Consider the following 115343-nt stretch of genomic DNA (forward strand, 5'->3'; position numbering starts at 1 on the left):
TCAACCCGCGGGTCACTGGCCGCCGCGCGCAACAGTTGCGCGTGTTGCGGCGTCCAGGCGCTGGTCACGCTGCGCTGATCCTCGCTGCGCACAGAGACAGAGCTGAGGTTCTCGCGCTCGCTGCGCGACAGGTTCAACCGACCCGGCGGCAGCATCCAGATATCCGCGTCCAGCCCGATCTGGTGGCTGGCGTGGCCCGAGGTGTTCGGCCCGCCGCGAGGCTGCCCGATATCGCCGATATACAGGCCCGCCCAGCCAATCCGCGCCGCTTCCCGGCTCAGATCCTGCAAATAGTCGATCATCTCGGGGTGGCCCCAGTTGCGATTGCGGCTCAGGCGCATGGCTTGCCAGGTCGGCCCGGTTTCCGGCAATTCCACCAACCCATCGGCGCAACCCCGCGCATAGGTGCCATAGGATTGCGCGGCTTCGGTCGTCGCCGCGCGGAATGCGCCGAACCTCTCGGCGGCGTTTTCCTGGCTGACGGCCGGATCAATCGCGCTGACACAGGCCACCAAAACCGCCGCACCAAACACCAAAACAGAAAAATTGCGCATCATCCTCATGCCCGTCTCCGCCCTTCCGGGCTCACAAATGCCAACAAAACGAGTCCGATCATGAACAGGACGGCGACCGGCAAGATGCCCCATTGCTGGCTGCCGGTCAGGCCCGTGACAACCCCGATCGACAGCGGAGCCACGAACGCCGTGGCCTTGCCCGACAGGGCATAGAGGCCAAAGCCCTCGGTCATTTTTTCTTGATCGCCTTGGCGCACCATCATCGTGCGGCTCGCGGCCTGCAGCGACCCGCCGCCCGCGCCGACCAAAGCCCCCAGCACATAAAAGGTGATGTCGGGCAGGCTGCTGGACGCATCCACCGCGATCCCGAACACGGCCTCACGCGACACAAAGACAATCGCCAGTGATACAAGGGCCAGCACCACAACGTTGAACAGGATCACCGGCTTGGGGCCAAATCGGCTGTCGGCCTTGCCGCCCAGAAAGGCGAAAATCGCCCCGGTAAAGGCAGCCAGAATGCCGAACACGCCCACGTTGATCACCGTCCAGCCCAAGACCCCCGCCGCATAGATGCCGCCAAAGGTATACACCCCGTTCAACGCATCACGGTAGAACATCGACGAGCCAAGGAACGCAAACAGGCTTTTGTCCGACGGCAGGGCCTTCAGGGTTGTGCGCAATTCCGGCCACGCGCCACGCATGGCTTCACTGATGCTGACCGCGCCGGGTTTTCTGGGTTCACGCACCCACAAAAAGAACGGCACCATGAACACCACATACCAGATCGCGGTGAACGGCCCGACAAAACGCGTGCCCTCGCGCGTCTCGGCATCGAGGCCGAACAGCGGCGATATGCCGATCAGGGTCTTGCCGGTTGAGCCTTCGGCAAACAGGGTCAGCATGATGATCAGACCAATCAAGCCGCCGACATAGCCCCACGCCCAGCCCGAGCCTGACACCTTGCCGATATCCTCGATCGGCGCGAGGTCGGGCAGCATGGCGTTGGTGAAGATCGTGGCGAATTCCATGCCGATCAGGCCGACGCAAAAGAACAGCATCACGGTCCAGATGTTGAACCCGTCCGGCGCCGACCACCACAGCCCCGCCGCACCGATCACATAAAGCGCCGAGAAGAACCACACGAACACCATGCGCTTGCCGGATTTGTCGGCGACCGCCCCCAGCAAGGGCGCGAGCACCGCCAGCAATATTCCCGCCAGGCCGATGCCATAGCCCCAGATGGTCTGCGCGCGCGACCCATCGCCCACAATCGACACCACATAGGGACCAAAGATGAAGGTAATCAACAACGTGTTATAGGGTTGGCTGGCCCAATCGAACCACCACCAGCCCCAGATACGGCGCTTCGCACTCTTGTCAGGCATAGATCCCCGATCCCCCGTGATGCGCCAATCAAGCAGCATTGCGGGGGGTCAGGGCAAGTCACTTATCCCGATGAATCCCGACCTGTGGCCGATTCATCCCGGAATCAGCGTTTCTTCATGGCATCGAGCAGGGCGGCACCGAATCCACCGGGCCCTGACGCGGATTTTGCCGGGCTGGCCGAGGTTTTTTGCGGCGTTTTGCGCCCCGGACCGCGCGAATTCGGTCTGGCCCCGCCGGTCTGGCTGCGAATCGGTGTTGTTGTCCTTGCGCATCGTCAGGCCGATGCGTTTGCGCGCCACATCGACCTCGACCACGCGCACCGTCACCACATCGCCCGCCTTGACCACCTCATGCGGGTCTTTGACGAATTTATCCGCCAATTGGCTGACATGCACCAACCCGTCCTGATGCACCCCCACATCGACGAACGCACCAAACGCCGCGACGTTGGTGACGGTACCTTCCAATTGCATGCCCGGTTTCAGGTCGCGGATCTCGTTGACGCCCTCGGCAAAACTCGCGGTCTTGAACTCGGGCCGCGGATCACGGCCCGGCTTCTCCAGCTCGGCCAAAATGTCGCGCACGGTCGGCAGACCAAACGCGCCACCGACAAACGCCTCCGGCTCCAACCGCCGCACCGCCGCCGGGTCTTTCATCAGGCTCGCCACATCCTGCCCGGTCGCCTTCACAATGCGTCGCGCCAGATCATAGGCTTCGGGGTGAACCGAGGAGGCATCCAGCGGCTCCTTGCCGCCCTGAATGCGCAGGAAGCCAGCCGCCTGCTCATAGGCTTTCGGCCCCAGCCGCGCGACCTTCAGCAACTCCTTGCGGCTGGAAAACCGCCCGTTCGCATCGCGGTAGGCCACCACCGCCTCGGCCAACCCGGTGCTCAGGCCCGAAATCCGCGTCAGCAGCGGGGCCGAGGCCGTGTTCAGATCCACCCCGACCGCGTTCACCGCATCCTCGACCACACCATCCAGGGCCTTGCCCAAGGCGCTTTGGTTCACGTCATGCTGATACTGCCCGACGCCAATCGCCTTGGGCTCGATCTTGACCAGTTCCGCCAGCGGATCCTGCAAGCGCCGCGCGATACTGACGGCACCGCGGATCGACACGTCCAGATCGGGAAACTCCCGCGCCGCCAATTCGCTCGCCGAATAGACCGAGGCCCCCGCCTCGCTCACCACCACCTTCACCGGTCGCGGGCTGGGCAATTTCGCCAGCATCTGCGCCACCAGCGCATCGGTTTCCCGGCTCGCCGTGCCGTTGCCAATCGCGATCAGGCCCACACCATGCTTGCGCACCAGATGCTCCATCTGCGCCAGCGATCCCTGAATATCCAGACGCGGCTGGAACGGATAGATCGTCGCATGGTCCAACACCTTGCCGGTGGCATCCACAACCGCCACCTTCACACCCGTGCGAATGCCCGGATCCAACCCCATCGTCGCCTTCGCCCCGGCCGGCGCCGCCAGCAACAAGTCCTTGAGATTGCGGGCAAACACCCGGATCGCCTCGGCCTCGGCCCGCTCGCGGAGATCGGTCATCAGGTCAATGGTCAGCGCCAGCTTCAACTTGATCCGCCAGACCCAGGCGCCCACCTGCCCCAGCCACGCGTCGCCCTTGCCCGCGCGGCCCACATCCAGCGCCCGCATCACCATGCGCTCGGCCAGGCTCTCGCCGCGCGCGGCTTCCGGCTCCACCGCCAGATCCAGCGCCAAAATCCCCTCATTGCGCCCGCGCATCATCGCCAGGGCGCGGTGACTGGGCACGCCCGACCACAACTCGGAATGCACGAAATAATCCGAGAATTTCGCGCCCTCGGCCTCCTTGCCCGCCAGCACCTGCGCCTCCAACCGCGCCACCGACTGCATATGCGCGCGCAACTGCGCCTTCAGCCCCGCGTTCTCGACCAGCCGTTCGGCAATGATTTCGCGCGCCCCCTCCAGCGCCGCCTTCACATCCGCGACGCCCTCGGTGATAAACGCCGCCGCCAGACCCTCGGGGTCCGCCGCCCGATCCGCCAGAATCGCCTCGACCAAAGGCTCCAACCCATGCTCGCGGGCGATCATCGCCTTGGTGCGCCGCTTGGGCTTGTAAGGCAGATACAGATCCTCCAGCACCGCCTTGGTCTCGGCCGCCAGAATCGCCTTCTCCAGCGCCTCGGTCAGCTTGTCCTGCGATTTGATCTCGGCCAGGATCACTCCGCGCCGCGCTTCCATCTCGCGCAGATACGACAGCCGCTCGGCCAGCGTGCGCAACTGCGTATCGTCCAGCCCGCCCGTAACCTCCTTGCGGTAGCGCGCGACAAACGGCACCGTTGCGCCCTCATCCAGCAGCGCCACAGCGGCGGCCACCTGCTCGGGTTTTGCGCTGATTTCAGCGGCAATCTGACGGGCAATTCGCGGATCATGGGAAGGGGTCACTCAGGGGCCTCACAAATCTGGACGGGCCTTCTACCTACCCCCGCACGCCCCCCAATCCAAGCCCACATCATCTTGCCTTAAATACTCACTCAACGCCGCCACTGGCGTTCCCGCCTCCCGTTGCGCTAGACCTTACACCATGATCATCCGCACCCACACCAAGGGCGACGCGCCCTCCACCGCGCACTACTCGCCTTGCGAGTCCTATCGCTACGCCCTGACCCGCACCTGGGACCAGCAAGGCCGCAAGGTCCTTTTCGTCATGCTCAACCCCTCCACCGCGACCGAGGTGCAAAACGATCCCACCGTCGAGCGCTGCGAGCGCCGCGCCCGCGCGCTGGGGTACGGCAGTTTCCGCGTGTGCAATATCTTCGCCTACCGCGCCACCGACCCAAAGGACATGCGCGCCCAAGCCGACCCCAACGGCCCCGGCAACGACGCCGCGATCCTTGAAGGGGCTGCCTGGGCCGATACCGTGGTTTGCGCCTGGGGTACGCATGGCGCGCATCATCAGCGCGGCCCGCTGGTAGAAACCCTGCTGCGCGCCACCGGCAAACCGCTGTTTCATCTCGGCCTCAGCAAAGCGGGGCACCCAAAGCACCCGCTTTATATCGCCTACGCGCATCAACCCGTACCGTGGGGCTGACATGACCACCGTGACCGCCCAGCGCCAAGGCCCCGTGCTGATCCTGACCCTCAACGGCCCCGCGATCCGCAACGCCATCGGGCCCGAGGTCTACACCGCCATCACTGCCGCGCTGACCAACCCGGACCCCGCCCTCCGCGCCGTGGTCCTCACCGGCGCGGGCGGCTATTTCTGCGCCGGCGGCAATATCCAGTCGCTCAAGGCCAGCGCGCAGGGCACCATGGCACAGGCCACCGCCCGCACCGACCTGTTGAACACCATGATCCGCGCGATCACCGACTGCCCGCTGCCGGTCATCGCCGCCATCGAGGGGGGTGCTGCGGGTGTCGGCCTTGCCCTCGCTCTGGCCTGCGACCTGATGGTCAGCGCCGACACGGCCAAATTCACCCTGTCCTACGTCAAGATCGGCCTCAGCCCCGATGGCGGCGTCACCCATTTCCTGCGCGCCGCCCTGCCCCGGCAGATGGTCATGGACATGGCCCTGCGCGCGCAACCTGTGACCGCCGAAACCTTCCACCGCTTTGGCCTGATCGCCCAACTGACCGCGCCGGATATGGCCCTGCCCGTCGCCCTCCAAATCGCCCAAACCCTCGCCGCAGGCCCCCGCACCGCGCAGGCCCGCATCAAGCATCAGGTCAACAGCGCCGGGCAAAACGACCTTGCCACGCAGCAAGCGCTTGAAGCCCACGACATGAACACCGCCCGCTTCGGCCCCGAAGCCGCCGAGGGCCTCTGCGCCTTCCTCGACAAACGCGCCCCCGATTTCACCAAGCCCTGAAGGATCACACCCATGCACACCCGCATCACCCAGCTTTTCGGCATCCAGCACCCGATCATTCAGGGCGGCATGCATTTCGTGGGCCTCGCCGAACTCGCCGCCGCCGTGTCGAACGCGGGCGGCCTCGGCACCATCACCGGCCTGACGCAACGCACGCCCAAAGACCTCGCCCATGAAATCGCCCGCTGCCGCGACATGACCGACAAACCCTTTGCCGTGAACCTGACCTTTCTGCCCACCGTCACCTCACCCGACTATCCCGGCTATGTGAAGGCGATCATTCAGGGCGGCGTCACCGTCGTTGAAACCGCCGGCCGCAACCCGCAGCAGGTGCTGCCGTACCTCAAGGACGCGGGCATCAAGGTGATCCACAAATGCACCTCGGTGCGCCACGCGCTCAAGGCGCAGGAGATCGGCTGCGACGCGGTGTCGGTGGATGGGTTCGAATGCGGCGGCCACCCCGGCGAGGATGACATTCCCAACATGATCCTCCTGCCCCGCGCCGCCGATGAGCTGGAAATCCCCTTCGTCTCCTCAGGCGGCCAAGCCGACGCACGATCCCTCGTGGCCTCACTGGCGATGGGCGCCGAGGGCATGAACATGGGCACCCGCTTCATGGCCACCGTCGAGGCTCCGATCCACCAGAACGTCAAGGACGCCATCGTTGCCGCCTCGGAACTCGACACCCGCCTCATCATGCGCCCGCTGCGCAACACCGAGCGCGTGCTCAACAACGCCGCCGTCGAGCGCGTGCTGGCGCTCGAAGCCGCCAAGGGCGCGGACATCTCGTTCGAGGATATCGCCGCCGATGTCGCGGGCGTTTACCCCAAGGTGATGATCGACGGCGACATGGAGATCGGCGCCTGGTCCTGCGGCATGGTCGCCGGGCTGATCCACGACATCCCCACCTGCCAGCAACTCATCGACCGTATCATGGCAGAGGCCGACCAGATCATCCGCGGACGTCTGGCCGGAATGCTCTGACCATACCCAAAAGGAATGCCCGCCATGAAACTCGCCCTCGCCACCCTCGCCGCACTGGCCCTCGCCACCCCCGCCGCCGCCGATCTGGATTGCACCAACACCGCCGGACACTGGACCGGAACGATGGAAGGCGCACTCAACGGCGCGACCGCGATGGACATCACCGCCCAATGTCGCGTGACCTGGACATTGCCCGACGGACGGATCAACGACTGCCGCTATACCAATCGCGGGCAAAACATCGAGTACTCCTGCAGCCTCGGCTCCCGCGGCAGCGTGGCGTTTGATCGCGGCAACATCATCATGGAAAACATCTACACCGCCGCTCGGCACGGGGCGTATGTGGTGAATGTTTCGCGGGTTAGCCGCTGAGGGCATCAGGATCAAGCCCGACACAGGGCAGCGCCCGACCGCGGGCGGGCGCTGCCCCGTCAGATCACCGCAGTTTATCCCTCACCCCCGCCGAACGCCTGATCGCCGTGAAAACATCCACAAAGCGCCCGCCCATCGGGGCGGTCGGGCGCTGCCCGGCGGCGCAAAGCGCCTTTGTTCCGGGAGGGTTAGTCAACTGGCTGCTAGCTGTTTGACGATAGTTCACTTACCCTCTCTGCAATCAGTCAGCTTTATGGAACATGACATGCGCCTCTATCCCCCGGACCCAGAAGTGAAGCTCTACGAGACCTTCTTCGGCGAAGATGATCCGTTCAATAGGATCGCAACCAGCAAAGCACTTTCTGATCTTGTCGAGCGCATTGAGGATCCGCTTGTAATTGCACTTGATGGTCAATGGGGCTCCGGCAAAACATATTTCCTTAAGCGTTGGGTAGGCTCTCACACTTTTGAAAACAAGGGAACGGCGACCACGGTCTACTTTGACGCTTTCGCACACGACTTCTTGGACGATCCACTTGTTGCGATGACTGGCGCTATTGGTGAACGGATTGCACCAACAGATAATAAACTCGCGTGGAAGAAGGTCAGGGGTGCGGTTGCAAAACTCGCAAAGCCACTTGGTCGTGTTGGTTTGGCTGTTGCAACCTCGGGCATTTCAGAGGTCGCGGCCCCTATGGTGGATGCGGCCCTCAAGGCCGGTAGCGAAGAACTCGAAAGAGCGGCTGATGATTTCTGGCGCAAAGAAGATGGGAAACGCGCGGCAATGCAACAGTTGCGCGAGTCACTTATTTCCTTGACGCACCCAACGGAAGGGGAAGGGGCGCAAGCAAAGCCGCTTGTCGTTGTTATTGATGAGCTTGATCGCTGCCGCCCCGATTATGCGCTATCGCTGCTAGAGACGATCAAGCACTTCTTTTCTATTCCAAATATCCATTTTGTCCTGGGCGTTAACCTTGATGCCTTGGAACACAGCGTGCGCGCTCGATATGGTGCTAGCTTTGATGCAGAACGGTACTTGCGGCGCTTCATATCGTTACCGATGACACTTCCCACCCTTGAAGAAGGTCATCGCCCAAAGCCTCTGGCCCTAGTTTATTTGCAAAAAACCGGCCGAAAAATGGGATTGCCAAACAAGTCACTCGAATTACTTGATCAGCAAATGGCGCTAGTGGCGACTGCAAACTCTTTCACCATGCGCGATATGAACGGCCTATTGAGCGGTTTGGCACTGATGAGCGTGTCTGATTTTGAAAATAAGCTGTTTGGATGGCAGTTCATTACTATCTCCATGCTTATATTCAAACATTTACGCCCTGATTTAACCAGAAAGGTTCTCGACGGGTCATACCGCCTCGACGACATATTGGAGTTTTATGGAATTGAACCGGAAATGACCAATCAAGACGAGCGTGAAAAATACAAGCATGAAGCGATGCTAGTATCTTTGTTGTGGGAATTTATTCTCTCAAACGGCGCTCGCCCTGAAGACGACGGGCAAATTGCAAAGCTGTTTGACCGCTGGGGGGATCGAGAGGGGACGTCATGGATTCCCCGCAAAGTTCACGACGAGGTTCTCAATCGCTTTTCGTTCCCAACATCTCCCCCCTAAAACTCCACCCCCGCCTGTGCTTTGATCCCCGCCCGGAACGGATGTTTCACCACTGCCATCTCGGTCACCAGATCGGCCAGTTCGATCAGCGGTTCCTTGGCGTTCCGCCCGGTCAGCACCACATGCGTCATCGGCGGTTTCTCGTCGCGCAGGAAGGCCACGACCTCGTCGATATCCAGATACTCATAGCGCAGCGCGATGTTGATCTCGTCGAGCAGCACCATGCGGATGCTCTCGTCGCGGATCAGCTCTTTGGCCTTTCCCCAGCCCGCCCGCGCCGCCGCGATGTCGCGCGCCTTGTCCTGCGTTTCCCAGGTGAACCCCTCGCCCATCGCATAGAACTGGCACAACTCGCTGAAATTCTCGGTCAGCAAGCGCCGCTCGCCGGTGTCCCACGCGCCCTTGATGAATTGCACCACCGCACAGGGCATCCCGTGCGCGATGCAGCGCAGGATCATGCCGAATCCGGAACTGGATTTCCCCTTCCCCGGCCCGGTATGCACGATCACCAGCCCCTTTTCGCCCTGCCGCGTCTCCATCATCTTGTCGCGCGCGGCCTTGATTTTCTGCATCTTCGCTTTGTGGCGGTCGTCCTCGGTGCTCATCGGGTCGCTTCCTTGCTTGACTAAATCGCCCTCGCGGCGCATGTCCTCGGGGCTGGTGCCTGTTATGTGACAGGTGAAAAGGGAATGCGACAGGGGACAATTTCAACCCCCAAAGCGCAGCCGCCCCCGCGACCGTGACCGGAGAGGTCGCCCAACGCCACTGACCTGATGGGTCGGGAAGGCCGGGCAACCGCAGAGGACCCCCTTGGGGGCGACCTTGAAATCCGCAAGCCGGGAGACCTGCCAGCCGAGACACGATCGACCGGACGGGGTGTTCTGGTGACGGGTTTGGGCCTTGCCCGCCCCGCGCTTGCCCCGTTCCAAGCCAGAGGACGCGCATGAGCGAGACACTTGAACTGCTGATCTGCGTGACCTGCCGCCTGCTCGATGCACCGGCCGATCCCGACCGGCCGCGCCCGGGCCGCGTGTTGGCCGACGCGCTGCAAGGCCAGATGCCCGCGGGCGTCACCCTGATTGAAACCGAGTGCCTGTCGAACTGCAAACGCGGCTGCACCATCGCCCTGCGCGGCCCCGGCCGCTGGACCTATGTCTACGGCGACATCGACCCCGCGCAGGCCCCGATCATTGCCGAGGGCGCACAGAAATTTCGCGACGCGCCACAGGGCCTCGTGCCCTGGCGCGACCGCCCCGAACACTTCCGCAAACATTGCATAGCCAGAATCCCACCGCTTGTTCCGCCGCTGGAGGCCCCATGACCACGCTCAACAAAACCCCCGTCACCGTCATCACCGGCTTTCTCGGCTCTGGCAAGACCACGTTGATTTCCCACCTGATCCGCAACGCCGGTGGCCGCCGGCTTGCCGTGGTGGTCAATGAATTTGGCACTTTGGGCGTCGATGGCGAGATCCTGAAATCCTGCGCGATCCCCGATTGCCCGGCGGAAAACATCGTCGAGCTGGCCAATGGCTGCATTTGCTGCACCGTCGCCGATGACTTTGTGCCCACCGTCGAGGCGCTTCTGGCCATGCAACCGCCGCCCGATCATATCCTGATCGAGACCTCGGGCCTTGCGCTGCCGAAACCCTTGCTCAAGGCGTTCGATTGGCCCGCGATCCGCAGCCGCATCACCGTGGACGGCGTGATCGCGCTCGCCGATGCCGAGGCCGTCGCCGCGGGTCGTTTCGCCCCCGATCTGGCCGCCGTCGAGGCCCAGCGTGCCGCCGATGACAGCATCGACCACGAAACGCCCCTGTCAGAGGTGTTTGAAGATCAGATTTCCTGCGCCGATGTCATCCTCCTCACCAAATGCGACCTCGCCGGAGCCGAGGGCATCGCCAAAGCCCGCGCGGTGATCGCCGCCGAATCCCCGCGCCCGATTCCGGTCGTCGAGATCACCGAGGGCGTGATCGACGCCGCCGTGATCCTCGGCCTCAATGCCGCCGCCGAAGACGACCTTGCCGCGCGCCCCTCGCACCACGACGGGCATGACGACCACGAGCACGACGATTTCGACACGATCATCGTGCAACTGCCCGAAATCGACGACCTCGCCGCCTTGACCGCCAAAATCGAGCAAATGGCGCGCGATCTCGATATCCTGCGCGTCAAAGGTTACGTTGCGGTAAAGGGAAAACCGATGCGCGCCCTTGTGCAAGCCGTCGGCGCCCGCGTGCGGCACCAGTTTGACCGCCCGTGGAACGCCGCCGAACCACGCGTCACCCGCCTCGTGGTGATCGCCGAGCACGACCGTATCGACGCCGCCAAGATCCACGCCGCCTTGGGGGTCTGACCCCCAACAGGGAACCCGCGCCATGCATGTCATCTTCCGCGAAAGCCACGGGCTTGAGGAAACGGCAACGCCGACCGATCTGGGGCAGACGCCCGCCGATCTGGTGGTGCTGTCCTTCTCCGATTCCGATCTGGGCGCTTTCGCGGCGGGCTGGAAACGCAGCGCCGGCACCCTGCCGACCCTGCGCCTCGCCAATCTGGCGGCGCTGAAACATCCGCTTTCGGTTGATACCTACGTTGAAAACACGCTGGCGGGCGCAAAGGGCATCCTGATTCGCCTGATCGGCGGCGTGCCTTATTGGTCGTATGGCTTGCAACAGGTGCAGGCCCTCGCCCAGCGCCACGGCATTGCCTTGGCCGTTCTGCCCGCCGATGGCCGCCCCGATACGCGCCTCGATGACCTTTCAACCTTGCCGGTCTCCACCCTGCGCCGCCTCCAGCATCTGTGCGACCAAGGCGGCGCGGTGGCCGCCCAGGCCGCCCTGCAGCAAATGGCGCTGGCGGCGGGGCTTTATGCCGCCCCGGTGCGCGGCGTGCGCGCCTTGCCCGAGGTTGGCGGCTGGACCCCGCAGGGCATCACCTGCCCCGCCGCGCTGTCATTCGGCACCCGCCCGCGCATCGTTTTAACCTTCTACCGCGCCTATCTGACCGCCGCCGATACCCAGCCACTAGACGCCATATCGCAGGCGTTTGACGCGGCAGGTTATGACGTGGTCGGCCTGTTCGCGCCGTCCCTCAAGGCCCCCAACGCACGCGGCTGGTTGCGCCGCTGGGTCAAGGCGCTGGCCCCGGTCGCCGTGGTCAACGCCACCGCTTTTTCCGCGCAGGGCGAGGGCGGCACGCCACTGGACGCGGGCGGCGTGCCGGTGTTTCAGGTGGCGCTGGCCACCAATGACCGCAAATCCTGGGCCGAGGCCGAGCGCGGCCTCTCGCCCGCCGATCTTGCGATGCATGTCGTGCTGCCCGAGGTGGACGGTCGCTTGTTCGGCGGAGTCGTCAGTTTCAAGGACACTGGCGCGCGCGACCCTGACCTGCAATTCACCCGGCTTGAGCACCGCGCCGACCCCGCGCAAATCGCCGCTTTGGTCGATCAGGTTCTCGGTTGGGTGCGGCTGGCCACAACGCCGGTGGCCGTCCGTCGGCCTGCATTGGTGTTGTCCACCTACCCCGGAAAAACATGGCAAATGGCGCATGCCGTGGGGCTGGATGCTCTGGCCTCGGCCCGCGCGATTCTGGCCGATCTGGCGGCGCAGGGCTATGATGTCGAGGGCGTCGATCCGCGTGATCTGGAACATGCGAGCATCGCGTTTCCGGTTAATGATTACCTAACGCTGCAAGCCAAGCTCCCGGAATCCTTACGTTCTGTTTTGTCCCACGGTGGGACAGACTGCGGGACAGACTGCGGGACAGACTGCGGGACAGACCCCGATTTCCATGACGGGGCCTTTCATTTCAAGGCGCTGCGCGCCGGAAAAATCCTGATCGCCCTGCAACCCGAACGGGGCAATTTCAGCACCCGGGACGACGACTATCACGACCTCTCCCGCGCCCCCCGGCCCGCTTACGTCGCCTTCTATCTCTGGCTCGCCTCGCAAGCCGATTCACTGGTTCATATCGGCGCGCATGGAACGCTGGAATGGCTGCCCGGAAAATCCGTCGCCCTCTCGCCCGACTGCTGGCCCGCCGCCCTGACCCGCGGGTTGCCGGTGATCTACCCGTTCATCGTCAACGACCCCGGCGAGGCCGCGCAAGCCAAGCGCCGGATCGGAGCCGTCACGCTGGGCCACGTCCCGCCGCCGATGACCGTGGCCGACACCGGCGCGGGCATGGCAAGACTGGAAACCCTGCTCGATGAGTTCTCGAACGCCGACGGCCTCGACCCCGCCCGCCGCGACCGCCTGCAGGCCGGCATCCGCGAGGAAGCGCAATCGCTGGGCCTCGAGGACGAGCTGGGTCTGAACGCCGCGACATCCCTGGCCGAGGCGATCACCCGCATCGACCGCTTTGTCTGCGACGTCAAGGAAAGCCAGTTCGGCGACGGCTTGCATATCTTCGGCACTGGCGAGCATGGGGCGGCCGAATTGTCCGGCCTGCGCGCCGCCCTGTCCGGCCACTGGGTCGCCCCCGGCCCGTCCGGCTCGCCGTGGCGGGGCCGCCGCGATGTGCTGCCGACGGGCCGCAACCTGTTCACCACCGACCCCCGCGCCGTCCCCACCCGCGCCGCCTATGCCCAGGGCGTCGTGTTGGCCGAAGAACTCGTGCGCCGCCATTTGCAGGACCATGGCGACTACCCGCGCGGGCTGGTCGTCGATCTGTGGGGCAGCGCCACGATGCGCACGGCGGGCGAGGAATTCGCCATGGCGCTGCATCTGCTCGGCGCGCGGCCCCGATGGGATGACGGCTCGGGCCGGGTCGCGGGTGTTGAAATCCTGCCGATTGCCGAACTCAACCGCCCCCGGCTGGACGTGACCCTGCGCGTCTCCGGCCTGTTCCGCGATGTGTTCCCTGACCTCGCCGCGCTGTTCGGCACCGCCGTGCAGGCGCTGGCCGCCCGCGACGAGGCCCCGGATTGGAACCCCTACGCCGGCCGATCAGACCTTGCGCGCGTCTATGGCCCGACGCCCGGACAATACGGCATGGGCATGAACGACACCCCCGACACCTATACCGAGGACGCCCGCAAGCTGGCGGGCGAAGCGTGGCTCAAGGCCAGCAGTCACGCGCTGGACACGGATGTCAGCGACCCCCAAGGACTGGCCGCGCGGATGCAGAACGCGGATGCCTTTGTCCACCTGCAAGACCTGCCCGAAACCGATCTGCTGCTGGCCGCCGACTATGCCACGCACGAGGCCGGGTTCGCCGCAGCGCAAGCGATCACCGGCGGCAAGGCGGCGCTCTATCATCTGGATGCGCGCGATCCCCAAAACCCTCACGCCCGCACCCTGACCGAGGAAATCGCCCGTGTCGTGCGCGCCCGTGCCGCCAATCCGCGCTGGATCGACGGCATGATGCGCCACGGGTTCCGGGGTGGTGCGGAAATTGCCGCGACGCTGGATCATCTGGGGGCCTTTGCCCATCTCGCCGCGGCTGTGCCGCCGCAACTGATCGACCTCTATCATCAGGCCACGTTGGGCCGCGAGGACGTGCGCGAGTTTCTGAGCCGCGAGAACCCGCAGGCGCTTGCCGCGATGGAGGCCCGCTTTGCCGCGCTGCATGCCGCCGGGCTTTGGGTGACACGGCGGAACTCGATTCTGGCGAGCCTGACCCATGAGCTTTGAGGTCAAAGGCTGGTGCCCCGGCGCGCATCGTCCGATGATGTCGGGCGACGGCTATGTGGTGCGGGTGCGCCCCCGGTTGGGGCGGTTGACCGCCCGGCAAGCAATGGGTCTGTGCGCGGCGGCCTTGCGGCATGGCGCGGGCCTGATCGACGTGACGAACCGGGCGAATATCCAGATCCGGGGGGTGGCAGAGGGGGCCTGGCCCGCGTTGATGCGTGATCTGGGGGCACTTGATCTGCTGGACGAGGACGCCGACACCGAGACCCGCCGCAATATCATGGTCACCCCGGATTGGGCGCTGGGCGACGACACGCACCGCCTCGCCACGGAACTGCTGGCGCGGTTGGCCGAATTGCCGCCCCTGCCGCCCAAGATGGGCTTTGCGATTGACGCGGGCGCGGGGCCGGTTCTGGGCGAGATCTCGGCGGATTTTCGCATCGAACGTGGCACCGGGGGCGGGCTGATCCTGCGGGCGGATGGTCGAGAGCTTGGGATGCCGCTGGCACCGGGGGCCGAGATCGACGCGCTGATCGGCTTGGCGGCGTGGTTTGTTGCCTCGCGCGGGGTCGAGGCGGGGCGGATGGCGCGCCACGACGCTCCGCTGCCCGGTTGGGCGCAAGGAACAGAGCGCCCGGCCAACCCCGGCACGCCGCTGCACGTCGGACCGCATGCCTTGGGGGCGGCGCATGGCCTCGCATTCGGCCAGATCCGGGCGACGGATTTGGCGAACACCCTGCACGACAGCAACGCCGTGGCCCTGCGCGTGACTCCGTGGCGGATGCTGATCCTCGAAGGCGGCGAACCGGGACCACGCGACGGCCTGATCTGGACGCAAGACAGCCCGTTGATGCGCACCGATGCCTGCCCCGGCGCGCCCTTTTGCCCGCAGGCCAGCGTGGAAACCCGCGCCTTGGCGGCACGTCTTGCGCCTGTTGCAAAAGGCCGTCTGCATGTGTCGGGCTGCGCAAAAGGCTGCGCGCGCAAGACCGCCGCAGAGACGGTGGTGATCGGTAACGCCGGACGTTTCGACATCGCTTTTACCGCCCGCGCGGGCGATACACCTGCGCTGCGGGGCCTGACCCTGACTCAAATCCTTGACCATTTCGGAGCCGCCTGAATGCCTTATACCTATGAAACCGACGGCGCCGCGATCTATCGCCAGTCTTTCGCCACGATCCGCGCCGAGGCTGATCTGGCGCGCTTTGACGCCGACGAGGAACAGGTCGCCGTGCGCATGATCCACGCCGCCGGCATGGTCGGGCTGGAGGAGTTCGTGCAGTTCTCGCCCGGTTTCATGGCCGCCGCGCGCGGCGCTCTGGAGGCGGGTGCGCCGATCCTGTGCGACGCCTATATGGTGTCCGAAGGCGTCACGCGGCCACGTCTGCCCGCGAACAATGAGGTGATCTGCACCCTGCGCGACCCGGTGGTTCCGGCTATGGCCAAGGAGATGGGCAACACGCGGTCAGCGGCGGCGCTGGAGCTGTGGCGGCCGCATCTGGCGGGGGCGCTGGTGGCAATTGGCAATGCGCCGACGGCTTTGTTTCACCTGCTGAATATGCTTGAGGACCCCGATTGCCCGCGCCCGGCGGCGATCATTGGTTGCCCGGTGGGCTTTGTCGGCGCAATGGAGAGCAAGGATGCGCTCTGGGAGGCGCAGCCGGTGCCAAGCGTGATCGTCAAAGGCCGTCTGGGCGGCAGCGCGATCACCGTCGCGGCAATCAACGCCATCGCGAGCCGCAAGGAATGAGCGGCACGGTTCATGGCGTGGGTCTGGGGCCGGGGGCGGCGGATCTGATGAGCGTGCGCGCGGATCGTCTGGTGCGCGGCGCGCGGCATGTGGCGTATTTCCGCAAGGGCGGGCGGCAGGGTCAGGCGCGGCGGATTGTCGAGGGAATGCTGCGCGCGGATGCCGTGGAGTTTCCGATGGAATACCCGGTAACGACCGAGATCCCGCTGGAAGATCCGCGCTATGCGGTTGCTCTGGCCGGGTTCTATGCCAAATGCGCCGCGCATCTGCGCGGGCTGGCCGAGGGCGGCGCGGATGTTGTGGTGCTGTGCGAAGGGGATCCGTTTTTCTATGGCTCGTTCATGCATTTGTTCACGCGGCTCAAGGATGACGTGCCGGTGCAGGTGGTGCCAGCGATCACCGGCATGTCGGCGGCCTGGACGGCGACGGGCGCGCCGATCACCTGGGGCGATGACGTGTTGACAGTGGCCCCGGCCACCTTGAGCGAGGCGGAACTGACCCGCCGGATCGCCGAGACCGACGCGCTGGTGGTGATGAAAATCGGCCAGAACCTGCCCAAATTGAAACGCGCGATTGCGGCGGCGGGGCGGATGGAGGCGGCGTGGCTGGTGGAATATGCGGCGATGCCGGAACAGCGGGTGATGCCTTTGGCTGAGGCTGAAACCGCGCCGTATTTCTCGATTGCGATTCTTCATGGAGAGGGGCGCAGACCATGACCGGCTGGGTGGTGATCGCCGGGCTGGGGCCGGGCAGCGACGCGATGGTGACGCCTGAAGTGCGCGGCGCCTTGGCGCAAGCCACGGATATCGTGGGGTATATTCCCTATGTCGCCCGAGTGGCACCGCGTGAGGGCCTGACGCTGCACGCCAGCGACAACCGCGTGGAGATCGACCGTTCACGGCATGCCTTGGCGATGGCGGCGGCAGGGAAACGGGTGGTTGTGGTGTCCTCGGGCGATCCGGGGGTGTTTGCCATGGCTTCGGCGGTGTTCGAGGCGCTGGAGGCCGGGCCAGAGCATTGGCGTGCGCTGGAAATCCGCGTGTTGCCGGGAATCACGGCGATGCTGGCGGCGGCGGCAGCGGCGGGTGCGCCACTGGGCCATGACTTTTGCACCATCAATCTGAGCGACAATCTGAAACCCTGGGCGCTGATCGAGAAACGCCTGCGTTTGGCGGCAGAGGCCGATTTCGCGATGGCGTTCTACAACCCGCGCTCGAAATCCCGGCCAGAAGGCTTTGCGCGTGCGCTGGAGGTGCTGCGCGAGGCGTGTGGCGATGCGCGGCCGGTCCTGTTTGCGCGGGCGGTTTCGACACCGGACCAGGCGTTGCGGATCGTGCCGCTGACCGAGGCCACGCCCGAGATGGCGGATATGCGGACCATGGTGATCGTGGGATCCTCGACGACGCGGATCATCGACACACCGCGCGGGCCGATCCTGTATACGCCGAGGTCGGTGTGAGCGTCGCAAGGGGGCGTTGCCCCCCTCGCCGCTGCGCGGCTCACCCCCCAGAGTATTTTGGGCAAGATGATGTCAGGGTGTCACGCGGTCACAAACGCCAGCACATCGGCCAGAGTGTGGGTCTCTTGGCGCGGCGGCAGGAGAGGGCGCTCGATCATCAGGACCGGCAGGCCGAGGACGCGCGCGGCCTGAAGTTTCGAGAGAGAGCCGGTGCCGCCGGCGTTCTTGCTGACCACGAGGGCGATCTGGTGGGTCTGCATCAAGGCGCGGTCGGCCTCGGCGCTGAACGGGCCGCGATCGATGATCACGGTGTGATGCGGCAAGGGCGGGACCTCGGTCGGGGCATCGACGAGGCGCAGAAGGTAGTTGTGCTGGGGTTGCGCGGCGAACTGCGCCAAGTGCATCCGGCCAATCGCCAGCATGATGTTTTGCGGCGGGCCGGACAGGGCAGCCACGGCGGCGGCCATGTCGGGGACTTGGTGCCACCTGTCGCCGGGTCCGGGTTCCCATTTTGGGCGGGTCAGGGCAATGAGCGGCACGCCGGTTTCCTGCGTCGCGGCCACGGCGTTGGTGCTCATTTGCGCGGCGAACGGGTGTGTGGCATCCACCAGATGCGTGATCTGCTGGTCGCGCAGGTATTGGATCAGGCCGGGCACGCCGCCAAAGCCGCCGATGCGCACCGGGATGGGCTGCGGTTTGGGGCGCTCGACGCGGCCCATGTAGGACAGGGTCGCGGGAATGTTTGCCTCGGCGAGAGCGCGGCACAGGGCGCTGGCTTCGGTGGTGCCGCCAAGGACAAGGATGTTTGGCATGGGTGAGGCTCCGCGCGTGTTACCGTGGCTGGTGATTGTTGGCCTGGGCGAAGATGGACTGGATGGGCTGCCGCCTGCAAGCCAAGATGCGCTGGCCGCGGCGGACGTGGTGATGGGCGCGGCGCGGCATCTGGCGCTGCTGCCGGGGTTGACGGCGGAGCGGGTCGAGTGGCCGGTGCCCTTTGCCGAGGGCGTGCCACGCCTGCTGGCCCTGCGCGGGCGACGGGTGGTGATGCTGGCCAGTGGCGATCCGTTCTGGTTCGGGGCGGGCACGGTTCTGGCGCGGCATCTGGAGCCGGGCGAGTGGGTCGCCTATCCGGGGGCGTCGGTGTTTTCGCTGGCGGCGGCGCGGTTGGGCTGGGGGCTGGAAGGCGTGGCGTGCCTTGGCCTGCACGCGGCCCCTTTGGCACGGCTGCGGCGGATCTGGCACCGGGGTTTCGGGCGATTGTGACGCTGCGCGATGGGGCAGCGGTGGCGGATCTGGCGGGCTATCTGGTGGCCGAAGGGTTCGGCGAGACGGCGCTGACTGTGCTGGAGACTTTGGGCGGCCCGCGTGAACGGGTGCGGCGGGTGACGGCGGCGGAGTATGCGTTGGGCGATGTGCAGCATCCGGTTGCCTGTGCGCTTGAGGTTCAGGGCGCGGGGGCGGTGATGGGCCGGGCCTCGGGGCTGGCGGATGACTGGTTCGCGCATGACGGGCAGATCACCAAGCGCCCGGTGCGGGCGTTGGCGCTGTCGGCCTTGGCGCCGCATGCGGGTGAAATGTTGTGGGACATCGGCGCGGGCTCTGGGTCGATCAGCGTTGAATGGTTGTTGCGCGCGGCCAGCACGCAGGCGATCGGCTTTGAGGCGGACCCGGTGCGGGCGGCGCGCGGGCGCGAGAATGCGGCACGGCTGGGGGTCGAGCGGTTGCAGATCGTCGAGGCCCGCGCGCCCGAGGGGCTGGCGGGGCAACCTCTGCCCGATGCGGTATTCATCGGCGGGGGGCTGTCGCAGGGCTTGCTGGAGGTGTTGTTCGCGATGCTCCCCAAAGGCACGCGCTTGGTGGCCCATGCCGTGACCCTGGAATCCGAGGCCGTTCTGGCGCAATGGCACGCGGACAGGGGCGGCAGTCTGTTGCGCATCGAATTGGCCGAGGCGCAGGCTCTGGGCACGCGGCGCGGCTGGAAATCGGCCTATCCGGTGGTGCAATGGAGCGTCACGCTGTGATCGTCGCGGGGTTCGGGTTTTCCACGCGTGCTACCACCGAGTCGCTGCGCGATGCCTTGGCGATCACCGGGGTTTGCGTGGATGCGCTGGCCACTCTGGCGGATAAATCCGAAGCGCTGAAACCCTTGGCCGCAGAATTGGGCGTGCCGGTCATTGCGGTTGACGGCCCCCTGCCCGACACGCCGACGCAATCCCCCCGCAGCCTGAGCGCGCGCGGCATCGGCAGCGTCGCCGAGGCTTGCGCGCTTGCCGCCGTGGGCGCGGGCGGGTATCTGCGCGGCACCCGAGTCACCTCAGGCGACCATCTGGCCACCTGTGCCATCGCGCAAGGAGCACAAGAATGACCGTTCATTTCGTCGGTGCCGGCCCCGGCGCTCCCGATCTTCTGACCCTGCGCGGGCGCGATATCATCGCGTCCTGTCCGGTGTGCCTTTATGCCGGGTCGCTGGTGCCCGAGGCGATCCTGGGCCATTGCCCCGCGGGGGCGCGGATCGTGAACACCGCGCCTTTGTCGCTGGATCAGATCATGGAAGAGATCAGCGCGGCCCATGCCACGGGGCACGATGTGGTGCGGTTGCACTCGGGCGATCTGTCGGTGTGGTCGGCAATGGGTGAGCAATTGCGCAGGCTTCGCGCGCTGGGAATCCCCTATACCGTGACGCCGGGGGTTCCGTCTTTTGCCGCGGCGGCGGCGGCCTTGGGGACCGAGCTGACCTTGCCGGGCCTCGCGCAATCGGTGGTGCTGACCCGCACGCCGGGCCGCGCAAGTGCCATGCCCGAGGGCGAAACGCTGGCGAATTTCGCGGCGACGGGGGCAACGCTGGCGATTCATCTGTCGATCCACAATCTGGCGCGGACCGTGGCCGATCTGACCCCGGCTTACGGCGCGGAGTGCCCCGTGGCGGTGGTTTGGCGCGCGTCATGGCCCGAACAGCGCATTGTGCGCGGGACGCTGGCCAGCATCGAGGCGCTGATCGACGGCAGCATGGAACGCACGGCGTTGATCCTTGTCGGGCGGGCGCTGGGCGCTGAGGGGTTCGAGGAAAGCTGCCTCTATGCCACGGAATACGACCGAAGGTTCCGCCCACAATCGGCGGATTCGGTCTATGCGGAGAGCAAGGAATGAGCATGCCACAGACCATTCCCGGCCTGATGATATCCGCCCCCGCCAGCGGCACTGGCAAGACCACGGTGATGCTGGGCCTGTTGCGCGCGCTGTCCGAGGATGGTCTGGACGTGCAGCCGTTCAAGAGCGGGCCGGATTACATCGACCCGGCGTTTCATCGTGCGGCCTGCGGGCGGGCGTCGTTCAATCTGGATAGCTGGGCGATGGGTCCGGCTCTGCTGGACAGTATCGCCGCGCAGGCCGAGGGCGCGGATATTTGCGTCGCCGAGGGGTCGATGGGGCTGTATGACGGGGTGGCTTTTGCCGGGGCCTTGGGCCACGGCAGCAGTGCGGAAACCGCACGGCGCATGGGCTGGCCGGTGGTGCTGGTGGTTGATGTCTCGGGGCAGGCGCAATCGGCGGCGGCCACGGCGCTGGGCTTTGCGCGCTATATGCCCGATTTGCCGTTTGCCGGTGTGATCCTGAACCGTGTCGCCAGCCCCCGGCATGAACGCCTGACCCGGCTGGGCATGGAGGCGGCGGGGATCACGGTTCTGGGGTCTTTGCCCCGGCGCGGCGACTTGAAACTGCCGGAACGTCATCTGGGTTTGGTGCAGGCCGTCGAGCACCCCGATCTGGACAAAGCCATCGCCGATTACGCGACTTTCTTGCGCGAAAACGTCGACCTGGCTGCGATCAAGGCCGCCGCGCGGGGTGTGGCCTTGCCGCAGCACGGCGCTTTGCCAAACCCCCCGGCGCAGCGCATTGCCTTGGCGCAGGATGCCGCGTTTTCCTTTGTCTATCCGCATCAGGTGGCGGGTTGGCGGCGGGCGGGGGCAGAGATCCTGCCGTTTTCACCGCTGGCCGATGAAGCGCCCGATGCCAGCGCCGATCTGGTCTGGCTACCGGGCGGATACCCCGAATTGCACGCCGGAAAACTGGCCGCTGCGGCGAATTTCCGCGCGGGCTTGCGCCGCCACGCCGCATCCAAACCCATCCACGGCGAATGCGGCGGGTATATGGCGCTGGGTGAGGCGCTGATCGACAAAGAGGGTGTGCGGCACCAGATGGCGGGGCTGCTGGGTCTGGTGACCAGCTATGAGAAACGCAAGATGCATCTTGGGTATCGGCGGGCGGAATTGGTGGCGGCGATGCCGGGTTACGGCGCCGGGGCGGCGTTGCGCGGGCACGAGTTCCACTATTCGACGATTCTGGACCAACCCGACGCCCCCTTGGCGCGGGTCACGGATGCCGAGGGCGCAGCGGTCGTCGAAACCGGATCGTGGCGCGGCAACGTCACGGGGACGTTCTTTCACATGATTGCCGAGGATCTATGAGCGGGTTTGTCTCTTTTGTCGGCTCTGGCCCCGGCGACCCGGAGTTGCTGACGGTCAAGGCCGTCAACCGGCTGAAAACGGCGGATGCAGTGTTGTTCGATGACCTGTCAGCCGGGCCAATTCTGGACCATGCGCGCAGCGGGGCCGATCTGGTGGCGGTGGGCAAACGCGCGGGCCGCCCCTCGCCCAAGCAGGACCACGTCAGCCGGTTGCTGGTCGATTACGCGATGACCGGCGCGCGGGTGGTGCGGCTGAAATCGGGCGATCCGGGCGTTTTTGGACGGCTGGAAGAAGAGGTCACCGCCCTGCGCGCGGCGGGCATCGCCTTCGAGATCATCCCCGGCGTGACCTCGGCGGCGGCGGCGGCGGCGGCGGCGGGCATCCCTCTGACCCGGCGGCTAGAGGCGCGGCGCGTGCAATTTGTCACCGGCCATGACGTGACCGGCGGGTTGCCCGAGGATATGAACCTGCCCGCGCTGGCCGACCGGCACGCAACAACCGTGGTGTTCATGCCCAAACGCACATTTGCCAGCTTCGCGGCGCTGATCATCGGCGCAGGCCTGCCCGCCGACACGCCCGCGTTGCTGGCGGAAAACGTCAGCCACCCGGATCAACGACTGACCCGAACCACCGTGGCCGGTTTGGCGCAAGCCCTTGGCGCGCAAGACAGCCGCGCGCCCGCGTTGATCCTGTATGGTCCGTTGGCGGAGGGGGCATGATCGTCACCATCTGCCACAGTTGCCAGCTTGGTCGCGCAGGGTTCGCCGCAGTGCTGGAAAAGGCGCTGGGTGACGCGGGCCTGACGGCGCGGGTGCAAACCGTTGACTGCATGTCCGGCTGCACGCGCCCCTCGACGGTGGCGTTTCGCGAGACCGGAAAAACCGCTTATCTGTTTGGCGACCTGACCGACGCCGATCTGCCGGATTTGCTGACGTTTTGTGCCGCCTATGCCGCCTCGCCCGATGGGCGGTTCGCCGATGCGCGGCCGTTGGGTGGACTCAGGTTCAAGGCCATCGCCCGCATTCCCGGCTAAACCCGGACGCGACAGGCCCGCGTCGCAATCCGCCCCGTCGATGCCGCTATCAGCCTTGACCCTGTTCGGCGTTCCTGCGAGGGTAATCTTGTCAGGTGCCCCCGCTTTGGGGCTGAAACGGGAATGAGGTAAGGCACGCGCCGAAACCTCAGCCGCCCCCGCGACTGTAAGCGGTGAGTTGGTTGCCAAAGTGCCACTGTCCGGCGACGGATGGGAAGGTGGCAACCCGCAACGACCCGCGAGCCAGGAGACCGGCCTGACATCGGGACGACAACATACGCCGTCGGTGGGACGGCAAGGAGAGACGACATGAAGACGATGAATACCGCAAACACCCAGTCGATGCTGGCACCGGTTCTGGCGATGGCCGTGATCGGTCTGGCGGTGATGTTCTTTGCAGGCCACGCGCAATCCACGACGCTGCATGACGCGGCTCACGATGCGCGCCACGCAACCGGCTTCCCCTGCCACTGATCGGCGAGGGTCGCTAACACACATGTTTCAGAAATTGATGACCGGCGCGTTGATCGCCGGTGGAGCTGCTGGCGTGCTGGCAGCCTTTCTCCATTTCGCCTTTGTGCAGAATTATATCCTGCTGGGCGAGCGGTATGAATTTGGCGACGTGGTGCATTTTCAAACCACCCCCGCCGAAACCCATGCCCATGAAGCGCCTGGCGCCACGGCCCCCGTGGCCGAGGCTGGCGCCCATGATCACAGCCGCACCGCCCCCAGCGCCGAAAGCGATCTGTCGCGCGACGCGTTGACGGTGGCGTTCACGGTGGTTCTTTATGCGGCCTATGCCATGCTGTTGTTCGCCGCATTTGGCCTCGCCTCGCAATTCGGCGTCACCATTGGCACGACGCAAGGCGCGCTTTGGGGGCTTGCCGGGTTCGCCGCGTTCCAACTGGCCCCCGCGATGGGTCTGCCGCCGGAACTGCCGGGCACGGTCGCCGCTGATTTGAGCGCAAGACAGGTGTGGTGGTGGGGTACGGTATTTGCCACCGGGTTGGGCATCGCCATGATTGCCTATGGGCAATCGCTGGTGCTGGCGCTGGTTGGGGCCGCGGTGTTGGCCGCGCCGCATGTCATTGGCGCGCCGCATCTGGACGAATACTTCAGCTATGCCCCCGCTGAGGTCGGCGCGGCATTCTCGGCCCGCGTTCTGGGCGTCGGGCTGCTGGTCTGGGTGTTCATGGGGGCAGTGGCCGGGCGGCACTGGTCGCGCAGCCTCGCATCCTGAGCGGCACAATGATCGACATCGGCCTTATCGGGATCGGCACGGGCAACCCGGATCATGTGACGCTTGCCGCGATCAAGGCGATGCAAGCGGCTGACTTGGTCCTGCTACCCCGCAAAGGCGAGGACAAGGCCGAGTTGATCGACCTGCGGCGCGAGATTTGCGCCGCACATCTACCAGACCTGTCGCGGGTCGTCGAATTCGACCTGCCGGTTCGAGATGGGCGCGCCGAGTATCTCGATGGCGTGAATGACTGGCATGACGCGATCGCGGGCACATGGCTGCGCGAAATCCAGACCCATCTGCCGGGCGGCGGGCGCGTTGTGTTGCTGGTCTGGGGCGATCCGTCGCTCTATGATTCGACGCTGCGCATCACCGAGCGGCTGGCTCTTGGCGGGATGGCGGTCACAACGCGCGTGGTGCCCGGCGTGACCAGCCTGTCGGTGCTGACCGCCGCGCACGCCATCCCGCTGAACACGCTGGGCGCGCCCGTCCTGATCACCACCGGGCGGCGCTTGCGCGAAAACGGCTGGCCTGTGGATGCAGATGCGGTGGCGGTCATGCTGGATGCGGGCGGCGCGTTCAGCACGCTTGATCCATCGGGGCTTCATATCTGGTGGGGTGCCTATGTTGGAATGCCGCAAGAATCGCTGATCTCGGGGCCTTTGGCCGAGGTCGCGCAAACCATCCTGGATCGGCGTGCGGCCCTTCGTGCACAGCACGGCTGGATCATGGACATCTATCTGCTGCACCGCGCCCCACGCCAAGGCTGATCTTTTCCCGAACCCTTACCAGATTTCCCGCTGACGACGGCGATACAGCCGAACCGTCGATGTGGGACTCGATGGATTCCGAGTCGTTGAGTGGCGGGAATCGGGTCCAATCCTGACACGAACTCCTGATTCGGTCGGCGACTCATCTGCCGCTATCCGGGCAACGGCGGGTTTTCAGACGCGTCTCGCCTGACTTTGCCGCCTCATAGCCCTGCAATTCGATAACCAACGCGGCCAGAGCGGGCTTTGGGCCTGATTCACGCCCGGTTTGGTTTGCCAGACCAAACAAAACCTGTGCGACACCGCCCGGAACCGGCGGCGCGCCGAAAGTTGGCGAAAAGACAATTCATCGCTGTTTTTCAAGGTATTAACGCCGCAAATCCCCGCTTGTTATCGCATAACCAAGCCCCGGTTATCGCACTGCAAGGCGGTGTTTTTGTCTGACTGGGCGATGTTGGGCAGATTGAACTCATCGGAAGCGCAATCGCCACAACACAGACAGACACACCACGGTAAGCGCCCCCCGACACACCAAGACGACCCCTTTCAAACGGCGCTCACGCCACAACACATACGGAGAGACCCATGTTCCTCGCAAAAACCTTTAAAGCCGCCTCGATCGTCCTGATGATCACCGCAACCGCTGCCCCGGCCTTGGCTGGTGGAAGCCAGATCTGGATCGAGCAATACGGTGCAAACAACCAGATCGGTGGCGGTCAGTCGGGCTTTCGTCAGCGTCTGACGGTCATTCAGGACGGTCACGCCAACATCTCGATCAACACCCAGGACGGACGCCGCAATGAAGCCGCCGTTGGCCAGGTCGGCAGCCACAACATGGTGGACACCGACCAGCAGGGTCGCCGCAACAGCGTTGGCGTGGCGCAGTTTGGCTCTCACCACGATGCCACGGTTCGTCAGAATGGTCGCCGCAACGCCGCCGCGATTGTGCAGAACGGCTGGAACAACTCGTCCAGCGTGTCGCAGAACGGCTCGAACAACACCGTCGCCATCGTTCAAAACTGATCCCGCGATGGGTCACGGGGCCTCCCCCCCTCCCTGCCCCGTGACCCGCCTTTTCAGACCCACCCACCCCAGGAGATTATCATGCGAGCTCTTTCTTCCCGCCGCACCCCCGCCCTGATCGTGGGCTTGACCCTGGCCGGATTCACGGCCGCCGCTTGCGGCATTCCGGCCAGCAACGCCCAGACCTCGAACACCGATGCCGATGCCCCGGTGCGCTGCGAAATCTCGCTTGAAGCGCTGAGCGGCGGCACCATGATCGAAGGGCGCGTGTCCTCTCGAACCGCCGTCACGGGCACCTATGCCATGGCGATCACCAGCCGGAGTTCCGGCGGCACCTCGACCATTCGCCAATCCGGTGATTTCGAGGCCGCCCCCGGCGAAACCGCCACGCTCAGCGAAACCCGTCTGATGGGCTCCCCCGCCAGCCACAGCGTTGATCTGGAGGTCCGCGTCAACGGTCGCCGCCTGAGCTGCGATCAGACCAACCTCTGAGCCCGGTCGCGGCAGGGCAAACCCCTTGCCGCCGCCACCCTTCACAAAATCGTCTTTCACGATCCGTCGTTTTTCAAACTCAACCCTCTGCCAAGGAATTTAGCCATGAAAACCCTCGCTCTCGCCGCCGCTTTCGCCTCTGCCATCGCTTTGCCCATGGCGCCTGCTGTTGCCGGGTCCGGCGGTCAGGTCGCGATCAACGTCGCCCCCCGCAATGCCCAAGAGGCACAGGCCCTGCGCGTCGGTCTGGCGCTGTTTGCCCTGCATCAGGACATCGAGACCAACGGTCATGTCACGCAGCACGGTGTCAATAACGCGGCTGGCATTTATCAGGGCGGCCCGAACAACCGGGCGATCATTCACCAAGAGGGCCGCGGCCATGACGGGTCGATCAGCCAGACGGGTGGCAACAATGCCTACGGTCTGTTCCAGTTCGGCCAGAACACCTCGGGCCATGTTCAGCAAACCGGTGGTCAGTCGGGTCTGACCGTGCTTTTCGGCTGGTAAGCAAAACTCCTTTTTCACAAACGGGCGGGCCGCAGGGCTCGCCCATTTTCATGTGTTCAGGCGGTGATCAGAATGGCGCGAAAGTCGTTCACATTGGTCAGGGTTGGCCCGGTGATGATCTGGCCGTCGATTTGCGCAAAGAACCGATGCGCGTCGTTGATCGCCAGGGCCTGCGCCGGATCAATCCCTTTGGCGCGCGCCTGGGCCAGGGTTTCGGGGGAGATCACCGCGCCCGCCACCTCGGCCGCGCCGTCGACGCCGTCGGTATCGCAGGCCAGCGCATGAATGCCGGGCGCGCCGTTCAGGGCCAGGGCCAAGGCCAGGCAGTATTCGGCATTCGGCCCGCCAATCCCATTGCCGCGCCGCGTCACGGTGACTTCGCCGCCGGACAACAAGACAATCGGTGGATCGCCGGGCTTCATTGCCGCGCGGGCCGTCAGGGCGCGTTCCGCGTGGGACTTGGCCAGATCACGCGCTTCGCCCTCCAGCGCATCGCCGAGGATTTGCGGTGTGACGCCCGCCTCTTGCGCCAGCAGAGCCGCCGCATCGAGCGATTGCGAGGGTGCCGCGATGATCCGGTTTTCAACCCGGGACAGGCGCGGATCACCGGGCGCGATAACGCCGGTCGGGCGCTGCAAGGCGGCGGGAACACGGGCGGGCACGTCGATTTTCCAACGCTCCAGCACCGCACGCGCGTCGGCCACGGTCGCCGCGTCGCCCACTGTCGGGCCAGAGCCGATATCGGCCGGATCATCGCCCGGCACGTCAGAAATCATCAACGTCAGTATCCGCGCGGGATAGGCCGCCGCCGCCAGTTGCCCTCCCTTGACCCGGCTCAGGTGTTTGCGCACTGCGTTCATGCGGTCGATCGGCGCGCCCGAGGCCAGAAGCGCCGCGTTCACCGCTTGTTTTTCGGCCAGGGTCACGCCCTCGACCGGCGCGACCAACAAGGCCGACGCCCCGCCTGAGATCAGCGCGAGGACAAAATCGCGCTCGGACAATCCGTTCAACAAGGCCAGCATCCGCGCGGTGGCGGCAAAGCCCGCGGCGTCGGGCACCGGATGCGCCGCTTCGACGATCTCGATTCCCTGGCACGGGCGCGCATAGCCATAACGCGTGATCACCAGCCCCTCGCAAGGGCCCCAGACCTGCTCGACGGCTTCGGCCATCCGCGCGCTGGCCTTGCCCGCGCCGATCACCACCACCCGACCCGACGGTTTTGGCGGCAGGTGCTGCGCCAGCGCGCGCATCGGGTCCGCAACCGCAACCGCGCGATCAAACAGCGACCGCAGGAAATTGGGGGCGTCGGTCATGGTGATCCCTCGGGCAAGCTGACATGGGGTCGAGCGGCGCAATCATGGGCGTGCCCCTGTGTATCGACAACCCCAAAGCGAAGCGGTCTTCGCATCATGCATAAAATTGCATCAAGCGAAGTAATTTCTTGCGCCGACACCGATTTGTTGCATTATATAGCACATGCGGATGCAGCCTCGCTGCAAACGGCCGGGGGAGAGCGGCCGGAACCGCAACGGGAGGGAGACCGGGATGAACCAAAACGCAGCACTGTATTTCGTGGACCGCCACATTGCCGAAGGACGTGGGGCCAAAACCGCGTTTCGCGAGGCCGACGGCGACAAACGCAGTCTGACCTATGCGGAACTGGCCGAACAAAGCGCGCGATTCGCGGGGGCGCTGTATCGGCACGGTGTGCGCCGCGAGGAACGCATCGCGCTGATCGTGCGCGATCAGCTGGAGTTTCCGGTGGCCTTTTGGGGCGCGATCAAAGCGGGCGCAATTCCGGTGCCTCTGAACACGCTGCTTTCCGCGTCGGTTTACGAATCGATCCTGAATGACAGCCGCGCCACGATTCTGGTCGTCTCGTCGCAGCTTTGGGACACGGTGAAACCGGCGATCGAAGGCAACCGGTTCCTGCGCAGGGTTGTGGTGATCGGCGACTCCCCCGAAGGCACCGACAGCTTTGACGATTACATGCGGGGTGCCGACGCCGTGGAAACCGTCGATGCACAAGACGATGAACTGGCGTTCTGGCTGTATTCCTCGGGCTCGACCGGGGTGCCCAAGGGCGTGCGCCATATTCATTCCAGCCTCAAATCCACCGCGGATACCTTCGGCGCACAGGTCATGGGAATCTGCCCGGAGGATACCATCTATTCCGTGGCCAAGATGTTCTTTGCCTATGGGTTGGGCAACGCCATGTCCTTTCCGATGGCGGTCGGGGCGACAACGGTGCTGTTTGGCGGGCGACCGACGCCAGACGCGGTGTTGCAGATCATGGCGCAGGAAAAACCGACGATCTTTTGTGGGGTGCCGACCCTCTATGCCGCGCTTGTGGCCGAGCAAGAGAAAAAGGCCACCAAGCCCGAGCATTGCATCCGGCTTTGTGCGTCGGCGGGCGAGGCCCTGCCGCGTGACATCGGCCTGCGGTGGGAGGCCCTGTGGGGTGCGGAAATCGTCGATGGGGTTGGCTCTACGGAAATGCTGCACATCTTCCTGTCCAACCGCCCCGGCGATATTCAATATGGCACATCGGGCGTCGCGGTGCCGGGCTATGAGGTGCGCCTTGTGGACGAGCACGACGAAGATGTCGCCCCGGACGAGGTGGGCGAATTGCTGGTGCGCGGGCCGTCCAGCGCCGATGGATACTGGAACCGCCGTGACAAATCACTCTCGACGTTCCAGGGCCATTGGACACGGACCGGCGACAAGTATGAGCGCACCAAGGACGGGCGCTATGTCTATTGCGGGCGCACGGATGACATGTTCAAGGTCTCGGGCATCTGGGTCTCACCATTCGAGGTGGAGCAAGCCTTGATCGCTTTTCCCGGCATTCTGGAGGCCGCCGTTGTCGCCCGCGCCGATGATCAGGACCTCATCAAACCCGCCGCCTTCGTTGTGCTGAAAGAGGGCGCAAGCGTTGATACCGAGGCCCTGAAGGAGCACATCAAGTCCAAGATCGGCATGTGGAAATACCCGCGCTGGGTGTCAACGGTCGAGGAACTGCCGAAAACCGCGACGGGGAAAATCCAGCGCTACAAATTGCGAGATGTGAAATGAGCCTGGATTGGACCAAACACAGCGGCCAGATCGAGGCCGACGGCGTGCACCTGGAATGGGCGCGCTGGGGTGAGCTTGACGGCTCCAAGCCTGTCATCGTCATGCTGCATGAGGGGTTGGGCTGCGTCGCCCTGTGGCGCGAGACGCCCGCGCAAATCGCCACGGCAACGGGTTGCCCGGTTTTTGCCTATTCCCGCGCGGGGTATGGTCAGTCCGGCCCGGCCACCCTGCCCCGGCCGATTGACTATATGACCCACGAGGCGGTCAACGTATTGCCGGTGATCCTGGACGCGATCGGGGCCGAGCATTTCCTACTTCTGGGCCACAGCGACGGCGCGACCATTGCGGCGGAATATGCCGGGCGTGTCTCGGATGCGCGGGTTCGGGGGGTGATCCTGATGGCACCGCATTTCTTCACCGAACCGATGGGCCTTGCCGAAATCGAAAAGGCCCGCGCGGCGTTTGACGCGGGCGATATGGCCGCGCGGATGGGGAAATATCACCGCGACCCGGTGGCGACATTTCGCGGCTGGAATGACGCGTGGTTGAACCCGGAGTTCACAGCGTGGAACGTCGCCGATGTCATCGGCTATATTCGCGTGCCAGCGCTGGTCATTCAGGGGCTGCAAGATCAATACGGCACCCGCGCGCAGGTTGATGCCATCGCCGACGAGTCCTATGCGCCGGTTGAGGTGGAATTGCTCGACGACTGCCGCCATTCGCCGCATTTTGATCAGCCCGAGCGCGTGGTGGCGGCGATTGCCGAATTCACCACACGCTTGCGGCGAATCGAGGCGGCCGAACCCGAGTCCGCCGCCCATCCGGCATGGAGCTAGCCGCCGGACTTGTCACCCTGACCACCGCGCCGCATGTGCCGGGCCGTACGCCGCGCCCGGATGACGCCGTGTTTGCGCCGCTCAAGGCCTCGATTCCGGCGGCGGCTTCGGTCGCGGATCTGGCATCAGGTATCGCTTTCGCCGCCGGGTTCGAGGCCTTGGAAGCCGGGTATTACTGGGAAGCCCATGAAATATGGGAGCCGGTCTGGATGCGCCTGCCGCCCGCCAGCCGCGAGCGACATTTGCTGCAAGGCTTGATCCAATTGGCGAACGCCGCCCTGAAGCATCGCATGGGCAAAACGATTGCTTTTCGTCGCATCCTGGGGTTGGCTGATCACGAACTTGCAGAGGCGTTTCGGGCGCATGACGGTCTGCTGATGGGGAAAGACCGGGATTATATTGCGTCTTTGCGGCAGGCCATCGCACGGCAATAGTGCAATATAATGCAATATCCACCAAGCCAGCCATCGAATTTCAGCACTTTATGGCGCCGTACATCAAAATTAGATATTTACGCAACGCATGATTTGCACTATTGTGCAACTAGCTGCATCGTTGCTTTCCATACTCAAAGGGGTGTCCCGTGACCAAAAGAATCGAATTCCAGACAGACCCTTCTCGCTACAAGCACTGGCGGGTAGAGTATGACGGCGACGTCGCCAACCTGTTCATGGACGTCAACGAGGACGCGGGCCTGTTCGACGGCTACCAGCTCAAGCTGAACTCCTATGACCTGGGCGTTGATATCGAGCTTGCGGACATCGTGCAGCGGATGCGATTCGAGCACCCCGAGGTCAAAGTCGTGGTGATGCAGTCGGGCAAGGAAAAAGTGTTCTGCGCGGGTGCCAATATTCGCATGCTGGGCGGTGCGAGCCATGCGCACAAGGTGAATTTCTGCAAATTCACCAACGAGACCCGCAATACCTTTGAAGCCGCCGAGGCTGACAGCGGCCAGAAATACATCGCGGCCGTCAAGGGCGCATGCGCGGGCGGCGGCTATGAACTGGCGCTGGCGTGCAATCACATCATGCTGACCGACGACAGCTCCTCGGCGGTCTCGCTGCCCGAAGTGCCGTTGCTGGCGGTTCTGCCCGGCACCGGCGGCCTGACCCGCGTCACCGACAAGCGCAAGATGCGCCGCGACCTGGCGGATGTGTTCTGCTCGCTCGAAGAGGGCGTCAAAGGCAAGCGCGCGGTGCAGTGGCGCTTGGTCGACGAGGTGATCGCAAACTCGAAATTCGACGCCACGGTGGTGGAGCGCGCCAAGGAATTCGCCGCTGCGTCCAACAAAGCCACCGGCAAGGGGATCAGCCTGACGCCACTCAAGCGCACGATCAACGACGACGGGTCAATGCAGTATTCGTTGGTCGAGGTCGAGATCGACCGCAAGGCGCGCCGCGCGACGATCACCCTGTCTGGCCCTGACGGCGACGTGCCCGCCTCGCTGGATGCGCTGCACACGCAGGGCGACCAAGGCTATATGCTGCGTCTCGCACGGGAATTGGACGACGCGATCCTGCAACTGCGCCTCAATGAGATGGAGGTGGGTCTGCTGGTGTTCCGCACGCAGGGCGACCCCGAGGCGCTGCTGGCACATGAGGCGTTTCTGCTGGAGAACAAGGCAGACTGGCTGGCGAACGAGATTCTGGCCTACTGGAAGCGCCTGCTCAAGCGGATCGACGTCACCTCGCGCAGCATGATTGCGCTGGTCGAACATGGATCATGTTTTGCGGGCGTCCTGGCGGAATTGCTGTGGTCGGTGGACCGGACCTATATGATGGAAGACGAGTTCGAAGGCGACAACCGGCCGCTGGCAACCATCACGCTGAGCGCGACGAATTTTGGCGAATTCCCGATGGGCAACGCCCTGACCCGGCTTGAAACCCGGTTTCTGGGGGAACCAGAGGCAGTTGACGTGTTGAAGGGCAAAATCGGCGAACCGCTGGATGCCGAGGCGGCAAACGAGGCCGGGCTTGTCACCTATATCTTCGATGACATCGACTGGGAGGATGAGATTCGCATCTTCATGGAAGAGCGCGCCAGCTTCTCGCCGGATGCGATGACCGGCATGGAGGCCAATCTGCGCTTTGCCGGCCCTGAAACCATGGAAACCCGGATTTTTGGCCGCCTGACCGCGTGGCAAAACTGGATCTTCATCCGCCCCAACGCCACCGGGCCCGATGGCGCGTTGCAGCGCTACGGCACCGGCGTGCGCGGCGAATACGACATGAACCGCGTGTAACACCAGGCACGGTGCGTGCAAGCACGCACCCTACACATCAACGCCCGTAGGGTGTGTGCTTGCACGCACCTTCCCTCAGGAGAACCACCATGCTCGATCTTATCAACGTCAGCTATGACACGCAAATCCCCAACAACGTCGGCCTGTCGTCGGACAAACGAGTCCTGAAGGCGCTGGAAAAATGGCACCCCGGCTATATCAACTGGTGGTCCGACCTGATCCCACAGAATTTCCAGCAATCGCTGGTCTATCTGCGCACCGCCGTGTCGGTTGACCCCAAGGGTTGGGCCAAGTTCGACTATGTGAAGATGCCGGAATATCGCTGGGGTATCCTGCTGGCCCCACAGGTTGAAGATCGGCGCATCCCCTGCGGCGAGCATTACGGCGAACCTGCCTGGCAGGAAGTGCCCGGCGAATACCGCAACATGCTCAAGCGCCTGATCGTCATTCAGGGCGACACCGAGCCTGCATCGGTGGAACAGCAGCGTTTCCTCGCACTCTCCGCCCCGTCACTCTATGACATGCGCAACCTGTTCCAGGTCAACGTCGAGGAAGGCCGCCACCTGTGGGCAATGGTCTACCTGCTGCAAAAATACTTTGGCGCGGATGGCCGCGAAGAGGCCGACGATCTGCTGCGTCGCTCGTCAGGCTCCGAGGAAGCGCCCCGCATGTTGGGCGCGTTCAACGAGGAAACGCCCGACTGGCTGTCGTTCTTCATGTTCACCTATTTCACCGACCGCGACGGCAAGATGCAGCTGGAATCACTGGCTCAATCGGGCTTTGACCCGCTGTCACGCACCTGCCGCTTCATGCTGACCGAAGAAGCGCACCACATGTTTGTCGGCGAAACCGGCGTCGGCCGCACCATCGAGCGCACCTGTCAGGTGATGGCCGAGAACGGCCTTGATGACCCCTACGATATCGACAAGGTCCGCGCCCTGGGCGTGATCGACCTGCCGACGATCCAGAAAAAGCTGAACCTGCATTACACGTTGTCGCTGGACCTGTTCGGCCAGGAAATCTCGACCAACGCGGCCAATGCGTTCAACTACGGCATCAAGGGCCGCTACATGGAGCATCGTCAGACCGACGACCACAAGCTGCAGAATGATACCTATCCCGTTTGGGATTTCGTCGATGGTGCACTGGTGCGCCGCGAAGCCCCGGCTCTGACCGCGCTCAACATGCGTCTGCGCGACGATTATACGCGCGACGCGGCGGGGGGTGTTGGTCGCTGGAACAAGATCATCGAAAAGCTGGGCATCAAGTTCGAGATGATGCTGCCCCACGAGTCGTTCCACCGCCAGATCGGTGTCTTTGCAGGCAAGCCGTTCGATCCGAATGGCACGTTGTTGTCGCAAGCCGAGTATGACGCCAAAGCTCATGAGTGGCTGCCGACGCGCGCCGATGGCGACTTTATCCAGTCGCTGATGAAACCGGTGACCGAGCCGGGCAAATACGCAAGCTGGATCAGCCCGCCCAAAGTCGGGATCGACAACAAGCCCGGCGATTATGAGTATGTAAAGCTCTACATGGCGTAAGCGAAACGCAAGCTCACACACCCTGCGCCTTGTAGGGTGTGTGCTTGCACGCACCTTCCCTCAAGCCCCAATAGGCCACGCATGAACAAGCCCCTCAAGCAGCACCTCATCGACCCGGAAATCTGCATCCGCTGTTACACCTGCGAGATGACCTGCCCGCTTGAGGCCATTGTCCATGACGACAACAACGTCGTGGTCGACGCCGACAAATGCAACTTTTGCATGGATTGCATTCCGGTCTGCCCGACGGGCTCCATCGACGAATGGCGCATCGTCAACACCGCCTATTCCCTAGAGGAACAATTCAGCTGGGAAGATCTGCCGGCCCAGGAAGAAATCGCCGACAGCCCCGGTGGCATCGAGGCGCTTGATGATGCCGTGGCGGCCCTGCTGGCCGAAGCCCATAAAGGCGCGGGTGGCCGCTCCAAGGCGCCGGCATCGGCGGCAAAACCCAGCATCAACCTGTATAATCTGGGCAAACCCGCGACCGCCAAGATCCAGGGCAGCTATCGCCTGACCAAGCCCGATTCCGGGGCGGATGTGCGCCATATCATCCTCGATTTCGGCGGCCAGCCCTTTCCGGTGCTCGAGGGGCAATCCATCGGCATCACGCCGCCGGGCACGGATGCCAACGGCAAACCCCATCTGCCGCGCCTCTACTCGGTCAGCAGCCCACGCAACGGCGAGCGCCCGCATTACAACAACGTCTCCTTGACTGTGAAACGCGAAGAGGGTGGCGTGTGCTCGAACTATATCTGCGACCTGAAGCTGGGCGACGAGGTCAAGATCACCGGCCCCTTTGGTGCGACGTTCCTGATGCCCGATGACCCCGACGCACGGTTGCTGATGATCTGCACCGGCACGGGCTCGGCCCCGTTTCGTGCCTTCACCATGCGCCGGCAGCGCACCGTTCAGCGCGGCAAGGGTGATATGCTGATGTATTTTGGCGCGCGCACCCCCGACAGCCTGCCGTATTTCGGCCCGCTCAATAAAGTGCCCGAACAGATCTTGAAAAAGCAACTGGTGTTCAGCCGGATGCCGGATGCGCCCAAGGAATATGTGCAAGATCGCATGATGACCGATCCTGAGCTGATCGCCGATTTCCTGGCCGATCCCAAAACCCATATCTACATCTGCGGATTGCGCGGGATGGAACAGGGCGTCGAGGAAAGCTTCAAGAGCATCGCCGAAAGCACCGGATTGCAATGGGAATCAACGCGCGATGTCATGCGGGACGAAGGTCGCTACCACGTCGAGACCTATTGAATGCCCTATGCGCATGAAATCCGGGTGACCTGGGGCGATTGCGACCCGGCAAAGATCGTCTACACGGGCCGGATCCCCGGATTTGCGCTGGATGCAATCAATGCATGGTGGGAGCATCACCTGGGCAGTGGCTGGTTCCAGATGGAACTGGACCACAATCTGGGCACGCCTTTTGTCCATATGAGCCTCGATTTTCGCGCGCCGATCACACCGCGTCATCGCCTGATCTGCCAGGTCGCACCGGTACGGCTGGGCGATAGCGCGATCACCTTTCGCGTGCAGGGGCTGCAAAACGGCGTCCTGTGCTTCGAGGGCACGTTCGTGTGTGTGTTCGTTGTTGCCGACAGGTTCACCAAGCAATCCGCGCCGGCGAGATCCGCGCATTGATCACGCCGCTTCTGGAACCGGCGGCATGATATTGCAAGCACAACGGCTTTGCCCCCGCGAGACCCTTGTCCGACTGCAATTCATCGCCTAGTCTTGTGCACTATTGTTCCTATGTGGGCGCGGCCATGTCCGAAATCACCAATTTTCGCGGCGAAGCGGTCCCGGCGACTGCCGAAACGCAGGGCGAGGCTGCGGTTGCCGCGCTGATTTCGCGTGTCGGCGAGCGGGTCCGCAAAGCCCGTGAACTCAAGGGCATTCCCCGCCGCGTGTTGTCCGAGGTGTCCGGCGTCTCGCCGCGTTATCTGGCGCTGCTGGAGGCGGGCGAGGGCAATATCTCCATCGGGTTGTTGCAGCGCGTCGCCGAAGCTTTGGATCACCGGATCGAATGGTTGCTGGGCGAGGATGACCCTTGGACCTCGGACGCCTTGCGCGTCACCGAGATGTTTCGCGCGGCCACCGCCGAAACCCGCGCCAAGGTTCTTGAAGTCCTGGCACCGCATCCCGAAACCTCGACCCGGCAGCAACGGATCGCGTTGATCGGTTTGCGCGGTGCTGGCAAATCCACCTTGGGCGCGCTGGTGGGGGCGGAGCTGGGCCTGCCGTTTGTCGAACTCAACCGCGAAATCGAAGAGCAATCGGGGATGCCGGTGACCGAGGTGATGGCCTTCTACGGCCACGAAGGCTACCGCCGCCTCGAAGCACAGGCTTTGTCGCGGATCGTCGCCACGCATGACAGCATGATCCTGGCGGTTGCCGGCGGCATCGTGACGGACCCGGATGTGTTCAAGGCCCTGCTGACCCATTTTCACACCATCTGGATCAAGGCCAGCCCCGCCGACCATATGGCCCGCGTGCGCGCGCAGGGCGATATGCGCCCGATGGCGAACAATCCCGAGGCGATGGAGCAACTCAAGCACATTCTGACCAGCCGCGAGACCCTTTATGATCAGGCGCAAGCCAAGTTGGAGACCACCGGGCGCACGGTCTCGCAATCGGTCGAGGACCTCGTGGCGCTGATCGCCGAACGCGGGTTCCTCGATTGAGGCACGCGGTGCCTGACCCAGCCGCCGCCGCTGCCTATCTCGATGCGGCCCGCACATCGCGGCGGCTGGGGTCAACATGGTTGCCAAAGGCCGCGGCCGTCGCGGGCGGCAGCCCTCAGGCGCTGGGTTTTGCCGTCGCCTTGGCACAGGCGGGCGTGGCGGTAACCTTGATCGAGGATGACCAGCATGACGCGCAGCGCGTGCGCGATACGCTGGCGCGGACCAAGGACGCACCCGGCATCGCTGTCGCCGTCGGCACACAGCACCAAACCACGGTCGCGTTGCTCGTCGAGGCCTCGGGCGCCAACTTTGAACAACGCTTGCAGATGCTTGCGGATCACCGGCCGATGCTTGCGCCGGGCGGTTTGGCATTGAGCCTTGGGCATGATGTGATGCAGACACGCCGGGCGTTTGAGGGCCCGCGCATCGGGCCATTGATTCTGATCGACACCGCCGCACCGCCGCCGCAGATCGGCTTGATCGAAATCCTTGAAACGCCGACCGCGCCGCCCACGCAGCTTGCCCGCGCCGAGGGGTTGGCCCGCGCCTTGGGCGCCGTGCCGCTGCGCACACCGACCTTCCTTGCCGCGCCGCTCATCGCCCGGCTTGAGGATTGCGCGGAGCATCTGATCTACCACGGCGCGACCCCGTGGGAGGTTGACGCTGCATTGGAGGCGTTCGGGTTCGACCTTGGCCCCTGCGCGGCGCAGGATTTGCGCGGCCTTGATCTGACCACGGCACGCCACCGGGCCGAGGACGCACTGGGCACACGGCATGTGCCAACCCCGGTGCTGGATCGCATGGTGACCGAGGGTCGCCTTGGCCGCAAGGGCAGCGTGGGCTGGTATCGCTATCCCGGCGGCGGCGGTCGCGTGATCGACCCGCTGATCGAGGATCTGGCGCGCGAGGAGGCCCATTTCGCCGGTGTCACACCGCAGCCAATCGCGGACTCTGCGCTGCGGCAACGGCTCTTGGCGGCACTGATCGCCGAGGCCACGCGACTTCTGGCATCCGGCGTACCCGCCGCGATGATCGACCTGGTGGCCACACAGGCAACGGGATTTCCCGCGGCCTTGGGTGGGCCGCTGTTTTATGCGTCTCACATCAAGATCGCGCGCGAAAAGAGGACCACACCATGAGACCACACGGACGCGGGCCGCTGGAGTCGCTGTATTTCACTTATCCCCGGTTTTCGGCCCCCACGCCGCGCCCCGCACACGCCGGCCCTGTGCCCGTGGTGATCGTCGGCGCTGGCCCGGTTGGCATGGTCGCGGCGCTGGAACTGGCGCGGCACGGGCAGCGCAGCCTCTTGATTGACGCCAAGGACACCTTCAACGACGGCAGCCGCGCGATCTGCGTGGCGCGGGCCTCGTATCACATCCTCGACCGGGTGAAGGCCTTGCAGCCGTTCTTGCAAAAATCCCTGCCCTGGACCACCGGGCGCACGTTCTATCGCGGGCAGCAGATCCTGGAATTCGAGATGCCCGACAGCGCCGACGACAGGTTCCGGCCGATGTACAACCTGCAACAGCAATACATCGAGGCCTATCTGTGCGACGCGATTGCCGCCCAGCCGCTGATCGAAACCCGCTGGCAAACGGCGCTGGAGACGATCACCACCCAAGGCGACTCTGCCACGCTGACGCTGCGCGATCCGGCGGGGTCCTATACGATGCAAGCGCGTTACGTCCTGGCCGCCGACGGCGCGCGCAGTGCCTGCCGCAAGGCTCTGGGCCTGCGGCTGAAGGGCGAGAACTTTGAGGGTCACTACGTCATTGCCGATGTGCGCATGGACCACGATTACCCGACCATCCGCCGCGCCCTGTTCGACCCGGCCTGCCGACCCGGCGGCACGATCCTGATCCACAAGCAACCTGATGACATCTGGCGCATCGACTATCAGTTGCGCGATGGCGAGGACGCCGCCTGCGCCACCACCGAAGCCAATGTCCGCGCCTCGGTGGCTGGGGTTCTGGCGGAAATCGGCCATACCGGCGACTGGGATCTGGAATGGTGGAGCATCTACACGGCCAACACCCTGGCCCTGGACGATTACCGCCACGGCCCGGTGTTCTTCATCGGTGACAGCGCGCATATCGTGCCGATCTTTGGCGTGCGCGGGCTCAACAACGGGTTGGCCGATGCGCAGAATATCGGCTGGAAGCTGGCGCTTGTGCTGCGCGGCGATGCGGGGGCGGGGCTCTTGGACAGCTACACGCCCGAACGGCGCGGGGCCACGCTGGATGTCTTTGCCAACGCCTCGAAAAGCGCGCGTTTCATGACGCCGCCGACCAAAGGCTGGGCCTTGATGCGCGATGCGGCCCTGTCGCTGGCGCTGCGGCACGACTGGGCGGGGCGTCTGGCCAATCCGCGCCAGATGACGCCGTATATCTATGACCAAAGCCCGATCACCTGCGCTAACGACCGCGTCTTGGGCGGCCCGCCCCCGGGCGCGTTGCTGAGTGATGTGGCGCTGGACGGCGGCTTTCTGTCCGAGCGGATGGGCCCGCTGTTCACGCTGATCTGGGTCGGGCCGGCCCCCGCGTTCAACCACCCGCTTGTGACGCTGGTCTCGGTGCCCGCCGACGGCCCGGTGGCAAAGGCGTGGTCCGCCGAACCGGGCAGCGCGTGGCTGGTGCGCCCAGACCTGCATATCGCCGGGCACTGGACAGAGGCCAACGCCGAGGCGATCATTGCAACGCTGAATACCCTGCTGGAGCGCCCACAATGAGCACCCTTGTCGAAGACATTTACGCCGCATTGGCCCTGCATCTGGACGCCGTCGGCCCGCAAAACGCCGAGATTTATCTGGCCAAAGTCGCGCTGGCGATGGCGCAGGCGCTGGGTGATACCGGGGCGGCCTTGGCGATCCTGCAGGAGTGCACCCATGATCTGAGGATAGACGCCCGTGACCCTGAGCAACTCTGACATCATTGAATTGACCGCCTTTCGCCGCGACCTGCATCGACGGCCCGAGGTTTCAGGACACGAGGTGGAAACGGCACGCGCCGTCGCCACGGCTTTGGCGGAGTCCGCGCCGGATCGCGTTTTGACCGGGCTGGGCGGGCATGGCGTGGCGGCGATCTATGACAGCGGTGCGCCGGGGCCGGTGGTGATGATCCGCTCGGAACTCGATGCGCTGCCGATACTGGAACTGGGCGACCTGCCCCACGCCAGCGAGATCCCCGGCAAGGGGCATCTGTGCGGGCATGACGGGCATTCGACGATCCTGCTGGGCCTCGCGCGGCTGCTGTCGCGCCAACGCCCGGCCAAAGGGCGCGTGGTGTTGCTGTTCCAACCCGCCGAGGAGGATGGGTCCGGCGCGGCCGCGGTCATTGCCGACCCTCGCTTCGGGCAGATCGCGGCCGACTGGGCGCTGTCCTTGCACAACATGCCCGGCGTTGCGTTGGGCCGTGCCTGGCTGGCGGATGGCCCGGCCAATTGCGCGTCGCTGGGGTTGAAGATCGCGCTGCACGGTGCAACCGCCCATGCCTCGTTGCCCGAAACCGGGCGCGCGCCAACCGTGGCGCTGGCACGTCTGATCGACGGGTTGCGCGACATGGGACCGGGTGGCGCGATGCAGCCGGGGTTTCGGTTGGCCACCATCACGCATCTAAACATGGGCGAGCCCGCGTTCGGTATCGCACCCGGCGAGGCTGAACTCTGGGTGACCCTGCGCGGCTTGTCCGACGACGATCTGACCGCGCTGCTGGCACACGCGCAAACCCTTGCGCGCGACGTGGCCGCGCACTCGGGCCTGACCGTCGATTTCACGATCCACGATCACTTTCAGGCGTGCACCAATGACCCACAGGCCACCGCCATTCTGGGCCGCGCGCTGGACGCCACCGGCATCGGCCATGATCGCGGTGACATGCCAATGCGCGGGTCCGAAGATTTCGGGCGCTTCGGTGGTGCGGGGGCCAAGGCGGCGATGGTGTTCCTTGGGTCTGGCCTTGATCACCCGGCGCTGCACACCCAGACCTATGATTTCCCCGATGACCTGATCCCGCAGGGCGTTGCGATTTTCCACCATGCAATCCACGAGCTTCTGGGCTAAGGCCATCAGGGCAACGCTTGAGGGGGCAGTGATGGCATCTAGGGTGATGATCCAGGGCGCGGGCTCGAATGTCGGCAAATCCATGCTGGTGGCCGGGTTCGCGCGGGTATTCCTGCGCCGGGGCCTGAGCGTGCGCCCGTTCAAGCCGCAGAACATGTCGAACAATGCCGCCGTGACGCCTGACGGGTATGAGATTGGCCGCGCGCAGGCCTTGCAGGCGATGGCCTGCGGCGTGGCGCCCGGCGTGCATATGAACCCGATCCTGCTGAAGCCGGAATCCGAGACCGGCGCGCAGGTGATCGTGCAGGGCAAGCGCCTGACGACCGCCAAGGCGCGCGATTATGCGGCGCTGAAACCGCAGTTGATGGCCTCGGTGCTGGACAGTTTCGCGCGCCTGTCCACCGAGGCCGATCTGGTGATCATCGAGGGCGCGGGCAGCCCCGCCGAGGTCAATCTACGCGCCAATGACATCGCCAATATGGGCTTTGCGCAAGCGGCGCGTGTGCCGGTGGTCCTGACCGGCGATATCGACCGGGGCGGGGTGATTGCGCAGATGGTGGGAACAAAGGCGGTGCTGGATCCGGCCGACGAGGCGTTGATCAAGGGCTTTTTGATCAACAAATTCCGCGGCGACCCGCGCCTGTTCGACGATGGCTATCAGATGATCATCGACCGCACGGGCTGGGCCGGTTTGGGCGTGATCCCGTGGTTCAAGGAGGCGCATAGATTGCCCGCCGAGGATGCGGCCGACCTGCGCCACAAGGGCGGCGACGGGGCGTTCCATATCGTCGTGCCGCAGCTGAACCGGATCGCCAATTTCGACGATCTGGACCCCTTGATGCAGGAACCCGGCCTGCGGGTCGAGATCATCCCGCCCGGCGTGCCGTTGCCGGTCGAGGCGGATCTGATCCTGATCCCCGGCTCGAAATCCACCATCGCGGACCTCGCGCATTTCCGCGCGCAGGGTTGGGATATCGACCTTGCCGCCGCCCTGCGACGGGGCGCGCGGGTGCTGGGCCTGTGCGGTGGGTATCAGATGCTGGGGCGCAGCATTTCCGACCCTGAGGGGATCGAGGGCGCGCCCGGTTCGGTGCCCGGTCTGGGCCTGCTGGATGTCGAGACGGTGATGACCCGTGACAAGCGCGTCACGCAGACCCGCGCGCTCCATGTCGCCAGCAACACCGCAGCGCAGGGCTATGAGATCCACATCGGCCAGACGGATGGCCCGGACCGCGCGCGGCCTCTGTTCCACGTCGAAGGCCAGCCCGAAGGCGCGATGCGCGTCGATGGCCGTGTAATGGGCAGCTATCTGCACGGGTTGTTCGGCGAAGATGCGTTTCGCGCCGCGTTTTTGCAGGGAGTGGGGGCCGCGGCGGGTGGCGGAAATTATGCGCAGGGCGTGGATCAGACGCTCGACGCGCTGGCCGACCACCTGGAGGCGCATTGCGATTGCGACGGATTATTGCGGATCGCGCAGGCGGGCATCTAGGCCCTGAAGATCGCCAAGACCCAACACCTTCAGGAACCCGTCGAGATCGTCGAATTGCAACCGCACCGGCACCGTCAGCACCGCGCGGCGTTGCTCTTGGGTCAGGCGCACGGCGTCCTTTTCGGTGGTCACCAACTGCGCACGATGGCTCTTGGCCTCGGCGCTGAGACGCAGGAACAGCGCATGTGTGACCGGCTGGTGATCGTCCAGAGAATGCGACGCGACCAGATTGGCCCCCAGCCCGCGCAGCGTGTCAAAGAATTTTCGGGGCCGCCCGATGCCCGCAAAGGCCAGCACCCGCAGCCCGTTCCAAGACATGCCGGTATTCAGCGGCTCAAGATAGCCGGTGAACAGGGGCACGGTGGCCAGGGCCTCTTTCCAGTGTCGCCCGAAGTGGTCCAAATCCTCGTTCGGCCCGATCGCCAGCACCGCATCGGCACGGCGCAATCCCTCGGCCACGGGTTCGCGCAGCGGTCCGGCGGGAATGCAGCGCCCGTTGCCAAAGCCGACCGCCGCGTCCACGACCACAACCGAGCGGGTTTTCACCACGCCGGGGTTCTGGAACCCGTCGTCGAGCAAGATCACCTGCGCCCCTGCCGCTTCGGCTTGCTGCACGCCCAGCGCACGGTCGCGCGCCACCCAGACCGGCCCGAAGGCGGCCATCAACAACGGCTCATCCCCGACATCGGTGGCGGAATGCGCGCGTTCATTCACCTGCACCGGGCCTTCCAGCCGACCGCCATAACCGCGGGAAACGACATGCACGGCCACGCCGCGCGCCGACAGGGCTTGCACCAGCGCGATGGTCGTCGGGGTCTTGCCGGTGCCACCCGCGTTCAGGTTGCCGATGCAGATCACCGGCACGCTGGCGGTATACCCCGGCTGCGCCACCCTGCGCCGGGTCGCGCGGGCATAAAGCCAGCCCAGCGGGGCCAGAATGCGCGGCTGCCAGCCCGGATGCTCGGGCGGATTGGTCCAGAACTTTGGCTCTTTCATGGGCGCCCCCGGTTGAGTTGCAACCAGTCGACAATCGCCTGCGCCACCTTGTAGGTGGCGTCGCTGCCATCGGTTGCCAGGGTCCAGGCCTTCAACGCCGCCTCTGCGCCGACATCGGGTGCCAGAAGGCGGGCCAAAGCCTCGCCCAAGGCGGGCGCGATGCCGATTTGCCGCCCTGCCCCGACCGCGCACAAACGCTCCAGAAAATCACGATCTTTTGGCGAGGCGTGGGGCCCGAAGACAAGCGCCGACCCCAAGGCGGCAGCCGTCACCGCCGAGGGGGTTCCGGCCTCTGGCGTCAGGGACCCACCCAGAAACGACACCGCCGCGAGACGCAGGAACAAGCCGGGGTCATCCTCGGAGTCGGCAACATAGACCTGCGTGGATTCGTCGATCTCTTCTTCCAACGTCCGACGCGCACAGACAAAGCCCTGTGCCCGTGCACGTTCCGCCATGGCCTCGCCTTTGCCGGGATCTCGTGGCTGCAAGATCACCAGCAACCGATGTGCCCGCCTGAGGGCATGAGAATGGGCGATCAAGGCCGTCTCGGTCTCGCCCTCGGGAAGATCATAGGCGAACCAGACGGGGCGCGCGCCCAGCGACTCGCGCAGCGAGTCCAGTTCAAACGCGTTGCAACTGTGCGCGGGGGCGAAACGCGCCAGACGCCCGGTGGCAAAGACCTCGGTCTTGTCGCGCACGCTGCGCGACAGCGCTGCGGCGGATTGCGCATCCTGAGTGTGGATCTGCGTGAATCGACTGAGCGTCGCGCGCGTTTTGCCCGGCAGAAAGCTCCAGCGTCCCGGCACAACGGGGTGCCGGGCGTCCACCAACAGGCAGGCGACACCGCGCGCATGTGCCCGTTCCAGAAGCGGCACCGGGATCACCGCGCCCGCCAGCACCAGAACGCGCACCGAATGCGCCTCCAGAAACTGGTCAATCGCCGCACTGTCGTCCTGATCCGGGCCTTTGTCGGCCTGTGAACCGGTCAAAAGGACATCAGGCGCGGCTTTGAAATCAGCGATCTGTTCAGCCAGCACTTCGAGCACGGGAAACAACCCGACGTCGGTGCTGTGCAGCCAGACGGTCAGGCGTTCTTGTGCGGACGCTGTCACGAGAGACGCTCCGACGGGTTCGTGAGGCCGGCAATCAGACTGCGGTGCAAGTCTGGCCCAGCGGCAACGACGCCCGGATTGTTTGCGCTCGGCGCATTGAACCGCAGCGGACCGCCGCGCCGATCGGTGACCTTGGCACCCGCTTCGGTAGCGATCAGCGCCGCCGAGGCGATGTCCCAATCCCAAGCGTCGCGCAGGGTCAGCATCGCGTCGAATCGCCCTTCGGCCACCAGCGACAAGCGCCACGCCAGCGAAGGCCGGAAATGTCGCTCAAGCGGCGGCATCCCGCCGGGCCAGAGCTTTGGCTCAAAGGTCGGACGCGCGGCGAGAACCTTGGCCGCAGCAGAGGGATGCGCACTGGCCGCGATGGGCTGCCCGTTCAAGGTGGCACCACCCCCCAGAACGGCGGCATAGGTCAGGTCGAGCATCGGCAAATAGACCACCGCCGCAACCGGCAAGCCGTCGCGGACCACAGCCAGCGCATGGGCAAAGCCGGGATCGCCGCCGATGAACGACCGTGTGCCGTCAATCGGGTCGATGACGAAAGTCATCGACTTTGCGACGCGCGACAGATCGGCCAGCGGGTCGCTTTCCTCGGACAACCAACCATAATCAGGGCGCGCGGTGTTCAAGGTCGCGTGGAGGTAATCATTTACCTCCAGATCAGCCTCTGACACCGGGCCTTGACCGACGCCTTTGTCCCAGACCTTCACGTCGGTCCTGAAATGGCGCTTGGCAATCTCGCCCGCGCCGCGCGCCGCCGCGCCCAACAGCGCAAGGTCCGAGGTGTAGGCGTCAGGCCCCGGCAATCGTCAGACCCTCAACGAGCAGCGACGGAACCTGCGTGCTCAGATGCGCACGCACGTCATTGCCCGGCGTGATCCGCATCAACATCTGGCGCAGCGACCCGGCGATGGTGCATTCGTTGACCGGATAGGCGATCTGCCCATTCTCGACCCAGAACCCCGAAGCGCCGCGCGAATAGTCGCCGGTGGTGGCGTTGATCGTCGAGCCGATCAGCGAGGTGATCAGCAACCCGGTGCCCATATCGCGGATCAGCGCCTCACGGGTTTGGCCACCAAGCGTCAGCGCCGTGTTCGACAGGCTTGGCGAGGGCGGCGCGCTGGGGCCGCGGCTGGCGTTGGCGGTGCTCTCCATGCCCAGTTTGCGCCCGGTGGCGAGGTCCAGCACCCAGCCTTGCAACACGCCGTCCTTGACCAGATGCCGGGTCTGCGTGGCCAGACCTTCGGCATCAAACGGACGCGTGCCGGCAATACGTACCCGGTGCGGCGTCTCGATCAGGTCGATCCCGGCGGGCAGGATCTGCTGGCCCAGTGCATCGCGCAGCCAGCTGGAGCCGCGCGCAATCGACGCGCCATTGATGGCGCTGGTCAAATGCCCGATCAACGAGGCTGCAACGCGCTCATCGTACAGCACCGGATAGGCCCCGGACGGCGGCTTGCGGCTGCCCTTGCGGGCGACGGCGCGTTCGCCAGCCTCTTGACCGATGCTTTCGGGGCTTGGCAGGTCGGCTTGAAAGATGCGCCCTTCCGAGGACCAATCCCGCTCCATCGCGGTGCCTTCCCCGGTGATCGCCACGCAGGAAATATGCCGCGAGCTGCGGCCATAGCCGCCCGAGAACCCATTGCTGGCGGCCATATGCACCATGCGGCGGCTATACGCGGCAGACGCCTGATCAATCTGGCTGATCCCGCGCACCGCCAGCGCGCTGGCTTCGGCGCGGCGCGCGTCTTCCTCCAGCATCGCGGGGTCGGGCTCGGCGCTGGTGTCCAGCAGTTCCAGCCCTTCGGCATCGCGGCGCGCCGACAGCTGGCTGGCCTCCGCCAAGCCGGCGTAAGGGTCTTCGGGGGCCTCGCGCGCCATCGCGACGGCGCGTTCAGCCATCACGGCCATCGTTTCGGGCCGGGCATCCGAGGACGACACACAGGCCTGACGCTGGCCGATCAACACCCGCAAGCCAACATCCAGCCCCTCGGCGCGCTCGGCGTGCTCCAGCCGCCCGCCGCGCACGTCGATGGACACCGAAGTCCCCTCGATCACCAGCGCATCGGCGCTTTCGGCCCCGGCCTTGCGCGCGGCCTCCAGCAGGGCCTGAACCAGAACATCGGGGCGAAGTGTATCAGAGGACATGGGCAAGCCTGTGTTGTTGGGCGTGCTTGCAGACTTAATGCCTTGTCGCGCCGATTGAAAGGTACGGCGAGGTCAACCGCGACCGCACTCAGGTTTTGATCGTGGCCGGGTCGGCATCATCATAAAGCCGGTCTACCAGCGCCTTGCGCCGCATCAGCAGTTTGCGGAAATTCAGGTTGCCCTTGGCGGTCACCTCGCCCTCGGCCATCGACGGAGGCTCGGCCAGCACCATCACCCGCCGAATGGCCGTGGCAGACCCTTCGTTAGGCACCGGCTTCAGGCGTTCCGCAATCTCGGCCGCTTGCCGCACGATCAACGCGCCGTCGGCATCTTGCGCACCCTCTGTCAGGGCGGGCGTTGGAATGATGAACACGCCCGCTTCACGCTGCTCGGCCCCGGTGATGACCACATCCGCCGCCAACCCCTTGAGCCTGCCCAGAACCTCCATGCGCAGCCCGGCGGCCCGGACCCATGTTCCGGTGCTCAGTTTGAATTCCTCGGCAATGCGCCCGTCAAACTTCATGCCCTTGTCGATGTTGGCAGGGTCCACCAGCCGCATGGCGTCGCCGGTCACGAAATATCCTTCGTCATCAAAGGCTTCGGCGGTTTTTTCAGGGTCGTCCAGATACCCTTTGGTGATCGTGACCCCTTTGACGCGGACATCAAAGCGGTTCTCCTCGTCCAACGGCACCAGCTTGACCGTCACGCCGGGTACAGGCACGCCGATGATCCCGGATTGGTCGGTAAATTCGTGTTGGATCACCGCAGCCGGCGCGGTTTCGGTCAGCCCCCAACTGGAATTGAACAACGGCAAGGTGCCACGCACCTCACGCGCCATGCTTTCCAGATCCGCCCAGACATCCTGCGGCAGCGAGGCCCCGGCGTAGAACAGCATGTCGAGGTTCTGGAAATACTGCTTCCGCAGCGCTGTGTCGGTTTTCATCACATCGCGCAGCATCGCAAAGCCAACCGGCACATTGAAGGCGATGGTCGGCGAGACCATGCGCAGATTGTCGATCGTGTGATGCGCCAACGCGGGAATCGGCTTGCCGTTGTCGATATACATCGAGCCGCCATTGGACAACACGAGGTTGAAGTTGTGCGACCCGCCGAACACATGGTTCCACGGCAGCCAATCGAGCAGGATCGGCGGGTGATCCCCAAGGAACGGCAGCACGGTTTTCAACTGCGCCTGATTGGTGCACATCATCGCTTGCGTGGTCAAAACGCCCTTCGGATGCGAGGTTGATCCTGAGGTCAGCAGGTACTTTGCGATGGTCTCAGGCGTCACGGCGGCGTTGAGGTCCGTCACATCGCCTTTGCTGTGCAGCAGGCTTTCAAACGCGGTCACGCCGTCCGGCACGTTGACGCTGGCGAGTTTCTCGATGCCCTCGAACACTGGCAGATGCAAAGCCGCGCCGTAGCGGCTGGCGTCATCGGCATAGATCATGCCGGGGTGGATCATGCCGGCGACCCGCTCCAGAACCGCGTGTGCGCCGGGGATCAGCGCGTATTGTTCCGCCACGGGCACTGTCGGCACGCCGATGTATTGCGCGGCGAGGGTCAACAACGCGTGGTCAACACCGTTGCCGCTGATGATCAGGATCGGAGTCTTGGCGTTCAACCCGCGATCCGCCAGGTTCGAGGCAATCGCCCGCACCATGTCCAGCGCCTGCGCATAGGTCACCTCGCGCCAGCCATCGCCTGAACGTTCCGCGATGAACACGCGGTCGGGGGCGGTTTGCGCCCAATCAACCAGCCAATCCGTGCTGCACCGCGCAACCTCGCCCAGCGGCCAGCCACTGGTCAGCAACACAGACCCGTCCGCGCGATCCTCACGCCGCGCCTTATGAGCGCGATACAGCCCTTCGATCATCAACAACCCTCCCATTCGTTTCGACATGGCGCAGGGCGGTGTGCAGGGCCTGGCGCTCCTCCAAGCTCAGACCCTCCGCCATGCGCGCATCATGTGCGTCAACTGCCTCGAGCGCGCGGTCGCACAACCGCCGCCCCTGCAACGTAATATTCAACTCATGCGCGCGCCGATCATCGGGCGCGCGCGCGCGAACCACTGTTTTCAGGCGCTCCAACTCATCGAGGATCAGCACCAGATTGGGCTTTTCCAAGGACAGGATTTCCGCCAGTTGCGTTTGCCGCAACCGCGGATTGTCGCGGATCACAACCAGCACCGAAAACGTCACCATGCGCAGCCCAAAAGGCGCAAGCACCGCGTTTACATCGGACTGAATGACCGCGAACGCGCGCTTCATGTCATAGCCCAGAAAGCGGCGCAGGGTGGCGTCGGGCGTGGTCATCGCTTAGCGCGGCGGCAAGCGGGTTGCACCGTCAAGCCGGATCACCTCGCCGTTCAGATAGGCGTTCTCGACGATCTGCGCGACCATCAGCCCGAATTCTGCCGGATCGCCCAAACGCGCCGGGAACGGAATGTTCGCGGTGATCTTGGCGGTGACCTCGGCGGGCAGGCTTTCCATCATCGGGGTGTTGAACAAGCCCGGCGCGATTGCCATCACGCGGATGCCGGTTTGCGCCAATTCGCGCGCGGCGGGCAGACACATCGAGGCAATGCCGCCCTTGGATGCGGAATAGGCCGCCTGACCGACCTGCCCGTCCTGGAACGCCGCCGACGCCGTGTTGATCACCACGCCCCGCTCGCCGCCGGACAGGGGCTCTTGCGCCTGCATCCCTTTGACGGCGTGCGACATGACGATATAGCTGCCGATCAGGTTCACGCGGATCACCCGCTCGAACACGTCGATCGACAGCTTGCCCTCGCGACCGACGATCCGCGCGGCCACGCCGATGCCGGCACAGTTCACGGCGATCCGTGGCAGCCCATTCATTTCCTGCGCGATGCGCGCAAAGGCCGCCTCGACCTCGTCAGCGTTTCCGACATCGGCGCGAACCCCCAGACCACCGATCTCGGCGGCGACCGCATCGGCCCTGCCCGCATCATAATCGAGCACCGCGACACGCGCGCCACGGCTTGCCAGCATCCGCGCCGTTGCCTCGCCCAGGCCACTGCCGCCGCCGGTAACGAGTGCGATTTGACCCTCAATATTCATCGGTCTCTCCCAAAGTTGTGCTTGGTATTAATTACATCTCATAACCATTAATCTGTCAACCGGGTTCCGCATGAAAAAGGGGGGCCAAGGCCCCCCGTTCTCGGATGCAAATCCGCGCCCCATCAGGGGATCAGGAACAAGGTGATCGCCGGAAAGGCCACCAATATGCAGACGCGTACAAGGTCCGAGGCGACAAAGAACATCACCGCCTTGTAGGTTTCAATCATTGGCGTCGAACGGTCCATCGCGTTGATAATGAACAGGTTCATCCCCACCGGCGGCGTGATCAACCCGGTTTCGACGACAATCAGAACCAGAATGCCAAACCAGATCGCGACATGCTCGGCGGACATGCCGAAATCGAGTGCCATCATCATCGGGAAAAAGATCGGCACGGTCAGCAGGATCATCGACAAGCTGTCCATGACGCAACCCAACAACAGATAAATCACCAGAATCAGCAGCAGTACCGCAACCGGCGACCAGCCCAGACTGACCACCCATTCCGACAGGGATTGCGGCACCTGGGTCAGCGCCAGAAAGCTGTTGTAGAACGCCGCGCCGAACACGATGAAAAAGATCATCGCCGTCGAGCGCCCGGTCGAGGTGAAGGAATCGAGCATCGTTCTGAAGGTCAAACCGCCGTTCGCCAAGGCAATCAGACCAGTGCCCAGTGCGCCGACGGCCGCGCCTTCGGTCGGGGTGAAAATACCGCCGTAGATCCCGCCAACCACGGCCAGAAACACGGTCAGAACCGGCCAGATCGCGATCAACAAGCGAAACCGCTCGCCCCACGGCACGCGATCACCGACGCCCGCCCGTTCGGGATACATGCGCACATAGATCCCCAGCACGATCATGTAGCCAATTGCGGCCAGAACACCGGGTGCAAAGGCAGCAAGGAACAGTTTGGCGATATTTTGCTCGGCCAGGATCGCATAGATCACCAGCACCACGGAGGGCGGGATCAGGATCCCCAGAGTTCCGCCCGCGGCAAGTGCCGCCGTCGAAATGCCGCCGTGATAGCCAAAGCGTTTCATCTCTGGCAACGCGACGCGGCCCATCGTGGCGGCTGTCGCCAGTGACGAACCGCAGATCGCGCCAAAGCCCGCACACGAGGCGATTGCGGCAATGCCAACGCCGCCCTTGCGGTGTCCGACAAAGGACTCCGCCGCTTTGAACAGCGCCTTGCTCATGCCGCCAATGGTCGCGAAATAGCCCATCAGCAGGAACATCGGCACCACCGCCAGCGATTCGCTGGCGAACGAGGAATAGGCCGCGCTTTTGAGGCGCGCCATCGGCATCCGCGTGTCACCGGTCACGACCCAATAGCCGACATACCCGACGATAAACATCGCAAGGCCAATCGGAACGCGCAGAAAAATCATCAACAGGAGCGCCGGAAACGAGATGATTCCGATTTCAAGATTGGTCAATGGTCCGCTCCCGTAGAGGTGACAAGCATCTGATTTTTGTACACTTCGGCAATTCGCACCAGCGCCATATAGACGCCGATAATGGCGGTGATGACGGCCGGGACCAGTGCCAGGGCATAGTTCCACCAGACCGGATATTGCAGCAGGAATGTCGTGGAGCGACGGCGCATATAGGTGTCCATGCCCTCATAAAGCTGGATCGCGATCAGCACGAGTGTCGCCGCAAAGACGATTTCAATCACCATTTGCAGAATCCGCCGGGACCGGTCGCTGAGGCCAGAGGTGAACACGTCAACCGTGGCATGGCCGCCGGTAATCTGACACCAGCCCAGAAAGGCAAAGATGCTGAACGCCAGGCCCGAGGCCAAGAACTCGTAATCGCCATAAATCGGCCCGATGCCGGTGTTGATGGCCCATTCCGAAAAGCCGGGCAGCGTGGATTGCATGAACTCGGAATGCAGCGCCGCCGTCACCGTGCGACCGATGATCGAGACGCATATCATCAGGACAAGCCCAGTCAGAACCGCGCCGCCAATCAGCGCCATGACCCATGCAAGTCCGTGAAAGAACCTGTGTATCGTTTTGAACATGTTTTTCTCTCCGGCCCTGGTCACGGCCACTGGTGCGCCTGCCCCAAGGCGCGCGTACGCCCCGGGGCAGATCATGTGTCACGCAGGATCAGTGCGCCGCTTCGTACTCGGCCATCAGGGCGCGCGCCTCGTCGATCAGGGCCTGACCGTCGATGCCCTGGGACGCAAGATCGGCAACCCATGCCTCATAAATCGGCGCCGCCACGTCTTTCCACTGTTGCAGCTCATCGCCCGAGACGGTGATGATGTTGTTGCCGCGATCCACCGCAATCTGCCGCGCCGGACCATCGGCGTCAGACTGGACGCCCCCGGCGAACACCGAGAAATCAAGGCCCGAGTTACGATCGATGATCTCGCGCAGGTCATCGGGAAGGCCGTCGTAAACGTCTTGGTTCATCGCCAGCGTGAAGGTCAGCGTGTAGAGCGCTTCGCCCTCGAACTCGGTGTGGTTTTCGACCAGCTCAGGCACCCGCAGCGACGTGGTGACTTCCCACGGAATCGTCGTGCCGTCGATCACACCACGCGACAGCGATTCGGGGATCATCGTGACCGGCATACCGACCGCCTCGGCACCAAGCCGGACCAACAGGTCATTGACGGTCCGCGAGCCACCCCGGATCTTGAGGCCCTGAAGATCGGCGGGCACATGCACAGGCGTGTTCGTGTGAATCATGCCGGGGCCATGAACCCAGGTCCCCAGCAAATGTACGCCGGCGAATTCGGTGTCGGCCATCTCGGTTTCATACAGATGCCAATAGGCATAGGACGCGGCGCGCGCGTCGCTCACGAAGAACGGAAGTTCGAACACTTCGGTGCGTGGGAACCGGCCCGGCGTGAAGCCGTTGACCGTCCAGACGATATCCGCGATCCCGTCGAGGACCTGATCCATCAGCTCTGGCGGCGTGCCACCAAGGGCCATTGCCGGGAAGCGCTGGATCTCGATCCGGCCACCGGATTCCTCTTCGATCCGGTCAGCCCAGACATCGAGCACCAAAGCCGGAACATTGGCCTGCGGTGGCAAAAACTGGTGAAGGCGCAGGGTGACCTCTTGCGCGAACGCAGCCGACGTCATGGTCGCGGCAAGGGCTGCCGCCGTTGCGAAACCGAACAGACGCGTATGTTGAGACATGTTTTCCTCCCTCATATCTTCAGGCAAATAAGCACAGAATGGGGCGCAATCACAGACTGCACCCCAACAACCTGTCATTTCAGTCGCGAGACACTCAGTGCGCAGCCTCGTATTCGGCCATCAACGCGCGCGCCTCGTCAATGAGCGCCTGTCCGTCGATGCCCCGCGAGTCCATGTCAGCAACCCAAGCGGCGTAAAGCGGCTGAACAACCTCTGCCCATTCGGCAGCATCGGCTTCCGAGACCGTAACGATATTGTTGCCACGCTCAACGGCAGCGGCACGGGCCGGACCGTCTGCATCCGCTTGCGTACCGCCGGCGAAGATCGAGAAATTCAGACCGGAATTGTTGTCGATCACTTCCTGCAAATCAGCCGGCAGGCTGTCATAGACATCCTGGTTCATCGCGAACGAGAAGGTCAGGGTATAGAGGCCCGGGCCCTCGAATTCGGTGTGGTTGCTTACAAGCTCCTGCACGCGCAACGCGCCGGTGACTTCCCAAGGAATCGTCGTCCCGTCAATGACGCCGCGCGACAGTGCCTCGGGGATGCCGGAAACCGGCAGACCGACAGGCTCTGCGCCAACGAGAGTCAGCAGGTCGTTGACGGTGCGCGAGCCGCCGCGAATCTTCATGCCTTGCAGGTCAGACGGGTGCATGACCGGGGAGCTGGTGTGGAACATGCCAGGACCGTGGACCCACATCGCCAGCATGTGAACGCCCGCGAAATCGTCCTGCATATGCTCTTCGTACATCTGCCACAGAGCAGCGGACGCGGCGCGCGCGTCTTCAACGAAGAACGGCAGTTCGAACACTTCGGTGCGTGGGAAACGGCCCGGCGTATAGCCGTTCACCGTCCAGATGATATCCGCGATGCCATCCAGCACCTGATCCATCAGCTCGGGCGGCGTGCCGCCCAGCGCCATCGACGCATAGCGTTCGATCTCGATGCGACCACCCGAATCACGTTCCACCGCGTCGGCCCAAACATCCAGCACTTGCACGGGCACGTTGGCTTGCGCGGGCAGGAATTGGTGCATACGCAACGTGAATTCCTGTGCATTGGCAGCGCCAGCGGTCAAAGCCAGCGACGCCGCGGCGCCCATCAATCCCAAAACTGTTCTACGATTCGTCATGTTTTCTCCTCCCAAGAGTTCCACATCAGGCATTATGTTGCAAAGTCTGGCATAGGCCGCACTATATTGCCAAGACTTATTTTGTGACCGTTCGGTCAGTTATTCAGGTTTTGCCGCCCCGCGCGACTGTTCTGCAAACGCCTTTTTCCCTCACTCAGCGTCTGGTTGTTGCGACGGGTGCGCCGCCGCGAACGCTGGCAAGACTTCGCACGCGGCAAAGATCGCCGTCAATCGCGGCATGGCCGACATATCCACATGGAAACGTTTGGCCGAGAAGATCTGCGGGACCAGATAGACCTCGGCCATGCCGGGCTGATCGCCAAAGGCAAACCGGGTCGCCGGGCGCTTGGCCAGCAACGCCTCGCAGGCTGCCAGACCGTCGCCAATCCAGCGCTGGCACCAGGCGTCTTTGCCAGACTGATCCTGATCGAACTCAGCGCCCAGATATTGCAGCACCCGCAGATTTTGCAGCGGGTGAATCTCGCAGGCGATCACCGCACAGAATGCACGCACGGCGGCCCGTTCGGCGGGATCATCGGGCAGCAATCCAGGCTCTGGGTGGGTCTCGTCCAGCCATTCCAGAATGGCGGGCGATTGCGTCAGGATCAGGCCATCCACCTCCAGCGTCGGCACCAAGCCCTGCGGGTTCAGCGCGCGGTAACTGTCTGATTTTTGCTGCCCGCCATCCTTGGTCAGATGGACGGGCACGAACTCATAGGTCAACCCTTTCAGGTTAAAGGCGATACGGCAACGGTAGCTGGACGAGCTGCGAAAATAGCCATGAAAGCGGATCATCTGTGGTCCTTGCTTGGGGAATTATTCGGCCGCGCCAATCGTCAGGCTGATCGGTGCCAGACCGTCGATGCCACCGGTGATCTTGTCACCCGCCACAACCGGACCGACGCCGGCCGGGGTCCCGGTCATGATGACATCGCCGGGTGCAAGGTGGTAGAATTTGGACAGGTCCACGACGACATCAATGCAACTGTGGATCAGGTCGGACAAATGCGCGTCCTGCTTGGTTTCGCCATTCACCTCGAGATGGATGCGCTGCGGGCCAATTGGAGCGAAATCTGCGGCTTTGGTCAGCTCTGCGAACACCGCCGAGTCCTCGAAATCCTTGCCCAGATCCCAAGGCCGCTGCTTGGCCCTCGCCACCAGTTGCAGATCGCGGCGCGTCATATCAAGGGCGCAACCATAGGCATAAATCGCCGCTTCGGCCTCGGCGGCAGTGGCGCGGAACACCGGTTTTCCGATCACCAGCGCCAATTCCATTTCATAGTGATAATTCTCGGTTTGCGGCGGGTATTTCACCGTCGATCCAGAGGCCAGCGTGTGCATCGGGTTCTTGCTGAAGTAGAACGGCGCCTCTCGATCCACATCAACGCCCATCTCGGCGGCATGGGCGGCATAGTTGCGCCCCACGCAAAAGATGCGCACCACGGGATAACCCGCCGCCTCGCCCTGCACCGGAATGGTCGGGAAGTCTGGGGTGTCGAACAGGTAGTCGGTCATCGGGCGCGTTCCTCGTAGTAGCCCAGCTTGTCTTGAAGCGGGCGATCATGGGCGCGGATCAGGAAGCTTTCCTCGTCCGCGTGGTGGTTGATTTCGGCAAATGGTGCGGCGGTAAAGGTGTCTTTTGGCCCCCACTCGAAAACCGTGCCGTCAATGGTGGTGCGGCCCCGGCCCTTGACGACGTGAAACGCCGACGAGCACGACCGCAGCGGCGGCTGATCCGCCTCGCCTTGGCCCAGCATCATGGCGGTGAAGCCCATCGTCGGCAGCACGTCCTGACCGGTCTCGGGGTTGACGTAATCCACCTCGGCGATACCGGTGCTGGCATAGGCTTTCATGGCGCGCAGGGCCTCTTCGGTGCGCGCCCAGGGAAACCGCGCCAAGGGATAGCGCCGCGCCTGATGGCGGCTGCGGCTGGGCACAAGCCCTGCGGATTTATACTCGACCAGTGCCGCGTCGGGGCGGTTGCGCTGCGCTTGCAGCGGTCCTTCGGTGGCATAGGAGCCTTCGAGATAATAAAACACCGGCAGGTCCAGCACATCCAGCCAGATCACCGGCTCGCGGCCTTCGTGACCGTGATCATGCCAATCTCCGCCGGGGGTCATCACCAGATCGCCTTCGAGCATCGGCAGTTTTTCCCCGTCGACCACCGTAAAGCCACCCTGCCCTTCGACAATGATGCGCACGGCGGAGGGTGTATGCACATGGGCGGGTGCGGTCTCCCCCGGCAGCAGCAATTGCATACCCAGATACAGGCTGGCGGTGGCCTGCATCGCGCCAGCGCCGCGCCCGGGATCACTTAGCACCAAAACCCGGCGCTCGGCCTTTTCCACCGGCGTCAGATCCCCCGCGCGCAGCAGCAACGGACGCAGCGCATCATAAGACCAGAACCCCGGCTTGGTGACCGGATTCGGCTTGCCGTGCGGCAGTACGTTGCGCATCATCGGCCAGAGCGGCGCGACGCCCGCGGCCGTCATCGCCTCGCGGTAGTCCTGCGGCAGGTCTTCCAGTGTCCCCAGTTGCGTCATGCGAATCCCCTTGCCGTTCTGCGGTCGTGGCAGCCTGTTTTCAATCCGTATGCGTGTCAATGCCCCGATCCGGATTGCTTGCGGCAATGTCGCTTTCGCTATCGCTTGCGCAGCCAAAGCCGATCAATAACCGGCGACAGGGTGATCACCAAGACGATGCGCAAAACATGATGTGCGACGATAAACGCCAGATCCGCACCGGCCAGCAAGGCGAGAACCGTCATTTCGGCCTGACCGCCAGGGGCGAAGGCCATGAAGGCTTCAAGCTGCGGCGCGAGATTGGCCAGATAGATCCCTTCGGCAAAGGCGACGGTCAGCAGCGCCAGCAGCATGGACAGCAGCGCCCCGGCCAGCACGAACCGGCGGAGTTCATAAAAGCTGACACCCGAATAGCGCACGCCGACGGCCAGCCCGATGAACACCTGCGCCGCCCAGATTGCCTCGGCCGGGGGGCGCATGGTGATGAAGCCCGACAGGCTGAGCACCGCCGTCGCGATCATCGGCCCCAGGATGGACGCGCCGAACAGACCCACCGCCTTGGCCAACCGCCAGCCCCCCAGCGCCGCCACCAGCATCAACGCCAATTGGCCAACGGGTGTACTGCTCGCCGGCTGGCCGGGTGCGGAATGCAGATCAACGCCCCAGAACGCCCAGAGCAGGGGCGGTGCCAGCATCACCACCATCATCACCCGCGTCGCATGCAGCAGCGACAGGGCGCGTGGATCGCCGCCCGCCTCTTCGCCAAAGATCATCATGTCCTGCAAGCCGCCGGGCATTGCGCCATACCATGCGGTCGCGTGATCCAGCCCGAACCCGCGCCGCAACAACGGATACCCCAACGCCCCGACGACAATCAGATAGACCGGAATCAGGGACAGGGTCACCGCCATGCGCGGCAGATCCTGGATCAAGGCCGGCGTGATTGCCGCGCCGACCGCCACGCCCAGAATGGTGCGCATTCCGTCGCCGACCGACCCCATACCGCGCAGCTTTGCCCCCGCGAGGCTGGCCAGCAAACAACCCGCCATCGGACCAAACAGGAACGGCAGCGGCCAGCCGAACAGCAGGAACACGCCGACCCCGACCGAAGCCGCCGCGATAGCCGTCAGACGCGGCGCATCCAGTCCCCAGAGGTTTGGCAAAGTGGTTCTCCGTTCTCTGCGGTCCATAACCGACGCCGCGTCTGGTTTCCTATAGACCCGTGCCCTGGGTATGAAAAGCGGCTGGACACGCACAAAGTCACACTTGGATTGCATCAAATTATGCTATTCTGACCACGCGAACCGGGAGAACCGCCATGACCGAATCCCTCACCCTCCTCATTGGAACTTCCAAAGGGGTCTTTTTGCTGTCTTCTGATGCGGCGCGAACCGATTGGTCGCTGCGCGGCCCGATGTGCGATGGCTGGCCGACCAATCATGTGGTGGGCGACCCCGATACGGGCACGCTCTGGGCGGCCTCGGGCGGCGAGTGGCATGGCGCGGGCGTGTGGCGCTCTGATGACGGCGGCGCGACATGGAGCCTGTCGTTGCTGGCGAACGGGCAAATGGATGAATGGCTGGCCAATGATGAGGCCATGCGCAAGATGTTCGGGCGCGACCCGGCCCCGGATGCGCCCTTCAAGGGACACGTGAACGCGCTGTGGTCGCTGGGGTTGAACCACGGCACGCTCTATGCCGGGGCGAAACCTGCCGCCTTGTTCGCCAGCACGGATCGCGGTGAGACGTGGCAAAAGGTGCAGGGCCTGAGCGATCACCCCTCGGCGGATGGCTGGGAACCGGGCGCGGCGGGGCTGGTTCTGCACACCATTGTCGGCGCGCCGCAAACCCCGGACAAGCTGTGGGTCGGCATCTCGGCGGCTGGGGTCTTCGCCACCGAGGACGGTGGCAAGACCTGGGAGCGGCGCAATCGTCTGTCCAACGCCGAACCCGGCGAGGCGCAGGGCCACGGCGATCCGGCACTGGGTGCCTGCGGTCACGAGGTCGGCCATTGTGTGCACAACATGGTGCGGGCCGCGCAAGGGCCGGGCGATACATTGTATCAACAAAACCACCATGGCGTGTTCCGATCGTCGGACGGCGGGCGCAGTTGGGAAGATATCGCGACGGGCCTGCCCTCGACCTTCGGCTTCCCGATTGCGGTGCATCCGCATGACCCCTCGACGCTGTGGGTGTTGCCGCTGAACGGCGACAGTCAGGGGCGCTATCCGCCCGATGCCAGCGCGGCGGTCTGGCGGTCTCGTGATGGCGGGAAGACCTGGCACGACCTGCGCGCGGGGCTACCGGCCAAGAACTGCTTTTTCACCGTGTTGCGGCAAGCGATGGCCACCGACAAGGCGAAACAGGCGGGTGTCTATTTCGGCACCAACACGGGGTCGATCTTTGCTTCGACTGACGAGGGCGACACCTGGGTCGAGATCGCCCGGCATCTGCCGATGGTTCTGAGCGTCGAGGTGCTGCACCGCGCCTGATTTCAACCGCGCACCGTCGCCGCAAGATGGCGGGGAAACACAGGTCAAGGCACCTGGCTGGACGTCATTGAACGGTGACCGAGCGCCAGTCAACTTGCGGGCTTGGTCGCGTTCTCCAGCAGTATGGGTTGACCGTGCGGGGTGGCGTGGGCGGCATCCTGCCACTGCTCGGCCAAGGCATTGATATCGGCGGGCACCGCGACACCGCGCGCGGCCAAAAGCCCCTCCAGTGCCGCGAGCCACGCCTCCCAATACTCACCCTCGGCTTTCAACTGCGCGCCCAGCGCCTGCGCCCATGTCGGCCAGTCGAACATGCCCCGTTCGTGCAAGGCCACGGTCAGGCCGAACACCTGTGCGTGCCACGGGGCCAGAAACGGCGCGTCCTGCGCGAAATCAGACGTGTTCAAGATATCCCTCCCACAGATCGGCGCTGATGGTCACGCCGGGCTCAGCACTTTCGCCCCAGATCTCGGCCCCGTCAAACACCACGGTATAAACCCGCTGCGGTTGCTCGCCCAACCCGTGCGCGTTGGTATCCGGCAAGACATAGCCGCCGCGATCCGCCTCGATCACACCCTCATGCCCGGTCAGATACCGCGGCAAACGGGTGTGGGTTTGTGGGTGCCGGTTCTTGGCGCGGACGCGGTCCCCGGGGACAAACCGCGCGGGGGTGTCAACAGGGCGGTCAGTCGGGCCGCCGCGCGCCAATGCCGCCGCGACATTGGCGGCTTTGAGTTGGCGTGGATGCGGGTCGGACGGGGTGACAGGAGCGCCGGCCAGTTCGTCCGCCGTCACCAGCCCATGACGTTGCAGCAACACCACCAGCGCGCGGAACCAGATCTCATAGTAAGTGACGCTATAGTAGATCGCGGGCGGCAAGGTTTCGCGGGCATGGCGGCTTTCGTCCAGCGTCCAGCGACCCAAGGCCCCGCAGGCCAGAACGATGCCCAGCGCCCGCCCCTCCCACGCGGCATGAAACCACGGCTCGTCAGGCTCGGGCAGCACCGGGCCAAACCCCATTTCGCCGCCCAGATCCTGCGGGCCGTTCATGCGGGCACCCTGGGTTGACCGGTGCCGATCATGCTCTCACGCGTGACAAGTGCGGCAAGGTCTTTGGCGCTGAACCCCTCGGTTCCGACAGGGCGCATCGGCACGACCAGATAGCGCAGTTCCGCCGTGGAATCCCACACCCGCACCTTGGTTTCGACAGGCAGGCTCAGGCCAAATTCAGCCAGCACCGCGCGCGGCTCCAGCACCACGCGCGAACGATAGGCGGGCGATTTGTACCACACCGGCGGCAGGCCCAGCACCGTCCACGGATAGCACGAACACAGGGTGCAAACGACGACATTGTGCTGCCCGGGGGTGTTGAACACGGCGTGCATATGCTCGCCCTGCCGCCCGGTGAAGCCCATCGAGGCAATCGCCGCCGTCGCATCACGGCGCAGCCAATCGGCGAAATCCGGATCAGTCCAGGCACGCGCCACCACCTGCGCCCCGTTCTGCGGCCCGACCTTGTGCGCATAGGTGTCGATGATCTCATCCACCGCCGCCGGGTCAATCAGGCCCTTGGTGGTCAAAATCGTCTCCAGCGCCCGCACCCGGGCGTCCATCGGCTCCAGGTGATTGTCGTGATCGTGGTCCGCGTGATCATGTGGCATGGGCGCATCCTTTGGGTCTCGGCGATGGTAGGCCATCGGCGTGCGCTCAGGCAAGTCCCGCCGCACCCCGCGATTTGCGCTTTGGGCGGCCGCTGAGCAGGATCACCAGCAAGATCGCGATATTCGCCGCATTCCAGACAATCCCATTGAGGAACGCCAGTTCGTACGACCCCGTCACGTCATAGATCCAGCCGGACATCCAACCGCCCAGCGCCATGCCAAGGATCGTCGCCATGATCACAAACCCGACCCGCGCCCCGGCTTCGCGCGCGGGCATGTATTCGCGTACGATGATCGCATAGGCGGGCACGATGCCGCCTTGGCTGAGGCCGAAAACAAGACTGACGACATAGAGCGCGCCCATGCTGTCGAAGGGCAGATACAGCGCCAGCGCGATCATCTGCCCGACCGAGCCGATCAACAAGGTCGGCACGCCGCCCAGCCTGTCAGCGATAAGCCCCGAGACCAGCCGCGAGGCAACGCCCCCCAGCAGCATCACCGACAGCATGTTCGCGCCGACTGCCGGGCCATAGCCGAGGTCAACGCAGAACGCGACGATATGGACCTGCGGCATCGACATCGCCACACAACAGGCAACCCCCGCCGCCGCCAACATCCACATCAGCACGGCGGGCGGAAATGGCACTTGCCGGGGCGCGCGGAAGGTTGATTGCGCCTCGACCGACAGGCTGGCGTCGGGCAGACGTTGCCGGAGCAACAGGCTGCCGGGGATCACCACGCCCGCGACCAGCAGCGCCAGCACGACATAAAGCGTGCGCCATCCCTGATCCGTCAGAACACCGGACAGGGCCACCGGCCAGATCGCGCCGGCCAGATAATTTCCGCTGGCGGCAATCGCCACCGCGATCCCGCGCCGCCGCCGAAACCACAGCGAGACGTCGGCAATCAGCGGGCCAAAGAACGAGGCCGTGCCCAACCCGATCACGAATTGCGCCAGCGACAGGCCCAGCATGGTCGGGCTGATCGCCGCCAGCAAGAACCCCGCCGCCGACATGACGGCAGCGCCCGTCAGCGCCTTGGCAATGCCGAACCGATCCACCGCGCGACCGATCAACAGATTGCCCAGCGCAAAGCCAACCATCGTCAGCGTGTAGGGCAAGGAGACGTCACCACGACCGCCGCCGAATTCGGCCTGAACGGCTGGCATCACGACAATGATCGACCACATGCCGACGTTGCCAACGGTCGCCATGCCCAGCGACAAAGCCAGGCGAGTCCAGGAATATCGGCTATCGAGTATGTCGCTCATGGCGTTACCCTAGGGCAGCCTCGGGCATGACGCCAGCGGGAATTGCACAGGTTAAAGGGTTTTCAGCAAGCCCGGCAATGCGGATAAATCCGACACGATATGCGCCGGGCGACCGTGCAGGCGATCCAGCGGTGCGCCCTCTCGGTTGACCCAAACCGAGACGAAGCCATAGGCCGCGCCGGAACACGCATCCCAGCCATTGGACGACACAAACAGCACCTCGGAGGGGTTCACTTCCAGCGTACCGCCGACCAGATCGTAAACCGAGCGGTGCGGCTTGAACACGCCGACGTCGTCAACTGACAGCAGCGCCTCGAATTGACCCTGAAGGCCCGAGGATGTCACCGCGCCCTCGAGCATCCCCATCGAGCCATTCGACAAGATCGCCAATCGCTGCCCCTGCGCTGCCAGATCGGCCAGAACCTGCGGCACTTCTGGAAAGGCGGCGAGTTCCCAATACAGCGCCAAGAGCCGTTCGCGCAGGGTCGGATCGGTCAGGTTTGCGGCCTCCAGCGCCCAATCCAGCCCGTCCTGCGTGACTTGCCAGAAATCGACATACGCCCCGGCGACGGCGCGCAGCCATGTGTATTCCAACTGCTTCTTGCGCCAATCTGCGGCCAGTTGCGGCCATTTGGCCGACCAGTTTTCTGATCCCGGCTCCGAGGCGGCGATACGGGCCGGCCGCGCCCACATCGAACAAAGTGCCGTACGCGTCAAAGACACAGACTTTGATGGTCATGGTGTGATCCTTTGTTATCCTGCTGCCGCGCGTCCAGCACTGCGGCCTGAAAAGATACAACCGCCCAGGAAGGTGCCTTCCAACGCGTTGTATCCATGATACCCGCCGCCGCCAAAGCCCGCGCATTCTCCTGCCGCAAACAGGCCGTCGATCGGGTAGCCCTCGGCATCCAGAACGGCGCCGTCCAGATTGGTGTGCAGCCCGCCCAGGGTTTTCCGCGTCAAGATCGAAAGCCGAACCGCGATCAAGGGGCCGTGCTTCGGGTCCAGGATCCGGTGCGGTTTGGCCGTACGGATCAGCCGGTCGCCAAGGTATTTACGCGCGCCGCGAATGGCCGTGACCTGCGCATCCTTGGCAAAGGGGTTGTCGATCTGCGCATCGCGCGCCGCGATTTGCCGATGGATTTGATGGGCGTCCAAAGGCACCTCACCCATCTGGTTCATGCCCGCGATCAGATCATCCAGAGTATCCGCCACGACGAAATCCGCGCCCTGAGATTTGAACGCCTCGACCGGTGCCGGGGCCTTGCCGCCCGACCCCAGCCGCGCCTTCAGAACCTCGCGCCAAAGGCCCGAGGTCAGGTCAGGGTTCTGCTCGCTGCCCGACAGCGCGAATTCTTTTTTGATGATCGACTGCGTCAGGATGAACCACGAATAATCGTGCCCCGTGGACAAGATCCGCTTCAACGTGCCCAGCGTATCGAAACCCGGCAGATACGGGGCCTCCAGCCGGTTGCCCAGCGCATCGAACCACATCGAGGACGGGCCGGGCAAAATCCGGATGCCATGCGCGGGCCAGATGGGCGCCCAATTGCGCAGCCCTTCGGTATAATGCCACATCCGGTCCGTGTTGATCGTCGCGGCCCCGGCGCTGCGGGCGATGTCAATCATCGCACCATCGACATGCGCCGGAACTCCAGAGATCATCCGGCCGGGCGCGGGCCCCAAACGCTCGACGGGCCACGCCTGTTTCACGCGCTCCAGATCGCCGCCGATCCCGCCAGAGGTGACGATGACAACGCCCGCGCGGGCCGTGAAATCGCCGGTTACCGCACGACTGGATTGTTGGCCCCGCTGAACGGCAGTCGGTTCCAGTATCTCGCCTTTCACACCGGCAACGCGCCCGTTTTCCACGGAGATCTCGGTCACGCGATGCCGGAACGCAAAGCGCATCCGCCCTGCGGCGCCGTGGTCTTGCGCAATGCGAAGGAAGGGCGCCAGAACCCCCGGCCCGGTCCCCCAGGTGATGTGAAACCGTGGCACCGAATTGCCATGCTGATGCGCCAGACCGCCGCCGCGCTCGGCCCAGCCGACCACCGGAAACCAACGCATCCCGATTTGCGCCAGCCAAGACCGCATTTCCCCGGCGGCAAAACCCAGATAGGCCTCGGCAACGCGGCGTGGCCACATGTCTTGCAGACCGTCGAACTGAGCGGATCCCATCCAGTCTGCATGGGCCAACTCGGCAGAGTCGCGGATCTTCATGCGGCGTTGCTCGGGCGTATCGACCATGAACAAGCCGCCCAAAGACCAGAAGGCTTGCCCGCCAAGGTTCTGTTCACCCTCTTGGTCCAGCACCAGAACCTTGACACCACGCGCGCACATTTCGCAGGCCGCGACCAGTCCGGCCAATCCGGCACCCACGACGATTGCATCCGCCTCGATGGTATCAGAGCGGCTCATCTCACCTCCGTTGTTTGCCTGTCCGACACGCTAATCCGCAAAAACCAATCTGCATAGACACTTGACCGGGGTGTTGCCGTAGAACCAACACTGTCATGGATTGTTTCAAACTGCGGCCTAAGCGCTTGTCGCGCCAAACGAACCACGATAGTATGCGTCAACCATTCGACCAACGCTTGGCGCTGCCTCGCAAACGGGGACTCTCCGACTTCGGTGACCGAGACAATGAACGAGCAGGCAACGACAGCATGAAAAACACGACGCGCACGATGTCTCTGGACTTGCAAACCCTTGGCCGAAACCGCGTCAGCATCCCTCACGGCAACGCGCGCATACTTCGTATCGCCTTGATGTCGTTGATGATTCCAGCACTCGTTGCCGGTTGCTCGTTGCCCCGCGGTGCGGCTTTGCAAAGTGAAGTGCTGCGCGGGACCGATGACGAGACATCGCATGTTCAGGTCATCGCCATCACACGCGAAACCTTGCCCGATATCCAGGAATGGCCAATCGCGCATCCCGAATTGCGGCACCGCTGGATGACAACAGGCGCAAGCGCAACCGCGCGGATCATTCGCGCGGGCGATCTGGTCAGCCTCTCGGTATGGGACAGCCAGCCGGATTCGCTGCTGACGACAGGCGAGCAGCGCAACGTCAACATGCAGAACATCCCGGTATCGGCGTCCGGGCAGGTGTTCATTCCCTATGTTGGCGAATTGCGCATCGCAGGCATGACGGCCGAGCAAGCGCGACGCGAGGTTCAGCAGCGGATGTCAAGCATTGTGCCTGACGGGCAAGTGCAACTCAGCGTTGCTCCCGGCTCGCGCAATACCATTGACGTCGTGACAGGCGTCGCACGTCCGGGGCGCGTTGAGTTGCCCGAGGTCAGCCCCACGATCCTGAGCATCCTGGCCGAAACCGGCGGCATCTCCAGTTCGCTGCGCAATCCGCTGGTCCGCCTGAATCGCGCGGGTGAGGCGTATGCGATTCCCGCCAGCGAGCTTTTCGAAAACCCTGCCAACGATATCCAGCTGCGTGGTGGTGATCGTGTTCTGGTCGAAGAAGACAACCGCACCTTCATTGCTCTGGGCGCAGCGGGCAGCGAACAGGTGGTCTATTTCGAACGCGAGGAAATCACGGCCCTTGACGCGCTCTCGACCATTGGCGGGTTGTCGGATACGCGCGCCGACTTGCGCGGCGTGATGGTGATGCGCGAATACCCGGAACGGATGGTCAGCCAAACCGGCAATGCGCCCCGGAAACAGCAGGTGATCTTTACCTTTGATCTGACGTCTGCGGATGGTCTGTTTGCCGCGCAACGCTTTACCATTCAGCCCGGTGACGTGGTCCTGGCCACCGAGTCGTCGGCGCCGCTGCTTACTCAAGTTGTCAACATCTTCCGCGGTGTGCGCTCGGCGACCAACTAAGGTCGCAGATCCGGTGATACCTTTTCATGCCCGTCGCCTATGCGGCGGGCATGGGTCATTCCCGCCAGAGCCACGACCCGCGAACCGGCGCTAATTCTTTGCGACAATCAGAGGGTTTCGCTTGCCCCTTGCGCGGATGCGCCGCAAAAACGCCCCGTTGACGGTGGAGCAGATGTCGCAAACCCCAATCCCGCAAACCCCTTGTGCACCCCGCCTGCGGGTTGCTGGGCATTTTGGCGAGTTGGTGCAAGGCCGCATCGGGCCACATGGCCCTTTGGCGCTGATTTCACTGCCGTGCCCCGCTTTGTGGGTCGAGTGCAGTGCTGATGGCCCCGAGCACGAGACCCTCATTGGACCCAACCGTTTTGCGGCCCTGTGCCGGGCGCTGAATGTGCCGATCCCCGGCAAGCGCCCGACATTGACCGCCACAATGCCACCCGGCGGCGGCGCGGGCAGTTCAACGGCGGGGCTTGTGGCCTTGGCGCGCAGCATGGGTTTCTCGGGCACGCCACGCGAACTCGCCCGGATTTGCGCGCAGATCGAAGGGGCCAGCGACCCGTTGATGTTTGCCAACGCCGAACGACTGCTGTTTGCCCCGCGCGAGGGCCGCGTGCTGGAAACACTGCCGGCCCTGCCCCGTTTCGACGTCGTGGGCGGCTTTTTCGGGCCTGTTCAACGCACCGATCCCGTTGATCTGGCTTTTCCTGATATCGCGGATCTGTTGACCACATGGCGCAACATCATGGATTTGCCGACAATGGCCGCCTTGGCCAGCACCTCGGCACAACGGACTTTGGCGCTTCGCGGCCCGCGCGGCGATCCAACCGAAAGGCTCGCGCTTGATCTGGGCGCTCTGGGGTGGATGATCGCCCATACCGGAAATGCGCGCGGCTTGATTTTCCGACCGGGAGCCGTGCCGGGGGCGACCAAAGACCGCTTGCGCGATGCAGGGTTTGACGGGGTTCTCACCTTTTCCGCGGGGGGCACGGTATGAGCTTTGCCGTCGCGATGTTGAGCGCCATGCTGATCGACACCCTGATCGGCTGGCCCAAGGCCTTGTTTTTGCGCATCGGGCATCCGGTCACATGGTTGGGATGGGTCATCAGCGGGCTTGAGGCACGCCTCAACCACCCGAACGCAACCACCGCGCACCGCAAGACTATGGGCGTCGTCGCGGCGCTGATCACCATCGGCCTCGCGGCGTTGCCAGCCTGGGCGCTTCAGGCATCCTTGCCTCAGGGCTGGGCTGCGACGATCGTCATCGGAATCCTGGCTTGGCCATTGGTGGCGGTGCGTTCCATGTATCAACACGTCGTCGCCGTGGCCTCTCCGCTTGCCCGCCGGGACCTGGCCGCCGCCAGATTGGCCGTGTCGATGATCGTCGGGCGCGACCCGGCGCAGCTGGACGAGGCTGGCGTGGCCCGCGCCGCAACCGAGAGCCTGGCCGAGAATACCGGCGACGGCATTGTGGCGCCGTTGTTCTGGGGGTTGATCGCGGGATTGCCGGGGATCGCCGCCTACAAGGCCATCAACACGCTGGATTCGATGATCGGCCACCGCACGCCACGCCATGAGGCGTTTGGCTGGGCCTCGGCCAAGATCGACGACGTCGCGAATTGGGTGCCCGCGCGCCTGACGGGGCTGATCTTTGCGCTGGCCTCGACGCGCCCCTTGGCCGCGATGCGCTGCATGGCGCAAGACGCGCACCATCACCGCTCGCCCAACGCAGGCTGGCCCGAGGCGGCGATGGCAGGGGCGCTGGGCGTTCGTCTTTCGGGCCCGCGCCAATACGGCGACCGCGTTGCGCAAGAACCTTGGGTGAACGCCAGCGCCCCGGACCCGACGGCGCAGGATTTGCGACGCGCCCTTGCGCTGTACCGCCGCGCCATGCTTGGACTGGCGGCGGTACTGGCGCTGATTGGAGTGGCATTCGGATGGTAAACACACGCGATCACGGCGGCAATCTGTCGCAGGCCCGTGCCGCCTATGGCGAGGGTGACTGGATTGATCTGTCCACCGGCATCAACCGCCGCCCCTATCCCGTTCCGTCCATCGAGCCGCAGGCATGGACCGCCCTGCCCACGTCCGACGCGTATTCGGCAGTAATCCACGCGGCCGCGACGGCTTACGGCACAAGGCCCGGCGCTATCCTGCCCTTGGCCGGGGCACAGGCGGCCATTCAGCTCTACCCGTTGCTGCGCACCCCCGGCTTGGCGCGGGTTCTGACGCCGACCTATAACGAACACGCCGCCGCGCTGAAGTCGCATGGCTGGACGGTCCAGGGTGTCCCGGATCTGGCCGACCTTGCCGGGGCCAAGATCGCCGTCGTGGTCAATCCCAACAACCCCGATGGGCGCCAGTATTCACCGCAAGAATTGCGCGAGATTTCCAGATCCGTGGGTCTGCTGGTAATCGACGAAAGCTTTGCCGACCCGCACCCAGAGCTGTCCTGTGCGGCCTTTGCCAGCGATCAGATGCTGGTGCTGCGCTCATTCGGCAAGTTTTATGGCCTCGCCGGGGTGCGGCTGGGCTTTGCGCTGGCCGGGGTCGATACGCTGGCAACGCTGCGCGAGATGGCCGGGCCGTGGTCGGTTTGCGGCCCGGCACTGAGCATTGGCGCAACCGCGTTGCGCGATGCCGATTGGGCACAGGCCACCACCGCACGACTGGCCGAGGATTGCGCGCGTCTTGATGCCATGGCGCTGGGGTTTGGTTGGTCGCTCGTGGGTGGCACGGCACTGTTTCGCACCTATGCAACCCCCGATGCAAAAAAGGCGCAACACCACCTTGCCACCCGGCACATCTGGAGCCGACAATTCCCCTACAGCAAGACCTGGCTCAGATTGGGCCTGCCGGATGGCGCGGACTGGCCGCGCGTTTCAGCGGCGTTCAAGCGACTTGGCTGATACGCCCCCAGCGCCTGACTCCCGCAGACCGCGACGGACGCGATGGATGCGCGCCGACTCCCCTCTTGCCGGACGCGTGTCGAGATGGTCTAACTGTGCTCAATCAAGAAAAGGGAGGATCACATCATGAAACATACGAGCCTTATCGCAGCCGCATTCGCGTTGAGCGCCGCGCCGGCCTTCGCGCAGACCCAACTGTCGATCGCGACGGGCGGCACGGGTGGCGTGTATTATCCGATGGGCGGCGGACTTGCCGAGATCATCAACAACCACATCGAGGGCTATTCCGCGACCGCCGAAGTCACCGGAGCGTCGGTTGAAAACATGGGCCTGATCGCCACCGGCGACGCAGACCTCGCGATTGCGCTGGCCGATACGGTGCAGCAGGCCCATTCCGGCACCGGGCGTTTCGAAGGCCAGCAGCTGGAGATGGTGCGCGGCGTGGCGTCGCTTTATGCGAACATGGTGCAGATCGTGACGCTGGCCGACAGCGGCATCACCTCGCTTGCAGATCTCCGCGGTCATCGCGTCTCGATTGGCGCGCCGGGTTCGGGCACCGAGGTCAACGCCTCGGCAATTCTGGAAGCCAACGGCATCAGCTATGACGACATCGACGAGCAGCGCCTGAACTTCAACGAAACCGCAGATGCGTTGTCGAACGGCGATATCGACGCCGGGTTCTGGAGCGTTGGCGCGCCGACCTCGTCGATCCTGAACCTGGCCACAACGCAATCGATCCGCATCATTCCGTTGAGCGCCGAGGAAATCGCCGCCGCCCGCGCGCAAGACCCGATCTTTGCCGCGACCACGTTGCCCGGTGGCGTCTATACCGGTGTCGATGAGCCGATCGCGGTTCTGGGGGTTCCGAACGTGCTGGTTGCCTCGTCCGAGATGTCGGATGATCTGGCTTATGCGATCATCAGCGCGCTGTTCACCAATATCGCCGAGCTGCAAGCGGTTCACCCGGCCGCAAACCAGACCACGGTCGAGTTCACGTTGTCCGCAACGCCGATCCCGCTGCACCCCGGTGCGATCCGGTATTACGAAGAAATCGGCGCCGAGATTCCGGATCATCTGCGTCCGTGATGAAAAACCGCGGCGGGCGGCTTGCTGCCCTCTTGCTTTGCGCATCGGTTGGTTCGGCTTCGGCTGACCAACTGGTGATGAGCCTTGCAGAAACCGGCGATGTTCTGGCCAGCCTGTCCCTTGCCCAAGGGGCGGGCTGGTGCGTCTTGTGGAACCATTCCGTGCAAGGCTTCGAGGTCGAAGACTGCTATGAAAACCGCGGCGGGCGCATGGTTCTGGTGCGGTCGCACCTGCCCGATTTCGCTGCCGGGCTGGATCACATCCCCGGTCGCGGACGTCAGATCTCGGACGGGATGGGCGGCTACTGGATCGAGGACATCAACGAGCCCGTCCCCGGCAATGCCTATATCCTGCGCCCCGGACGCCCGGCCGTGAACCACCGTATCCGCACCGACGCCGATGAAATTTCGCTGACCGCGCTGGCCGAACATGCCCGCGTCAGAATCGCCCTTGAACCGGAGCGCACGCCATGACCGCTGATCCGCAGATCACCGACACCCCTCTGGGACCACCGCAGCACTGGCTGATCCTGCGCGCCATTGCGATCATCGGGATCTGCCTGTCGATTTATCAGCTTGGCGTCGCCGGTGGCTTTCAGCTCTCGATTTTCTCGGTCGAGCTGTTTTCTCCGGGGCTTTTTATTCTGCGGCCACGGCATCTTGGATTCATCCTTACGCTGTGCTTTTTGATCTACCCGGTGTTCGGCGCGCACCGCGCACGCGGGATTCTGGGCTGGATCATTGACGGGGTCTGCATCGCTGGCAGTGTCCTGGTCGGGTTCTGGGTGCCGATGAACATCGACATCATTGCCAACGCGATCTTTCCGCGCGGCATCGACATCATCGTTGGCGTCATCACAACCTTGCTGGTGCTCGAAGCCGCCCGGCGCGCTGTGGGTCTGTCGATGTCGGTGATCGCGGGCGCATTCTTGATCTATGCCTTTGCCGGACGACGCGGCGAATTGCCGTGGATGGCCGACTGGCTGCCCGGTATCCTGAACCATCGCGGCTATTCGATTGACCGCGTCGCCAGCCAGATGATCCTGGGGGCCGAGGGGATTTTCGGCATTCCGCTGGGCGTCGCCGCGACGTTCATCTTTGTGTTCGTGCTGTTCGGCTCGGTGCTGGAAGTCACCGGCGCGGGCAAGTTCTTTATCGACCTCGCCTATGCCACCACCGGCAAGCAACGCGGCGGACCGGCCAAAGCGGCGGTCATCGCCTCGGCAGGCATGGGCTCTATTTCCGGCTCGGCGATTGCCAATGTGGTGACAACCGGGGCTTTCACCATCCCGCTGATGAAAAAACTGGGCTACCGCCCCGCGCAGGCCGGCGGGATCGAGGCCGCCGCCTCGACCGGTGGCCAGATCATGCCGCCCCTGATGGGCGCAGGTGCCTTTCTGATGAGCGAATTCACGCAAGTCCCCTACCTGCATATCGTGCTGATCTCGATCTTTCCGGCCATCCTGTATTTCGGCGCAGTATACCTGCTGGTGCATATTGCCGCCGTCAAACAAGGTATGCACGGGATGCCCGCCAGCGAATTGCCCCGCGTCAGGGATGTGCTGGCCGATGGCTGGCATTTCTTGCTGCCGCTGGTCGCGCTGGTGGCGTTTCTGGTGATCGGGTATTCGCCGATGCGCGTCGGTTTCTATGCGGTCCTGTCGGTGGCGGTTGCCGCCGTTGTCCGCGCGGTCTGGGATCTTTACGCAAACGGCCCGGGAACGGCGGGCATGGTCGCCCTGTTCAAGGCCGGGCTTGCGAAAACTCTGGTGGCGCTGGAACTGGGCGCGCGCAACGCGGTTGCCGTCTCGGTGGCCTGCGCCGTGGCCGGGATCATCGTTGGCATTGTCGGCCTCACGGGGCTTGGCCTGAAATTCTCGTCGCTGATGATTTCCCTGTCGGACGGCAATCTGGTGGCGGCGCTTTTCCTGGTGGCACTTGCCAGCATGATCCTTGGCATGGGGTTGCCGGTGACGGCCTCGTATATCGTTCTGATCATTCTGGTCGGCCCAGCGTTGACCACCGAATTCGGGATGCCGATCCTCGTGGCGCATCTGGTGGTGTTCTGGTATTCGCAGGATTCAAACGTCACGCCGCCGGTGGCCCTGGCCGGGTTCGCGGGGGCAGCGATTGCCGGGTCGAAACCGCTGGAGACCAGCCTGCAAGCGTGGAAATTCGCCAAGGGCCTGTATTTGATCCCGTTGTTCATGGTTTATAACGACGTCATCATCGTCGGCGGCCCGATCCCGCTGGTGATCTGGAACGGCTTTATTGCCATTGTCGCGCTGGTCGGGTTTGCGGCGATGCTCGAAGGCTTCTTGTTCGGGCGCATTGCCCTGTGGCAGCGCGCGCTGTTGTTGCCCGCGGTGATCGCGGTCTTCTGGCCCAGCCTGCTGATTGAGGCCACGGGCACCGCGATGATCATCTTTATTCTGGTGCTGAACCGTGCCGCTGCGGCGCGCGCCGCACCCGCCTGATGTGCATTGCGGGTGGCCGGGTCTGCGGCTAAAGTCTGCGCGCTGGGCGATTGGGCTCGATTTTCAGGGAAAAACCAGTGCCCTCAAACCCCGTCACTCATGCAATCCCGCCGCATGACGGAGATCGGCCTTGATCATCGCCGCAGATCGTTATCGGCATGTCTTGCTCGGGATCGTCGTTTTGGGCGCGGTTCTGCGGATCATGGGTCTGAACTGGGACGCCGGACGCGGACTGCACCCGGACGAGGGCAACCTGATCCGCGCAGCCCTGACGCTTGGCGTCAACGGCCGTATGCTGCCCGAGTTCCACGCGTATAACGACCTCGCCCTTTGGTTGCCCCGGCTTTTGTCGGTGCCATTCTGCGCCAGTGATAACGCCGCCTGCCTGACCCTTGTCGCCCGCGCCCTGTCGGCCGCGCTTTCGCTGGCGATGGTGCCGCTGGGGGCTGGTCTGGCGATGCGCATGGCCGGGCCGGTGGCGGGATTGGCGGCGGCTCTGGCTTTGGCAACCTCGGGTCAATTGATCCAATGGGCGCATTTCGGCACCACCGAAAGCGCCATTGCCATGATGGTCTTGCTGTTGTGGTGGCTGGCCGCGCGCTGGCAGGCGGGCGAGATGCCGGACCGCCACATGGCCGTGTGGTCGGCGATGGTTCTGGGCATCGGCTTTGGCTTCAAGACAACCGCCGTCGTGCTGTCGATCATCCCGCTGATGGCCTTCGCCCTGGCCGGTCGCCCCGATGCCGCACGGCTGCGGACGATTTTGGCTTTCGGTGCGATCGCGGCTGTGCAGGCCGTGGCCTTTGCGCCCTCGGTGATCTTTGCCACGCGGGCGTGGCTGGATGTGATGGATTTCGAGAATAGCGTCGTCACCGGATCGCTGCCGGTGTTCTGGACAGCGCAATTCCACGGCACGACCGACATCCTTTATGAACTTTCGCAACTCTGGTCACTGACCTCGGGCGCGGGGGTGCTGCTGGCCGTGGTCGGGCTGATCCTGCTGCCACGGACGCAATGGCGGATCGTCGCGCCGGGGTTGGCCTTTGCCTTGGTCTACGCCGCGCTGACCTTTGGCTGGCACGCCAAATTCATCCGCTACCTTGCGCCGCTGTTGCCGGTGGTGTTGGTGCTCGGCGGCGTCGCCCTTGGGCGCTTGGCCACGCTGACCCTTGGGCGCACAGGCTTTGCCGTCGGGCTGGCCGGGCTGGGGCTTATGGTGCTGGCCGGGCTGGACAGTGCCGCCGCCTATCTGCGCCCTGATCCGCGTATTGCCGTTGAAACACAGCTTCTGGCCCTTTCATCCGAGGGCGATGTCGTCGCCATCGAGCCACGCGACCTACCGCAATCCGGGGGCCTGCCGCAGGTGGTGCTGCCCCTGAACGACGCGCCGTTGTCGCTGGCCGAACCCCTCGCCACCGCCGACTGGCTGCTCATCGCCAGCCGCCGCAATTATGAGGTTTTACCGCGTCAACCCGGTGCCGCGCCGGGTCTGTGCGCCTATTACGCCGGGCTGGCCGATGGCAGCCTTGGCTTTGTGCCGGTGCTGCGCGCCGACCGGCTTGGGCCTTTGGGCCGCCTGTTCGCGCCCGGATTGACTGCCGAGGAAACCCGCACCGTGTTCGACCGGCCCGAGGTATTCCTGTTTCGCAACATCGACCGTCTGTCTGCGCAGGACCTCGACACCCGCCTGCGCACCCCGCGCGATGCCGAGGCTTGTGACCCCCAGACCCTGCAACGGCTCTGGAGGCGCGGCCCATGACCGGTAGCCTGCCGATGGAGGACGCCCTGGTCGTCGCACGCCTGTTTGCCGTGCTGGCGCTGGCGAGTTGGGCAGCGCGCCCCTTGGCCCTGCGGCTTGTGCCGGGCGGCAGCGGTTGGATCGCCGCCCTGGTGCTGGCGTATATCGTCATGGGCTGGGTGCCGTGGGCCTTGGCCGCGCTGCATATCGTGCCGTTCGGCATAGCCTCGCTGGCGGGGTTGGCGGCGCTGATCGGGGCGCGGCTGTGGCTCGGTGCCGCACCTTCGGACAACCGCAGCGCCCTGACCGTCGCGGTCGGTTTCGGCGCGTTGTTCTGGTTGGGTCTGGCGCAGCGCATGGGCCACGCGGACCTGTCAGGGTTGGAGAAATTCACCGACATGGCCTTTCTGGCCGCCGCGATGCGCACCGATTACATGCCGCCGCCGGACGCCTGGTATGCGGGCGAGGCGATCAACTATTACTATGTCGGACAGGCGATGGCGGCGGCCTGGGGGAACATCCTGGGCACCACTGCGGACCGCGCGTATCAGATCGCCATGGCCTCGATCTTTGCGCTGACCGGCGTGTCGGTCTGGAAGCTGACCGTGTCGCTCGCCCAGCCCGCCGGCCCCCGTCTGGCGCGCGGGCTTGGCGCGTTGGCGGCGCTTCTGGTGCTCTATGGTGGCAACTTCCACTCGGCGCTCTACACGCTTTTTCGGGGGCTGGTTCCCGCCACCAACCCCGCGTTCTACTTCCCCGACTCGACGCGCTTTGTCGGCTTTGACCCTTTGGTCGAGGACAAGGGCTTTACCGAGTTTCCCGCCTACGCCTTTTCCGTCGGCGATCTGCACGCGCATGTTTCGGCGACACCGGTGTTTTTTCTGGGGCTGATGATCTTGCTGGCCTTCCTCGCGCGCGGGCTGAAGGGCCAGTCACCGGATCTTGTGCAGGCCGCGGGGTTCGGCTGGGTGCTGGGTTTGTGCGCCGCGATCAACTCGTGGGATGTGGCGATCCTGGGGCTGCTTGCGCTGTTCGCAATTCTGGCGGCGGCGCTGTTCGACCGCAAACCAACCCGCGCTCGGCTCGATGCCCTGGGGGTGGCTTGCGTGGTGGTCGCCGCCACCGGATTCCTGGCCGCCGCGCCGTTTCTGGGCCATTTCGAGCCCTTTGCCAATGGCATTGAGGCTGCACCGAACCACACGCCGCTGTGGCAGTTGCTGGTGCTTTATGGTCACGGGCTGCTGCCCTTGATGCTGTTTGGTGTCGTTGTCTGGAAGCGGCCCGACGCGCGCGACCACTGGCCCATAGGCTTGCTGTTCGCCGGGGCCGTGGCGCTGTTCTTCATCCCCGAAGTGGTGATCGTGCGCGATATTTACGGGCTGGAATATGCGCGCGCCAATACGATGTTCAAACTCAGCTTTCGCGCGCAACCGCTGCTGATCATCGCCGCCGTCGCAACCCTTGGCCTTGCGGTGCGATTCGGGCGTCTTGGCATGATTGCCGCCGGGCTGGCCGCACTGCCTGTTGTCTCGATCCTGGCCTATATGCCGCATATCTTCGTCTGGCCCTCGACCATTCGCAGCCTCGATGGGCTGGGCTTTCTGGGTGAGGAACGCGCCTTGGTGCTGGCCGCTGGGCGTTTGCCGCTGGACCCCGGCCAATCGTTTGTCGAGGCGTCTGGCAACGCGTTTGGCGACACCGCGCGGGTGTCGGCCATGACCGGGCAGCCCACGGTGATCGGCTGGGCGGCGCATGAATGGTTGTGGCGCAACAACGGCGACGCCCCCAACCGCCGCGCGCAACGGGTCGAGACGTTTTACACCACCGACGATCAAGCCCTGCGCTGCACCCTCGTGCGCCGCTATGGCGTGCGTTATGTGATCCTCGGGCAGATTGAACGCAGTCATTATGAAGCCCTGAACGAGGCGGGATTGACCGCTCTGGGGCCCGCCGTGTTTTCGGATGCGGGCGGTCAGATCCTTCAAGTGGACCCGGCGCGCTGCCCTTGATCTGCCTCGACGATCAACCGCGCCGCCAACCGGCGACCGGCGCGAACGGCATAGTTGGTGCCGCGATCCTCCGGATAAATCTGCGCCATGGAGCATAGGTAAAGGCCCGGCGCCGGGCCATCCTCGGGCGGGATCAGTGCGGAATGGTGGCGCGCAATGAGGGGCTGCGCCCAATCGGCGCGCCAGACGTGATGATCCTGCACCCAAGCCCGATCAAACGCGGGAAACATGCGGCGCAGATGCGGCACGGCAAAGTCGAGAACCGCCGCGTCGTCCAGCGCCAATAACGGATCATCCTGCGGCAGGTAGCGTGACAGATAGACGATGTGCCGCCCGCCATACTGCTCGGTCGATTGAAAATTGGTGTGTTCGATGACGCCGACAAAGGGAAACTCAGGGTCGGTCACGTTCAGCCAATAGGTCGAGCCCAGTGAGCGGTCGAGCTCAAGCACCAGGCACAGGTTCGCCAGATAGGGGATGCGGGTCAGCGATTGCAGGGCCTCGGGCGTGGCCCAATGGTCGATCAATCGGGCCAGCAGTTGCGGGGCTTGCGTGGCGATGACGGCCTCGGCCCGCAGATCACAGGTCGGCCCGTCAACCTGCCAGCCGCCCTGCCCCGTCTGCGTCAGGCGCGCAACCGGGCAGTTGGTGCGTACCTCGCCGCCATGCGCGTGGATATCGGCGACCATCGCCTCGGCAATGCGCGCGAAAGACCCGCGCACATAAGCCAGATTTTCCGCCCCGCTCTTGCCCCGCGACCCGCCGCGCAGCTTGAGCTTGTTCCATATCCACACCGCCGAAATCTGATCGGCGTGGTGCCCGAACTTGCCGCGCAACAGAGGCTGCCACAGCGTGCGATACACGGTTTCCCCGCCGATCTGCCGCAACCATTCCGCAGCCGTCAGTGATTCCAGCGCCTGCCAATCCTTGACCCGCCGCGCCCTGAGGCTGAGGAGCGCAAGCCGAAACCGGTCCACCAGCGGCAAGGCCGAAAAGCGCAGCAGGTCCAGTGGCGAGGACAGGCGCAGCGTCGCGCCGTTGAAATAGACGCCGGTCAGGCTGGGTTCGAGGGTGACATGCTCCGACAGGCCAAGCTCTGCAACAAGCGTCATCACATCGCGATCCGAGGTGAACCAATGGTGATAAAACCGGTCCAGAGGCTCGCCGCCCGAGACCGGATCAAAGGACCCCGCAAGGCCACCGACATGGGCGTCAGCTTCGAGCACGGTGACCCGATGCCCCGCGCGTGCAAGGTCTCGGGCAGCGGCCAGCCCGGCAAATCCGGCACCAATAACGGCAAAATGGGTCATGGTCGCGCCTTTGCAGAGGGGGCAAGCGCCCAGATCAACAAACAGACTCCGCCAGTCAAGGTGGTGGTCAGCCACAAGACCAGATGAACGATCAGCACAAACGCCGTCGCCTCGGCCAGGGGATTGCCCGCGATCACCGTGGCGGTCTGGGCAAAATAGTCGAAGGTGCCAACATGACCGGGGGTCGAGGGCAGCAGCGTTGACAGGGTGCCCACGGGCATCGCCAGCCAGGCGGCCTCAGGCGCGGTGAGCGACGGCATGGCGCGGGCAACGGCCCAATAGGTCGCGCCCTCGAACAGCCAGACCGGCACGGTCCAGACGATCAGCGCCGTCATCGCCCGGCGCGCCGACATGGTGACCAACGCGTGAACCAACGGCGTGAGGAACCCGTCCGCGCGGCTTCGCACCTTGGGGCCAAGCCGCCCAAGACCACGGATCAAAGCCGCGACCAACGGGGCAAGCAGACGGGGTTGGACCAGCAAAAACAGCGCCAACACGCTGCCGCCCGCAAGAACCAGCGCCCCGGTGCCGCCGATCCCCAAGGCGTCACCAGAGGTCGAGAACAGCCAGAGCGCCAGCGCCAGTGCCAAAAGCAGGGCGATCATGTCCAGCACCCGCTCGATCAACACCGTGGCCAGCACCGCACCGGGGGCGACACCCAGCCAGTTCGAGAAACCAAAACAGCGCAGCGCATCGCCCATGCGAAACGGCGCAAGGTTGTTGACCGCAATCGACGCCAGAAACGCCGCCGACGAGTGCGCATAGCCCAGTGCCGCATTGTGGGGCCGCAGCATCAAGTGCCAGCGCTGAATCCGGCAGGCATAGCCAACCGCCAGACAAAGCGGCGCAAGCAGCAGCGCGACCAGATCCATCCGCCGGATGGCATCGGCCAGCGCCGCAAAATCGACCTGCCGAAGCGTCAGCCACAAGAACAGCCCGCCCAGCGCGATGCCCAGCCCCAGGCTTGCGGTGCGCCTCATGAGTGCTCTGACGTTGCGGTTTCGGGTTGGGATGCCGCGCCCTCTGGCTGCGGATCAAACCCGATCCGGTTGCGCACCACATAGAGCGGGCGGCGCTGCACCTCGGCGTAAATCCGGCCAATATATTCGCCGATGATGCCCAGCGACAGCAGTTGCACGCCGCCCAGAAACAGCACCGCAATCATCAATGCCGTCCAACCCTCGACCCAGACCGAGGTGAAGATGCGCAGGATCAGCGCGTAGATGATGCCGATCACCGACAGGCAGACCGTCATCAACCCCAGCCCGACCGCCAACTGTAACGGCTTGATGGAAAACGAGAGAATCCCATCCAGCGCATAGCGGATCATCTTTGTCAGTGGATATTTGGTCGCACCGGCAAACCGTTCCGGTCGGTCATAGGCGATGGATGTCTGGCGAAACCCGGTCCACGCGACCATGCCGCGCAGGAACCTGTGGCGCTCGGGCATTTGTTTGAGAACCTCGACGACGGGGCGGCTCATCAGCCGGAAATCACCCGTATCGGCCGGAATCGCGACCTGGGACAGACGGCTGATCACCGAGTAGAAGCCATTGGCCGTGAACCGCTTGAACCAGCTGTCCCCCGGTCGCGAAGCGCGCAGGCCATAGACCACGTCGAACCCCTCATGCCAGCGCGCGATCATCTGTGCGACGACCTCGGGCGGGTCTTGCAGATCGCTGTCCATCAGCACAACCGCGTCGCCACGCGCCACGTCAATCCCCGCGGTCACCGCGATCTGCTGGCCGAAATTGCGCGAAAAGCTGAGGATCCGCAGCCGGGGGTCGGTGCGCGCGGCTTGTGCAAGAACCGCGAGCGTTGCGTCGCGGGATCCATCGTCAACAAAGATGAACTCGAAGTCGCAGGTGGCTTGCGACCGGGCCAGGTCGGACAGGCGGGTCAGGGTTTCGGGCAGAACGTCCATTTCGTCGAGACAGGGGATGACGATCGAGATCAGCGGCCGTTCAGGCACCGATGCTTGCCCGGAGCCAGAGTGTGTCGTATCGAACCAATCCACCGAAACAAGCCCTTTCCATACGCCACTCCACACGCAATCGGTGCGGGTTCTGGTTCCTGTCCAGCGCCCTCATTACCCCGTTTCACCTCTGACGCAAGCCGGCACCGGGCGCAGGCACGCGCGCATCAGCAGAACGTGCAGGTCTCGCCCGGTGTTGGCGTCGGCGTGGGCCATGGTGTTGGCGTCGGCAACGGCGTCGGGGTCGGCAACGGTGTGGGCGTCGGCGGCAACGGTGTGGGCGTCGGCAACGGTGTGGGCGTCGGCAACGGTGTCGGAGTCGGCAACGGTGTGGGCGTTGGCAACGGCGTCGGGGTCGGCAACGGTGTGGGCGTCGGCGGCAACGGCGTGGGCGTTGGCAACGGTGTCGGCGTTGGCAATGGTGTTGGCGTTGGCAACGGCGTCGGAGTCGGCGGCGCGGGTGTCGGCGTTGGCGCGGGTGTGGGCGTTGGCAACGGTGTCGGTGTCGGCAACGGTGTCGGCGTCGGCAATGGTGTTGGCGTTGGCGGCGCGGGTGTTGGCGTCGGACGCGGCGTTGGCGTCGGCCGTGGCGTCGGCGTCGGCCGTGGCGTCGGCGTCGGCAATGCTGTCGGCGTCGGCAACGGTGTCGGCGTTGGCGGTGCAAGCGTCGGGGTCGGCAACGGTGTCGGAGTTGGCAACGGTGTCGGCGTTGGCAGGGGCGTCGGCGTTGGCAATGGCGTCGGCGTCGGCAAGGGTGTCGGGGTTGGCGGAACCGGGTTCACAGGAATCCCGCTGACCGGCGCATTCGGCGAAAACCGTGGGCGGATCGCCACCAAGGCACTCAATCGCATCTGGCGCAAGCCAACTGCGGCAAACGGCTGCCACTCACCGAAAGTCTCGACCATCAACAAGGTCTCGCCGGGAATGATGATCGGAATGCTGCTGTAATACTCGGGCACCGGCATTTGCGCGCTTGTGCTGGCAAAGGATTGGCCGACCTGCGCTGGAATCAGGGCTTCGAGCCCTGCAAGATCGCCGGCTTCCATCAGTTCCATGGCGTTTGGAGGCAGTGGCGCAAGACCCCGTGTCCCATAGGACCAATGCAGGTGGGGGCGCGCGTTGTAATCATCCCAGATCAAGGCCGAGACCCGGATGCGCGTCGGACGACGCGACCGCGCCAGCATATCATAGGCCGAGTTCATGCCTTCAAGAAATTGCGGCGTATAGGCCCGTGTTTCGCGGGCGATGGAATCTGCAATGGTATTGGCGGCCATTTCGGTTTGATAGCGTGCCTTGAAGCCATCAAAGAACACCACGGTGGCTGCCAGCGCCCAAAGCAATATTGGCAGGACGATGACCAACTCGACGGCAACCGCCCCAGAGGTATCATCGCGATTGCGCCGCTTCAGAAATGAAAATATTCCGCGCAGATTCAACATGCCATCACTACGGTGCGCGAGTGTTCCTGACACGAAGGGTAATCAAGGGGACGCGCAAACGGGAACTCCCGCAAGGTTGACCCTGGATCATAGTCCCCTCGGCAATCGCTCTCTTTTCTACAAACTATGCTTTTTGCGTAATCAGTATTCGCACTCAAGTCAACGCCACGAAAATCACCGACCGCGCATGACAAGCGTCCCGGAGAGCGGCTCAGGCGGGTTCGTTGGTGAAGGCGCCGATGGAAACGATGTGAAAATCGCCCGTTGTCGCCTGCCCAAGCCCCAAGACAAGGCCGGTAAAGGTGATGAACGGATCCGCCGAGGCGCAGACACGCACCAGCATCAGATCCTGATTGCCCGCTGACGGATTGAAAACCACGGTTGGCGCGATATTCGCAGAACGGTTGATACACTGCACCGGGTCATTGATACCGGCCCAGGTTTGGGTGTCGATCGGCCGCAGTTCCACGGTCAGCGACGCTTCGCAATTCCCGATCAGAATGGTGCGCGCGCAGATGGCGGCCCGAAGCGTGGCGATGCCGTTCGACGGAACATTCCCCAGACGCACTTCGCGGATGGAAATATCGACGGCTCTGTCCAGGAACACCTGGCGCAACATGACCGCGCCGAAATCAATCGCCGTGAACAGGATCGACAGCACCAGGGGCACGGCGATCACAAATCCAATCGTCGCCGTGCCCGCCTCTTGCGTGCGGTAACGCTGGATCAAGGAGAATATACGGGTCACCGGGTCAACCTCAGGGTTTGCGTGACGACATTGCTGGCGATGGAGTCGAAGACGTTGAGCAACCCACCGACGGCGGAGTCAAAATAATGGCTGGCCGACGACGCGCAGCCCATCATCAGCGCCTGACCGGCGGCGGGGGCTTCGAAGGCAACCGAGTAAATCAGCACGCCCTGATCCTTGAGTCTCGAGCAGACCTCCAGCGTGTTCAGATCCTGCTGCGCGGCAGTATAGCGGTGGCCGCAGCAATTTTCGCCATCGGTCAACAGAACCATGGCACGCACCACGTTTGGCTCACCCCAATCAAAGGGCCGTCCGGCATAGTCAGAGTCGACAAGCCCATCGGCGATCATCTGCGTTACCGCAGGGCGCATCGTCGGATCAAAGAACACACCGCCCCAGCGCGCACCGAGGTCAATTGACGTCACATCGCGCGGCTGCAAGGCGTTGATCGCGGTGATTGCATCAGCAGCATTGCTGATGAACGGTGTGATCTGGCCCCAGCTGTCGGTGTGGCATTGGCGCAGATACATGGACGCATTCACGCTGTTGGTGACGCTGCTCCAAGAGTTGAAATCAGGGCAATCGCCGACGGTCCCGGAAATATTGTTGAAAAAGCCCAGCATGCTGGCGGGGGGGTAGACGCTGGTGTCATAGGGGACGATGGTCAGCGAGACGCGGCCGTCCTGGTTCTCGTTTAACAGGGTCGATGCCAATTGCGAGGCCGCCTGACGCAGCGTGATGATACGACTTCCGCCATCAAACCCCATAGACCCGGAAATATCGACCACCATGACAAGATCCAGCCAAACGCCGGTCACGGCCTCGGCGGCGGCGGCGGGCGTGCCGACCGCAAAGTCATCAAAGCCGATCATACGGGTGAAAAGCGTCGGCACGGTTGCAGTCGGAGACGCCGTGACGTTGCGCCCGGTCCAGGGGCTTTCGGTTATCGAATAGTTATTGCCCAATTGCGCGCTCAGTCCTGCGGCGGTGAAGTAGGATTGCAACATCTGCTCGGGCGTGGCGACACCGTTGTTATGGCCCAACATCGTGGCCGCCAGAACGGCGCGGTCGGTGACACCCTGCATCCGCAAACGAATCGTCTCGTGACGCATCATGTCGACGGCCAAGCCACCGACAAGCAACATTGCGACGAAGACGAAGAGGCTGAAAACACTGAAAGTTCCCTTGTCCTGCGCCCAGAACTCGCGGGCACGGGTCCGGCAATTCGCGGGGCGGCGGTCAGAATCAAAACGGGGCATGTCAGACCTCTTACGAGCAAAAAACCACGGAACTAGAGTGTTGAATACCAGCGCTTTGTGGCGTTCATTGGGCAATTCACGTTTAATTTGTGGTAAATGCATCCTGCTACCGGGGCTCCGCCGCCGATGGAAAGACGGCAAAAACGCCATAAGCCAAGCCCTGCGAACACCCCTGCACCGCCGCCAATGTTGCCCAATGATCACAATGGCTGCGCCAAAATGAAGCCGACTGGCGCGCGGCGTCTTGCTGCCAAGGGCCGATGTAGTACCCCTGCCAGCATGAGTCTCCGTGCACTGACCCTAGGCCCCAGACCGAACGCCTCGGGCGTGTTGACAGCGGCCCTCCTGAGCGCGCTGCTGGTGCTGGCCTTTTGGGTGCGGTCGTGGGGTCTTGCGTGGGATGGCTTTGCCGCACTGCACCCCGATGAGCGTCACCTGTTCATGGTGACGGGCCAAATGTTCACCGCACTCGCAGACCCCGCCAATGACGGCTTGGGGTTGGCGGACTGGTGGTTTGCGACCACCTCGCCGCTGAACCCGCATCTTGGCCCCAAGAGCTATGTCTATGGCGAGGCCCCGTTGCTGGCGGGCGCGCTGGTCGGATGGTGGTGGGGCGCTGTGGACTGGTTCGCCTACATGCCGATCGCGCGGGGCTTGGCAGCACTGGCCGATACCACAACGGTTCTGGCGGTATTTCTGGGCGCAAGGCTGTTGTCGGGCAATGTACCGGCCTTGTTCGCCGCGATCTTGTACGCGGCAATGCCAAGCGCGTTGCAACTGGCCAATTTCCACACGGTTGATGTTTGGCTCAGCGCGGCCTCAACGGCGTCTCTGGTGCCGATGATTGCCTTGGCGACGGGGCGCTGGGGCCGGGCCGGGCCAATGGGCATGGGCGCCTTGGCTGGTGGGTTCGTCGGGCTGGCGGTGGCGTGCAAGGTCACCGGCGTCCTGTTGTTGGCGCCCGTAGTGCTGGCGCTGGTTTTGGCGGTTCGCGCGGGGCTGGGGTGGCGACGCGCATTGGCGGTGCTCGCCGTTGTGCTTCTGGTGGCGCTGATCACCTTTCGCCTGACCAACCCGTTTGCCTTTGCCGGTCCGGGTCTGTGGGGTCTGACGCTTTCCGAGGACTGGATCGCGGATTTTCAAGGGCTGGCGGTGGTCACGGCCTCGCCGGGCTTTCCGCCCAACTGGCAATGGGTCGCGGGCTACGGGCCGCTGCGATTGCTGCGTGACCTGACGCTTTTCGGATTTGGTCCGATTGCTGCGGCGCTGATCATGGGCCTGCGCCGCAACGCTGTGACAGCTGCCGCAATGATCCCGCTTTGCGTGGTCTTGATCTTCGTGGCTCTGACCGCGATCAGCAGCGTCAGTGCGCTGCGCTATGCCGCCCCGGCCTTGGGCGCGTTGGCGATGGCACTGGCGCCGGTCTTTGCAAGGCTGGGCGGGCGCATCTCGGTTGTTGCCCTCGCCCTCGCGCTTTTCTGGGGTGCCGGCGCGGTGCGACTTCACGACGGCGCGCACCCGCGCATTCTGGCCTCGCAGTGGCTGTGGAGCTTGCCGCGGGGCACCGTTCTGACCAATGAAACCGCGTGGGACGACCATCTGCCAACCATCGTGTCGCTGGCCGAGGGGGAAGCCTATCGCTGGCCCTCGCATGACAACTGGTTCACGCATCAGGTGCTGGACATCACCGACCCTGACACCCCCGAAAAGGCCACCCGCATCGCCGCGCAGCTGGCGCAAACCGACTATCTGATCTTGTCCTCGGACCGGCAATCGGCGGTGATGCCACGCTTGCCGGATCGCTTCCCGATGACGACAGCGCATTACCGCGTGCTGTTCTCCGGGCAAGCCTGTTTTGAGCCGGTGCAGGTGTTTGATCGCGGCTATCCGCTGCCGTTCCTGGCCTTTGACGATGCTTGGGCGCAAGAGCCGTGGCGGGTCTATGACCACCCCGTCGTGCGCATCTATCAACGCCAGCCCTGCTATGATGAGGCCACCTATCGCGAGATGCTGCTCAGGGCCTTGGGACAGTAGATCAGCGCCCGGCGCGCAGCTTGCCGACAATCCCGCTGGGGAAGAAATAGACGCTGAGGACAAACAGCACGCCCAGCCACAACAGCCAGCGATCCGGGTTCAGCAAATCCGGGATCAACGGCAACCCGGCGGTTGCCTCCGCGGCGGCGCCCATCAGCGATTGCAGATAGTTCTGCGCCAGAACCAGAATCGTCGCACCAATCACCGCGCCATACATCGACCCCATGCCGCCGATCACCACCATCAACAAGATGTCGATCATGATGTCGAAACTCAGCGTCGTATCCGGTCCGACATAGCGCAGCCAGATCGCAAACAGGCTACCTGCCAAGGCCGCGATGGCCGCCGACAGGCAGGTCGCCGTGGTGCGATACCAGACGACGCGGTAGCCGATCGCCTCGGCCCGGAAATCATTTTCGCGGATCGCCTGCAACACCCGGCCAAACGGCGAATTGACGATGCGCAGCAGCAGCAGGAACAGCAGCAGGCACGCGCCGAACACGAGGTAATAGTTCAGGATCTTGCCACTCATCGACACGCCGAACAGTTCGCCCATGCGGAACGCCGGGGTCAGTTCGCGCGGGATCAGATAGGTCAGCCCGTCCTCGCCGCCGGTGAGTTGCGACAATTGGCTGACCAGCACCGCCACGGCCGAGGCCACGGCGAGCGTGATCATGGCAAAGAAAATCGCCCTGACCCGCAGCGAAAACAGGCCGATCAACAGCGCCAGCACCGCCGAGGCCAGCGCGCCCAGCACGGTGCCGACCACCAAGGCATCATAGCCCCGGCCCATATGCGTCGAGGCAAGGGCAACCCCGTAAGCACCAAGCCCGAAGAACATCGTATGCGCAAAGCTGACGATGCCGGTATAGCCCAGCAGCAGGTCATAACTGGCGACCAGCACGATGAAGATGCAGATATGCGCCGCCGTTTCCAGCGACCGCACCCCGGGGAACAGGAAGGGTGCAAAGGCCAAGGCAACCAGAATAACCAGCAGAATCAAGGCCAGCAGCGGGGAACGTGGCTTGTCGCCAGAAATGAGCGCGTTGAGCATCTATTTCGCCTTTACTACCGGCATCATGCCTTGTGGCCGCCACATCAGGATTGCGGTCATCAGGGCGATGTTGGAAATCAGCGCCATCTTAGGTTCCAGGAAGGCGGTGTAGTTTTGCAGCAAGCCGACCATCAGCGCACCGATGAACGCGCCCTCGACCGAGCCAAGGCCACCGATGATCACGACGATGAACACGAGGATCATCATCGACTCGCCCATGCCGGCGGTGATCACCTCTTGGTACATCGCCCACATCACGCCGCCCAATCCGGCCAGCGCCGACCCGGCGACGAACACGCCGATGAACACCAGTGGCAAGCGATAGCCCAGCGCCTGCACCATCTCGCCATTTTGTACGCCCGCGCGCACGATCAACCCGATCTTGGTGCGGGTCAGCACCAGCCGCAGGGCGATGAAAATCACCAACCCGACGCCGACAGCCAACAGGCGATACCGCTCCAAGGCCGCGCCGGCAAAGGTGATGGCACCTTTCAGCGTCTCGGGGCGGGCGAAAAAGATCTCATCCGGCCCCCAGATCACGGCGATCATCTGCTCCATGACGATCAATCCGCCCATGGTGATCAGGATCTGTTTCAGGTGAAACCCGTAGACCGGCCTGACGATCACCCGCTCGAATGCCCAGCCCAGCGCGCCGGTGATGATCATCGCGGCAATCACCGCCAGCAGGATCGCCGCAAGGTTCAGCATCAGGGACGGCGCGCCCGTCCAGGTGCCCAGCGCCAGCAGCACCGAGACGCCAACGAACGCCCCCACCGACACAAACGCCCCGTGACCGAAGTTGATCACATCCATGAGGCCAAAGACCAGCGTCAGGCCCGAGGCCATGACAAAGATCATCATGCCCATCGCCAACCCGGAGACTGTCAGCGTGAGCCAGCTCGAGGTCGAACCGATGACGAGATAGCCCAGCAAGACCAGCGCCGGAACCACCAGATAGGGCGCAGCCTTGTCCAGTTTCTGCCCAAAGGTCGCGGTGCGCATTGTCGGTTTGTGGTCAGGTGCAGCGGTCATGTCGTGCGGGTCTCCATGCTCAGGCCCATCAATTGTTCTTGCAGCACAGCATCGGCGGCCAGGTCGGCCATGGCACCCGTCCAGACGATGCGGCCATCATCCATCACGGCGGCGGTATCGCCCAAAGCCTTGGCGACCGAGAAATTCTGTTCCACCAGCAAGATCGTGGCGCCTTGTCGTTTCAGGTCGCGCAGGGCCTTGGCCATGGTCGAGATGATCGCCGGCGCAAGACCCTTGGTCGGTTCGTCAATCAAATACAGCGCGCGTTCTTCGGCCATGGCGCGGGCAATGGACAGCATCTGTTTCTGCCCGCCCGACAGATTGCCCGCCTCGGAGCGCCAAAAGGTTTTCAACGGCGGGAAGGTGCCAAAAATCCACTCCAGCCGCTTTGGGTCCAAGGGGCCGGACACCGCGGCAAGGATCATGTTTTCCTCGACCGTGAGATCCGAGAAAATGCCCATATCCTCGGGCACGAAACCAAAGCCAAGCCGGGCACGCGCGGGCGTCGGCAGCGTGGTGATGTCTTGGCCGTTGAACCGGATCACGCCGGTTTTGGCTTTCCAATGGCCAATGATCGTGCGCAGGGTCGTGGTCTTGCCGACGCCGTTGCGGCCCAACAACATGGTGACGCCGCCGCGTGGCACGGCCAGATCAACGCCTTGCAGGATGTGATATTGCGCGATGTCGGTGTAGACGCCTTCCAGCGACAGGATCGCATCACTCATCGTCAATCTCCCGGCCCATATAAGCGTCGCGCACCACGTCCGAGGCCATGACCTCGGCGGGCTCGCCATCGGCGGCAAGCTGGCCGTTGTGCAGGACGATGATTCGGTCGGCCAGCGTGCGGATCACGTCCATCTTGTGCTCGACCAACAGGATTGTGCGGTCGCGGTCGGCCTTGAGTTCCTCGATCAGGTCCAGCACGACGGGCGCCTCATCGACGCTCATGCCCGCCGTGGGCTCGTCGAACATATAGACCTTTGGGTCCAGCGCGATCAGCATCGCCACCTCCAGCTTGCGCTGATTGCCGTGGCTGAGTTCGGACACTTTGTTGTCGCGCAGCGCCTGCAAGCGAACACGCTCGACGACGGCCATCGCGCGTTCGGTCAATTCCGTGTGCGAATCCGCCATTGAAAACAGGCTGAACCCTTTGCGCTGGTTCATCTGGATGACCAGCCGCACGTTTTCCAGAACGGTAAGATTGGCGAAAAGGTTGGTGAGCTGGAACGCCCGGCCCAGACCAGCGCGGCACCGGTGTGCCACGGTATCGCGGGTGATATCCTTGCCCAGCAGCGTAACCTTACCCTCGGAGGCGGCGATCTGCCCCGAAATCAGGTTGAAATATGTGGTCTTGCCAGCCCCGTTCGGCCCGACAATCGCGGTCAACTGCCCGGCGGGAAATTTGCAGGAAACGGCGTCAACGGCCACATGGCCACCAAAACGCACGGTCAGGCCATGCGTCTCTAACAACGTCTGGGTCATGGGGATGCTCTGCTGGGGACTACGGTCGAGGAGAGGGCGCACGCGCGGCGCGCCCTCGAGTCTCGGATCAACGGTTGTTGCGGATCGGAATATCCATGTCGTCGATGCCCAACTCACGCACCAGAACCGGCACGCCATAGTCGCGGCCTTCCTGAACTTCGGTGCGGAAGTGGTACATGGACTGCAACGCCTGGTGATCTTCGGCGCGGAACCGCATCGTGCCCTTGGGTGTCTCGAACTCCATGCCTTCCATCGTGGCGATCAGCGCCTCGGTGTCGGTGCTGCCCGCGCGACGGATCGCCTCGACCGCCGCAATCCCGGCAGACATGCCACCGGCGGTGAAGAAGTCAGGCGGGGTGCCGTAGCGCGCAAAATGCTGCTCGACCAGCCAGTCGTTGACCGGGTTCTGCGGCAATTCGTAATAGTAATAGGTCGCGCCTTCCATGCCCGGCAGTTCGCGATAAGCCGTCAGGGCCGCCAGAATATTACCGCCCGTGGCAATCTCGATGCCAAAGCGCGAGGGGTCCATGGCGTTGATCCGGCCCATCGGGTTGCCGCCACCGGCCCAGATGATGAACAGACGCTTTTCGCCTTCGATGTCGCCCATCGCCTGGAAGATACGCTCGGCGGCGGCGGTGAAGTCCGTGGTATCGGTCGGCACATATTCTTCGTGCGCAATGGTCGCACCGGTGCCCTCAAGCGCCTCGCGGAAGGCGGCAACACCGTCGCGTCCGAACGCATAGTCCTGCGCCAGAGTCGCGATGGTCACGCCCTCGCCGCCCAGCGCCACGGCGTTGGAAATCGCATCCTGAGACGAGTTGCGCCCCGTGCGGAAGATGTAGCGGTTCCAGTTCTCGCCGGTGATCGAATCGGCCACGGCGGGCTCGACGATCAGGATACGTTCGTATTCCTCGGCGACGGGCAACATGGCCAGTGCCACGCCAGAACTGACCGGCCCGATGGCGATATCGGCGCCGTCATCACCGAAAGCCTCGGCCAAGAGCGCACGCCCGCGTGCCGGGTCCAGCTGCGTGTCTTTTTCGATCACGACAATCGGCTCGCCGTTGACTTCCATCGTGCCGCCGGTGGCATATTCCAGCCCCAGCATCAGGCCGATATGCGACTGTGCCGCATAGGCCTCCAGCGCGCCGGTCTGTCCGTAGACATGGGCGATCGTCACATCCGCCGCCGCCATATTGGCAAACGCCGCGCTGGCGGCAAACGCGCCAGCCACTGTCATCATTCTCATATCTGCACTCCTCACTGTTGCATTTCTTGTTTGCGCCAGACGCAGCCACACATCGGCTGCGCATTTATACTGCGTCCGAGCGGCGCTGGCCGTAAGATTATTTCACTGCACTTAAGCCCGGTTCGCGATCACAAGGCAAGCCCAAGTTGCAGAATAGTCATCACGGAGCGTTTTTTTCTTTTCCATCAATATATTGCAGCATAGCTTCGCGAGACCTTCAACCATGACGCTAGACGTTCTGCACAGGTTAAACATGCGGCAAGACGTCTCGCCTCGCGCTATGGGTCATCGGCAGAAATCAGGACTAAAGCGGCACCACCGCACTGCGTTTGATATCGCGCAGAACCACATTGGTCTGTGCGCTTTCCACGGCAGGCAGGCGAAACAGGAACTCTTCGAGGAAACGGTTGTATTCGCCAATATCCTTGCACAGCACCCGCAGATGGTAATCCGCCTGCCCGGTGGTGGCGAAGCAATCCAGAACCTCGGCGCGGTGGGTGATCGCCTTGATGAAATCGTTCAGATGTTCCGGGTTGTGGCGAGTCAGGTGCACATGGACGATTGCCTGAAAGCCGAATCCAGCCTTGGCGGCGGAAATATCGGCGCGGTACCGCTCGATCAGCCCCGCATCCTCGAACGCCCGCACCCGCCGCCAGCAGGCCGAGGCTGACATGCCTACCTTTTCCGCCAGTTCGGCATTGGGCACGCGGCAGTCGATCTGCAACAGTCGCAAGATATGGCGATCTCGGGCATCAAGGTCCATGTGGTCAAACTTTCCGAATACTGGCTGATTTATGGGCAACCTAACCAATTTCCTGTCGGTTTGCACGAAATCTGGCGATTTCTGCCAAAGGTATGTCGTAGACTAAGGAAAACACGCAAGGGGTGCCGCCATGACTGACCAGACACACCAATTCCAGACCTATGCGCTGTCGGATCGTTATACCCGAGAAACCGGGCGCGTGTTTCTGACCGGCACGCAGGCCTTGGTGCGGATCATGCTGGATCAGGCGCGGCGCGACAAGGCGGCGGGGCTGAACACGGCCGGGTTCATCTCGGGCTATCGTGGCTCGCCACTGGGGGCGCTGGATCTGGAGCTGTGGCGCGCCCGCGACCAGACCGAGCAACACCGCATCACCTTCATGCCCGCCGTCAACGAGGACCTTGGCGCAACCGCGGTTTTGGGCGCACAACAGGCGGTCTTGGACCCCGATTGCGAGGTCGAGGGCGTATTTTCCCTGTGGTACGGCAAGGGGCCCGGCGTGGATCGGTCGGGCGACGCACTGAAACACGGCAACGCGTATGGGTCATCGCCCAAGGGTGGCGTGTTGGTGGTGGCGGGCGATGACCACGGCTGCGTGTCGTCCTCGATGCCGCATCAATCGGATGTGGCGTTCATGGCGTGGTTCATGCCGACGCTGAACCCCGCAACCGTGGGCGAGTTTCTGGAGTTCGGCGAATATGGTATCGCGCTCAGCCGGTTTTCGGGCGCGTGGGTCGGGTTCAAGGCGATCTCGGAAACCGTGGAAAGCGGGCAATCGGTGGAATTGCGGCCGGATCGCACCTTTACCCTGCCCTCGATTGACCTGCCGCCCGGCGGGTTGCATGTCCGCCTGTCCGACCTGCCCAGCGCCGAGATCGAGACACGCATCGGCCACAAGCTGGACGCCATTGAAGCCTTTGTCGAGGCCAACCCGATCGACCGCCGCCTCTATGATCTGGACACCGCCAAGTATGGCATCGTCACCACCGGCAAGGGCCATCTGGACGTGCTGGAGGCTCTGCGGCTGCTGGGGCTGGACGAGGCCGCGTGCCGTCGTCTGGGCATCGACATTTACAAGGTCGGCATGGTCTGGCCCTTGGCGCGGCGCGATGCGCTGGCCTTTGTGCGCGGCAAGAAAGAGGTTCTGGTCGTCGAGGAAAAGCGCGGCATCATCGAGAGCCAGTTGAAAGAATATTTCTATGACTGGCCCGGCGACAAGCCCGCGCGGATGGTCGGCAAGCACCGCGCGGCGGGCGATCCGCTGTTGCCGTGGACCGGCGAATTCAGCCCGCTGGCGTTGATCCCGACCCTTGCGGAACGGCTGGACACGTTCTTTCCCGATGAAGGCTTGCCCGCCAAAGCGCGCGCCCTGACCCACAAGCCGCCCGTGGTGCTGAACGTACCCGGCGCCAACCGAACGCCGTATTTCTGCTCGGGCTGCCCGCATAATACATCAACCAAAGTGCCGGATGGGTCCAAGGCGGCATCGGGCATCGGCTGTCACGTCATGGCCAGTTGGATGGACCGCGACACTGCAGGCTACGCGCAAATGGGCGGCGAGGGCGTGCCACAAGTGGTCATCTCGCAATTCAACGGCGGCAAGCACATCTTTCAGAACCTTGGCGAGGGGACGTGGTATCACTCGGGGTCTTTGGCGATCCGGCAGGCGGTCGCGGCCAAGACGAATATCACCTATAAGATCCTCTATAATGACGCGGTTGCCATGACCGGCGGGCAACCCGTCGATGGGCCGATCAGTGTTTCAGGCATCGCCCAGACCTGCCGCGCCGAAGGGGTGCAGCGCATTGCGCTGGTGTCGGATGATATCGGCAAATTCAGTCGCGCTGATTTCCCCGCTGGCACCAGTTTCCACCCGCGCGAGGATCTCGACACCGTTCAGCGTGAGCTGCGCGAGGTGCCGGGCGTTTCGGTGCTGATCTACGAGCAAACCTGCGCCACCGAGAAACGCCGCCGCCGCAAGCGTGGCACGATGGAGGACCCGAAACGGTTTGCCTTTATCAACCCCGCCGTCTGCGAGGGCTGCGGCGATTGCTCGGTGGAAAGCAACTGCCTGAGCGTGGAGCCGCTGGAAACCGAGCTGGGCCGCAAGCGCAAGATCAACCTGAACACCTGCAACAAGGATTTTTCCTGTCTGAACGGGTTCTGCCCCAGCTTTGTCACCGTCGAGGGCGCGGTGCGGCGCAAGAAAACCGGCGAGGCGGTGGATCTGGCGGCCCTGCTGCCCACCCTGCCCGCGCCCACCCTGCCCGATCTTGCCGAGCCGTTTGACCTGCTGGTCACCGGCGTCGGCGGAACGGGCGTGGTGACGGTCGGCGCCCTGATCACGATGGCGGCGCATCTTGAGGGCAAAGGGTCCAGTGTGCTCGATTTCACCGGGTTTGCGCAGAAATTCGGCACCGTCCTCAGCTTTGTGCGGATCGCAGAGCGGCCCGAGGATATCCATCAGGTGCGCATTGACAACGGGTCGGCGGATGCGGTGATCGGCTGCGATATCGTGGTATCCTCGGCGGCAAAAGCGTCAGTCCTGTATCGCGACGGCACCAAGGTTGTGCTGAACCGCGCGGAAATGCCGACCGGCGATCTGGTGCTGAACCGTGATGCGCAATTGCAGGCCAAACGGCGCGAGGCGGTGATCGCGGGCGCGGTCGGTGCCGGTAATCTGTGGGGCTTTGACGCCAATGCGCTGGCCGAGCAATTTTTGGGCGACAGCGTGTTCGCCAATGTGATGATGCTGGGCTATGCGTGGCAAAAGGGCTTGGTGCCGGTCAGCGAACTGGCGCTGAAACAGGCGATCACGCTGAACGCCGTCGCCATCGAGCGCAACGGCAGAGCGTTTGATCTGGGCCGGGTGATGGCGGCAAAGCCTGAGGCGTTGATGCCGTCCGAGCCTGTCGTGGCCGAGTTGACGCTGGATGCCCTGATAGCGCGCCGCAGCGAGATGTTGACCGCGTATCAAAACGCGGCTTATGCCGACCGCTACCGCGCCACGCTGGCCAAGTTCCGCGCGGCTTTGCCGTCCGCAGTGGCCGAGGATCTGACGAGGGTTGCGGCGAAATCGCTGTTCAAGCTGATGGCGATCAAGGACGAATACGAGGTCGCGCGGCTGCACACGCAAACCGGGTTCGAGCAGGTGTTGGCCGATGAATTCGAGCCTGGCTTTACCGTGCAATACCACTTGGCACCGCCGATCCTGTCGCGCAAGACCGATGCGCGCGGGCGGCCGCAAAAGCGCGCCTTCGGGGCTTGGATGACTCCGGTGTTGGGGCTGTTGGCGCGGGCCAAAGGGTTGCGCGGCACGATGTTGGACCCGTTTTCCTACATGGCCGAGCGCAAATCCGAGGTCGCGTTGCTGACGTGGTACGAGGCGCTGTTGGGTCAGGTCGCGCCGTTGGTGACGCCTGATAACGCCGACACCGCGCGCGATCTTCTGGCCGTACCGATGGAGATGCGCGGCTACGGGCCGGTCAAGGATCAGGCGGTGGCAACACAAAAAGCCAAGGCAGAGGGGTTGTTGAACGCGTTGCGCTAAAGAGGGGCCGCCACCCGGAACCCCATGTTTCCGGTTGAGCTTTCGGGGTCATTCTTGGTCCGCGAATGCACATGATACCGGTCACAATAGCTGACGTGGCACAGATATGATCCGCCGCGTTGCACGCGTTCATGCCCGGTCACAGCCCCCTGTGGATCACGCGCGGGGTTGCCGGGGATTGGCGCTGGGCGTTTGCCGAAGCGGTCGGCCACCCACTCCCAGACGTTGCCGGTCATGTTGTATAGCCCATAGCCATTGGGCTTGAAGGCCGTCACCGGGGCGGTGCCGATATAACCGTCGTCGCCGGTGTTGTGCCGCGGGAACTCGCCCTGAAACGTATTCATCGCATAGTTACCGCCCGGCATCAGCGCATCGCCCCAGGGGAATTTCCGGTTGGCCAATCCACCCCGCGCGGCGCGTTCCCACTGGGCCTCGGTCGGCAAGGACAGTCCGGCCCAGCGGCAATAGGCCATCGCGTCAAACCAGCTGATATGCACCGCCGGGTGGTCCTCGCGGCCCTTGATGCCGGAGCCGGGGCCTTCGGGCGCATGCCACGCCGCGCCCTGCACCTGTCGCCACCACGGCAGGCCCGGCGGGCTGATCGGCCAGGCGGCAAGATCGTCCAGCACCTGATGAAAGACAAAGGCCCAGCCCTCGAACTCGGCGACGGTCTGATAACCGGTGGCCTCGACGAACCGGGCGTAGTCGGCGTTGCTCACGGCGGTGGGCGAAATCAGATAGGGGCTCAGATGGATCTTGCGCCGCGGGCTGTCGCCGTCACCGGGATAGGTGGAGCGCCGCGTGCCCATTTCAAAGAAACCGCCGGGAATTTGCGTCAGCCGGGCGCGCAACGCGCGCGTCACCGTATCGGGCCCCGGCTGCACGGCTGCCAACGCCGCCTCACACCGTGCGGTCAGCGCCTCGGGCGTGGCGCTGGGCACGCCGCAGCAACCACCAGATTTTGTGTCGTCACCGTCTTGCATACCACAGCACCCGCTTTCAATCGGCTCATGGCTAGCGCAAATGCGGCCGCCTGTCGATTGCAACGGCGTCGCGCCACTGGCTACGCGGTCACCGCTCGCGCCGCCCGGGTGTGCAGCAGAAAGATCAGCACGGTCAGGACAATCCCGGCCCCGTAAATCATCGGCCACGCCATCACCAACAACAGCGCCGCCGCCAGTCGGGCGATGCTTTCGGCAAGACCCAAGCGCTTGAAATCGAACCCGGCCAACACGCTGCCCAGAAGATACAGCGCCAGCGACAAGCGCGCCGCAAGCCAGCCAAGGCTGAGCCAATCAATCGTGCCGTCATAGCCCGGCAGATATTCGGATGTTGAGCCCGGCACCAGTTGTGCGGCGTCGATCAGCAACAGTTCTGGATAAAAGGCAAAGATGAACGGGATCACAAACATCACAATCCCCGAGCGCACGGCCGAGAATCCGGTCATCATCGGATCGGCGCGGGTGATCGAGGCCGCTGCGAACGCCGCCACAGCCACCGGCGGCGTGATTGCCGAGGCGACCGCGAAGTAAAACACGAACATATGCGCGGTGAAGATCGAAATTCCGAGCCCCGACAACAACGGCCCCAACAGAAGCGCCACGTTCAGATAGGCGGGTACGGTTGGCATCCCCATGCCCAACAAGATTGCCAGCAGCATCGCCGCCACCAGTGCGACAAACAGGAACAATCCATTCTCGCCAATCGCGCCGCCAAAGTCGTTGAGGGCAAAGGTCACGTCGCGGGCGATATACGCCGACAGCCCGGTGAGGTTGAGGCAAAAGTCGATAACCGACACCGCCAGGAACATCAGATACAGCGTGCTGACCAGAATCCCCGCATCGGCCAAGGCATCAAGCAGTTTGCGCGGATGTTGGCGGATCTCTTTGTCCAGAAAGAACAACACCATTAAGACCGCCGCCGCCCACCAGCCCGCCGAGCCAGAATCGCCGGCCGAGTTTTGCACGACCTGGAAGAACCACGGCAAACTCTCATTGCGGCAGCCATCCGCCGTTTCGATTGACACCGCACCAAAGAAATCCGTGATCGGGCCGCAGCCAATCGCCTCTTTGGGGGTGATCAGCAAAAACAGGATCAGCAGGATCGGCACGAAAATCATGACCAGATGCAGATAATCCAGCCGCGTCAGCTTCATATCGGCGGGTAACTCTCCCTGCGCCTCGATCCCTTGTTTGCGGGCCTGAAACACGACGGTCACGAACAGCGCGCCAAAATACGCCGCCGCAGGAATGAGCGCGGCGATGATCACTTGTGAATAGGGGACGGCGGTCATGGTCGCCAGCACGAAGGCGGCAACCCCCATCACCGGCGGCATGATCTGCCCACCCGAGGATGCGGCCGCCTCGACGCCGCCCGCGAACACACGGTTGAACCCGCGCTTGAGCATCATCGGGATCGTCAGCACGCCGGTGGACAGCACGTTCACGACCGGCCCGCCCGAGATGGTGCCAAACAGCGCGGAACTGATGATTGCGGCATGTGCCGGACCGCCGCGCAAACGCCGTGTCAAGATAAAGGACATCTTGATCAGCGACTTGCCACCGGCCGAGACGCCAAACAGGCTGCCCAGGACGATATACGGGAACACGGTGTTCAACAGAATGCCCATGAACCGGCCCAGCAGACCTTGCGCGGAATTCACGAGGATGTCCTCGACATTCGGGCGTCCGTCGATCAACTGGCGCGGCTCGCCGCCCAGGATCGTGACCCAGTAGCGGTTCATGTCGTCAGCGCCGTAGAAATACCAGATGGCAATGGTCAGCATCGTATACGCCGCGATGATGATTGCGACCATTACCAGCGGCAGACCCCAGACATAGACGTTATAGGCCAGAAACACGGTGACCGCCAAACCGATGGCCAGAAAGATCCAGACCCCAAGATTGGTCACGCAGCTTGGATCATCGACACTGGTGGGCGCGGGCAGACCCATCATTTCCGCAAAGGCAATCTCGTCTTGCAGCGCCGCGGCGATCATCTCGGCGCGCGAGCCGTTCAGCCGGTCGATAAGGCAGACCGAGTCGATCTCGATAAGGTAGGACAGCGCCATCGTGATGGCCATCACCACCAGCGCCACATCCAGAAACAACCCGAACCCGCGCCGCACTGCACCAGACTTGGCAGAGGCGCGCCACAAGGAATGGTTCAACGCAACCGTCGCCATCATGATCACAAACGACAGCGGAAAGAGGTATTCATACGGGAACCGCCGGAACGTGAGGCCTTCGACTCCGGTGATCGAGTCAACCAGTCCTTGCAAGCCGGGAATCGCCGGAAGCGTGTTCAGCATACCGATGACCACAAGGATCAAGCCCAGCACATACGCAAGCTTCAAGCCCAGATCAGAGGAGGACTTGGACGTGGATTCGGTCGGATCGGCCATGAGTGGGGGTCCCGTCGCGGTGAAAGTCTTCAGGAACGCGGGGCGCCGTTTGGCAGTGGGCCAAAGGGCGCCCCGACATGTGTCTTAAGGCATCCGTGGGCAGCCTTACTCAGGCTCGGCACAATCCGGAACGTCATAGCCACGATCTTCCCATGCGGCGACCGCGCCGGGGTGATAGCGCAACTGGTTCGCGCCGCAGAAACCCGATGACGTGGCATCCAGAATCCCGAAGCCCACGTTGGCCGCATAGGGTGCGCGGGCGCGCAGCTCGTCCAGCGTTTCGATATGCGCCGCCGTCAGGTCATACGCGACCTGATAGTCCATATCGGCGTGCACGACTTCGGCAAACGCCGTGCCGATCCCGCGGATCATGTCATCTTCCGAGACCACGCGAACACCGTCGCCATACCCAAGCTGGGCAATCGGCAGCACGATCGGCACATTTCCGGGAACGTTGAAAACCCGCTGATAGGCCTCGCTTTCAAAGATATCGCGCGGTGTGGAAACCAGCACCACATTGCCCGCCGAGTTCAGGATGATCACGCGCTCGGACGGGTGCGGAAGTGGCACGACAAACGCGTTGGCCGAGCCATCCACCAGCATCGAGGGCAATTGACCCCAGTTGGCCTGCAGGCCCTGATAATCCTCGCCGTCCACAAACCCGGTGGTCAACTGGATTGCCTGACGCGCATTGACCAGCGCCGCCCCGCGCGGTGGGCCGTTGAAAACGACCTTGCCCTCCAGATCATCCCAGCTGTCGATATTTTCGCTTTCCAGCGCCATCAGACCATACGAGCCGGCGTTATACGGATACAGCGCGCGCAGATTGGCGGCCAGCGCGGCCCCGTTTTCACCCTGCGAGGCGAACGGCCCGCGACCATGCGACAGCAGAAAGTGCAGGATCATCGGCGCAGGTGCAATGTCGGTGCGGCCCTGCGCCACGTCAATGATGGTGTTGGTCAGGGTTTGACCCTCGGCGACCTGCAAATCAGCGACGCCACGCTCACCGGCAGCCGCCGCCAGATGCAGGATGCTCAGGTTCGGCGAGTTGCCGGGGCCAGAGGTCGCCGCGGTCAGGTTGATTTGCGCGAAAGCCGTTGACCCCAGCAAACCGGTTGCCAGCGCCAATGCGGCGGTTGTGATACGAAGTGTTCCCATTGTCTTTCCTCCCAAAAAGTAAGTGTCGGCGGATCCCGGCCCAACTCGGCCCAAGCCCGCCATTGCAGTGCCTTGTCATTCCGTCCGGTTGACGGTTTCCGTCCAAGGCCGCGCCTTGCGGCCGACATAGTGACGAACCAGATCCGGCGCGATTTCGGTTTCGTCGTAGGTTCCCAGAACCACGCCGGTTGTTCTCGATTTGGCCCGCATTTCCGCGAAATCCGCCTCGGAACAGGTCGTGCGCCGGGATGGTCGCAGCGCCCAGGCATGGAAATGGGCGTACAGGTCATCCAGCACCGGGGCATAGGCCGCGTCCTCGGCCAGATCGACCAGTTCTTGCGGGTCGTTTTTCAGGTCGAACAGCATTGGCCGGAAGCCACCGTCGAAATGGATGAGCTTCCAGTCCTTTGTCGCCAGCATGAAAATCTGCGCCTGCGTGATCGGAACGCCCAGGGTTTTGGGCAGCGTGGTCGCTGAATAATCGTATTCACAGATCACATAGTCGCGCGGCGTCTCGGTGGCCGTGCCATGCAGGATCGGCAACAGGGAATGCCCCTCCAGAATGTGCGGCACCGCCTCGCCGCCCGCGACATCCAGGAAAGTGGCGGGCAGGTCGATGCTTTCGACCAGCGCATCGCTGACCGTTCCGCGCGTCGCATCTGCCTCGGGCGAGGGGTCATAGATGATCAGCGGCACGCGGGTCGACGTATCGTAAAAGAACTGCTTTTCACCCATCCAGTGATCGCCCAGATAATCGCCATGATCCGAGGTCAGCACGATCATCGTGTCATCCCAGCGGCCGGTCTCCTTGAGCCATTGGAACAGCACGCCCATCTGATCGTCGATCTGCTTGATCAAGCCCATATACGCCGGGACCACGGCATTGCGGACCTCATCACGGCTGAAGCTTGCACCAACCGGCCCCGTCATCATGGCTTTCAGAACCGGGTGGGCGGTGTCATATTCTTCTTGCGTGCGCACGACCGGCAGCATGTCTTGCAAGCCATACATCCCGGCATAAGGCGCGGGCGCGATATAGGGCCAATGCGGCTTGATCAGCGACAGATGACAGCACCACGGCCCCTCGGCCCGTTCGATGAACTCCATCCCGCGCCGGGTCATATAGGGCGTTTCGCTATCCTCCTCGGCGATATTGGCGGTTTTCGCAGAGTTCTTCAGAAACCACGCCGATTCAACATTGCCGTCATCATCCAGCCCCGAGTTGGCGTAATCATGCCATGGATTGTCACCCTCGTACCCTTTGGCCTTCAAATAGGCATTATAGGTCTCGGCCCCGTGGTCATCATACAGCCCGTCCGGACCATGCGGGCGCATTCCGTCGTCACGCTCGAACACGTCAAACCCGCATTCGGAAATCCGCTTGCCGATCTTGCTCTCGGGCGGAATGCCCAGCCGCGCTAGCCCTTCGGTGTCGGCCTTCATATGGGTTTTGCCGACCAGCCAGCAATCCATGCCGGCCTTGCGCAAATGGTCGCCCATTGTCATCTCGCCGACCTTCAGCGGGACGTTGTTCCATGTCGCGCCATGACTGTTGGAGTAACGACCGGTGTATGTCGACATCCGCGACGCGCCGCAAATCGGCGACTGGATATAGGCGCGATCGAAGCGCACGCCTTGCGCGGCAAGCTTGTCGATATTCGGGGTCTGCAAATGCGGATGGCCATAACAACTCAAATAGTCCCAGCGGAGTTGATCAAACATGATGAACAGAATGTTCTTGGCCTTCGCCATCCACTTACTCTCCGCTGTTATTCTCTCGATGCGTGTCTGCCGGGCATCGCCCAACCGAATCCGCCAATGTTCAGTCGCCAAGCATGACGGCTAAAGGTACATCGGGGAAATAGTTTTCATGCGCCTCGCATAACAGAAGTGTTATGGATAGACCTGTTTTGCGTGATCACGGAACAGGTTGAACAGCGCGCGCGCGTGGGGCGTCAGGCGACCACCGGCACGATAGGTCATCCCCACCGCCCCCATCAGTTCATCCACCGGGATGTCCAGTTGAACGAATGCGCCAGACTGCAATTCCGGCAGGATGATACTTTGTGACAAACAGCCAATGCCGTCGGTTTCCTGAATATAGGTCCGCGCGAACTCATAGGATGACGTCTCGAGCAGTTTGTCGAAATCCGTCATGCCGTGCTTGATCAGATACTTGTCAATCTCGCGCCGAATGATGGCGTTGGCGGTAGGGGCCACGATTTGAAAGGCATTGATCTGCGCAAGCGTCACATCGGAGATATTCGCCAGCGGGTGATCCTTCCGTGCGACAAAAACAATCGGCTCGGCAAAGAGGTGCTCAAAGCTGAGGCCGCCCAGATCCTCGGGCATCAGGAGGCGTCCGACGGCAAAATCAATCGTCCCCTCGCGGATATGCTTGATGGAATCGTTGTAAATGCGCCCCTCGACCCGGACCTGAATGTCAGGAAATTGCTCGGAAAACGCCTTGAGCACGCGGACACCCAGCAGCCGGCTGATTGACGGCGCCACCGAAATCCGGACCGAGGCGCGTTCCGGCAAACCCTTGACCCGCGCCAGACCTTCATGAATCTGCGCAACGGGCCCGCCGACGAATTGCAGCAATTCCTCGCCAGATCTCGTCAGGATCATGCCCTGAGACGTCCGATGAAATAGCGGCGCGCCCAGTTCGGTCTCCAACTCGCGAAGGCTGCGGGACAGGGCTGGTTGCACCGTGTTCAGCGCCTCGGCGGCGCGCGTCATGGATTTGCTCTCGGCCACCGCCAAGAAATGTCGCAAATGCCTCAGTCCGATGCGTTTCGTCATCAATACCCTGCGTCAAAGGCCTGCAGTCGCCCGCCCATTCTAATCCGCCGACCCCGACAATGCCCGAAGCGCCGCGGCAAGGTTTTCCAGTGCCACGGTCTGCGCGGCCACGGTCGCGGTCAGGGCCGCGATTTCTGCGGCGGGCGAGGTGGCACCGGAAACCGGCTCGGCAATCGAATAACTCAGCAACACCGATAGATCGTCAATGTAGTTGATGTTTTCATCATCCCGGAAGTCAAATCGCACCGACACAACACCATCGGTGACCATCGGCAACAGGTCTGCATGCGGCAGCACGAAGATCAGATCGAGCGGCGAGGATGTGCCGGTCGCCGCACCGATATTGCGCAGCACGCTGGCCGCCAGAGACGGGCTGATAGCGGCTTCATCGGCTTCGGATGCGTCAAACAACATGCCGAAATCAACACCGTCGAGGCGCAGCCGAAACCGCTCGCCCGGATTGTTCCGCGCGGTGTCGGCATAGAGATCCGCATCGGGCGAGGTGATCCGGACAATCGCGTCGCCCAGTGGCTGCGGGTCCAGCCCGAACAGGTGCAGGTCATAGACCCCGACAATCCCCACATTGCCCGGCATCGTCGCACAATCATCATAGCCGGTTTCCGCGTCGGTATCGGTCGCGCAAAGATCACCGGCAAAGGATGCGGAACGGATGAGCCGCTCGGCGTGACCTGCTGTGGCGGTCAACATGGCAATGATCAGCGCAGCAAGGGGGAGTGGAAGTCTCATTCTTGGTCCTTTGGTCGGCGTGGTCACTCAGCATAGAGGCAAAGCGTGACGAAACAACCGGCCCGGCGCGGTGTTTGGCATCTGAATGTCCGCCGACCCCGCCATCTGCCACGCCAGCGCCTGATTGGAGCTGACCACGGGTTTGCCCAAGGTCTGCTCCAGATCATCAATGATATCCAGCGTGCGCAGATTGGTGCAGGACAGGAACACGGCATCAACCTCTGGCTGGCGGCCCACGGATACGGCAGCGGCATGGATCGACGCGGGGTCTATGCGCGCCACGCGAGCCTCAACGGTTTCGCCAAACGAGGCGGTTGCAGGCACGCAAAATCCTGCCCGCTCGAACGCGCTTCGGATTGGCTGGGCCACACTGTCGATATACGGCGAAACAATGCCCACCGAGGTCACGGACAGCGCGCGCAAGGCCGCAATCGCCGCTGTCAACGGGTCGGCCACGGCTTTGGTGGTGGCCGCCGACCTCACCAGGTCCGCCACCCGATCCGCGCCGATCAGCGTAGTGCCCGAGGTGCAGGCATAACCCACCACGTCAAACCGCGCGGCCGGGGGCAACAAGGCCGCCGCCGCCGGAAGTGTGGCCTCCATCGTGGCAATGGTATCGGGGGTCAGATCATCGCCGGACGGAATACGGCTGACATAAAGCGCCACGCCGTCATCGCGAAACAGGCGACGAAAATCCTGCTCGATGGTCTCATCCACCTGCAACACGATCAGCCCCAGCGTGGCCTTTGCGCCAATCGGCCCGGCAAGCGTGTAAGGAAACGCAGTCATACGCCAAGCCTCGGCAGATCTGCGGGCGCGCGCCGCGAGAGCAACTCGGGCCCATCGGCGCGCAGCACGATGTTTTCCTCATGCACCATGATCAGCCCCGGCGCGATCTCCACCCCCGGTTCCAGCGTCAACACCATCCCCTCGCGCAGCGGCGTCGTGTCCTTGGCGGTCAGCGACGGCCATTCGGTCAGGGTCAGCCCCAAGCCATGCCCCAACCGCCCACCGCCCGGCACAGCACCTTCCGCGCTGAGGGACGCGGTCAGGATGCGGTGCAGGTCTTGCGCGGTCATGCCGGGGCGCAAGGTGTTCAGCGCCACATCGGTCGCTGCGTAAAGTGCCGCATGGGCGCGGCGGGCAACGTCACCGGGGTCGCCCACGGCATAGTTGCGGTCAAAGTCGCAGAAATACCCCTCGCGCACGGCACCTGTGTCCAGCATCAGGATATCACCCGGTTGCAAAGGGCGTGTATCGGCGGGTGAAATCACATCGCCATACCCGCCCTGCCCCGCACCGCCGGCCGTATAGCTGACCCAATCCGCCCCCTCGGACAGCAGCGCAATCTGGAAGTCGCGAAACACCTGATCCAGCGGCGTGCCGGCGCGGGCGAACTCGGGCACACGGGCAAAGACCCGGTCGGCGATCTGGCAGGTGGCACGGATCTTGTCGATCTCGGCCTCGGATTTCACCTCGCGCACGCGCTGCACCGCCGATGTTCCATCGACGACCTGCCGCGATCCAAGCCGCGCAACCACCTGGTGATAATCCGCCAAGGGCATCCGCAGATGCGTCTCCAGACCCATGGGAATGCCGATACGCCCGCGCTCAGGCACGACCTCGTGCAACGTGTCGGCCAGCAGAGTCACCCCGTCATCAACCGGGTCCGGCGCGTCCCAGGTGCGGATCTCCGGGGTCCAGGTGCGATGCATCAGATCGGCCCCAATCGCCGGGATCACCGCAATCGGCCCGCCCTGCGCCGGGACGATCACGAACCACGGGCGCGCCGGGCTTTCCCAGAACCGCGTCAGAAACCCGGTGACGTAAAACACGTCCGCGGGCGTGGTCAGCAGCAGCGCGTCCAGCCGGTCCTTGGCCATTTCCGCTTGCAGCGCGGCCACCCGGCCCCGGTATTCCGCCGCCGGAAAGATCAGCGAGCGGTCAGGCATCGCCCGTACCCTCCGACAGGATCGCGACGACATGAGCCTCCGCGCCGATCCCCGGCACGCCCGCCAGCAGCGCCGCCAAACCTGCGCCACCCGAGGGCGTGGTTTGCAGGCCATGCTGGGCCAGCCGCGCGATACCTTCTGCGGCCTCCTCCTCGGTGATGGTCACGAACTGGTCGGCATCCCGCGCCAGCCCGGCCAGCGCGATCATCGACGGGGTCTTGCAGTCGAGCCGCCCCATGCTGGAAACCGGCCCGCTGGAGGTCACCAACTGACCCGCCCGAATGGAGTCAAAAAGCGCGGGGGCGGCATCCGGCTCAACGACAATGATGACCGGCCCATCGCCCCACGCCAACCGCGCATGCGCCGCGACCGCAGCCGCCAAACCACCAACCCCGGCTTGCAGCAGAATATGCGTGGGCCGCGTTCCGATCTGGGCGACCATCTCGGCGGCAAGCTGCAAATACCCCTCCATCACGCGATGCGGCAACTCGATGTAGCCGGGCCAGGAACTGTCGGACAACAGCGTCCAACCCTGCGACACTGCGGCCTGCTCTGCCGCCTCCATGCTGGCCTCATAGGTGGCGCCCGCCCGTTCGACCTGCGCGCCCATGTCGCGCAACCGCGTGGCAAACCCTTCGGGCACGGTTTCCGACAAATAGATCACCGCCCGCGCCCCAAACAGCCGCGCGCCCGCCGCGACCGACAACCCGTGATTGCCCGCGCTTGCGGTGACATAGGTTTGCCCCGTCAGCGCCGTCGCCCAATCATCGCCCTGTCGCGCTTGATCTGCAGCATGCGCAATGACATAGGCCGCGCCCAACGCCTTGAAACTGCCCAGCCCCATGCGCGGGCGCTCATCCTTGATGCTGAGCTTTGCGACGCCCGCCTCCTGCGCCAAGGCCATGCACTCGATCAGCGGGGTCTGCGTATGCACCGGGCAAAGCGCCAACAAGGCCGAGACCGCTTGCGCGCTGCTTTCGGGGAATGCCGTCTGGTTTGGCAGCCCAGCGCCGCGAAACGAGTTGGGGATGGATATGGGCATGGCGGACTCCTCCTGTTTTCGGCAGCTGCCAAATTGATGCGCCGAGATGCCTGTCATTGCAACCGTCACGCAACCCGATGGACCCGCGCCTGAAAGTCAGCAACACTGTCCGAGTTCTTGCGGATTTCAAGGCGGCTGACGATGACCATCAAGATCGAAATGCTCAGGTGCTTTCGGGCGGTTGTTGACACTGGCCGATTGTCGGACGCCGCCGAGGTTTTGGGGCGCACGCCCTCGGCCGTCTCGATGATGCTGACGCAATTCGAGGACCACATCGGCGCGCCTCTGTTCGAGACCACGCGAAAATCGCGACTGACCACTCTGGGCGTACACATCTACCACGAGGCGCGGCGCGAGCTGGACCATTTCGACCATACCCTCGCCACGATCGAAGGGCTTTCGCGCTCGGACTCCGGCCATGTCAGGATCGCGGCCACGCCCTCGGTGGCGGCGGTGATCCTGCCGCCGATCTTGCAGGCTTTCATCGCCCAACGCCCCAATGTGCGGATCGAATTGCGCGACATGAGCAGCGCCGATGTGCAACGCGAGTTGCAGCGCGAGCGCGTGGATATCGGCCTGGCGAGTCTTGGCCCCATTGCCGGGCTGGAGCGCCGCAAACTGTTCTCGGACCCGTTCGGCGTGGTCTGTCGGGCCGATAGCCGGTTGGCGCGAGACTGGGCGCAACTGACCTGGGCCGATATCGAGGGTGAAAATTTCATTGCCAACGGGTTGTGCGATCAGATTACCGACCCGACCTTTCATCCCGTTCTCGCCGCCTCGCGTCTGGCCGTGCCGAACACGGCCTCGCTCCTGGCGATGGTGCGGGGGGGCACCGGGATCACGGTTTTGCCGCGACTGGCACTGCCGCCTGATTACACCGATCTGGTGTTTTTGCCGCTGATGGACACCTCTTTGCGGCGCGAGGTCTGGTTGGTGACCCGCTCTCGCCAATCGCTGACCCCGGCGGCAAGCGCCATGGTTGACGCGATCTGGGCGGCCAATTCCGCGATTTCACTGGATTAACCGCGCCAGATTTCAATTTATCTGAAAAAAACTCCAGAACTTTGCGTTTGAATTGACTCCGCCCTTCGCGCCTACTGGTGCCAACCGTCGCGCCACCACTGGATTGGCGTGCGCAAGAAAGGGCAGCCATGCAAGATCTCAAGTTGAACTATATCGCCGGGGACTGGGTTTCGGGCACTTCGGAAATCGCCAATATCAACCCCTCGGACCTGTCGGATACCATCGGCATGTTCGCCCAGGCCAGCGCCGATCAGCTTGATGATGCCATTGCCGCCGCGCGCCGTGCGCAGGTGGAATGGGCGGGTTATGGGCTGGAGCGTAAATATAACGTCCTCATGGCCATCGGCACCGAGATGATGGCCCGCGCCGAGGAATTGGGCACGCTTCTGAGCCGCGAAGAAGGCAAGCCGTTTGCCGAGGGCAAAGGCGAGGTCTACCGCGCCGGGCAGTTCTTCACCTATTACGCCGCCGAGGTGCTGCGCCAGATCGGAGACACGGCAGATTCAGTACGCGACGGCGTCGAAGTTGACGTGCGCCGCGAGCCGGTCGGCGTGGTGGCGATCATCAGCCCGTGGAACTTTCCGACCGCAACCGCCAGTTGGAAGATTGCGCCGGCGCTGGCCTTCGGCAACGCGGTGATCTGGAAACCGGCGAACCTGACGCCCGCCTCGGCGGTGGCCTTGACCGAAATCATCGCGCGCCAAGACATCCCCAAGGGCTTGTTCAACCTTGTGATGGGGCCGGGCGGATCGGTCGGTCAACGTCTGGTCGAATCCCCCGCCATCAACGCGATTTCCTTCACCGGCTCGGTCCCGGTTGGCAAGGGTATCGCAGCGGCGGCGATTGGCAACCTGACCAAGGTGCAGATGGAAATGGGCAGCAAGAACGCGCTGGCCGTGATGGACGACGCGAATCTTGATCTGGCGGTGACGCTGGCCCTGGGTGGCGCGTTTGGTGGCACCGGGCAGAAATGCACCGCCTCGTCGCGGCTGGTGGTTCACGCGGGCATTCACGACGCCTTTGTCGAGAAACTGGTGGCTGGCGCTCAGGCGATGCGCGTCGGGCACGCCTTGGCCGAGGGCACGCAGCTTGGCCCGGTGGCCAGCGCGCAGCAGCTCAAGGAAAACCTCGCCTATGTCGATCTGGGCAAATCCGAGGGCGCCGAACTGGCCTGCGGCGGCGAACGGGTGACCCGCGAAACCGAGGGCTATTACATGACCCCCGGCATCTTTCTGAACACCACCAACCAGATGCGCATCAACATCGAGGAAATGTTCGCGCCCTTGGCATCGGTGATCAAGGTCGGCAGCTACGATGAGGCGCTGCATGTGGTCAATGACACGCGCTTTGGCCTGACCTCGGGCATCGTGACCACCAGTCTGACCCGCGCCAACCACTTTCGGCGCAACGCCCGCACCGGCTGCGTGATGATCAACCTGCCCACGGCAGGCACCGATTACCATGTGCCCTTCGGCGGTCGCGGCGACAGCAGCTATGGCACGCGTGAGCAAGGCACCTACGCGGCAGAATTCTACACCACGGTCAAAACCAGCTACATCTCGTCTGGCCTGCCGGAGTAACGCGCATGTTTCGCATTGATAACCTGCAATACGCCAAGTGGTCCGAAAAGATCTTTCGCCAGTTGCGCGAAGGTGGAGTCGATGCGGTGCACGTGACCATCGCCTATCACGAGAATTTCCGCGAAACCGTACTGAACTTCGCGCAATGGAACCGCTGGTTCGAGCAATTCCCGGACCTGATTTGCCACGGCGAATGGGCCAGCGACGTGCAAAAGGCCCACGACACCGGGCGCACGGCGGTGTTCTTCGGCTTTCAGAACCCCAGCCCGATCGAGGATGATATCGGCCTGGTGCAGGTGCTGCACAAGCTGGGCGCACGGTTCATGCAGCTCAGCTATAACAACCAGTCCCTGCTGGCGACCGGGTGTTATGAGGCCGAGGACCCCGGCATCACCCGTATGGGTCGTCAGGTGATCAAGGAAATGAACCGCGTCGGCATGGTCATCGACATGAGCCATTCGGCCGACCGCTCGACCATCGAGGCGGCGGATATTTCGCAGCGTCCGATCACCATCACCCACGCGAACCTGCATTCCTGGCAACCCGCCCTGCGCAACAAGCGCGACGCGGTGGTGCGGGCGGTGGTGCAGAATGGCGGGATGATGGGGTTTTCACTGTATCCGCATCATCTGCGCGATAAATCCGCCTGCACCTTGCACAGTTTTTGCGAAATGGTCGCCCGTGCCGCCGAGCAATTCGGCGCGCAGCATTTCGGCATCGGCAGCGACCTGTGTCAGGATCAGCCCGACAGCGTCGTCGAATGGATGCGCGTGGGCCGCTGGACCAAAGAAATCGACTATGGCGAAGGATCGGCCAGCGCGCCGGGCTTTCCGCCAATGCCCGACTGGTTCCGCGACAACCGCGATTTCGGCACTCTGGAAACCGGGCTGCGTGAAATCGGCTTTGATGCCGACGAAGTCGCCGGGCTGATGGGCGACAATTGGCACCGCTTTTACGCCGAAAACTTCACCCCCACCTGAAGGAGAGCGCCATGGACACCGCCGACGCCCTGATCCCTCTGCGTGACCCCAACGTGGTGATGCGGCTCTCGCGGTTGGGGTCGATCCATCAGGGTCGGCTGTCGTTCATGCGGGTGCTGTTGCGGCGGCTCAAACGCGAGGCTTGGCGCTTTGATCGACCCGCATTCCAGATCGACGCGCGCGGCGTGGGGCACGCGGTTTACACGGCACACGGGCCACAGCGCAGCTATTCCTTGATCGCCTTTGCGAATGACCTGCCGCCCGAGAAACGCTCGGACCGGGTGATCGCCACGGAGTGGGACGCGACCTTCACGCTGTTTGACGGCATCCCCAACGCCGCCGACATCGAGCGTCTGCGCGGCAATATCCCCAAGCAAGAGGCAGGGCGCGTCACCGAACATGAGTTGTCGGTGTCGCGCGCCAATCGCTCGGTGCGGCTGTGGGACCATGTTGTCGAGCGCCTCGCCTCAGGCCAGGCAACCCGACCGCGATCTGGTGCAAAGCGTCGGGTATCTGATGCGCACGACGGCGGTTTATGGCTCGGGCAAATTGGGCGCGGCGGATCGTGAATGCACCTGCGAGCGCCCGGAATTTCGCGCGCCCTTTCAGATCGAGATGCTGTCGGTGTTCCTGACCCGCGCCTTTGTGATGGACCTTGTCGAACACATGGCCGCGCTGAAATCACCAGCAACGGCAACCACCCTGAACCCGGCGTTGCGGCGCAGTTTTGGCATCGGCAATTCAACCGGGCTGGGCATGGCACCATTCCTGATGAACCATCCGGTGCTGCTGAACAACTGGCTTGCGGCGCGCGAAACGGCCTTGGCGCGGGTGCGGAGCCTTCGCTCGGCAACACCCGAAGCTGTCGCGCGGTTCACAGAGCTTCTGGCCCGCGCCCGGATCAACGCGGCGACATGGCGATCCGCCCACCACGCGCAGATCGCCAAGATCGCCACCTTGCAGGGCGATCTGGCGGCGCTGGCCAAGCATCTGACAGAGCGCCCCGTTTCCGGGCCTCAGCCGTGGAATGCGCTGTGGCTCTGGGCCGAGGGCGCGTTGTCGGAGGAGGGACAGGAGCAGCTTTTGTCGCTGATGTTGGAGCCGTATGGCGATCTGGTGGATGACTTGGCCGACACCACGCGCGCGGATGAGGCGCAAGCCTTCGCGATTGATGGCGCGATGACCGTGGCACAGGCGCAGGCGCTGACCAAGGACATCTTTGGCTGGGCCTTGGCCACCGATTGGACCGCACCCACGGCGCAAGCGCGGGTCTGGTACACCTCGGAGGAAAAGCTGGAACCCCGGCTGGGTGAACGTTCGGCGGAACCGATCGAGCCCTATGAGCAACCGCTCTGCCCCGGTCGTGACGCCGCGCGGATGATGGCCGATCTGAGCGCCATGCCCGACGGTCCGATTGCCGCTTTTCTGCGGCGTCACCCCGAACACCGCCATATCCTGCGCCGCGTGCAGGTCGCCGCGCGCCACCCCTATGCCGAAATCCGCGACAATACGATCAGCGCCGACATGCTGCCGATTGATCTGCTGCGCGCAAAGCTTGCGTTCTTTGGCGCGGTGCATTTCGACCCAAGGTCAGACCGCTGGCTGCGGATCAATATGTTCAAAGGCGCGCCGTTTCCGCAGGAATTGGCAAACGGCGACGCCGATGACTGGACCTATCCAGCCTTGCCGGAGGGCGCGCGATGAGTTGGTCGATGAATGAAATCGAAGCCCTTGCGCGAAAGGCCGCGCGCGGGGCCGGGATGTGCTGGGGGCTGGCCGAGGAAACCGGCAAGGCCACCCGTGCCCTGCTGGAATTGGGGATCGACGCCGCCGCGCCGCTGGCCGATCTGCTGGCCGCACATGATGGCGCGGACTATGCGCAGATCGCACCCCGCAACACCGACGGCGTTTGGTTGGCGGGCGGCGACGCCCTGTGCCCCATCACGGCGGGGGCGTGCCTGTCTGACATGGCGTCCGGATTGGCCAGCACGCCGTTTACCCTTGCCCACACGCGGTTTCCGCTGTTCCTGATCCCCTTCGCCCAAGCCGCCGCGCGCCGCTTGGCGTGCACCGTGCGGCTGGAGTGGGATGGCGTGCAGATTGACGCCACCGCAACGGCTGTTCACCTGACCGGAGCACGCGCCGCACTTTTGGCCGCTGTCACCCCCGTTGTGACCTGCACCAAGATCGCGTCACCTGCCGGGCACCTGTTTGCCCACGCAGAGCGCGCAGAGGTTTCACCCGAAACCATCGCCCGCCTCACCGCCTTTGCGCATCGCACTTACGCCCCCGCAACCGAAGCCAGCCGTCAGGCCGGAGCGGGTGCGGGCCTGTCCGACAACGATTGACATCAAGGAGTGGCCGATGACGGCACCACAGACCGAAACCCTGACGCTGGCCGAGATCGAAACGCTGGCCTATGACGCGCTGATTGCGGCGGGGACCAGCCCCGACAGCGCGCGTCCTCTGGCCATTGCCACCGCCGCGACCGAGGCCGAAGGCATTGCCAGCCACGGCCTTGCGTATATCCCGGTCTATTGCGAGCATGTGACCTGCGGCAAAGTTGATGGCCGCGCCGTGCCCGTGCTGACCCGCCCGCGCCCCGGCGTGATTTGCGCCGATGCCGGCACCGGATTCGCCCATCCGGCCATTGCCGCGGGTTTTGCCGAGTTGATGCCGCTGGCGCGCGAACAGGGCATTGCCGCGCTGGCCGTGCGCAATTCGTACAACTGCGGCGTGTTGGGCTTTCATACGCGGCAACTGGCGCTGAATGGCTTGCTGGGGATGGGCTTCACCAACGCCCCTGCCTCGATCGCGCCGGTCGGCGGGCGTCGTCCGGTCGTCGGCACCAACCCGTTTTCCATCGCCGCGCCCGATGGCAACGGCGGCGTTGCGGTGCTGATTGACCAATCCGCCAGTGTCATCGCCAAAAGCGAGATCATGAAACACGCCCGCGAAGGCCTGCCGATCCCCGAAGGGTGGGGGCTTGGCCCCGACGGTCAACCCACCACCGACCCGGCGATTGCACTCAAAGGCTCGATGGCCCCCTCGGGCGGTTACAAGGGCGTCGGTGTGGCGCTGCTGGTCGAGATCATGGCCGCCGCGATGACCGGCGCGACGCTTGGCGTCGATGCCAGCCCGTTTTCCGGCACGGCGGGCGGGCCGCCCAAAACCGGGCAGTTCTTTATCGCCATTGACCCCGAGGCGACCTCGTCATCCTTCTTTGCCGAGCGCATTCAGGCGCTGGTCGCCGAGATACACGATCAACCCGGCGTGCGCGTTCCCGGCGACGGACGCGCAGCCCAGCGCAACCGCGCCATGAAACGCGGTGTGGTGGTGAATGCGGCGACGCTGGCGAAGATCAGAGCGTTGCTTTGACCCGCTATGGCGGGGGCGTCAAACCCTCACCACCCCCTGTGCAATCCAACCATCCAGCACCGCAAGCACCGCATCGGCAAACGCCTGATCGTTGATATGCGCGTCGACCTCGGTCATCGGCACGGTCACCGAGGTGCGCACCTCGTCGATCATCGCCGCCAGCGCGTCGGGGTCATGCGCCGGGCCGCCCGCGCGGTCCCATTCTTCGATGCCTAGCAGCGGCATGAGGAAATGCACCGGGCCTTGGGCCTCGGCCATGCGCGTGGCGACCTCGCGGATCAACGCGCGGCGTTCATCGCCAGTTGAGACCGATGATTTGATCAGACGGTTATGCGTGTGATAGGGGCGGTCGGCATAGGCGGCGGGGATCTCTTGCCAGCCGGCGAAATCAATCAGATCGGCGCAACCGGGCGCGATGATCTGCGGGATGCCCGCAGCCCCTGCGTTGGTCATCCGGTCCGCCCCACCGTGCACCACGGACCCGACCATCAGGTTCGCCATTTCCTGCAGTGACAGATCCAGAACGGCGGCGAAATACCCCTGCCGCGCCAAAGCCTCGAACGCCATGCCGCCCATGCCGGTGGCGTGGAACACGGCAACCTCGAACCCCCGCGCCTCCAACGGGTCCGTGAGCAGTTTCATGTAGCGCAGACACGACGACCCAAGGCTGGTCATGCCGATCACCGGGCGGTTGCGGACCGGGGCCTCAACCGCCCGCGCTGCCCCCAACACCGCGCCTGCCGCCTGCGACAGCGACGATTTGCACACCGAGTTCAGGCCATAAAGCCCCCCCGCCCAGAGGATCATCTGGATATCGGGCGAAAGGCGATCCGCCGGAATGATCGGCGAGAAGGACACGGTGGACACCACGAATTTCGGCACCCCCAGCGGCAAGGCCTGCGCGCAATCGAGCACCAGATCGGTGCCCATCGTGCCGCCCAGCCCGACCATGGCGTCGATCTTGCCATCCGCATACAATTGCGCGGTCAGCTTGGCGGCACCCAACGCCATGATCTGCATCGCGCCGTTTTCATCGCCCGCATCAATCGCGTCCTGAATGGTCTTGCCAACCGCCGCCGTCACCGCATGCTTGGAGATATCGGTGGGCTGTGACGGGTCGCCCAGCACGCTGACATCCATCGACACAACCCGCCCGCCCTGCGCGCGTATCCGATCGCACAGGTAGTGCAGTTCTTCGTCTTTGGTGTCGTAGGTGCCAATGACCAGAATCGTCTTGTCCATGAGGGCCTCTCTGTGGCGCTGTCTGTCTTTTTGGGGCTGGCTATTCGCCGCCCTGGGTCAGGTGGATATCGCTATCGACATCCTGCGGCGGATTGCGGCGCTCAAGGATCAGGGTGCGGATATGCAGCCCGATGACAATCAGGATGACAGCAAAGAGGATCATGCCAATCGGACGCTCGATCATGTCCAGCGGTGAATTGACCCGTGGCATCGCCGAGCGCAGCTTGACCTCCATGATACCACCCAGAACCATGCCCAGAATGATCGGCACCAAGGGCAGGTTGAGGCGTTTGAGGATCACCCCGAACACCCCGAACCCGGCGGCCATGATGCAATCGGTCAGCGAGTTGCGCAGCGAATAGACGCCGACAAACCCCAGCAGCAGGATCATCACGCCGACCATGCGCGAGGGCACCTGAATGATCTTGGTCACAAGGTTGGTGGAGACCAGCAGGAACACCATGACCATCACGTTCAGCAACAAAAGCGCAACATAAAGCGCCATGACGAAATCCATCTGCCCCTGGAACAATTGCGGGCCGGGGATCACGTTGTGGACGTAGAACACGCTCAGCATCATCGCCGTCAGCGCCTCGCCGGGGATGCCCAGCGCCAGCAACGGGATCATCGCGGCGGCGGGCACGGCGTTGTTGGCGGCTTCCGAGGCGATCAAGCCCTCAGGGCTGCCATGGCCGAACAACTCCGGCGTTTTCGAGGTTTTCTGCGCGTAGGTGTAGCTGAGGAATTGCGCGGTAAATTCGCCGACGCCGGGGATCATGCCCATCAGCACACCAAAGCTGGCGGCGACGGTGGCCACGCGTTTATAAAGCCACAATTCCTTGAGGCCCGAGAAGATCGAGCCGTCAATGCGGTCCAGTTTCGAGGTCGTGTCCTTCTCGACCAGCAGCAGGAACGCCTGACTGAGCGCAAACAGGCCCAGTACGACAACGATCAGATCAACCCCCGACGACAGCCACGACTGGTCAAAGGTAAAGCGTCGCGAATAGCGGACCGGCTCAAGGCCCACGGTGTTCAGGAAAATGCCGAACGCGGCCAACATTCCAGCCGCAAACACCTGCCCGCGATGCGCCAAAACCACCAGAATGATGCCCAGCAGCGCCGCCAGAAAAATCTCACGCGAGCCAAACATCGGCGCGACCTTGGCCAGCAGCGGTGACAGCAGGATCAGCGCGATCAGCGAGAACACCCCGCCCGCAAACGACGCCGAATAGGCCAGCGCAATCGCGCGGCGCCCCTCGCCGTTCTTGGTCATCGGGTAGCCGTCATAGGTGGTCAGCGCGTTGACAGCGGTGCCGGGCGTGTTGATCAGGATCGCCGGGATCGCGCCGCCGTACATTGACGAGCCATAGATCCCCAGCAGCATGGTCAGACCGACCAGCGGCGGCAGGGAAAATGTCGCGGGCAGCAGGATCGCAATCGCCACCGCCGCACCGACGCCGGGG

Annotated in this window: 102 protein-coding genes, 3 pseudogenes and 2 riboswitches (2 of these 107 cut by a window edge); of the genes and pseudogenes, 55 read left to right on the forward strand and 50 right to left on the reverse strand. The window is 63.8% G+C overall.

From position 1 onward, the window contains the following. From mepA to VDQ28_RS03895, 3 genes are all read right to left on the reverse strand, one after another. Positions 1–557, reverse strand: partial view of a penicillin-insensitive murein endopeptidase gene (gene mepA, locus VDQ28_RS03885; protein ID WP_323038061.1) — the 5' portion only. 364 nt of this gene lie to the left of the window's left edge; 557 of the gene's 921 nt are visible here — the first part of the coding sequence; it begins with the start codon at positions 555–557; its stop codon lies beyond the left edge, outside the window. A gap of 2 nt (positions 558–559) precedes the next feature. Beyond that, on the reverse strand, positions 560–1900 hold the full coding sequence (locus tag VDQ28_RS03890) for an MFS transporter (RefSeq protein ID WP_323034686.1): 1341 nt from the start codon (positions 1898–1900) through the stop codon (positions 560–562). A gap of 93 nt (positions 1901–1993) precedes the next feature. Then, entirely contained in the window at positions 1994–4327 is a 2334-nt protein-coding gene (locus tag VDQ28_RS03895; protein WP_323034687.1) for a Tex family protein, read from the reverse strand. A gap of 139 nt (positions 4328–4466) precedes the next feature. Between VDQ28_RS03895 and VDQ28_RS03900 the strand changes: the two genes are divergently transcribed. The 5 genes from VDQ28_RS03900 to VDQ28_RS03920 all read left to right on the forward strand — a co-directional run bounded on the left by VDQ28_RS03900 (position 4467) and on the right by VDQ28_RS03920 (position 8737). Then, positions 4467–4973: a DUF1643 domain-containing protein gene (locus tag VDQ28_RS03900; RefSeq protein WP_323034688.1), complete on the forward strand. Its 507-nt coding sequence runs from the start codon at positions 4467–4469 to the stop codon at positions 4971–4973. 1 nt (position 4974) lies between these two features. Beyond that, complete coding sequence (locus VDQ28_RS03905) at positions 4975–5751, forward strand: oxepin-CoA hydrolase, alternative type (protein WP_323034689.1); 777 nt, start codon at positions 4975–4977, stop codon at positions 5749–5751. 12 nt (positions 5752–5763) lie between these two features. Then, positions 5764–6735 carry a nitronate monooxygenase family protein gene (locus tag VDQ28_RS03910; RefSeq protein WP_323034690.1) on the forward strand — a complete coding sequence of 324 codons (972 nt, stop codon included), beginning with the start codon at positions 5764–5766 and terminating at the stop codon, positions 6733–6735. 24 nt (positions 6736–6759) lie between these two features. Then, positions 6760–7107 (forward strand): hypothetical protein, encoded by a 348-nt coding sequence (locus tag VDQ28_RS03915; RefSeq protein WP_323034691.1) that lies wholly within the window; start codon positions 6760–6762, stop codon positions 7105–7107. Between the two features lie 265 nt (positions 7108–7372). Further along, positions 7373–8737: a KAP family P-loop NTPase fold protein gene (locus VDQ28_RS03920; RefSeq protein WP_323034692.1), complete on the forward strand. Its 1365-nt coding sequence runs from the start codon at positions 7373–7375 to the stop codon at positions 8735–8737. Here the strand turns inward: VDQ28_RS03920 and cobO are convergent. Beyond that, positions 8734–9342, reverse strand: coding sequence for a cob(I)yrinic acid a,c-diamide adenosyltransferase (gene cobO, locus VDQ28_RS03925; RefSeq protein WP_323034693.1), 609 nt, complete (start codon positions 9340–9342; stop codon positions 8734–8736). The genes VDQ28_RS03920 and cobO overlap by 4 nt on opposite strands. 36 nt (positions 9343–9378) lie before the next feature. Further along, positions 9379–9605, forward strand: a riboswitch (cobalamin riboswitch). A 75-nt stretch (positions 9606–9680) separates the two neighbouring features. On the opposite strand from cobO, the gene VDQ28_RS03930 reads away from it, so the two are divergent. The 7 genes from VDQ28_RS03930 to cobJ are packed head-to-tail and all read left to right on the forward strand — an operon-like array spanning position 9681 to position 17575. Further along, positions 9681–10058: a DUF1636 domain-containing protein gene (locus VDQ28_RS03930; protein ID WP_323034694.1), complete on the forward strand. Its 378-nt coding sequence runs from the start codon at positions 9681–9683 to the stop codon at positions 10056–10058. Further along, on the forward strand, positions 10055–11092 hold the full coding sequence (gene cobW / locus VDQ28_RS03935; protein WP_323034695.1) for a cobalamin biosynthesis protein CobW: 1038 nt from the start codon (positions 10055–10057) through the stop codon (positions 11090–11092). Before VDQ28_RS03930 ends, cobW begins: the two co-directional genes overlap by 4 nt. Positions 11093–11114: 22 nt before the next feature. Next, on the forward strand, positions 11115–14369 hold the full coding sequence (gene cobN, locus VDQ28_RS03940) for a cobaltochelatase subunit CobN (protein WP_323034696.1): 3255 nt from the start codon (positions 11115–11117) through the stop codon (positions 14367–14369). Beyond that, positions 14359–15486 (forward strand): cobalamin biosynthesis protein CobG, encoded by a 1128-nt coding sequence (locus VDQ28_RS03945; RefSeq protein WP_323034697.1) that lies wholly within the window; start codon positions 14359–14361, stop codon positions 15484–15486. The genes cobN and VDQ28_RS03945 overlap by 11 nt, the downstream gene beginning before the upstream one ends. After that, a complete protein-coding gene (locus VDQ28_RS03950; protein ID WP_323034698.1) occupies positions 15487–16116 on the forward strand; it encodes a precorrin-8X methylmutase in 630 nt (209 codons plus the stop codon). Beyond that, positions 16113–16832 (forward strand): precorrin-2 C(20)-methyltransferase, encoded by a 720-nt coding sequence (gene cobI / locus VDQ28_RS03955; RefSeq protein WP_323034699.1) that lies wholly within the window; start codon positions 16113–16115, stop codon positions 16830–16832. Before VDQ28_RS03950 ends, cobI begins: the two co-directional genes overlap by 4 nt. Further along, the gene (gene cobJ / locus VDQ28_RS03960; protein WP_323034700.1) at positions 16829–17575 is read left to right on the forward strand and encodes a precorrin-3B C(17)-methyltransferase; all 747 of its coding nucleotides are present in this window, start codon (positions 16829–16831) and stop codon (positions 17573–17575) included. The genes cobI and cobJ overlap by 4 nt, the downstream gene beginning before the upstream one ends. An 80-nt stretch (positions 17576–17655) precedes the next feature. On the opposite strand, the gene VDQ28_RS03965 is transcribed toward cobJ, so the two are convergent. Continuing rightward, entirely contained in the window at positions 17656–18387 is a 732-nt protein-coding gene (locus VDQ28_RS03965; protein WP_323034701.1) for a cobalt-precorrin-6A reductase, read from the reverse strand. Between VDQ28_RS03965 and cbiE the strand changes: the two are divergent. From cbiE to VDQ28_RS04025, 12 genes and pseudogenes are all read left to right on the forward strand, one after another. Next, positions 18386–19596 (forward strand): annotated as a pseudogene (gene cbiE, locus VDQ28_RS03970) (precorrin-6y C5,15-methyltransferase (decarboxylating) subunit CbiE). The gene VDQ28_RS03965 and the pseudogene cbiE sit on opposite strands and share 2 nt — an antisense overlap. Then, entirely contained in the window at positions 19578–19940 is a 363-nt protein-coding gene (locus tag VDQ28_RS03975; protein ID WP_323034702.1) for a cobalamin biosynthesis protein, read from the forward strand. Before cbiE ends, VDQ28_RS03975 begins: the two are co-directional and overlap by 19 nt. Next, on the forward strand, positions 19937–20722 hold the full coding sequence (gene cobM, locus VDQ28_RS03980; RefSeq protein ID WP_323034703.1) for a precorrin-4 C(11)-methyltransferase: 786 nt from the start codon (positions 19937–19939) through the stop codon (positions 20720–20722). The genes VDQ28_RS03975 and cobM overlap by 4 nt, the downstream gene beginning before the upstream one ends. Further along, entirely contained in the window at positions 20719–22038 is a 1320-nt protein-coding gene (locus tag VDQ28_RS03985) for a cobyrinate a,c-diamide synthase (protein ID WP_416349350.1), read from the forward strand. The genes cobM and VDQ28_RS03985 overlap by 4 nt, the downstream gene beginning before the upstream one ends. Continuing rightward, positions 22035–22757, forward strand: coding sequence for a uroporphyrinogen-III C-methyltransferase (gene cobA / locus VDQ28_RS03990; RefSeq protein WP_323034704.1), 723 nt, complete (start codon positions 22035–22037; stop codon positions 22755–22757). The genes VDQ28_RS03985 and cobA overlap by 4 nt, the downstream gene beginning before the upstream one ends. Further along, the gene (locus tag VDQ28_RS03995; RefSeq protein ID WP_323034705.1) at positions 22754–23071 is read left to right on the forward strand and encodes a DUF1636 domain-containing protein; all 318 of its coding nucleotides are present in this window, start codon (positions 22754–22756) and stop codon (positions 23069–23071) included. Before cobA ends, VDQ28_RS03995 begins: the two co-directional genes overlap by 4 nt. A gap of 76 nt (positions 23072–23147) precedes the next feature. Continuing rightward, a riboswitch (cobalamin riboswitch) is annotated at positions 23148–23346 on the forward strand. Between the two features lie 34 nt (positions 23347–23380). Continuing rightward, positions 23381–23545 carry a CbtB domain-containing protein gene (locus tag VDQ28_RS04000; protein WP_416349351.1) on the forward strand — a complete coding sequence of 55 codons (165 nt, stop codon included), beginning with the start codon at positions 23381–23383 and terminating at the stop codon, positions 23543–23545. A 22-nt stretch (positions 23546–23567) separates the two neighbouring features. Continuing rightward, complete coding sequence (locus VDQ28_RS04005) at positions 23568–24311, forward strand: CbtA family protein (RefSeq protein WP_323034706.1); 744 nt, start codon at positions 23568–23570, stop codon at positions 24309–24311. An 8-nt stretch (positions 24312–24319) separates the two neighbouring features. Next, positions 24320–25081: a precorrin-6A synthase (deacetylating) gene (cobF, locus tag VDQ28_RS04010; RefSeq protein ID WP_323034707.1), complete on the forward strand. Its 762-nt coding sequence runs from the start codon at positions 24320–24322 to the stop codon at positions 25079–25081. Positions 25082–25666: 585 nt separating this feature from the next. Beyond that, on the forward strand, positions 25667–26104 hold the full coding sequence (locus VDQ28_RS04015; RefSeq protein ID WP_323034708.1) for a hypothetical protein: 438 nt from the start codon (positions 25667–25669) through the stop codon (positions 26102–26104). 81 nt (positions 26105–26185) lie between these two features. Then, positions 26186–26596 carry a curli-like amyloid fiber formation chaperone CsgH gene (csgH, locus tag VDQ28_RS04020; RefSeq protein ID WP_323034709.1) on the forward strand — a complete coding sequence of 137 codons (411 nt, stop codon included), beginning with the start codon at positions 26186–26188 and terminating at the stop codon, positions 26594–26596. A gap of 105 nt (positions 26597–26701) precedes the next feature. Beyond that, positions 26702–27103, forward strand: a complete 402-nt coding sequence (locus tag VDQ28_RS04025; RefSeq protein ID WP_323034710.1) for a hypothetical protein — start codon at positions 26702–26704, stop codon at positions 27101–27103. A gap of 56 nt (positions 27104–27159) precedes the next feature. Here the strand turns inward: VDQ28_RS04025 and VDQ28_RS04030 are convergent, their stop codons facing one another. Beyond that, the gene (locus VDQ28_RS04030; RefSeq protein WP_323034711.1) at positions 27160–28416 is read right to left on the reverse strand and encodes a glycerate kinase; all 1257 of its coding nucleotides are present in this window, start codon (positions 28414–28416) and stop codon (positions 27160–27162) included. A gap of 232 nt (positions 28417–28648) precedes the next feature. On the opposite strand from VDQ28_RS04030, the gene VDQ28_RS04035 reads away from it, so the two are divergent. The 13 genes from VDQ28_RS04035 (at position 28649) to VDQ28_RS04095 (ending at position 43042) form a co-directional block, all read left to right on the forward strand. After that, positions 28649–30178 (forward strand): benzoate-CoA ligase family protein, encoded by a 1530-nt coding sequence (locus tag VDQ28_RS04035; RefSeq protein WP_323034712.1) that lies wholly within the window; start codon positions 28649–28651, stop codon positions 30176–30178. After that, positions 30175–31014, forward strand: a complete 840-nt coding sequence (locus tag VDQ28_RS04040; protein ID WP_323034713.1) for an alpha/beta hydrolase — start codon at positions 30175–30177, stop codon at positions 31012–31014. Before VDQ28_RS04035 ends, VDQ28_RS04040 begins: the two co-directional genes overlap by 4 nt. After that, positions 31005–31448, forward strand: coding sequence for a DUF309 domain-containing protein (locus VDQ28_RS04045; protein WP_323034714.1), 444 nt, complete (start codon positions 31005–31007; stop codon positions 31446–31448). The genes VDQ28_RS04040 and VDQ28_RS04045 overlap by 10 nt, the downstream gene beginning before the upstream one ends. Positions 31449–31597: 149 nt before the next feature. Continuing rightward, positions 31598–33256, forward strand: a complete 1659-nt coding sequence (boxC, locus tag VDQ28_RS04050; RefSeq protein ID WP_323034715.1) for a 2,3-epoxybenzoyl-CoA dihydrolase — start codon at positions 31598–31600, stop codon at positions 33254–33256. An 89-nt stretch (positions 33257–33345) separates the two neighbouring features. Beyond that, entirely contained in the window at positions 33346–34797 is a 1452-nt protein-coding gene (boxB, locus tag VDQ28_RS04055) for a benzoyl-CoA 2,3-epoxidase subunit BoxB (RefSeq protein WP_323034716.1), read from the forward strand. A gap of 81 nt (positions 34798–34878) precedes the next feature. Further along, complete coding sequence (gene boxA, locus VDQ28_RS04060; RefSeq protein WP_323034717.1) at positions 34879–36063, forward strand: benzoyl-CoA 2,3-epoxidase subunit BoxA; 1185 nt, start codon at positions 34879–34881, stop codon at positions 36061–36063. Continuing rightward, positions 36064–36450 carry an acyl-CoA thioesterase gene (locus tag VDQ28_RS04065; RefSeq protein ID WP_323034718.1) on the forward strand — a complete coding sequence of 129 codons (387 nt, stop codon included), beginning with the start codon at positions 36064–36066 and terminating at the stop codon, positions 36448–36450. A gap of 125 nt (positions 36451–36575) precedes the next feature. Further along, positions 36576–37493: a helix-turn-helix transcriptional regulator gene (locus VDQ28_RS04070; RefSeq protein ID WP_323034719.1), complete on the forward strand. Its 918-nt coding sequence runs from the start codon at positions 36576–36578 to the stop codon at positions 37491–37493. An 8-nt stretch (positions 37494–37501) separates the two neighbouring features. Then, positions 37502–38632 carry a 3-hydroxyacyl-CoA dehydrogenase family protein gene (locus tag VDQ28_RS04075; RefSeq protein ID WP_323034720.1) on the forward strand — a complete coding sequence of 377 codons (1131 nt, stop codon included), beginning with the start codon at positions 37502–37504 and terminating at the stop codon, positions 38630–38632. Beyond that, entirely contained in the window at positions 38629–40224 is a 1596-nt protein-coding gene (locus tag VDQ28_RS04080; RefSeq protein WP_323034721.1) for an FAD-dependent monooxygenase, read from the forward strand. The genes VDQ28_RS04075 and VDQ28_RS04080 overlap by 4 nt, the downstream gene beginning before the upstream one ends. After that, entirely contained in the window at positions 40221–40421 is a 201-nt protein-coding gene (locus VDQ28_RS04085; protein WP_323034722.1) for a hypothetical protein, read from the forward strand. The genes VDQ28_RS04080 and VDQ28_RS04085 overlap by 4 nt, the downstream gene beginning before the upstream one ends. Beyond that, entirely contained in the window at positions 40402–41553 is a 1152-nt protein-coding gene (locus VDQ28_RS04090; RefSeq protein WP_323034723.1) for an amidohydrolase, read from the forward strand. The genes VDQ28_RS04085 and VDQ28_RS04090 overlap by 20 nt, the downstream gene beginning before the upstream one ends. 31 nt (positions 41554–41584) lie before the next feature. Beyond that, the gene (locus VDQ28_RS04095; RefSeq protein ID WP_323034724.1) at positions 41585–43042 is read left to right on the forward strand and encodes a cobyric acid synthase; all 1458 of its coding nucleotides are present in this window, start codon (positions 41585–41587) and stop codon (positions 43040–43042) included. On the opposite strand, the gene lpxK is transcribed toward VDQ28_RS04095, so the two are convergent. The 15 genes from lpxK to VDQ28_RS04170 form a co-directional block, all read right to left on the reverse strand. Then, a complete protein-coding gene (gene lpxK, locus VDQ28_RS04100; RefSeq protein WP_323034725.1) occupies positions 43013–44038 on the reverse strand; it encodes a tetraacyldisaccharide 4'-kinase in 1026 nt (341 codons plus the stop codon). The two genes, VDQ28_RS04095 and lpxK, sit on opposite strands and share 30 nt — an antisense overlap. Continuing rightward, positions 44035–45150, reverse strand: coding sequence for a 3-deoxy-D-manno-octulosonic acid transferase (locus VDQ28_RS04105; protein ID WP_323034726.1), 1116 nt, complete (start codon positions 45148–45150; stop codon positions 44035–44037). The genes lpxK and VDQ28_RS04105 overlap by 4 nt, the downstream gene beginning before the upstream one ends. Further along, entirely contained in the window at positions 45147–45959 is an 813-nt protein-coding gene (locus VDQ28_RS04110; RefSeq protein WP_323034727.1) for a 3'(2'),5'-bisphosphate nucleotidase CysQ, read from the reverse strand. Before VDQ28_RS04110 ends, VDQ28_RS04105 begins: the two co-directional genes overlap by 4 nt. Beyond that, a complete protein-coding gene (locus tag VDQ28_RS04115; protein ID WP_323034728.1) occupies positions 45946–47301 on the reverse strand; it encodes a TldD/PmbA family protein in 1356 nt (451 codons plus the stop codon). The genes VDQ28_RS04110 and VDQ28_RS04115 overlap by 14 nt, the downstream gene beginning before the upstream one ends. Positions 47302–47389: 88 nt before the next feature. Further along, a complete protein-coding gene (locus VDQ28_RS04120) occupies positions 47390–49177 on the reverse strand; it encodes a feruloyl-CoA synthase (protein WP_323034729.1) in 1788 nt (595 codons plus the stop codon). Beyond that, entirely contained in the window at positions 49149–49616 is a 468-nt protein-coding gene (locus VDQ28_RS04125; RefSeq protein WP_323034730.1) for a MarR family winged helix-turn-helix transcriptional regulator, read from the reverse strand. Before VDQ28_RS04125 ends, VDQ28_RS04120 begins: the two co-directional genes overlap by 29 nt. A 3-nt stretch (positions 49617–49619) precedes the next feature. Further along, positions 49620–50384: an SDR family NAD(P)-dependent oxidoreductase gene (locus tag VDQ28_RS04130; protein ID WP_323034731.1), complete on the reverse strand. Its 765-nt coding sequence runs from the start codon at positions 50382–50384 to the stop codon at positions 49620–49622. A 122-nt stretch (positions 50385–50506) separates the two neighbouring features. Then, positions 50507–51820, reverse strand: a complete 1314-nt coding sequence (locus VDQ28_RS04135) for a TRAP transporter large permease (protein ID WP_323034732.1) — start codon at positions 51818–51820, stop codon at positions 50507–50509. Next, the gene (locus VDQ28_RS04140) at positions 51817–52410 is read right to left on the reverse strand and encodes a TRAP transporter small permease (RefSeq protein WP_323034733.1); all 594 of its coding nucleotides are present in this window, start codon (positions 52408–52410) and stop codon (positions 51817–51819) included. The genes VDQ28_RS04135 and VDQ28_RS04140 overlap by 4 nt, the downstream gene beginning before the upstream one ends. An 88-nt stretch (positions 52411–52498) precedes the next feature. Beyond that, a complete protein-coding gene (locus VDQ28_RS04145) occupies positions 52499–53539 on the reverse strand; it encodes a TRAP transporter substrate-binding protein (RefSeq protein WP_323034734.1) in 1041 nt (346 codons plus the stop codon). A 94-nt stretch (positions 53540–53633) separates the two neighbouring features. Then, entirely contained in the window at positions 53634–54671 is a 1038-nt protein-coding gene (locus tag VDQ28_RS04150; RefSeq protein ID WP_323034735.1) for a TRAP transporter substrate-binding protein, read from the reverse strand. Between the two features lie 150 nt (positions 54672–54821). After that, positions 54822–55466 carry a maleylacetoacetate isomerase gene (gene maiA, locus VDQ28_RS04155; RefSeq protein ID WP_323034736.1) on the reverse strand — a complete coding sequence of 215 codons (645 nt, stop codon included), beginning with the start codon at positions 55464–55466 and terminating at the stop codon, positions 54822–54824. A gap of 21 nt (positions 55467–55487) precedes the next feature. Next, entirely contained in the window at positions 55488–56186 is a 699-nt protein-coding gene (locus VDQ28_RS04160; protein WP_323034737.1) for a fumarylacetoacetate hydrolase family protein, read from the reverse strand. Continuing rightward, positions 56183–57214: a cupin domain-containing protein gene (locus VDQ28_RS04165; protein WP_323034738.1), complete on the reverse strand. Its 1032-nt coding sequence runs from the start codon at positions 57212–57214 to the stop codon at positions 56183–56185. The genes VDQ28_RS04160 and VDQ28_RS04165 overlap by 4 nt, the downstream gene beginning before the upstream one ends. Positions 57215–57312: 98 nt before the next feature. Next, on the reverse strand, positions 57313–58356 hold the full coding sequence (locus VDQ28_RS04170) for an AbrB family transcriptional regulator (protein ID WP_323034739.1): 1044 nt from the start codon (positions 58354–58356) through the stop codon (positions 57313–57315). Positions 58357–58511: 155 nt separating this feature from the next. Here VDQ28_RS04170 and VDQ28_RS04175 point away from each other — a divergent pair, with 155 nt between their 5' ends. Further along, positions 58512–59684: an exo-alpha-sialidase gene (locus VDQ28_RS04175; protein ID WP_323034740.1), complete on the forward strand. Its 1173-nt coding sequence runs from the start codon at positions 58512–58514 to the stop codon at positions 59682–59684. Positions 59685–59773: 89 nt separating this feature from the next. Here VDQ28_RS04175 and VDQ28_RS04180 read toward each other — a convergent pair whose 3' ends face one another. The 6 genes and pseudogenes from VDQ28_RS04180 to VDQ28_RS04205 all read right to left on the reverse strand — a co-directional run bounded on the left by VDQ28_RS04180 (position 59774) and on the right by VDQ28_RS04205 (position 65036). After that, positions 59774–60091 (reverse strand): nitrile hydratase accessory protein, encoded by a 318-nt coding sequence (locus tag VDQ28_RS04180; protein WP_323034741.1) that lies wholly within the window; start codon positions 60089–60091, stop codon positions 59774–59776. Then, complete coding sequence (gene nthB, locus VDQ28_RS04185; protein ID WP_323034742.1) at positions 60078–60734, reverse strand: nitrile hydratase subunit beta; 657 nt, start codon at positions 60732–60734, stop codon at positions 60078–60080. Before nthB ends, VDQ28_RS04180 begins: the two co-directional genes overlap by 14 nt. Then, entirely contained in the window at positions 60731–61345 is a 615-nt protein-coding gene (gene nthA, locus VDQ28_RS04190) for a nitrile hydratase subunit alpha (protein WP_323034743.1), read from the reverse strand. The genes nthB and nthA overlap by 4 nt, the downstream gene beginning before the upstream one ends. Before the next feature lie 46 nt (positions 61346–61391). Beyond that, complete coding sequence (locus VDQ28_RS04195; RefSeq protein ID WP_323034744.1) at positions 61392–62615, reverse strand: MFS transporter; 1224 nt, start codon at positions 62613–62615, stop codon at positions 61392–61394. Positions 62616–62666: 51 nt separating this feature from the next. Next, positions 62667–63354: pseudogene (locus tag VDQ28_RS04200) on the reverse strand (haloacid dehalogenase type II). Between the two features lie 14 nt (positions 63355–63368). Then, positions 63369–65036, reverse strand: coding sequence for an FAD-binding dehydrogenase (locus VDQ28_RS04205; RefSeq protein WP_323034745.1), 1668 nt, complete (start codon positions 65034–65036; stop codon positions 63369–63371). A 248-nt stretch (positions 65037–65284) separates the two neighbouring features. Between VDQ28_RS04205 and VDQ28_RS04210 the strand changes: the two genes are divergently transcribed. From VDQ28_RS04210 to VDQ28_RS04250, 9 genes are all read left to right on the forward strand, one after another. Then, positions 65285–66460, forward strand: coding sequence for a polysaccharide biosynthesis/export family protein (locus VDQ28_RS04210; protein ID WP_323034746.1), 1176 nt, complete (start codon positions 65285–65287; stop codon positions 66458–66460). 172 nt (positions 66461–66632) lie between these two features. Then, entirely contained in the window at positions 66633–67454 is an 822-nt protein-coding gene (locus VDQ28_RS04215) for a propanediol utilization protein (RefSeq protein WP_323034747.1), read from the forward strand. Then, the gene (gene cbiB, locus VDQ28_RS04220) at positions 67451–68401 is read left to right on the forward strand and encodes an adenosylcobinamide-phosphate synthase CbiB (protein ID WP_323034748.1); all 951 of its coding nucleotides are present in this window, start codon (positions 67451–67453) and stop codon (positions 68399–68401) included. The genes VDQ28_RS04215 and cbiB overlap by 4 nt, the downstream gene beginning before the upstream one ends. Then, positions 68395–69366 (forward strand): threonine-phosphate decarboxylase CobD, encoded by a 972-nt coding sequence (cobD, locus tag VDQ28_RS04225; RefSeq protein ID WP_323034749.1) that lies wholly within the window; start codon positions 68395–68397, stop codon positions 69364–69366. The genes cbiB and cobD overlap by 7 nt, the downstream gene beginning before the upstream one ends. 126 nt (positions 69367–69492) lie before the next feature. Beyond that, on the forward strand, positions 69493–70452 hold the full coding sequence (locus tag VDQ28_RS04230) for a TAXI family TRAP transporter solute-binding subunit (RefSeq protein ID WP_323034750.1): 960 nt from the start codon (positions 69493–69495) through the stop codon (positions 70450–70452). Further along, positions 70452–70925 (forward strand): DUF1850 domain-containing protein, encoded by a 474-nt coding sequence (locus VDQ28_RS04235; RefSeq protein WP_323034751.1) that lies wholly within the window; start codon positions 70452–70454, stop codon positions 70923–70925. The genes VDQ28_RS04230 and VDQ28_RS04235 overlap by 1 nt, the downstream gene beginning before the upstream one ends. Further along, entirely contained in the window at positions 70922–72928 is a 2007-nt protein-coding gene (locus VDQ28_RS04240) for a TRAP transporter fused permease subunit (RefSeq protein WP_323034752.1), read from the forward strand. The genes VDQ28_RS04235 and VDQ28_RS04240 overlap by 4 nt, the downstream gene beginning before the upstream one ends. A gap of 130 nt (positions 72929–73058) precedes the next feature. Further along, a complete protein-coding gene (locus VDQ28_RS04245) occupies positions 73059–74687 on the forward strand; it encodes a hypothetical protein (RefSeq protein WP_323034753.1) in 1629 nt (542 codons plus the stop codon). Beyond that, positions 74684–76675: a DUF2298 domain-containing protein gene (locus VDQ28_RS04250; RefSeq protein WP_323034754.1), complete on the forward strand. Its 1992-nt coding sequence runs from the start codon at positions 74684–74686 to the stop codon at positions 76673–76675. Before VDQ28_RS04245 ends, VDQ28_RS04250 begins: the two co-directional genes overlap by 4 nt. Here the strand turns inward: VDQ28_RS04250 and VDQ28_RS04255 are convergent. From VDQ28_RS04255 to VDQ28_RS04280, 6 genes are all read right to left on the reverse strand, one after another. Then, positions 76648–77985, reverse strand: a complete 1338-nt coding sequence (locus VDQ28_RS04255) for an NAD(P)/FAD-dependent oxidoreductase (RefSeq protein ID WP_323034755.1) — start codon at positions 77983–77985, stop codon at positions 76648–76650. The genes VDQ28_RS04250 and VDQ28_RS04255 overlap by 28 nt on opposite strands. After that, positions 77982–78965: a lysylphosphatidylglycerol synthase transmembrane domain-containing protein gene (locus VDQ28_RS04260; RefSeq protein WP_323034756.1), complete on the reverse strand. Its 984-nt coding sequence runs from the start codon at positions 78963–78965 to the stop codon at positions 77982–77984. Before VDQ28_RS04260 ends, VDQ28_RS04255 begins: the two co-directional genes overlap by 4 nt. After that, the gene (locus VDQ28_RS04265; protein WP_323034757.1) at positions 78962–79957 is read right to left on the reverse strand and encodes a glycosyltransferase family 2 protein; all 996 of its coding nucleotides are present in this window, start codon (positions 79955–79957) and stop codon (positions 78962–78964) included. Before VDQ28_RS04265 ends, VDQ28_RS04260 begins: the two co-directional genes overlap by 4 nt. A gap of 117 nt (positions 79958–80074) precedes the next feature. Then, positions 80075–80845 carry a hypothetical protein gene (locus VDQ28_RS04270; protein ID WP_323034758.1) on the reverse strand — a complete coding sequence of 257 codons (771 nt, stop codon included), beginning with the start codon at positions 80843–80845 and terminating at the stop codon, positions 80075–80077. Positions 80846–81610: 765 nt separating this feature from the next. Next, a complete protein-coding gene (locus VDQ28_RS04275; protein WP_323034759.1) occupies positions 81611–82147 on the reverse strand; it encodes a pilus assembly protein in 537 nt (178 codons plus the stop codon). After that, a complete protein-coding gene (locus tag VDQ28_RS04280) occupies positions 82144–83406 on the reverse strand; it encodes a Tad domain-containing protein (RefSeq protein WP_323034760.1) in 1263 nt (420 codons plus the stop codon). The genes VDQ28_RS04275 and VDQ28_RS04280 overlap by 4 nt, the downstream gene beginning before the upstream one ends. A gap of 279 nt (positions 83407–83685) precedes the next feature. On the opposite strand from VDQ28_RS04280, the gene VDQ28_RS04285 reads away from it, so the two are divergent. Next, positions 83686–85440 carry a glycosyltransferase family 39 protein gene (locus VDQ28_RS04285; RefSeq protein WP_323034761.1) on the forward strand — a complete coding sequence of 585 codons (1755 nt, stop codon included), beginning with the start codon at positions 83686–83688 and terminating at the stop codon, positions 85438–85440. A 1-nt stretch (position 85441) separates the two neighbouring features. Here VDQ28_RS04285 and VDQ28_RS04290 read toward each other — a convergent pair whose 3' ends face one another. The 6 genes from VDQ28_RS04290 to VDQ28_RS04315 all read right to left on the reverse strand — a co-directional run bounded on the left by VDQ28_RS04290 (position 85442) and on the right by VDQ28_RS04315 (position 91020). Further along, the gene (locus VDQ28_RS04290) at positions 85442–86494 is read right to left on the reverse strand and encodes a branched-chain amino acid ABC transporter permease (RefSeq protein ID WP_323034762.1); all 1053 of its coding nucleotides are present in this window, start codon (positions 86492–86494) and stop codon (positions 85442–85444) included. Further along, positions 86495–87526 (reverse strand): branched-chain amino acid ABC transporter permease, encoded by a 1032-nt coding sequence (locus tag VDQ28_RS04295; protein WP_323034763.1) that lies wholly within the window; start codon positions 87524–87526, stop codon positions 86495–86497. Continuing rightward, the gene (locus tag VDQ28_RS04300; RefSeq protein WP_323034764.1) at positions 87523–88251 is read right to left on the reverse strand and encodes an ABC transporter ATP-binding protein; all 729 of its coding nucleotides are present in this window, start codon (positions 88249–88251) and stop codon (positions 87523–87525) included. Before VDQ28_RS04300 ends, VDQ28_RS04295 begins: the two co-directional genes overlap by 4 nt. Next, positions 88244–89008 (reverse strand): ABC transporter ATP-binding protein, encoded by a 765-nt coding sequence (locus VDQ28_RS04305; protein ID WP_323034765.1) that lies wholly within the window; start codon positions 89006–89008, stop codon positions 88244–88246. The genes VDQ28_RS04300 and VDQ28_RS04305 overlap by 8 nt, the downstream gene beginning before the upstream one ends. 67 nt (positions 89009–89075) lie before the next feature. After that, the gene (locus VDQ28_RS04310; protein WP_416349417.1) at positions 89076–90251 is read right to left on the reverse strand and encodes a substrate-binding domain-containing protein; all 1176 of its coding nucleotides are present in this window, start codon (positions 90249–90251) and stop codon (positions 89076–89078) included. 310 nt (positions 90252–90561) lie between these two features. Beyond that, positions 90562–91020 carry an Lrp/AsnC family transcriptional regulator gene (locus VDQ28_RS04315; RefSeq protein ID WP_323034767.1) on the reverse strand — a complete coding sequence of 153 codons (459 nt, stop codon included), beginning with the start codon at positions 91018–91020 and terminating at the stop codon, positions 90562–90564. Between the two features lie 130 nt (positions 91021–91150). Between VDQ28_RS04315 and VDQ28_RS04320 the strand changes: the two genes are divergently transcribed. After that, complete coding sequence (locus tag VDQ28_RS04320) at positions 91151–94570, forward strand: indolepyruvate ferredoxin oxidoreductase family protein (protein WP_323034768.1); 3420 nt, start codon at positions 91151–91153, stop codon at positions 94568–94570. On the opposite strand, the gene VDQ28_RS04325 is transcribed toward VDQ28_RS04320, so the two are convergent. The 9 genes from VDQ28_RS04325 to VDQ28_RS04365 all read right to left on the reverse strand — a co-directional run bounded on the left by VDQ28_RS04325 (position 94567) and on the right by VDQ28_RS04365 (position 105677). Then, positions 94567–95553, reverse strand: a complete 987-nt coding sequence (locus VDQ28_RS04325) for a formylglycine-generating enzyme family protein (protein WP_323034769.1) — start codon at positions 95551–95553, stop codon at positions 94567–94569. The two genes, VDQ28_RS04320 and VDQ28_RS04325, sit on opposite strands and share 4 nt — an antisense overlap. Before the next feature lie 80 nt (positions 95554–95633). Further along, positions 95634–97973 carry a TRAP transporter fused permease subunit gene (locus tag VDQ28_RS04330; protein ID WP_323034770.1) on the reverse strand — a complete coding sequence of 780 codons (2340 nt, stop codon included), beginning with the start codon at positions 97971–97973 and terminating at the stop codon, positions 95634–95636. Positions 97974–98078: 105 nt separating this feature from the next. Continuing rightward, positions 98079–99131, reverse strand: coding sequence for a TAXI family TRAP transporter solute-binding subunit (locus VDQ28_RS04335; protein WP_323034771.1), 1053 nt, complete (start codon positions 99129–99131; stop codon positions 98079–98081). A gap of 75 nt (positions 99132–99206) precedes the next feature. Continuing rightward, entirely contained in the window at positions 99207–100883 is a 1677-nt protein-coding gene (locus tag VDQ28_RS04340) for a sulfatase-like hydrolase/transferase (RefSeq protein ID WP_323034772.1), read from the reverse strand. A gap of 141 nt (positions 100884–101024) precedes the next feature. Beyond that, complete coding sequence (locus tag VDQ28_RS04345) at positions 101025–101936, reverse strand: LysR substrate-binding domain-containing protein (RefSeq protein WP_323034773.1); 912 nt, start codon at positions 101934–101936, stop codon at positions 101025–101027. A 39-nt stretch (positions 101937–101975) separates the two neighbouring features. Beyond that, positions 101976–102683 carry a hypothetical protein gene (locus tag VDQ28_RS04350; RefSeq protein WP_323034774.1) on the reverse strand — a complete coding sequence of 236 codons (708 nt, stop codon included), beginning with the start codon at positions 102681–102683 and terminating at the stop codon, positions 101976–101978. Positions 102684–102710: 27 nt separating this feature from the next. Then, positions 102711–103472 carry an aspartate/glutamate racemase family protein gene (locus VDQ28_RS04355; RefSeq protein ID WP_323034775.1) on the reverse strand — a complete coding sequence of 254 codons (762 nt, stop codon included), beginning with the start codon at positions 103470–103472 and terminating at the stop codon, positions 102711–102713. Further along, on the reverse strand, positions 103469–104635 hold the full coding sequence (locus VDQ28_RS04360) for a Xaa-Pro peptidase family protein (RefSeq protein WP_323034776.1): 1167 nt from the start codon (positions 104633–104635) through the stop codon (positions 103469–103471). The genes VDQ28_RS04355 and VDQ28_RS04360 overlap by 4 nt, the downstream gene beginning before the upstream one ends. Continuing rightward, on the reverse strand, positions 104628–105677 hold the full coding sequence (locus tag VDQ28_RS04365) for a pyridoxal-phosphate dependent enzyme (RefSeq protein WP_323034777.1): 1050 nt from the start codon (positions 105675–105677) through the stop codon (positions 104628–104630). Before VDQ28_RS04365 ends, VDQ28_RS04360 begins: the two co-directional genes overlap by 8 nt. A gap of 141 nt (positions 105678–105818) precedes the next feature. Here VDQ28_RS04365 and VDQ28_RS04370 point away from each other — a divergent pair, with 141 nt between their 5' ends. The 6 genes and pseudogenes from VDQ28_RS04370 to VDQ28_RS04395 all read left to right on the forward strand — a co-directional run bounded on the left by VDQ28_RS04370 (position 105819) and on the right by VDQ28_RS04395 (position 112638). After that, the gene (locus VDQ28_RS04370) at positions 105819–106700 is read left to right on the forward strand and encodes a LysR family transcriptional regulator (RefSeq protein WP_323034778.1); all 882 of its coding nucleotides are present in this window, start codon (positions 105819–105821) and stop codon (positions 106698–106700) included. A 128-nt stretch (positions 106701–106828) separates the two neighbouring features. Further along, on the forward strand, positions 106829–108280 hold the full coding sequence (locus tag VDQ28_RS04375; RefSeq protein WP_323034779.1) for an aldehyde dehydrogenase family protein: 1452 nt from the start codon (positions 106829–106831) through the stop codon (positions 108278–108280). A 5-nt stretch (positions 108281–108285) separates the two neighbouring features. After that, on the forward strand, positions 108286–109260 hold the full coding sequence (locus VDQ28_RS04380) for a membrane dipeptidase (RefSeq protein ID WP_323034780.1): 975 nt from the start codon (positions 108286–108288) through the stop codon (positions 109258–109260). A gap of 11 nt (positions 109261–109271) precedes the next feature. Further along, a pseudogene (locus VDQ28_RS04385) lies at positions 109272–110964 on the forward strand (hypothetical protein). Next, complete coding sequence (locus VDQ28_RS04390; protein WP_323034781.1) at positions 110961–111608, forward strand: DUF3726 domain-containing protein; 648 nt, start codon at positions 110961–110963, stop codon at positions 111606–111608. The pseudogene VDQ28_RS04385 and the gene VDQ28_RS04390 overlap by 4 nt, the downstream one beginning before the upstream one ends. 16 nt (positions 111609–111624) lie before the next feature. After that, positions 111625–112638, forward strand: a complete 1014-nt coding sequence (locus VDQ28_RS04395; protein WP_323034782.1) for an Ldh family oxidoreductase — start codon at positions 111625–111627, stop codon at positions 112636–112638. 18 nt (positions 112639–112656) lie between these two features. Here the strand turns inward: VDQ28_RS04395 and VDQ28_RS04400 are convergent, their stop codons facing one another. Together VDQ28_RS04400 and VDQ28_RS04405 are read right to left on the reverse strand one after the other, a co-directional pair. Next, positions 112657–113880 carry a Tm-1-like ATP-binding domain-containing protein gene (locus VDQ28_RS04400; RefSeq protein WP_323034783.1) on the reverse strand — a complete coding sequence of 408 codons (1224 nt, stop codon included), beginning with the start codon at positions 113878–113880 and terminating at the stop codon, positions 112657–112659. Between the two features lie 40 nt (positions 113881–113920). Further along, positions 113921–115343 carry the 3' portion of a tripartite tricarboxylate transporter permease gene (locus VDQ28_RS04405; protein ID WP_323034784.1) on the reverse strand. It continues 98 nt past the right edge of the window, so only the last 1423 of its 1521 coding nucleotides appear in the window; its start codon lies off the right edge, out of view; its stop codon occupies positions 113921–113923.

This window comes from Pararhodobacter sp., assembly GCF_034676545.1.
Taxonomy (GTDB): Bacteria; Pseudomonadota; Alphaproteobacteria; order Rhodobacterales; family Rhodobacteraceae; genus Pararhodobacter.

Coding starts and splice junctions, on each gene's coding strand:
- VDQ28_RS03890 (WP_323034686.1), bottom strand. CDS start 1,900: ATGCCTGACAAGAGTGCGAAGCGCCGTATCTGGGGCTGGTGGTGGTTC.
- VDQ28_RS03900 (WP_323034688.1), top strand. CDS start 4,467: ATGATCATCCGCACCCACACCAAGGGCGACGCGCCCTCCACCGCGCAC.
- VDQ28_RS03905 (WP_323034689.1), top strand. CDS start 4,975: ATGACCACCGTGACCGCCCAGCGCCAAGGCCCCGTGCTGATCCTGACC.
- VDQ28_RS03910 (WP_323034690.1), top strand. CDS start 5,764: ATGCACACCCGCATCACCCAGCTTTTCGGCATCCAGCACCCGATCATT.
- VDQ28_RS03915 (WP_323034691.1), top strand. CDS start 6,760: ATGAAACTCGCCCTCGCCACCCTCGCCGCACTGGCCCTCGCCACCCCC.
- VDQ28_RS03920 (WP_323034692.1), top strand. CDS start 7,373: ATGCGCCTCTATCCCCCGGACCCAGAAGTGAAGCTCTACGAGACCTTC.
- cobO (WP_323034693.1), bottom strand. CDS start 9,342: ATGAGCACCGAGGACGACCGCCACAAAGCGAAGATGCAGAAAATCAAG.
- VDQ28_RS03930 (WP_323034694.1), top strand. CDS start 9,681: ATGAGCGAGACACTTGAACTGCTGATCTGCGTGACCTGCCGCCTGCTC.
- cobW (WP_323034695.1), top strand. CDS start 10,055: ATGACCACGCTCAACAAAACCCCCGTCACCGTCATCACCGGCTTTCTC.
- cobN (WP_323034696.1), top strand. CDS start 11,115: ATGCATGTCATCTTCCGCGAAAGCCACGGGCTTGAGGAAACGGCAACG.
- VDQ28_RS03945 (WP_323034697.1), top strand. CDS start 14,359: ATGAGCTTTGAGGTCAAAGGCTGGTGCCCCGGCGCGCATCGTCCGATG.
- VDQ28_RS03950 (WP_323034698.1), top strand. CDS start 15,487: ATGCCTTATACCTATGAAACCGACGGCGCCGCGATCTATCGCCAGTCT.
- cobI (WP_323034699.1), top strand. CDS start 16,113: ATGAGCGGCACGGTTCATGGCGTGGGTCTGGGGCCGGGGGCGGCGGAT.
- cobJ (WP_323034700.1), top strand. CDS start 16,829: ATGACCGGCTGGGTGGTGATCGCCGGGCTGGGGCCGGGCAGCGACGCG.
- VDQ28_RS03965 (WP_323034701.1), bottom strand. CDS start 18,387: ATGCCAAACATCCTTGTCCTTGGCGGCACCACCGAAGCCAGCGCCCTG.
- VDQ28_RS03975 (WP_323034702.1), top strand. CDS start 19,578: ATGGAGCGTCACGCTGTGATCGTCGCGGGGTTCGGGTTTTCCACGCGT.
- cobM (WP_323034703.1), top strand. CDS start 19,937: ATGACCGTTCATTTCGTCGGTGCCGGCCCCGGCGCTCCCGATCTTCTG.
- VDQ28_RS03985 (WP_416349350.1), top strand. CDS start 20,719: ATGAGCATGCCACAGACCATTCCCGGCCTGATGATATCCGCCCCCGCC.
- cobA (WP_323034704.1), top strand. CDS start 22,035: ATGAGCGGGTTTGTCTCTTTTGTCGGCTCTGGCCCCGGCGACCCGGAG.
- VDQ28_RS03995 (WP_323034705.1), top strand. CDS start 22,754: ATGATCGTCACCATCTGCCACAGTTGCCAGCTTGGTCGCGCAGGGTTC.
- VDQ28_RS04000 (WP_416349351.1), top strand. CDS start 23,381: ATGAAGACGATGAATACCGCAAACACCCAGTCGATGCTGGCACCGGTT.
- VDQ28_RS04005 (WP_323034706.1), top strand. CDS start 23,568: ATGTTTCAGAAATTGATGACCGGCGCGTTGATCGCCGGTGGAGCTGCT.
- cobF (WP_323034707.1), top strand. CDS start 24,320: ATGATCGACATCGGCCTTATCGGGATCGGCACGGGCAACCCGGATCAT.
- VDQ28_RS04015 (WP_323034708.1), top strand. CDS start 25,667: ATGTTCCTCGCAAAAACCTTTAAAGCCGCCTCGATCGTCCTGATGATC.
- csgH (WP_323034709.1), top strand. CDS start 26,186: ATGCGAGCTCTTTCTTCCCGCCGCACCCCCGCCCTGATCGTGGGCTTG.
- VDQ28_RS04025 (WP_323034710.1), top strand. CDS start 26,702: ATGAAAACCCTCGCTCTCGCCGCCGCTTTCGCCTCTGCCATCGCTTTG.
- VDQ28_RS04030 (WP_323034711.1), bottom strand. CDS start 28,416: ATGACCGACGCCCCCAATTTCCTGCGGTCGCTGTTTGATCGCGCGGTT.
- VDQ28_RS04035 (WP_323034712.1), top strand. CDS start 28,649: ATGAACCAAAACGCAGCACTGTATTTCGTGGACCGCCACATTGCCGAA.
- VDQ28_RS04040 (WP_323034713.1), top strand. CDS start 30,175: ATGAGCCTGGATTGGACCAAACACAGCGGCCAGATCGAGGCCGACGGC.
- VDQ28_RS04045 (WP_323034714.1), top strand. CDS start 31,005: ATGGAGCTAGCCGCCGGACTTGTCACCCTGACCACCGCGCCGCATGTG.
- boxB (WP_323034716.1), top strand. CDS start 33,346: ATGCTCGATCTTATCAACGTCAGCTATGACACGCAAATCCCCAACAAC.
- boxA (WP_323034717.1), top strand. CDS start 34,879: ATGAACAAGCCCCTCAAGCAGCACCTCATCGACCCGGAAATCTGCATC.
- VDQ28_RS04065 (WP_323034718.1), top strand. CDS start 36,064: ATGCCCTATGCGCATGAAATCCGGGTGACCTGGGGCGATTGCGACCCG.
- VDQ28_RS04070 (WP_323034719.1), top strand. CDS start 36,576: ATGTCCGAAATCACCAATTTTCGCGGCGAAGCGGTCCCGGCGACTGCC.
- VDQ28_RS04080 (WP_323034721.1), top strand. CDS start 38,629: ATGAGACCACACGGACGCGGGCCGCTGGAGTCGCTGTATTTCACTTAT.
- VDQ28_RS04085 (WP_323034722.1), top strand. CDS start 40,221: ATGAGCACCCTTGTCGAAGACATTTACGCCGCATTGGCCCTGCATCTG.
- VDQ28_RS04095 (WP_323034724.1), top strand. CDS start 41,585: ATGGCATCTAGGGTGATGATCCAGGGCGCGGGCTCGAATGTCGGCAAA.
- lpxK (WP_323034725.1), bottom strand. CDS start 44,038: ATGAAAGAGCCAAAGTTCTGGACCAATCCGCCCGAGCATCCGGGCTGG.
- VDQ28_RS04115 (WP_323034728.1), bottom strand. CDS start 47,301: ATGTCCTCTGATACACTTCGCCCCGATGTTCTGGTTCAGGCCCTGCTG.
- VDQ28_RS04120 (WP_323034729.1), bottom strand. CDS start 49,177: ATGATCGAAGGGCTGTATCGCGCTCATAAGGCGCGGCGTGAGGATCGC.
- VDQ28_RS04125 (WP_323034730.1), bottom strand. CDS start 49,616: ATGACCACGCCCGACGCCACCCTGCGCCGCTTTCTGGGCTATGACATG.
- VDQ28_RS04130 (WP_323034731.1), bottom strand. CDS start 50,384: ATGAATATTGAGGGTCAAATCGCACTCGTTACCGGCGGCGGCAGTGGC.
- VDQ28_RS04140 (WP_323034733.1), bottom strand. CDS start 52,410: ATGTTCAAAACGATACACAGGTTCTTTCACGGACTTGCATGGGTCATG.
- VDQ28_RS04145 (WP_323034734.1), bottom strand. CDS start 53,539: ATGTCTCAACATACGCGTCTGTTCGGTTTCGCAACGGCGGCAGCCCTT.
- VDQ28_RS04150 (WP_323034735.1), bottom strand. CDS start 54,671: ATGACGAATCGTAGAACAGTTTTGGGATTGATGGGCGCCGCGGCGTCG.
- maiA (WP_323034736.1), bottom strand. CDS start 55,466: ATGATCCGCTTTCATGGCTATTTTCGCAGCTCGTCCAGCTACCGTTGC.
- VDQ28_RS04160 (WP_323034737.1), bottom strand. CDS start 56,186: ATGACCGACTACCTGTTCGACACCCCAGACTTCCCGACCATTCCGGTG.
- VDQ28_RS04165 (WP_323034738.1), bottom strand. CDS start 57,214: ATGACGCAACTGGGGACACTGGAAGACCTGCCGCAGGACTACCGCGAG.
- VDQ28_RS04175 (WP_323034740.1), top strand. CDS start 58,512: ATGACCGAATCCCTCACCCTCCTCATTGGAACTTCCAAAGGGGTCTTT.
- nthB (WP_323034742.1), bottom strand. CDS start 60,734: ATGAACGGCCCGCAGGATCTGGGCGGCGAAATGGGGTTTGGCCCGGTG.
- nthA (WP_323034743.1), bottom strand. CDS start 61,345: ATGCCACATGATCACGCGGACCACGATCACGACAATCACCTGGAGCCG.
- VDQ28_RS04195 (WP_323034744.1), bottom strand. CDS start 62,615: ATGAGCGACATACTCGATAGCCGATATTCCTGGACTCGCCTGGCTTTG.
- VDQ28_RS04205 (WP_323034745.1), bottom strand. CDS start 65,036: ATGAGCCGCTCTGATACCATCGAGGCGGATGCAATCGTCGTGGGTGCC.
- VDQ28_RS04210 (WP_323034746.1), top strand. CDS start 65,285: ATGAAAAACACGACGCGCACGATGTCTCTGGACTTGCAAACCCTTGGC.
- VDQ28_RS04215 (WP_323034747.1), top strand. CDS start 66,633: ATGTCGCAAACCCCAATCCCGCAAACCCCTTGTGCACCCCGCCTGCGG.
- cbiB (WP_323034748.1), top strand. CDS start 67,451: ATGAGCTTTGCCGTCGCGATGTTGAGCGCCATGCTGATCGACACCCTG.
- cobD (WP_323034749.1), top strand. CDS start 68,395: ATGGTAAACACACGCGATCACGGCGGCAATCTGTCGCAGGCCCGTGCC.
- VDQ28_RS04230 (WP_323034750.1), top strand. CDS start 69,493: ATGAAACATACGAGCCTTATCGCAGCCGCATTCGCGTTGAGCGCCGCG.
- VDQ28_RS04235 (WP_323034751.1), top strand. CDS start 70,452: ATGAAAAACCGCGGCGGGCGGCTTGCTGCCCTCTTGCTTTGCGCATCG.
- VDQ28_RS04240 (WP_323034752.1), top strand. CDS start 70,922: ATGACCGCTGATCCGCAGATCACCGACACCCCTCTGGGACCACCGCAG.
- VDQ28_RS04250 (WP_323034754.1), top strand. CDS start 74,684: ATGACCGGTAGCCTGCCGATGGAGGACGCCCTGGTCGTCGCACGCCTG.
- VDQ28_RS04255 (WP_323034755.1), bottom strand. CDS start 77,985: ATGACCCATTTTGCCGTTATTGGTGCCGGATTTGCCGGGCTGGCCGCT.
- VDQ28_RS04260 (WP_323034756.1), bottom strand. CDS start 78,965: ATGAGGCGCACCGCAAGCCTGGGGCTGGGCATCGCGCTGGGCGGGCTG.
- VDQ28_RS04280 (WP_323034760.1), bottom strand. CDS start 83,406: ATGCCCCGTTTTGATTCTGACCGCCGCCCCGCGAATTGCCGGACCCGT.
- VDQ28_RS04285 (WP_323034761.1), top strand. CDS start 83,686: ATGAGTCTCCGTGCACTGACCCTAGGCCCCAGACCGAACGCCTCGGGC.
- VDQ28_RS04290 (WP_323034762.1), bottom strand. CDS start 86,494: ATGCTCAACGCGCTCATTTCTGGCGACAAGCCACGTTCCCCGCTGCTG.
- VDQ28_RS04295 (WP_323034763.1), bottom strand. CDS start 87,526: ATGACCGCTGCACCTGACCACAAACCGACAATGCGCACCGCGACCTTT.
- VDQ28_RS04300 (WP_323034764.1), bottom strand. CDS start 88,251: ATGAGTGATGCGATCCTGTCGCTGGAAGGCGTCTACACCGACATCGCG.
- VDQ28_RS04305 (WP_323034765.1), bottom strand. CDS start 89,008: ATGACCCAGACGTTGTTAGAGACGCATGGCCTGACCGTGCGTTTTGGT.
- VDQ28_RS04310 (WP_416349417.1), bottom strand. CDS start 90,251: ATGATGACAGTGGCTGGCGCGTTTGCCGCCAGCGCGGCGTTTGCCAAT.
- VDQ28_RS04315 (WP_323034767.1), bottom strand. CDS start 91,020: ATGGACCTTGATGCCCGAGATCGCCATATCTTGCGACTGTTGCAGATC.
- VDQ28_RS04320 (WP_323034768.1), top strand. CDS start 91,151: ATGACTGACCAGACACACCAATTCCAGACCTATGCGCTGTCGGATCGT.
- VDQ28_RS04325 (WP_323034769.1), bottom strand. CDS start 95,553: ATGCAAGACGGTGACGACACAAAATCTGGTGGTTGCTGCGGCGTGCCC.
- VDQ28_RS04330 (WP_323034770.1), bottom strand. CDS start 97,973: ATGGCCGATCCGACCGAATCCACGTCCAAGTCCTCCTCTGATCTGGGC.
- VDQ28_RS04335 (WP_323034771.1), bottom strand. CDS start 99,131: ATGGGAACACTTCGTATCACAACCGCCGCATTGGCGCTGGCAACCGGT.
- VDQ28_RS04340 (WP_323034772.1), bottom strand. CDS start 100,883: ATGGCGAAGGCCAAGAACATTCTGTTCATCATGTTTGATCAACTCCGC.
- VDQ28_RS04345 (WP_323034773.1), bottom strand. CDS start 101,936: ATGACGAAACGCATCGGACTGAGGCATTTGCGACATTTCTTGGCGGTG.
- VDQ28_RS04350 (WP_323034774.1), bottom strand. CDS start 102,683: ATGAGACTTCCACTCCCCCTTGCTGCGCTGATCATTGCCATGTTGACC.
- VDQ28_RS04355 (WP_323034775.1), bottom strand. CDS start 103,472: ATGACTGCGTTTCCTTACACGCTTGCCGGGCCGATTGGCGCAAAGGCC.
- VDQ28_RS04360 (WP_323034776.1), bottom strand. CDS start 104,635: ATGCCTGACCGCTCGCTGATCTTTCCGGCGGCGGAATACCGGGGCCGG.
- VDQ28_RS04365 (WP_323034777.1), bottom strand. CDS start 105,677: ATGCCCATATCCATCCCCAACTCGTTTCGCGGCGCTGGGCTGCCAAAC.
- VDQ28_RS04370 (WP_323034778.1), top strand. CDS start 105,819: ATGACCATCAAGATCGAAATGCTCAGGTGCTTTCGGGCGGTTGTTGAC.
- VDQ28_RS04375 (WP_323034779.1), top strand. CDS start 106,829: ATGCAAGATCTCAAGTTGAACTATATCGCCGGGGACTGGGTTTCGGGC.
- VDQ28_RS04380 (WP_323034780.1), top strand. CDS start 108,286: ATGTTTCGCATTGATAACCTGCAATACGCCAAGTGGTCCGAAAAGATC.
- VDQ28_RS04390 (WP_323034781.1), top strand. CDS start 110,961: ATGAGTTGGTCGATGAATGAAATCGAAGCCCTTGCGCGAAAGGCCGCG.
- VDQ28_RS04395 (WP_323034782.1), top strand. CDS start 111,625: ATGACGGCACCACAGACCGAAACCCTGACGCTGGCCGAGATCGAAACG.
- VDQ28_RS04400 (WP_323034783.1), bottom strand. CDS start 113,880: ATGGACAAGACGATTCTGGTCATTGGCACCTACGACACCAAAGACGAA.